The sequence below is a fragment of the Phycicoccus sonneratiae genome (genome assembly GCF_016887965.1).
GTDB classification, from domain to species: Bacteria; Actinomycetota; Actinomycetes; order Actinomycetales; family Dermatophilaceae; genus Phycicoccus; species Phycicoccus sonneratiae.
Window position 1 is genome coordinate 56128 of the sequence record NZ_JAFDVD010000006.1, and the last position, 96077, is coordinate 152204.

94 protein-coding genes, 4 tRNA genes and 1 pseudogene (1 of these 99 running past the window's edge) are annotated in these 96077 nt (G+C 73.1%); 35 read left to right on the forward strand and 64 right to left on the reverse strand.

From position 1 onward, the window contains the following. On the forward strand, positions 1 to 1368 hold the 3' portion of the coding sequence (locus JQN70_RS04970) for an elongation factor G (RefSeq protein ID WP_204130223.1). 744 nt of this gene lie to the left of the window's left edge; only the last 1368 of its 2112 coding nucleotides appear in the window; its start codon lies off the left edge, out of view; its stop codon occupies positions 1366 to 1368. Positions 1369 to 1384: 16 nt separating this feature from the next. Here the strand turns inward: JQN70_RS04970 and JQN70_RS04975 are convergent, their stop codons facing one another. Next, positions 1385 to 1924 (reverse strand): HIT family protein, encoded by a 540-nt coding sequence (locus JQN70_RS04975; RefSeq protein ID WP_204130224.1) that lies wholly within the window; start codon positions 1922 to 1924, stop codon positions 1385 to 1387. A gap of 52 nt (positions 1925 to 1976) precedes the next feature. On the opposite strand from JQN70_RS04975, the gene JQN70_RS04980 reads away from it, so the two are divergent. Next, positions 1977 to 2456 carry a GNAT family N-acetyltransferase gene (locus tag JQN70_RS04980; RefSeq protein ID WP_204130225.1) on the forward strand — a complete coding sequence of 160 codons (480 nt, stop codon included), beginning with the start codon at positions 1977 to 1979 and terminating at the stop codon, positions 2454 to 2456. On the opposite strand, the gene JQN70_RS04985 is transcribed toward JQN70_RS04980, so the two are convergent. From JQN70_RS04985 to JQN70_RS05005, 5 genes are all read right to left on the reverse strand, one after another. Next, a complete protein-coding gene (locus JQN70_RS04985; RefSeq protein WP_204130226.1) occupies positions 2431 to 3249 on the reverse strand; it encodes an SDR family NAD(P)-dependent oxidoreductase in 819 nt (272 codons plus the stop codon). The two genes, JQN70_RS04980 and JQN70_RS04985, sit on opposite strands and share 26 nt — an antisense overlap. A gap of 9 nt (positions 3250 to 3258) precedes the next feature. After that, positions 3259 to 3732 (reverse strand): GNAT family N-acetyltransferase, encoded by a 474-nt coding sequence (locus JQN70_RS04990; protein ID WP_204130227.1) that lies wholly within the window; start codon positions 3730 to 3732, stop codon positions 3259 to 3261. 393 nt (positions 3733 to 4125) lie between these two features. After that, positions 4126 to 6111, reverse strand: coding sequence for a threonine--tRNA ligase (gene thrS, locus JQN70_RS04995; protein ID WP_204130228.1), 1986 nt, complete (start codon positions 6109 to 6111; stop codon positions 4126 to 4128). A gap of 115 nt (positions 6112 to 6226) precedes the next feature. Beyond that, positions 6227 to 6958 carry a GOLPH3/VPS74 family protein gene (locus JQN70_RS05000; protein WP_204130229.1) on the reverse strand — a complete coding sequence of 244 codons (732 nt, stop codon included), beginning with the start codon at positions 6956 to 6958 and terminating at the stop codon, positions 6227 to 6229. 43 nt (positions 6959 to 7001) lie between these two features. Further along, positions 7002 to 8012 (reverse strand): phosphotransferase enzyme family protein, encoded by a 1011-nt coding sequence (locus JQN70_RS05005; protein WP_204130230.1) that lies wholly within the window; start codon positions 8010 to 8012, stop codon positions 7002 to 7004. 57 nt (positions 8013 to 8069) lie between these two features. Here JQN70_RS05005 and JQN70_RS05010 point away from each other — a divergent pair, with 57 nt between their 5' ends. Then, a complete protein-coding gene (locus JQN70_RS05010) occupies positions 8070 to 9947 on the forward strand; it encodes an alpha/beta hydrolase family protein (protein ID WP_204130231.1) in 1878 nt (625 codons plus the stop codon). A gap of 4 nt (positions 9948 to 9951) precedes the next feature. Here JQN70_RS05010 and JQN70_RS05015 read toward each other — a convergent pair whose 3' ends face one another. Genes JQN70_RS05015 through JQN70_RS05025 form a run of 3 tightly spaced genes read right to left on the reverse strand, consistent with a single transcriptional unit; the run spans position 9952 to position 13443 of the window. Beyond that, entirely contained in the window at positions 9952 to 10803 is an 852-nt protein-coding gene (locus JQN70_RS05015; RefSeq protein ID WP_204130232.1) for a MaoC family dehydratase, read from the reverse strand. A gap of 2 nt (positions 10804 to 10805) precedes the next feature. Beyond that, a complete protein-coding gene (locus JQN70_RS05020) occupies positions 10806 to 12158 on the reverse strand; it encodes a 3-oxoacyl-ACP reductase (protein ID WP_204130233.1) in 1353 nt (450 codons plus the stop codon). A gap of 1 nt (position 12159) precedes the next feature. Then, entirely contained in the window at positions 12160 to 13443 is a 1284-nt protein-coding gene (locus tag JQN70_RS05025) for an acetyl-CoA C-acetyltransferase (RefSeq protein WP_307835826.1), read from the reverse strand. A 109-nt stretch (positions 13444 to 13552) separates the two neighbouring features. Here JQN70_RS05025 and JQN70_RS05030 point away from each other — a divergent pair, with 109 nt between their 5' ends. Next, positions 13553 to 14203: a TetR/AcrR family transcriptional regulator gene (locus JQN70_RS05030; RefSeq protein WP_204130235.1), complete on the forward strand. Its 651-nt coding sequence runs from the start codon at positions 13553 to 13555 to the stop codon at positions 14201 to 14203. Positions 14204 to 14209: 6 nt separating this feature from the next. Here JQN70_RS05030 and JQN70_RS05035 read toward each other — a convergent pair whose 3' ends face one another. From JQN70_RS05035 to JQN70_RS05045, 3 genes are read right to left on the reverse strand one after another with little or no spacing between them, the layout of a single operon-like run. After that, complete coding sequence (locus tag JQN70_RS05035) at positions 14210 to 15469, reverse strand: class I SAM-dependent methyltransferase (RefSeq protein ID WP_204130236.1); 1260 nt, start codon at positions 15467 to 15469, stop codon at positions 14210 to 14212. An 18-nt stretch (positions 15470 to 15487) separates the two neighbouring features. Continuing rightward, positions 15488 to 16885, reverse strand: coding sequence for an FAD-binding oxidoreductase (locus JQN70_RS05040; protein ID WP_204130237.1), 1398 nt, complete (start codon positions 16883 to 16885; stop codon positions 15488 to 15490). Further along, a complete protein-coding gene (locus JQN70_RS05045) occupies positions 16882 to 17226 on the reverse strand; it encodes a hypothetical protein (RefSeq protein ID WP_204130238.1) in 345 nt (114 codons plus the stop codon). Before JQN70_RS05045 ends, JQN70_RS05040 begins: the two co-directional genes overlap by 4 nt. A gap of 142 nt (positions 17227 to 17368) precedes the next feature. Here JQN70_RS05045 and JQN70_RS05050 point away from each other — a divergent pair, with 142 nt between their 5' ends. Continuing rightward, entirely contained in the window at positions 17369 to 17896 is a 528-nt protein-coding gene (locus tag JQN70_RS05050) for a DUF5655 domain-containing protein (protein WP_204130239.1), read from the forward strand. 66 nt (positions 17897 to 17962) lie between these two features. Here the strand turns inward: JQN70_RS05050 and JQN70_RS05055 are convergent. The 6 genes from JQN70_RS05055 to JQN70_RS05080 form a co-directional block, all read right to left on the reverse strand. Beyond that, positions 17963 to 18039, reverse strand: a tRNA-Val gene (locus JQN70_RS05055). A gap of 70 nt (positions 18040 to 18109) precedes the next feature. Continuing rightward, a complete protein-coding gene (locus JQN70_RS05060) occupies positions 18110 to 18553 on the reverse strand; it encodes a PGPGW domain-containing protein (RefSeq protein ID WP_204130240.1) in 444 nt (147 codons plus the stop codon). Then, positions 18550 to 19392 (reverse strand): aminotransferase class IV, encoded by an 843-nt coding sequence (locus JQN70_RS05065; RefSeq protein WP_204130241.1) that lies wholly within the window; start codon positions 19390 to 19392, stop codon positions 18550 to 18552. Before JQN70_RS05065 ends, JQN70_RS05060 begins: the two co-directional genes overlap by 4 nt. 3 nt (positions 19393 to 19395) lie before the next feature. After that, on the reverse strand, positions 19396 to 20433 hold the full coding sequence (locus tag JQN70_RS05070; RefSeq protein ID WP_204130242.1) for a chorismate-binding protein: 1038 nt from the start codon (positions 20431 to 20433) through the stop codon (positions 19396 to 19398). 69 nt (positions 20434 to 20502) lie between these two features. Beyond that, on the reverse strand, positions 20503 to 22353 hold the full coding sequence (locus tag JQN70_RS05075) for a phosphoenolpyruvate carboxykinase (GTP) (RefSeq protein ID WP_204130243.1): 1851 nt from the start codon (positions 22351 to 22353) through the stop codon (positions 20503 to 20505). A 179-nt stretch (positions 22354 to 22532) separates the two neighbouring features. Further along, positions 22533 to 23348, reverse strand: coding sequence for a lysophospholipid acyltransferase family protein (locus JQN70_RS05080; RefSeq protein ID WP_204130244.1), 816 nt, complete (start codon positions 23346 to 23348; stop codon positions 22533 to 22535). A 133-nt stretch (positions 23349 to 23481) separates the two neighbouring features. On the opposite strand from JQN70_RS05080, the gene JQN70_RS05085 reads away from it, so the two are divergent. Both JQN70_RS05085 and JQN70_RS05090 read left to right on the forward strand, forming a co-directional pair. Further along, entirely contained in the window at positions 23482 to 24423 is a 942-nt protein-coding gene (locus tag JQN70_RS05085; protein ID WP_204130245.1) for a sulfotransferase family 2 domain-containing protein, read from the forward strand. 9 nt (positions 24424 to 24432) lie between these two features. Next, complete coding sequence (locus tag JQN70_RS05090) at positions 24433 to 25113, forward strand: alpha/beta hydrolase (RefSeq protein WP_204130246.1); 681 nt, start codon at positions 24433 to 24435, stop codon at positions 25111 to 25113. A gap of 120 nt (positions 25114 to 25233) precedes the next feature. Here the strand turns inward: JQN70_RS05090 and JQN70_RS05095 are convergent, their stop codons facing one another. The 5 genes from JQN70_RS05095 to JQN70_RS05115 form a co-directional block, all read right to left on the reverse strand. Beyond that, a complete protein-coding gene (locus JQN70_RS05095) occupies positions 25234 to 25689 on the reverse strand; it encodes a methyltransferase family protein (RefSeq protein ID WP_204130247.1) in 456 nt (151 codons plus the stop codon). 341 nt (positions 25690 to 26030) lie between these two features. Then, positions 26031 to 26105 (reverse strand) — tRNA-Val (locus JQN70_RS05100). A 17-nt stretch (positions 26106 to 26122) separates the two neighbouring features. Next, a tRNA-Cys gene (locus JQN70_RS05105) sits at positions 26123 to 26193 on the reverse strand. Positions 26194 to 26216: 23 nt separating this feature from the next. Beyond that, positions 26217 to 26289, reverse strand: a tRNA-Gly gene (locus JQN70_RS05110). Between the two features lie 110 nt (positions 26290 to 26399). Further along, entirely contained in the window at positions 26400 to 27533 is a 1134-nt protein-coding gene (locus tag JQN70_RS05115; RefSeq protein WP_204130248.1) for a YihY/virulence factor BrkB family protein, read from the reverse strand. A gap of 32 nt (positions 27534 to 27565) precedes the next feature. Between JQN70_RS05115 and JQN70_RS05120 the strand changes: the two genes are divergently transcribed. Further along, a complete protein-coding gene (locus JQN70_RS05120) occupies positions 27566 to 29218 on the forward strand; it encodes an acyl-CoA dehydrogenase family protein (protein ID WP_204130249.1) in 1653 nt (550 codons plus the stop codon). Here JQN70_RS05120 and JQN70_RS05125 read toward each other — a convergent pair. Then, positions 29208 to 30191, reverse strand: a complete 984-nt coding sequence (locus JQN70_RS05125) for a polyphosphate kinase 2 family protein (RefSeq protein WP_204130250.1) — start codon at positions 30189 to 30191, stop codon at positions 29208 to 29210. The genes JQN70_RS05120 and JQN70_RS05125 overlap by 11 nt on opposite strands. A 39-nt stretch (positions 30192 to 30230) precedes the next feature. On the opposite strand from JQN70_RS05125, the gene JQN70_RS05130 reads away from it, so the two are divergent. Beyond that, complete coding sequence (locus JQN70_RS05130; protein ID WP_204130251.1) at positions 30231 to 30968, forward strand: dihydrofolate reductase family protein; 738 nt, start codon at positions 30231 to 30233, stop codon at positions 30966 to 30968. Positions 30969 to 30975: 7 nt separating this feature from the next. Here JQN70_RS05130 and JQN70_RS05135 read toward each other — a convergent pair whose 3' ends face one another. Together JQN70_RS05135 and JQN70_RS05140 are read right to left on the reverse strand one after the other, a co-directional pair. Further along, positions 30976 to 32166: an alpha/beta hydrolase family protein gene (locus tag JQN70_RS05135; RefSeq protein WP_307835828.1), complete on the reverse strand. Its 1191-nt coding sequence runs from the start codon at positions 32164 to 32166 to the stop codon at positions 30976 to 30978. Next, positions 32163 to 34331, reverse strand: a complete 2169-nt coding sequence (locus JQN70_RS05140; protein ID WP_204130252.1) for an ATP-dependent DNA ligase — start codon at positions 34329 to 34331, stop codon at positions 32163 to 32165. The genes JQN70_RS05135 and JQN70_RS05140 overlap by 4 nt, the downstream gene beginning before the upstream one ends. 77 nt (positions 34332 to 34408) lie before the next feature. On the opposite strand from JQN70_RS05140, the gene msrB reads away from it, so the two are divergent. Continuing rightward, a complete protein-coding gene (gene msrB, locus JQN70_RS05145; RefSeq protein ID WP_204130253.1) occupies positions 34409 to 34840 on the forward strand; it encodes a peptide-methionine (R)-S-oxide reductase MsrB in 432 nt (143 codons plus the stop codon). 136 nt (positions 34841 to 34976) lie between these two features. On the opposite strand, the gene JQN70_RS05150 is transcribed toward msrB, so the two are convergent. From JQN70_RS05150 to hemG, 4 genes and pseudogenes are all read right to left on the reverse strand, one after another. Continuing rightward, positions 34977 to 35627 carry a hypothetical protein gene (locus tag JQN70_RS05150; RefSeq protein WP_239110650.1) on the reverse strand — a complete coding sequence of 217 codons (651 nt, stop codon included), beginning with the start codon at positions 35625 to 35627 and terminating at the stop codon, positions 34977 to 34979. 162 nt (positions 35628 to 35789) lie between these two features. Beyond that, positions 35790 to 35921: pseudogene (locus JQN70_RS21140) on the reverse strand (type IV toxin-antitoxin system AbiEi family antitoxin domain-containing protein); the annotation flags it as partial. 188 nt (positions 35922 to 36109) lie between these two features. Continuing rightward, entirely contained in the window at positions 36110 to 36835 is a 726-nt protein-coding gene (hemQ, locus tag JQN70_RS05155; protein WP_204130255.1) for a hydrogen peroxide-dependent heme synthase, read from the reverse strand. Beyond that, a complete protein-coding gene (gene hemG, locus JQN70_RS05160; RefSeq protein ID WP_204130256.1) occupies positions 36832 to 38271 on the reverse strand; it encodes a protoporphyrinogen oxidase in 1440 nt (479 codons plus the stop codon). Before hemG ends, hemQ begins: the two co-directional genes overlap by 4 nt. 210 nt (positions 38272 to 38481) lie before the next feature. On the opposite strand from hemG, the gene JQN70_RS05165 reads away from it, so the two are divergent. Beyond that, the gene (locus JQN70_RS05165; protein ID WP_204130257.1) at positions 38482 to 39468 is read left to right on the forward strand and encodes a DUF4349 domain-containing protein; all 987 of its coding nucleotides are present in this window, start codon (positions 38482 to 38484) and stop codon (positions 39466 to 39468) included. Between the two features lie 21 nt (positions 39469 to 39489). Here JQN70_RS05165 and JQN70_RS05170 read toward each other — a convergent pair whose 3' ends face one another. Genes JQN70_RS05170 through JQN70_RS05185 form a run of 4 tightly spaced genes read right to left on the reverse strand, consistent with a single transcriptional unit; the run spans position 39490 to position 42484 of the window. Next, a complete protein-coding gene (locus JQN70_RS05170) occupies positions 39490 to 40020 on the reverse strand; it encodes a GNAT family N-acetyltransferase (RefSeq protein WP_307835829.1) in 531 nt (176 codons plus the stop codon). A 22-nt stretch (positions 40021 to 40042) separates the two neighbouring features. Continuing rightward, positions 40043 to 40543: a DinB family protein gene (locus tag JQN70_RS05175; protein ID WP_204130258.1), complete on the reverse strand. Its 501-nt coding sequence runs from the start codon at positions 40541 to 40543 to the stop codon at positions 40043 to 40045. Then, entirely contained in the window at positions 40540 to 41622 is a 1083-nt protein-coding gene (gene hemE, locus JQN70_RS05180) for a uroporphyrinogen decarboxylase (protein ID WP_204130259.1), read from the reverse strand. Before hemE ends, JQN70_RS05175 begins: the two co-directional genes overlap by 4 nt. A 37-nt stretch (positions 41623 to 41659) precedes the next feature. Beyond that, entirely contained in the window at positions 41660 to 42484 is an 825-nt protein-coding gene (locus tag JQN70_RS05185; RefSeq protein ID WP_204130260.1) for a DMT family transporter, read from the reverse strand. A 117-nt stretch (positions 42485 to 42601) separates the two neighbouring features. Here JQN70_RS05185 and JQN70_RS05190 point away from each other — a divergent pair, with 117 nt between their 5' ends. The 9 genes from JQN70_RS05190 to JQN70_RS05230 all read left to right on the forward strand — a co-directional run bounded on the left by JQN70_RS05190 (position 42602) and on the right by JQN70_RS05230 (position 51150). Then, on the forward strand, positions 42602 to 43186 hold the full coding sequence (locus tag JQN70_RS05190) for a DUF3000 domain-containing protein (protein ID WP_204130261.1): 585 nt from the start codon (positions 42602 to 42604) through the stop codon (positions 43184 to 43186). Between the two features lie 7 nt (positions 43187 to 43193). Next, positions 43194 to 44456 (forward strand): HRDC domain-containing protein, encoded by a 1263-nt coding sequence (locus JQN70_RS05195; RefSeq protein WP_204130262.1) that lies wholly within the window; start codon positions 43194 to 43196, stop codon positions 44454 to 44456. 157 nt (positions 44457 to 44613) lie between these two features. Then, positions 44614 to 44910, forward strand: a complete 297-nt coding sequence (locus tag JQN70_RS05200) for an ArsR/SmtB family transcription factor (RefSeq protein ID WP_307835830.1) — start codon at positions 44614 to 44616, stop codon at positions 44908 to 44910. Next, on the forward strand, positions 44907 to 45302 hold the full coding sequence (locus JQN70_RS05205; protein WP_204130263.1) for a VOC family protein: 396 nt from the start codon (positions 44907 to 44909) through the stop codon (positions 45300 to 45302). Before JQN70_RS05200 ends, JQN70_RS05205 begins: the two co-directional genes overlap by 4 nt. A 108-nt stretch (positions 45303 to 45410) precedes the next feature. Then, on the forward strand, positions 45411 to 46622 hold the full coding sequence (locus tag JQN70_RS05210) for a thiolase family protein (protein WP_204130264.1): 1212 nt from the start codon (positions 45411 to 45413) through the stop codon (positions 46620 to 46622). A gap of 3 nt (positions 46623 to 46625) precedes the next feature. After that, positions 46626 to 48746: a 3-hydroxyacyl-CoA dehydrogenase NAD-binding domain-containing protein gene (locus tag JQN70_RS05215; RefSeq protein WP_204130265.1), complete on the forward strand. Its 2121-nt coding sequence runs from the start codon at positions 46626 to 46628 to the stop codon at positions 48744 to 48746. Between the two features lie 131 nt (positions 48747 to 48877). Then, the gene (locus tag JQN70_RS05220; protein ID WP_307835831.1) at positions 48878 to 50419 is read left to right on the forward strand and encodes a helix-turn-helix domain-containing protein; all 1542 of its coding nucleotides are present in this window, start codon (positions 48878 to 48880) and stop codon (positions 50417 to 50419) included. A 1-nt stretch (position 50420) separates the two neighbouring features. Further along, complete coding sequence (locus tag JQN70_RS05225) at positions 50421 to 50762, forward strand: antibiotic biosynthesis monooxygenase family protein (RefSeq protein WP_204130267.1); 342 nt, start codon at positions 50421 to 50423, stop codon at positions 50760 to 50762. 142 nt (positions 50763 to 50904) lie between these two features. After that, complete coding sequence (locus JQN70_RS05230; RefSeq protein ID WP_204130268.1) at positions 50905 to 51150, forward strand: hypothetical protein; 246 nt, start codon at positions 50905 to 50907, stop codon at positions 51148 to 51150. Positions 51151 to 51159: 9 nt separating this feature from the next. Here JQN70_RS05230 and JQN70_RS05235 read toward each other — a convergent pair whose 3' ends face one another. Continuing rightward, positions 51160 to 51792 carry a TetR/AcrR family transcriptional regulator gene (locus tag JQN70_RS05235; RefSeq protein ID WP_204130269.1) on the reverse strand — a complete coding sequence of 211 codons (633 nt, stop codon included), beginning with the start codon at positions 51790 to 51792 and terminating at the stop codon, positions 51160 to 51162. Positions 51793 to 51896: 104 nt separating this feature from the next. Here JQN70_RS05235 and JQN70_RS05240 point away from each other — a divergent pair, with 104 nt between their 5' ends. Together JQN70_RS05240 and JQN70_RS05245 are read left to right on the forward strand one after the other, a co-directional pair. Beyond that, positions 51897 to 52688: an SDR family NAD(P)-dependent oxidoreductase gene (locus JQN70_RS05240; protein WP_204130270.1), complete on the forward strand. Its 792-nt coding sequence runs from the start codon at positions 51897 to 51899 to the stop codon at positions 52686 to 52688. A gap of 21 nt (positions 52689 to 52709) precedes the next feature. Continuing rightward, positions 52710 to 54251: an acyl-CoA synthetase gene (locus JQN70_RS05245; protein WP_204130271.1), complete on the forward strand. Its 1542-nt coding sequence runs from the start codon at positions 52710 to 52712 to the stop codon at positions 54249 to 54251. A 19-nt stretch (positions 54252 to 54270) separates the two neighbouring features. On the opposite strand, the gene JQN70_RS05250 is transcribed toward JQN70_RS05245, so the two are convergent. The 7 genes from JQN70_RS05250 to JQN70_RS05280 form a co-directional block, all read right to left on the reverse strand. Next, positions 54271 to 54609, reverse strand: a complete 339-nt coding sequence (locus JQN70_RS05250) for a type II toxin-antitoxin system PemK/MazF family toxin (RefSeq protein ID WP_204130272.1) — start codon at positions 54607 to 54609, stop codon at positions 54271 to 54273. Next, positions 54593 to 54790 carry a hypothetical protein gene (locus tag JQN70_RS05255; protein WP_204130273.1) on the reverse strand — a complete coding sequence of 66 codons (198 nt, stop codon included), beginning with the start codon at positions 54788 to 54790 and terminating at the stop codon, positions 54593 to 54595. Before JQN70_RS05255 ends, JQN70_RS05250 begins: the two co-directional genes overlap by 17 nt. A gap of 193 nt (positions 54791 to 54983) precedes the next feature. Next, the gene (locus JQN70_RS05260; protein WP_204130274.1) at positions 54984 to 55166 is read right to left on the reverse strand and encodes a hypothetical protein; all 183 of its coding nucleotides are present in this window, start codon (positions 55164 to 55166) and stop codon (positions 54984 to 54986) included. Positions 55167 to 55281: 115 nt separating this feature from the next. Continuing rightward, the gene (locus JQN70_RS05265; RefSeq protein ID WP_204130275.1) at positions 55282 to 56103 is read right to left on the reverse strand and encodes a hypothetical protein; all 822 of its coding nucleotides are present in this window, start codon (positions 56101 to 56103) and stop codon (positions 55282 to 55284) included. Between the two features lie 761 nt (positions 56104 to 56864). Beyond that, entirely contained in the window at positions 56865 to 57698 is an 834-nt protein-coding gene (locus JQN70_RS05270; RefSeq protein WP_204130276.1) for a protein NO VEIN domain-containing protein, read from the reverse strand. Between the two features lie 146 nt (positions 57699 to 57844). After that, positions 57845 to 58369, reverse strand: coding sequence for a pyridoxamine 5'-phosphate oxidase family protein (locus JQN70_RS05275; protein WP_204130277.1), 525 nt, complete (start codon positions 58367 to 58369; stop codon positions 57845 to 57847). Positions 58370 to 58481: 112 nt separating this feature from the next. Beyond that, the gene (locus JQN70_RS05280) at positions 58482 to 58733 is read right to left on the reverse strand and encodes a hypothetical protein (RefSeq protein WP_204130278.1); all 252 of its coding nucleotides are present in this window, start codon (positions 58731 to 58733) and stop codon (positions 58482 to 58484) included. A 276-nt stretch (positions 58734 to 59009) separates the two neighbouring features. Here JQN70_RS05280 and JQN70_RS05285 point away from each other — a divergent pair, with 276 nt between their 5' ends. Beyond that, positions 59010 to 60410 (forward strand): hypothetical protein, encoded by a 1401-nt coding sequence (locus JQN70_RS05285; RefSeq protein ID WP_204130279.1) that lies wholly within the window; start codon positions 59010 to 59012, stop codon positions 60408 to 60410. A gap of 105 nt (positions 60411 to 60515) precedes the next feature. On the opposite strand, the gene JQN70_RS05290 is transcribed toward JQN70_RS05285, so the two are convergent. The 6 genes from JQN70_RS05290 to dxs form a co-directional block, all read right to left on the reverse strand. Further along, on the reverse strand, positions 60516 to 61343 hold the full coding sequence (locus tag JQN70_RS05290; RefSeq protein WP_204130280.1) for a hypothetical protein: 828 nt from the start codon (positions 61341 to 61343) through the stop codon (positions 60516 to 60518). A gap of 531 nt (positions 61344 to 61874) precedes the next feature. Further along, positions 61875 to 62291 (reverse strand): hypothetical protein, encoded by a 417-nt coding sequence (locus JQN70_RS05295; RefSeq protein ID WP_204130281.1) that lies wholly within the window; start codon positions 62289 to 62291, stop codon positions 61875 to 61877. Between the two features lie 111 nt (positions 62292 to 62402). Beyond that, a complete protein-coding gene (locus JQN70_RS05300) occupies positions 62403 to 62807 on the reverse strand; it encodes a magnesium transporter (RefSeq protein ID WP_204130282.1) in 405 nt (134 codons plus the stop codon). Between the two features lie 328 nt (positions 62808 to 63135). Then, positions 63136 to 63636, reverse strand: coding sequence for a DUF5131 family protein (locus JQN70_RS20815; protein ID WP_307835832.1), 501 nt, complete (start codon positions 63634 to 63636; stop codon positions 63136 to 63138). Positions 63637 to 63888: 252 nt separating this feature from the next. Then, entirely contained in the window at positions 63889 to 64548 is a 660-nt protein-coding gene (locus JQN70_RS05315) for a class I SAM-dependent methyltransferase (protein ID WP_307835833.1), read from the reverse strand. 4 nt (positions 64549 to 64552) lie between these two features. Next, entirely contained in the window at positions 64553 to 66421 is a 1869-nt protein-coding gene (gene dxs / locus JQN70_RS05320) for a 1-deoxy-D-xylulose-5-phosphate synthase (protein WP_204130283.1), read from the reverse strand. A gap of 222 nt (positions 66422 to 66643) precedes the next feature. On the opposite strand from dxs, the gene JQN70_RS05325 reads away from it, so the two are divergent. After that, positions 66644 to 67285, forward strand: coding sequence for a thioredoxin-like domain-containing protein (locus tag JQN70_RS05325; protein WP_204130284.1), 642 nt, complete (start codon positions 66644 to 66646; stop codon positions 67283 to 67285). Then, positions 67282 to 67941, forward strand: a complete 660-nt coding sequence (locus JQN70_RS05330) for a DUF305 domain-containing protein (protein WP_204130285.1) — start codon at positions 67282 to 67284, stop codon at positions 67939 to 67941. Before JQN70_RS05325 ends, JQN70_RS05330 begins: the two co-directional genes overlap by 4 nt. Here the strand turns inward: JQN70_RS05330 and JQN70_RS05335 are convergent. Beyond that, positions 67938 to 68396, reverse strand: coding sequence for a hypothetical protein (locus JQN70_RS05335; RefSeq protein ID WP_239110653.1), 459 nt, complete (start codon positions 68394 to 68396; stop codon positions 67938 to 67940). The genes JQN70_RS05330 and JQN70_RS05335 overlap by 4 nt on opposite strands. Positions 68397 to 68507: 111 nt before the next feature. Between JQN70_RS05335 and JQN70_RS05340 the strand changes: the two genes are divergently transcribed. Together JQN70_RS05340 and JQN70_RS05345 are read left to right on the forward strand one after the other, a co-directional pair. Beyond that, complete coding sequence (locus JQN70_RS05340; RefSeq protein WP_204130286.1) at positions 68508 to 70217, forward strand: nitrite/sulfite reductase; 1710 nt, start codon at positions 68508 to 68510, stop codon at positions 70215 to 70217. Continuing rightward, positions 70214 to 70930 carry a phosphoadenylyl-sulfate reductase gene (locus JQN70_RS05345; protein WP_204130287.1) on the forward strand — a complete coding sequence of 239 codons (717 nt, stop codon included), beginning with the start codon at positions 70214 to 70216 and terminating at the stop codon, positions 70928 to 70930. Before JQN70_RS05340 ends, JQN70_RS05345 begins: the two co-directional genes overlap by 4 nt. A gap of 24 nt (positions 70931 to 70954) precedes the next feature. On the opposite strand, the gene JQN70_RS05350 is transcribed toward JQN70_RS05345, so the two are convergent. After that, on the reverse strand, positions 70955 to 73063 hold the full coding sequence (locus tag JQN70_RS05350; protein WP_204130288.1) for a glycogen debranching N-terminal domain-containing protein: 2109 nt from the start codon (positions 73061 to 73063) through the stop codon (positions 70955 to 70957). 105 nt (positions 73064 to 73168) lie between these two features. Between JQN70_RS05350 and JQN70_RS05355 the strand changes: the two genes are divergently transcribed. The 4 genes from JQN70_RS05355 to JQN70_RS05370 are packed head-to-tail and all read left to right on the forward strand — an operon-like array spanning position 73169 to position 77583. Continuing rightward, entirely contained in the window at positions 73169 to 74191 is a 1023-nt protein-coding gene (locus JQN70_RS05355; protein WP_204130289.1) for a LacI family DNA-binding transcriptional regulator, read from the forward strand. A 40-nt stretch (positions 74192 to 74231) separates the two neighbouring features. Further along, a complete protein-coding gene (locus tag JQN70_RS05360) occupies positions 74232 to 75482 on the forward strand; it encodes an extracellular solute-binding protein (protein ID WP_204130290.1) in 1251 nt (416 codons plus the stop codon). Continuing rightward, positions 75479 to 76636, forward strand: coding sequence for a carbohydrate ABC transporter permease (locus tag JQN70_RS05365; RefSeq protein ID WP_307835834.1), 1158 nt, complete (start codon positions 75479 to 75481; stop codon positions 76634 to 76636). Before JQN70_RS05360 ends, JQN70_RS05365 begins: the two co-directional genes overlap by 4 nt. Next, positions 76633 to 77583, forward strand: a complete 951-nt coding sequence (locus tag JQN70_RS05370; protein WP_239110655.1) for a carbohydrate ABC transporter permease — start codon at positions 76633 to 76635, stop codon at positions 77581 to 77583. Before JQN70_RS05365 ends, JQN70_RS05370 begins: the two co-directional genes overlap by 4 nt. A 90-nt stretch (positions 77584 to 77673) precedes the next feature. Here JQN70_RS05370 and acnA read toward each other — a convergent pair whose 3' ends face one another. The 4 genes from acnA to JQN70_RS05390 all read right to left on the reverse strand — a co-directional run bounded on the left by acnA (position 77674) and on the right by JQN70_RS05390 (position 83456). Then, complete coding sequence (gene acnA, locus JQN70_RS05375; protein WP_204130291.1) at positions 77674 to 80463, reverse strand: aconitate hydratase AcnA; 2790 nt, start codon at positions 80461 to 80463, stop codon at positions 77674 to 77676. A 144-nt stretch (positions 80464 to 80607) separates the two neighbouring features. Continuing rightward, complete coding sequence (locus tag JQN70_RS20820; protein WP_204130292.1) at positions 80608 to 81720, reverse strand: sensor histidine kinase; 1113 nt, start codon at positions 81718 to 81720, stop codon at positions 80608 to 80610. Positions 81721 to 81734: 14 nt separating this feature from the next. Further along, positions 81735 to 82910: a sensor histidine kinase gene (locus JQN70_RS05385; RefSeq protein ID WP_204130293.1), complete on the reverse strand. Its 1176-nt coding sequence runs from the start codon at positions 82908 to 82910 to the stop codon at positions 81735 to 81737. A 12-nt stretch (positions 82911 to 82922) separates the two neighbouring features. Then, on the reverse strand, positions 82923 to 83456 hold the full coding sequence (locus tag JQN70_RS05390; RefSeq protein ID WP_204130294.1) for a hypothetical protein: 534 nt from the start codon (positions 83454 to 83456) through the stop codon (positions 82923 to 82925). 154 nt (positions 83457 to 83610) lie between these two features. On the opposite strand from JQN70_RS05390, the gene JQN70_RS05395 reads away from it, so the two are divergent. Continuing rightward, entirely contained in the window at positions 83611 to 84276 is a 666-nt protein-coding gene (locus tag JQN70_RS05395; RefSeq protein ID WP_204130295.1) for a response regulator transcription factor, read from the forward strand. A 6-nt stretch (positions 84277 to 84282) separates the two neighbouring features. On the opposite strand, the gene JQN70_RS05400 is transcribed toward JQN70_RS05395, so the two are convergent. From JQN70_RS05400 to JQN70_RS05410, 3 genes are read right to left on the reverse strand one after another with little or no spacing between them, the layout of a single operon-like run. Then, positions 84283 to 85149, reverse strand: coding sequence for an alpha/beta hydrolase family protein (locus JQN70_RS05400; protein WP_204130296.1), 867 nt, complete (start codon positions 85147 to 85149; stop codon positions 84283 to 84285). A gap of 2 nt (positions 85150 to 85151) precedes the next feature. Next, on the reverse strand, positions 85152 to 86447 hold the full coding sequence (locus tag JQN70_RS05405; protein WP_204130297.1) for a class I SAM-dependent RNA methyltransferase: 1296 nt from the start codon (positions 86445 to 86447) through the stop codon (positions 85152 to 85154). Next, positions 86444 to 88450 carry an APC family permease gene (locus JQN70_RS05410; protein ID WP_434063744.1) on the reverse strand — a complete coding sequence of 669 codons (2007 nt, stop codon included), beginning with the start codon at positions 88448 to 88450 and terminating at the stop codon, positions 86444 to 86446. Before JQN70_RS05410 ends, JQN70_RS05405 begins: the two co-directional genes overlap by 4 nt. A gap of 90 nt (positions 88451 to 88540) precedes the next feature. On the opposite strand from JQN70_RS05410, the gene JQN70_RS05415 reads away from it, so the two are divergent. Continuing rightward, positions 88541 to 89206, forward strand: a complete 666-nt coding sequence (locus tag JQN70_RS05415; RefSeq protein WP_204130298.1) for a potassium channel family protein — start codon at positions 88541 to 88543, stop codon at positions 89204 to 89206. 22 nt (positions 89207 to 89228) lie between these two features. Further along, positions 89229 to 89921 (forward strand): potassium channel family protein, encoded by a 693-nt coding sequence (locus JQN70_RS05420; RefSeq protein ID WP_204130299.1) that lies wholly within the window; start codon positions 89229 to 89231, stop codon positions 89919 to 89921. On the opposite strand, the gene JQN70_RS05425 is transcribed toward JQN70_RS05420, so the two are convergent. The 7 genes from JQN70_RS05425 to JQN70_RS05455 form a co-directional block, all read right to left on the reverse strand. Then, a complete protein-coding gene (locus JQN70_RS05425; RefSeq protein ID WP_204130300.1) occupies positions 89918 to 90622 on the reverse strand; it encodes a DUF3159 domain-containing protein in 705 nt (234 codons plus the stop codon). The two genes, JQN70_RS05420 and JQN70_RS05425, sit on opposite strands and share 4 nt — an antisense overlap. Beyond that, entirely contained in the window at positions 90619 to 90978 is a 360-nt protein-coding gene (locus tag JQN70_RS05430; protein ID WP_204130301.1) for an OB-fold nucleic acid binding domain-containing protein, read from the reverse strand. Before JQN70_RS05430 ends, JQN70_RS05425 begins: the two co-directional genes overlap by 4 nt. Continuing rightward, positions 90978 to 91718: a DUF3710 domain-containing protein gene (locus JQN70_RS05435; protein ID WP_204130302.1), complete on the reverse strand. Its 741-nt coding sequence runs from the start codon at positions 91716 to 91718 to the stop codon at positions 90978 to 90980. Before JQN70_RS05435 ends, JQN70_RS05430 begins: the two co-directional genes overlap by 1 nt. Positions 91719 to 91755: 37 nt before the next feature. Beyond that, positions 91756 to 92226 carry a dUTP diphosphatase gene (gene dut, locus JQN70_RS05440; protein ID WP_204130303.1) on the reverse strand — a complete coding sequence of 157 codons (471 nt, stop codon included), beginning with the start codon at positions 92224 to 92226 and terminating at the stop codon, positions 91756 to 91758. Between the two features lie 20 nt (positions 92227 to 92246). After that, the gene (locus JQN70_RS05445) at positions 92247 to 92546 is read right to left on the reverse strand and encodes a DUF4193 domain-containing protein (RefSeq protein WP_204130304.1); all 300 of its coding nucleotides are present in this window, start codon (positions 92544 to 92546) and stop codon (positions 92247 to 92249) included. 158 nt (positions 92547 to 92704) lie between these two features. Then, entirely contained in the window at positions 92705 to 93577 is an 873-nt protein-coding gene (locus JQN70_RS05450) for an inositol monophosphatase family protein (RefSeq protein ID WP_204130305.1), read from the reverse strand. Then, complete coding sequence (locus JQN70_RS05455; RefSeq protein WP_204130306.1) at positions 93574 to 94686, reverse strand: ferrochelatase; 1113 nt, start codon at positions 94684 to 94686, stop codon at positions 93574 to 93576. The genes JQN70_RS05450 and JQN70_RS05455 overlap by 4 nt, the downstream gene beginning before the upstream one ends. A gap of 108 nt (positions 94687 to 94794) precedes the next feature. On the opposite strand from JQN70_RS05455, the gene sepH reads away from it, so the two are divergent. Next, positions 94795 to 95907, forward strand: a complete 1113-nt coding sequence (sepH, locus tag JQN70_RS05460) for a septation protein SepH (RefSeq protein ID WP_204130307.1) — start codon at positions 94795 to 94797, stop codon at positions 95905 to 95907. Positions 95908 to 96077: the final 170 nt, after the last annotated feature.

Genomic DNA, 96077 nt, shown 5'->3' on the forward strand with positions numbered 1-96077 from the left:
GTGCTGCCGGTCTCCGGCGAGACCGGGGCCGGGGTCGAGGTCCTGCTCCACCTCGTCGAGGCCGCCTTCCCCCACCCCGGGCAGCACCCGCTCCCGACCGTCACGCCGGTCGGCGGCGGCGAGCCGGTGGTCCTCGCGGCCGACCCGGACGGCCCGCTCGTCGCCGAGGTCGTGCACACCGAGTCCGACGCCTACGTCGGGCACCTGTCCCTCGTCCGCGTCTTCTCGGGGACGCTGCGCGGCGACCGCCCGGTCCACGTCTCCGGCCACCTCGAGCTGCTCGGGGGCCCGACCGGCGAGGGGCACGAGGCGCACGACGACGACGTGCGGCCCGGGGCGCTGGCCGCCCCCCTCGACGGCGAGCTGCTCGCCAAGGAGTCGGCCGTCGCCGGCGAGGTCGTCGTCGTCACCAAGCTCGCCGGGGCGCAGACCTCCGACACCCTCTCGGACCCCGCGCGCCCCCTGCTCGTCACCCCGTGGACGCTGCCGGAGGCCCTGCTCCCGGCCGCGGTCCAGGCGGCGACCCGTGCCGACGAGGACCGGATGCCGGTCGCCTTCCGCGAGCTCGCCTCCGAGGACCCCGCGCTGCGCATCGAGCACGACCCCGAGACCGGGCAGGTCGTCCTGTGGACCACCGGCCCGGCGCACCTCGAGCTGCTGCTCCACCGGCTCCGCGACCGGTTCAACGTCGGGGTCGAGCAGGTGCCGGTCAAGGTCGCGCTCAAGGAGACCGCCCTCGGCCGCTCCGAGGCCCAGGGCCGGCACGTCAAGCAGTCCGGCGGGCACGGCCAGTACGCCGTGTGCCACCTCGTCCTCGAGCCGCTCCCCCGTGGCTCCGGCGTCGAGTTCGCCGAGGTCGTCGTCGGCGGTGCGGTGCCGCGGCAGTTCATCGGCAGCGTCGAGAAGGGCGTGCACCAGCAGCTCGCCAAGGGCCTGCTCGCGGGCTGGCCGGTCACCGACGTCAAGGTCACCCTCACCGACGGCAAGGCGCACAGCGTGGATTCCTCGGACATGGCCTTCCAGACCGCGGCCGGGCTGGCCCTGCGCGAGCTCGCCTCCGCCGAGTCGCTCTGCCTCCTCGAGCCGGTCGACACCGTCACGGTCACCGTCGACGACGACTACCTCGGGGCGGTGATGACCGACGTCAGCAGCCGGCGCGGGCAGATCGTCGGGTCCGAGCCGTGCGACGACGAGCCCGGGCGCTCGGTGCTCGTGGCCGCCGTCCCCCGCCTCGAGCTGCTCGACTACGCGATCGCCCTGCGCTCGCTCGCCCACGGCACGGGTGTCTTCCGGCGCGAGCCCCGCGGCTACGAGGAGCTGCCGGGCCGGCTGGCGCGCGAGCACCTCGGGGCCGGCGCCTCCGCCTGAGCTCCCCGGACGCGGCTCAGGCGGGCCAGTGCTCGACGAGCCGTGAGCGGACGTCCTCGAGGAGCATCGGCAGCGCCTTGGTCCGGGCGACGATCGGCAGGAAGTTGCTGTCGCCGCCCCAGCGCGGCACGACGTGCTGGTGCAGGTGGGCGGCGACCCCGGCGCCCGCCACCGCGCCCTGGTTCATCCCGAGGTTGAACCCCATCGGCTCGGACGCGCCGGTGAGGGCGTGGATGGCCGCCTTCGTCAGCGCGGTGAACTCCGCCGTCTCCTCGTCGGTGAGCTCGACGTAGAGGGCGACGTGCCGGTACGGGCAGACGAGCACGTGGCCGGGGTTGTACGGGAAGAGGTTCATCACGACGTAGCAGTGCTCGCCGCGGTGCACGACCAGCCCCTCCTCGTCGGACTTGCCGGGGGCGGCGCAGAAGGGACAGCCCTCGCCGGCGTCCGGGTCCGGGCGCTCGCCGCGCAGGTAGACCATCCGGTGCGGGGTCCACAGCCGGTCGAAGCCGTCGGGCTCCCCCGCGAAGTCGACGGGGTCCTCGTGCTCGGCCATGCCTCCGATCCTAGGGCGGGGCGCCCGGGGCGGCGCGTGGCAGGGTGACCCGGTGCCCGACTCCGCCGTCGTCCTCCGCCCGGCCGTCGACGCCGACGTCCCGGCGCTCGCCGACCTGTTCCTCGCGGTGCGCGCCGACAGCGTCCCGGGCATCCCGCCGCTCGCGCACCCGCCGGAGACCGTCGCCCCGTTCCTGGCGCGGGTCGTGGCGAGCGACACGGTGTGGGTGGCCGAGGAGAACGGGCTCCCCGTGGGGTTCCTCGCCCTCGGTCGAGGTGGCGAGGTCGAGCACCTCTACGTCCGGTCCGGCGCGACCGGCCGCGGCACGGGAGCCGCACTGCTCGCCCTGGCCCGCGCGGCGCACCCGGAGGGCCTGGCGCTGTGGACGTTCGCGGCGAACGCCGGGGCGCGTCGGTTCTACGCTCGCGAGGGCTTCGTCGAGGTGGGCGGCACGGACGGCGACAACGAGGAGGGCGCCCCGGACATCCGGATGGAGTGGCGCCCGCTCAGCGCAGGTGGCTCGCCCCGTTGAAGTCGAGGACGGCGCCCGAGGCCCACTCGGCACCCGGTGCCGCGAGGGCGAGGACCGCGCCGGCGACCTCCTCCGGGGTCGCGACCCGGTGGAACGGGCTCTGGGCGCGGGTGGCCTCGGCCGCGGCCTCGTCGGCCAGCGCGTAGCCGGCCATCTCGGTGGCGATGAAGCCGGGCGCGATGCTCGTCACGGCGATGCCGTGCCGCCCGAGGTGCTGGGCCATCGACTGGCCGAAGGAGTGCAGGCCGGCCTTGCTCGCGCCGTAGGCCGGGATGTCGGGCTCTCCGCGGAACGCCCCGCGCGACCCGACGTTGACGACGCGCCCGACGGGCACGCCGTCGCCCGGCGCGACCTCGAGCATGTGCCGCGCGACGCACCACGTGAGGTTCGCCGGGCCGAGCAGGTTCGTGGCCAGCGTGCGCTGCCACACCTGCACCCAGTCCTCGTAGGACGTCGCGTCGAGCGGGTGGTCGCCGCGACGGCTGCCCGAGGAGCCCGGCGGCACGATCATCGCGGCGTTGTTGACGAGCACGTCGACCCGCCCGAGGCCCGCGACCGCGGCGTCGGCCAGCACCCGCACGGCGTCGGGGTCGGCGAGGTCGGCGGGCACGCGCAGGTGGCCGGTGCCGCCCAGCGAGGCGAGGACCTCCTCGGCACGCTCGGTGCTCGACGCCCCGCGGTGGTGCACGACGACCCGGTCGCCGCGCGCGGCGAAGGCCCGGGCCACGGCCGCACCGACCCCCCGGGACGCGCCGGTGACGAGGACTCCGCGGGAGGGGGTGCCGGTCTGCATCCCGCCACCCTAGGTGGGGCCGTCGAACCTCAGCTCCATGAGCCGGTCCGAGGGCGCCCCGAAGCCGACCCGCTCGTAGAGCGTGCGCGCCTCCGGCACGGCGTTCAGCTGGACGCGGGTGACGTGGTCGGTGGCCGCCCACCGGAGCAGCGCCCGCAGCAGCTGCTCCCCGATGCCGGCGCCCCGCGCGTCGGGGGTGACGAAGAGGAGGCTGACGTGGAACCACGCGTCGGCGGGGCGGTGGGCGCTCGGCAGCTTCTGCACCCGGGTGCCGTGCACGACACCGAGCGGACGGCCGACGGGGTCCTCGGCGAGCCAGGTGCGCCGCGCCCGGTCGCGCAGCCAGGCGTCGGCGAAGGCGTCGAGGAAGCCGGGGGGGACGGCGGCCCCGCGCTCGCGCTCGTCCTGGATGTGCAGGGCGGCGACCGAGAAGGCGTCGGTGGGCACGGCCTCGCGCACCCGGACGTCGCGAGCGGTCTCCACGCCCCCAGCATGACCCACGGACCCGCGCTCCGGGAGGTGTCCCGGGCACAAAGGTGAGGCCCCGGAACCAGTATGAGTGGTTCCGGGGCCTCGGTGACCCGGCATGATGCTCCGCGTCTCACGAGCCGGTATCCAGTCGCCACCACCGTCATCACCCGGTGGCTCCTCGCGGCAGAACCGCGCGGCCTGGCGTCCTTCTCCTTCTCGATCCCTCCGCCACCGAAGTGGTGGAGTGGGATATTTCTATGCCCCGGACACCCTGTCCCGCAAGAGGTTTGGCCGACCAATTTCCAGCCTGTGACGCGGACCGGCGTGTCGTCGGCGTGTCGCGTGACGGACGTGACGAGGGGTCACCCACCGACCGCCGAGTCCCACCATCCGGACACGAGCGGCTCAGACCTGGCTCTTGCTCCGGATCGCGTCGAGGACCTCGGCGACCGCGTCGTCGACCGGCACCCCGTTCTTCTGCGACCCGTCGCGGTACCGGAACGACACGGCGCCGGCGTCGCGGTCCTCGCCCCCGGCGATGAGGACGTAGGGCACCTTCGACTTGCTCGCCGTGCGGATCTTCTTCGGGAACCGGTCGTCGGACTCGTCGATCTCGAAGCGCACCCCGTGGGCCGCGAGCTTCTCGCCGACCTCGCGCAGGTACGGCACGAACTCCTCCGCCACGGGCACTCCGAGGACCTGCACCGGCGAGAGCCACACCGGGAACGCCCCGGCGTAGTGCTCGACGAGCACGCCGATGAAGCGCTCGATCGACCCGAACTTCGCCGAGTGGATCATCACCGGCTCCTGGCGCGAGCCGTCGGCGGCCTGGTACTCGAGGCCGAACCGGTGCGGCTGGTTGAAGTCGTACTGGATGGTCGACATCTGCCAGGTGCGCCCGATGGCGTCGCGGGTCTGCACCGAGATCTTCGGCCCGTAGTAGGCGGCGCCGCCCGGGTCGTCGACGAGGTCGACCCCGAAGGTCTCCGCGGTGGAGCGCAGGACCTCGGTCGCGGTCTCCCACTGCTCGTCCGAGCCGATGAACTTGTCCTTCTTGTCACCCTCGGTCGCGCGGGTCGAGAGCTCGAAGTAGTAGTCGTCGAGGCCGAAGTCCTCGAGCAGGCCGACGACGAACCGCAGCAGGTGCTCGATCTCGCCGGGCGCCTGCTCGGGGGTGACGTAGGAGTGCGAGTCGTCCTGGGTCATCGCCCGCACGCGGGTCAGGCCGTGGACGACACCCGACTTCTCGAACCGGTAGACCGACCCGAACTCGAAGAGGCGCATCGGCAGCTCGCGGTAGGAGCGGCCGCGCGAACGGAAGATGAGGTTGTGCATCGGGCAGTTCATCGCCTTGAGGCGGTACTGCGCGTGCTCGAGCTCCATCGGCGGGAACATCGTGTCGGCGTAGTACGGCAGGTGCCCCGAGGTGTGGAAGAGGCCGTCCTTGCTGATGTGCGGGGTGCCGACGTACTGGAAGCCCTCCTCGAGGTGCCGGCGCCGGACGTAGTCCTCCATCTCGCGCTTGATGACGCCGCCACGGGGGTGGAAGACGGCCATCCCGGAGCCGAGCTCGTCGGGAAAGGAGAAGAGGTCGAGCTCGGCGCCGAGCTTGCGGTGGTCGCGCTTCTCGGCCTCGGCGAGCCGGTCGAGGTGGGCCTTGAGCTCGTCCTTGGTCGGCCAGGCGGTGCCGTAGACGCGCTGCAGCTGCGGGTTCTTCTCCGAGCCGCGCCAGTAGGCGGCGGCGGACCGCATCAGCTTGAAGGCGTTGCCGAGGACCTTGGTCGACGGCACGTGCGGGCCGCGGCACAGGTCGCCCCAGGCCACCGAGCCGTCACGCCGGACGTTGTCGTAGATCGTCAGCTGGCTGCCGCCGACTTCCACGGACGCCCCTTCGGCGGCGTCCTCGGCGGCCCCGCCCTTGAGCCCGATGAGCTCGATCTTGTACGGCTCGTCGGCGAGCTCGACGGCGGCGTCGGCGTCGCTCACCTCGCGGCGGTGGAAGGTCTGGCCCTCGTTGACGATGCGCTGCATCACCTTCTCGAGTGCCTTGAGGTCCTCGGGGGTGAACGGGGTCTCGACGTCGAAGTCGTAGTAGAAGCCGTCGCGGACGGGCGGCCCGATGCCGAGCTTCGCGTCCGGGTGCACCTCCTGGACGGCCTGGGCCAGCACGTGCGCGGCGCTGTGCCGGAGGACGTCGAGGCCGTCCTGCTCGGCCGCGGTGACCGGCTCGACGACGTCGCCGTCGGCGGCCGGGAGGTGCAGGTCGCGCAGCTCGCCGCCGACCCGGGCGACGAGCACGGTGCGGTCGCCGTCGAAGAGGTCGCCGTACGTCGTCCCCCCGGACACCGATCGCTCGCTTCCGGCGACGTGGACGGTGATCTGGGCGGACATGGCGCAGGCGCTCCTCGGCAGGTGGTGGGCGGGCCGGTGCTCCGGCCCGCCCCGATGCTATCGAGGCGTGGCGGGCCGGGTCGCGGCAGTTCCCGGGCGCGGGGTGGTGGGGTCCTCAGCTCGTGGCGGCGGTCGTCGCCGCAGTCGTCGCGACCATGCTCGCGACGAGCACGGCGTGCACCTCCTGGACGGCGGCCCGCACGGCCGGGGCCGCCCAGTCCCCCGCCGTCGCCGCCTCGGCCCGGCGACGCGCCTCGGCCTTGGGCAGGCCGGTGACGGCGGCGAGCCGGTCGGTGGCCGAGAGCAGCGCGACGAGGGCGGCGGTCGGGGGGTCCGGTGGTCCGCCGCGGGCGTCGAGGGCGCCGGTGACCCGGGCCCGCAGCGCGTCGAGGACCGTGGGGTCGGCCACCGACCAGCGGGTGCGGGGGAAGAGGCCGAGGACCCGGTCGTCCTCGCGCCGGACGACGCCCGCGGCGGCCATCGCGTCGAGGAGGTGGGTGCGCAGGGCGCCGGCCCGGTCGCGCCAGGCGCCCGCGCCGCCGAGGCGCGAGACGGCGTCCTTCGGGCGCCGGCCGTCGGCCTGCTCGAGGGCGTCGCTCAGCAGGGGGTCGGTGGGTGCGGCGGTGCCCGTGCGGCGCAGGCGGGCCCGCTTGGGGTCCGGCCCGTCGAGGGCGAGGGCGCCGTCGAGCGTGAGCTGGGCGACGGCGGCACCGGCGACGGCGGCCTTCATCCGGACGGAGTCGAGCGCGGGTCGCCCGGAGTGCGGGTCGAGGGTCAGGAGCACGAGCTCCTCGGTGAGCGAGAGGGTCATCGTCGCCTCCTCGGTGGCGGTGTCGGTCCCCACCATCGGACCACCGGGCCGGCGGGGGCGCCTCCCCCTGGGGGTGGAGTCAGCCCTCGACGTCGAGGCGGAAGGTGCCGGTGTCGAACCAGTGGCGCAGCCGCGCCACGGTGGTGCGCCGGTAGTCGTCGGCCATCGCCCGCAGCGACGCGGTGCTCGAGTCGAGCAGCGAGTTCGCGAGGAGCAGCTGCCGGGCGGCGACGAGCGCCTCGACGTCGCCCGGGTCGGCGTCGGGCAGCGGCGCGACCTCGGCGTACCCCTCCCGGAGCGCGGCCTCGGCCGCCTCGGCACCGCCGCGGCGCAGGTAGAAGGTCGTGATCGCGAGGTCGAGGACAGGGATCCCGAGGCCGGCGTCGTCGAAGTCGAAGACCGCGAGGCGGCCCTCGTGCCACTTGAGGTTGCCGCCGTGCAGGTCGGCGTGGAGCGGGACGACCTCGGCCCCGGAGGACAGCCGCTCGAAGGCCTCCCGCGTCCGGCGCAGGGCCTCGACGAGCACGACCCGGTCGGTGTCGGCGAGCCCCGGGGCGCCGAGGAGGACCTCGCGGTCGCCGAAGAGCGGGTCCTCGAAGCGCGGGAGGTCGGCGTCCTCGGGCATCGACCAGGCGGCGGACTGCCGGTGCAGGGTCGCGGTGGCCCGACCGAGCGCACGGGCCCAGTCGGCGGACGCCTCGTCACCCGCGTCGTCGCCCTCGAGCCACGACGCGGCGGTGACGAGGACCGGGCGAGCGAGCCCGGTCGGCTCGGCCGTGACGAACCATCCGCCGTCGGTGGTCCGCAGCGGGCGCGGCACGACGACGTCGGTCGTCGTGGCGATGGCCTCCTGCCACGCCTGCTGGGCGCGGACGTTGGCCGGCGTGCTCTTGGAGTTCGTCCCGACGCGCAGCGCGAACCGTTCGCCGCCGACCGTGTCGACGGCGAAGGTCGTGTTGTAGGCGTGGAGCACCGGCTCCATCCGCGCGACGTCGAGCCCGAACGCGTGCGCGGCCCCGAGGGCGGCGGGGCGCAGGACCTCGACCTGCTCCTCCTCGTCGAGGTCGTCGTACGGCGTGGGCGGCGTCACGGGCCCACCCAACCACTCGGACGCTCGCCGTGGCACCTCGCCACCTAGGGTCGGGGGATGCGGACCCTCCCCTACGGCACCTGGCCCTCCCCGCTCGCCCCGGACGACCTCGCCGGCGGGCAGGTCTTCCTCGACGAGGTGCACGCCGACGGTGCCGACACGTGGTGGCTCGAGCGGCGCCCCGCGGACGGGGGGCGGCAGGTCCTCGTCCGCCACGACGGCGACGCCCCGGCCGACGTGCTCCCGGCCCCGTGGAACGTGCGCACCCGGGTCCACGAGTACGGCGGCGGCGCCTACGCCGTGTCCGCCGGCACGGTCGTGTTCTCGCACCTCGGCGACGACCGCCTGCACCGCCTCGACCCCGGGGCGTCCGCGCCGGTCGCCCTCACGCCGGAGGGCCCGTGGCGCTACGGCGGCCTGGTCCTCCACGGCGAGCACGTCTACGCGGTGCGCGAGGACCACTCCCGCGACCCGGAGCCGGCGAACGAGCTCGTGCGCCTCGACCTGCACGGCGAGAACGCCGACGGCGGCACGGTGCTGCACACCGGCACCGACTTCGTCTCCCGGCCGGCGGTGTCACCGGACGGCACGCGCATCGCCTACGTCGTGTGGGACCACCCGAACATGCCGTGGGACTCCACCCGGCTCGTCGTGGCCCACCTCGACGCCGACGGCGTGAGCGATGCCGTCACCGTCGCGGGCGGCGAGGGCGTCTCGGTCGTCCAGCCCACGTTCGGTCCCGACGGCTCGCTGTGGTTCGTGTCCGACGAGTCGGGGTGGTGGCTGGTCCACCGCGACGCCGGTGACGGTCCGCACCCCGTGCACGACACGGAGGCCGACCACGCCGCCCCGCAGTGGATCCTCGGGATGGGCGACCTCGCGGTCCTCGACGCCGAGCGGGCCCTCGTCCGCTGGTGGGAACCGGGCGGGCAGGGGCTGGGGGTCCTCGACACGACGACCGGCGAGGTCGTCCCGTCCGCCGGCTCGGGCGCGTTCCACGACCACCTCGGCTCCGCGGACGGCGAGGTCGTCCTCAAGCGCGGTCGCGCCGACGGGCTGCCCGAGGTCGTCCGGGGACCGGCCGCCGGTCCGTTCCGGGTGCTCGGCGGCTCGGGCGGCACCCGGCTCGACCCCGGGTCGGTGTCCACCCCCGAGCCGCGCACCTGGCGCAACGGCGACGGGGACGAGGTGCACGGGCTGTACTACGCCCCGCGGCTCGCAGGGGTCGAGGGCCCGGCCGACGAGCGCCCGCCGCTGCTCGTCCTCGCCCACGGCGGCCCGACGAGCCGCGCGGAGGCCGCGTACACGACCGCCGTCCAGTTCTGGACCACCCGCGGCTTCGCCGTGCTGGACGTCAACTACTCGGGCAGCACCGGCTACGGCCGCGCCTACCGCGACCGCCTCCTCGGGCGGTGGGGGGAGGTCGACATCGACGACTGCGTCACCGGCGCCCTCGCGACGGCCGACGCGGGCCTCGCCGACCGCTCCCGGCTCGCCGTGCGCGGCGGGAGCGCCGGCGGGTACGTGGTGCTCCGGGCCATGACGACGAGCGACGCGTTCGCGGCCGGGACGAGCCTCTTCGGCATCGGCGACCTCGCGGCCCTCGCGCAGCACACCCACAAGTTCGAGTCGCGCTACACCGACCGGCTCGTCGCCCCGTGGCCCGAGGGCGAGCAGGTGTACCGCGACCGCTCCCCCGTCCACCACGTCGACCGGCTCCACGGCGAGCTCCTGCTGCTCCAGGGCACCGACGACATGGTCGTGCCGCTCGCGCAGGCCGAGGACATGGCGGCGGCGATGCGGGCCGCCGGGCGCGAGGTCGAGCTCGCCGTCTACGAGGGCGAGGGCCACGGCTTCCGGCGCCGCGACACGATCGTCGACGCCCTCGAGCGCGAGCTGGCCTTCTACACGCGGGTGCTGCGACTCGGGACCTGACGCGTCACGCGTCGAGGGTCACGACCACGTGCGTCGTCGACGGGTCCTTGCGTGACCGCAGCCCGGCGAGCACGCCTGTGCCGGAACGCTGCACGACGAGCTCGACGGTCGAGGGCAGGAACACCGGCTTGGTGAACCACACGCGGCTCGTCGACGGCCCGAGGGAGCCGCGCCCCAGCGCCGCCAGCGTCCGGGCGTAGGTCCACATCCCGTGCGCGATGTGGCGGGGGAAGCCCATGGCCCTCGCCGACAGCGGGTGCAGGTGGATGGGGTTGACGTCGCCGGAGACGGACGCGTACTCGCGCCCGAGGTCGTCCGGCAGGCGCCACACCGCCACGGCCGGTCCGCCCGGCAGCGCGGGCGGCGCGTCACCCCGAGGGGCGTCCTCGCTCCCCCGGCCGCGGCCGAGGTAGACGCTGTCGCACTCCCAGACGAGCTCGCCGGCCACCCGTGCCTCGAGCCGGACGTCGAGGGTGCGCCCGCGGCGGTGCGGGCGCAGGGCGCCGGCGGTGACGTCGAGGGTCAGCGGCTCGGCGGCGTCGAGCCGCCGGTGGGTGGTGACCCGGTTCTCGAGGTGCACCATGCCCGGCAGCGCGACCGGGAAGTCCGGGCGGGCCATGAGGGCGGTCTGCACCGGGAAGGCCAGCACCCAGGGATAGGCCTGCGGGAGGGTGTCCGACACGTCGTACCCGGTGAGCCGCTGGTAGGCGGCCAGCCGGTGCCGGTCGACGACGACGTCCTCGACGCGCAGGGTGCGCTCGGGGACCTCGCCCCCGTGCCGTCCGCGCGCGGTGAGCGCGGCCCGCGCGAGCAGCGGGACGGTCGACGGCGGTCCGTCGAGGACCTCGACAGCCATCCTCAGGCCCCCAGCAGGCTCTGGCCGCAGACGCGGACGACGTTGCCGGACACCGCGGCCTGCCCGTCGGCGGCGAAGAACGCGATGGTCTCCGCGACGTCGACCGGCAGCCCACCCTGCGCGAGGCTGTTGAGCCGGCGGCCCAGCTCGCGGGTGGCGAGCGGGATGCGGGCGGTCATCTCGGTCTCGATGAAGCCCGGCGCCACGGCGTTGACGGTGATGCCCCGGCGGCGCAGCCCGCGGTCCGCGGCGTAACCGTCGACGAGGCCGATGACACCGGCCTTGGACGCGGCGTAGTTGCTCTGCCCGCGGTTCCCGGCGATGCCGGCGATCGACGAGACGAGGACCACGCGGCCGCCCTGTCGCAGACCGTCCTTGGCGAGCAGCGCCTCGTTCATCGAGAGGATCGACAGGAGGTTGACCCGCAGCACGGAGTCCCACCGGTCGGCGTCGGTGTTGGCGAGCAGCTTGTCGCGGGTGATGCCCGCGTTGTGCACGACGAGGTCGAGGCCCCCGTGCCGGGTGCGGGCGTGCTCGGCGATGCGGGCGCCGGCGTCGGCGGCGGTGACGTCGAGCTGGAGCGCGGTGCCGCCGACCTCGTTCGCCACGGCGGCGAGGGCACCACCCGCCGCCGGCACGTCGACGCAGACGACGGTCGCGCCGTCGCGGTGCAGGGTGCGGGCGATGTCGGCACCGATGCCGCGCGCCGCGCCGGTGACGACGGCGACCTTGCCGGCGAGCGGGCGGTCGGCGTCGGCCGGTGCTGCGGGCGCCTCGCCCTCCCCGACCCGGAGCACCTGACCGTCGACGTAGGCCGACCGGGCGGAGAGGAGGAAGAGCACCGTGCCGAGGGCCGCGGCCTCGGACCCGTCGGCGACGAGGACGAGGTTGGCCGTGGCGCCGGAGCGCAGCTCCTTGCCGACCGAGCGGGTGATGCCCTCGAGCGCCCGCCGCGCCGCGCGCTGGGCCACCGACCCGGCGCGGCCGGGGTCGCGCCCGACGACGACGACCCGGGCACAGCGGCCGAGCCGCTTGAGCGCCGGGGCCAACGTCGCGCGCAGCGACTCGAGGTCGGCGGGGGTCTCGGCCGCGGTGAGGTCGACGACGACGCCGCCGAGCCGGGTGCCGTCCGGCACCTGGTCGACGAGCGACGCACCGGCCGCGGTCAGCCCCTCCCGCAGGGCGGCCAGGGCCGGGGTGCCTCCGTGCCCGCCGACGAGCACCGGCCCGTCGACGAGCGGGCGACCCGGCGCGTACCGGCGCAGCGGCACCGGCTGCGGCAGGCCGAGGGTGGTCGCGAGCTTCTTCCCGAACCCGGTGCCCACGAAGGACGTGTAGCCGTCGGAGCGGGGCACCTCAGGCCGCCTCGAGGATGGCGACGACGCCCTGCCCACCGGCCGCGCAGATGCTGATGAGGCCCCGTGCGCCGGAACCCCTCTCGTGCAGCAGCTTCGCGAGCGTGGCGACGATGCGGCCGCCGGTCGCGGCGAACGGGTGGCCGGCGGCGAGCGACGAGCCGGTGACGTTGAGCTTCGCGCGGTCGATGCTGCCGAGCGGTGCGTCGAGGCCGAGCCGGTCGTGGCAGAACTCCTCGTCCTCCCACGCGGCCATCGTCGAGAGGACCGTGGCGGCGAAGGCCTCGTGGATCTCGTAGAGGTCGAAGTCCTGGAGGGTGAGGCCCTGGCGGGCGAGCATCCGCGGCACGGCGTAGGCGGGGGCCATGAGCAGGCCCTCCTCACCGCCGAGGTAGTCGACCGCGGCGGTCTCGCCGTCGACGAAGAACGCCAGCGGCTTCAGGCCGTGGGCGGCCGCCCACTCCTCGGAGCCGAGCAACACCGCCGAGGCGCCGTCGGACAGCGGCGTGGAGTTGGCGGCGGTCATCGTGGCGTCGGGTCCGGACCCGAAGGCGGTGCGCAGCGAGCCGAGCTTCTCGAGCGTGGAGTCCGGACGCAGGTTCTGGTCGCGGGTCAGGCCGAGGTAGGGCGTCAGCAGGTCGTCGAAGAAGCCGCGCTCGTAGGCCGCGGCGAGCTTCTGGTGGCTGGCCAGCGCCAGCTCGTCCTGCGCCTCGCGCGTGATGCGCCACCGGGCGGCGGTGATGGCCATGTGCTCGCCCATCGACATGCCGGTGCGGGGCTCGGTGGCGGCGGGCACCTGGATGCCGAGGTCCGTGGGGCGCAGGCTGATCGCGGCCTTCGCCCGGTCGGCCGGGGTCTTCGCGCGGTTGAGGCGCAGCAGCTTCTGGCGCAGCTTCTCGGGGACGACGATCGGGGCGTCCGAGGCGGAGTCGACGCCACCGGCGATCGCCGAGTCGGCTTGGCCGAGGGCGATCTTGTTCGCGACGAGGATGGTGGCCTCGAGCCCGGTGCCGCAGGCCTGCTGGATGTCGTAGGCCGGGGTGTCCGGGGCCAGGCTCGAGCCGAGCACCGCCTCGCGGGTGAGGTTGAAGTCGCGGCTGTGCTTGATGACGGCGCCGGCGACGACCTCACCGAGCCGCTCCCCCGCGAGCCCGTGCCGGGCGACGAGGCCCTCGAGGGCCGCGGTGAGCATGTCCTGGTTCGAGGCCTCGGCGTACGGGCCGAACTGTCGGGCGAAGGGGATGCGGTTGCCGCCGAGGACGGCGGCGCGGCGCGTGGTGGTCACCGGTCTGGCTCCTGCTGCGATCGGGGGCGGCACGGACGGTCGTCGGCGCCGCAAGGTATCCGGTACCGACGGTAACAGGTACCGCCGGTTCCTGCTACCGTCCTGACCCGTGACCTCCGCCTCCCCGACCGACGGCCGCAGCGCCCGCTGGGACGAGCACCGGCTCGCCCGCCGCCGCGAGCTCGTCGAGTCGACCGTGCGCGCCATCCGCGAGCACGGGGCGGCGGTGGGGATGGACGAGGTCGCCGCGGCCGCCGGCACGTCCAAGACCGTCGTGTACCGGCACTTCACCGACCGGGCGGGGCTCTACGCGGCGGTCGCCGACCGGGTCGACGGCACGATCATCCGCGGCATCACCCGGGCCGCCGACGGACCGGACGGCGAGCCGCTCCCCCCGCGCGAGGTGGTCCGCGCCGTCATCGCCGCCTACCTCCACCTCGTCGAGGACGACCCCGAGGTGTACCGGTTCATCGTCAACGCCCCGCTGCTGCTCCCGGGCGAGCGGCCGGACGGCGACGTCGCCGCGGGGATGACCGGCCGGATCGCCGAGCACGTCGCGGGCATCGTCGCCGGCGTCGAGCGGGCGACGCCCGTGGACGCCGACACCGCGACGCTCTGGGGGGTCGCGCTCGTGGGGATGGTGCGCGCGGCCGCCGACGCGTGGCTCGCCGGGGGTCCGGATGGCGGGGGCCGCAGCGCCGACGCCCTCGCCGACGACCTCACGACCCTCGCCTGGGACGGCCTGCGCCCGCGCGGCTGAACCGCCTCAGGTGCTCCACCACGGCCGGAGCGGCAGACCGCTCAGGCCGTCCGCGCCGGTCTTGGCGGCGAGCACGTGGTGCAGCTGGATCTCGTTGCGCTCGAACCCGAGTCGCGAGCCCGCCATGTACAGGCCCCAGACCCGGGCCGTCCCCTCACCGACCTCCTCGACGCACTCGTCCCAGTGCTCGACGAGGTTGCGGCACCAGCCCGCGAGGGTCAGCGCGTAGTGCTCGCGCAGGTTCTCCTCGTGGAACACCTCGAGCCCGGCGTCCTGCACCTCGGTGATGATCCGCCCCGAACCCGTCAGCTCGCCGTCCGGGAACACGTAGCGGTCGATGAACGCGCCGGTCTCGGTGCGGCGGTTGTGCGGACGGGTGATGCAGTGGTTGAGCAGCAGCCCACCGGTGCGCAGCCGGTCGCGGATGAACCCGAAGTACGCCGGGTAGTTGCGCACCCCGATGTGCTCGGTGAGGCCGATCGACGACACGGCGTCGAAACCGCTCTCGGTGACCGCCCGGTAGTCGCTGTGCCGCACCTCGGCGAGGTCGGCGAGGCCCTCCTCGGCGATGGCCTTCTGCGCCCAGAGGGCCTGCTCGCGCGAGAGCGTCACGCCGAGCACCGAGACCCCGCGACGGGCGGCGTGGCGCACCATCCCGCCCCAGCCGCACCCGATGTCGAGCAGCCGGTCGCCGGGCCGCAGCCCGAGCTTGTCGAAGACGAGCCGGTACTTGTTCTCCTGCGCCTCCTCGAGGGTGGCGTCGGCGGCCGGGTAGCAGGCGCACGTGTAGGTCATCGACGGGCCGAGGACCATCTCGTAGAACCGGTTCGAGACGTCGTAGTGGTGGTGGATGGCCTCGGCGTCCCGGGTCTGGTTGTGCCGCAACCCCTCCGCGAGCCGGCGCCAGCGGGGCAGGCTCTCCTGGGGCGGGGGCGGCGGCGGCGTGAGGCCGCGGACCCCGAGCATCCGCGAGAGCTCGAGCACCTGCTCGCGACCCGGTCGCCGGAACCGCACGCCGGAGAGGTCGGCGAGCAGGTCGTAGGGGTCACCGGGGTGCACCCCCTCGACCCGCAGGTCGCCGGACACGTAGGCCCGGGCCAGCCCGAGGTCCCCCGGCGCAGTGGCGAGGTAGCTCAGGCCACGGGGCGTCGCGACGGTGAGGCGACGCGCCGCCTCGGCCGGTCCGACGCCGGAGCCGTCGTACGCCTCGACGCGCAACGGCAGGGGTCCGTCGACGACGGACTCGACGATCTGGGCGATGCTCACGTGCTCCTCCTGCTGGTGTCAGGCACCACGGACCGCCTTCGCGTAGAGGTCGGGCAGCCGGTGTCCGGGGTCGTAGCGCTCCTTGAGCGCCGGGTAGTCGGCGCCGCCGTAGTGGCGCCAGAAGGTCTCCTCGTCGTAGAAGGCCTCCGAGTACAGGGACTTGTGGCCGCCGAGGTCGCTCACGGCGTCCTCGATGCGGCGGTTCGTGGCGCCCGGGCCGGCACCGGGGTCGACGGGGACCGTGGACCAGAAGCCGACGTTGACGTACCGCTCCCCCGGCGCGAGGGGGTAGAGCGTCCACGGGCGGTCGTCACGAAGCTGCAACGGGCACAGCCAGATCGGCTCGATGGGGACCTCGCGAAGGAACCAGCGGAGGAACTCGGCGGTGCGCTCGAGAGGGATCTCGACGTCCTGCACGACCCGCTCTCGCGGCGGCCGCCCCTTGCGCGCCTCGAGCCGGTCGGCGACGTCGAAGCGCCGGTCGAGGGCGACGAGCTTCCAGTAGACGCTCGAGCGCAGCCAGCGCCGCGGCCACATCCGACGGACCAGCGGGTTCTGCGCTCCGAAGGCCCGCGAGCACCAGAACCAGTCGGTGTCCCAGCGCCAGAGGTAGTCGAGGGTGCTCAGGGTGTCGCGGGTCGGGCGCGGGCGGTCGTGCTGGATCGAGCGGTAGAAGACCTGCTGCCCGGCGTAGTCGCTCGTCGGGCCCGGCTCGTCGCTGCGCCGACCGAGGACGAGGTAGGACTCGTCGGCGCTGAACACGACGCCGTCGAGGTAGTCGACCGGCTCGCCGTCGTGCTCGCCCGCGGTCATCACGCGCCCGACGGCGGCGAGCAGCGCGTCGAGGTCGTGGAAGCGGACGTGCCGCAGCGAGACGGTGCGGCCGACCGGCTCGAGCTCGATGCGCAGCCGGGTCGCGTAGCCGAGGGTGCCGTAGGAGTTGGGGAAGCCGCGGAAGAGGTCGGGGTTACGGGTCGTGGCGTCGGCGGTGACGACCTCGCCCGCGCCCGTCAGCACGTCCATCTCGAGGACCGACTCGTGGGGCAGCCCGTTGCGCCACGACGCCGACTCGATGCCCAGCCCGGTGACCGCCCCGCCGAGGGTGATGGTGCGCAGCTGGGGCACGACGAGCGGGGTCAGGCCGTGCGGCAGCGTGGCATCGACGAGGTCCTCGTAGGTGCACATGCCCTGGACGTCGGCCGTGCGAGCGTCCGGGTCGACGGACACGACGCCGGTGAGGCCGCTCGTGTCGAGCCCCGGGGCGTCGGTGGTGGTGCGGGCCCGGAACAGGTTGCTCGTGCGCTTCGCGAGGCGCACCGGCGCGCCCTCGGGGATGGCCCGGTGGCTGGCGACGAGGCGCTGCACCCCGGCGTCGTGCGCGGCCGTCCCCGTCGTCGCGGGGGCGGAGACGGTCACGACGCGTCCTCCACGACCTCCACGGCGTCGCCGACGCGCACGGTGCCCGGGTGCCCGACGGCCGCGTACAGGCCGGCGCACGCGTTGCCGGTGGACTCGACCGCGAGGACGACGTCGCCGACGCGCAGGACGTGCCCGCTGAGCGCCTCGACCTCGGCCGTCGGGGCGTCGAGGACGAGGTTGGCCCGGGTGTGCGGCGAGTCGTGTCCCACGACCGACACCGCGGCCTTCTTCGGCCGGTCGCCGACGAGCCCGGCGAGCGCCACCTCGGCGCTGTCGTGGTCGTGGGCGGCGGCCCGCCGCTCGGGGAAGGTGTGGATGCTCCGCACCGACATCGTCATGGCTCCATGCATACACCCGGGAGGGGACGGTGCAGCCACTGCATTTCCCGGTGTTCACCCCGTGACCCTCAGGAATCCCCAAGCCGCCGAGAGGTGCTCGAGGCACTGGCCGTGGCCCAGGACCCGCGAGATCATCTCTCCCATGGACGACCCCTTCCAGAACCTGCAGTCCCGGACCGGGCACACGATGGACGAGTGGATGGCCCTCGTCGCCGACAGCGGCCGGGAGAAGCACGGCGAGATCGTCGCCTGGCTCAAGTCCACGCACGGCATCACCCACGGCTTCGCCAACGGCATCGCCCTGGCCTTCCGGTCCCGGGGGGCACCGACGAGCGAGGAGGGCCTCGTCGACGCCCAGTACAGCGGCGCCAAGGCCGCGTTGCGTCCGGTGCTCGAGCGGATCCTCGCGCTGGCGCGCGACCTCGGACCCGACGTCGACGTCGCGCCCAAGAAGACCTCGGTGTCGCTGCGCCGCACCACCCAGTTCGCGGTGGTCGAGGCGGCCAGCGCGTCGCGGGTCAAGCTCGGGCTCCAGCTCCGCGACCACCCCACCACCGATCGGCTGCGGTCGGCCGCCGGCATGTGCTCGCACACGGTCGACGTCCGTTCGGTCGACGACGTCGACGACGAGGTGCTCGGGTGGCTGCGCACCGCCTACGACCGCAACTGACCCTCAGCGCTCCCGAGCCCCGCCACACCACGAAGCCCTCCGGTCGCTGACGCTCCCGGAGGGCTTTGGTGGATGTGGAGGGACTCGAACCCCCGGCCTCTCGCGTGTGAAGCGAACGCTCTAACCAACTGAGCTACACATCCGGGTGCCGTGCGGCCTGCCGAGGATACCCAACGCCCCGGGTCGGCGGAAATCGGCCCCGCAGCGCACCCCTCAGAGGGCGGCGTGCGCGTGCAGCCAGCCCTCGATGCCGTCCGGGAGGAACGACGGCACGCCGGTGAGCCGCAGCGCCAGCCACACGACGGCGAGCACGAACGCGAAGGTCAGCAGCCCGACGAGCGCCTTGACGCCGAGCGGCTGGGCACGGACCCACTCCTCCCACCGGCGGACCTGCTTCTTGACCCACTCGAGGAGGTCGGCGGCCGGCTCGATCTCCGAGGCCCAGACCGCGAGCCCGAGGATGACGATGAGCCAGCCCGGCCCCGGGAGGGGCACGAGGGCGAACCCGCCGAGGACGAGGACGAGGCCGACGAGGGCCACGGTGGTGCGCAGCGCGATGCGGGTCGTGCGGTTGGCGCGCAGCCGGCTCCGCCAGGCCCACTCGTCGTGGTCGTCGGCGGCGCGGAAGAACGCACGGCGGGGACGCGTCTCGGTCACGGCTCGGCCGTCCGGGCGGCGTGACGGGCCCACACCTCACGCACCGCGGCCGTCACCGGACCCGGCGCCTCGAGCGCCCGGCCGTCGACCGCGGACACCGGCATGACGTCCTTGACCGACGAGGTGATGAAGACCTCGTCGGCCTCGGCGAGCACCTCGAGGGGCAGCGTCTCCTCGACGACGTCGAGGCCGTCCTCGCGGCTCCACTCGATCACCAGGGCGCGGGAGATGCCGGCGAGGCACCCGCTGTCGAGCGCCGGGGTGCGCAGGACGCCGTCGGTGACGACGAAGACGTTGCAGCCGGTGCCCTCGCAGAGCTCGCCCCGGGTGTTGGCGAACAGTGCCTCGATCGCCCCCTGCTCGGCCGCCCGGGCCAGCGCGACGACGTTCTCGGCGTAGGAGGTCGTCTTGAGCCCGACCGTCGCGGACCGCTCGTTGCGCACCCACGGCACCGTGACGACGCGGCCCGACGCGGCGGGACGCGCCTGCTCGACGGCCGTGACGATGTACGTGAGCGCCGAGTCGAGCCGGTCCGAGCCGAGCGGCCCCCGCCCGGCGGTGACCGTCCACCGCAGCCGGCCGAAGGGCATCGGCGGCCCCTCGAGGACGGCGGCGACCCCCTCGCGCACCCGGTCGTGGTCGGCGGCCGGCAGCCCGAGCCCGGCGATCGTGCGGTCCATGCGGGCCAGGTGGCGCCCGAGCGCGAACGGCACGCCGTCCTCGACCTTGGCCGTCTCGAAGGCGCCGTCGCCCACGGTGACGCCGTGGTCGACGGCACTCACCGCCGGGGCATCGGCGGGGACGCGGGCACCGTCGACCCACACGCGGATGTCCGTCATGCGTCACACCCTCCCAGACACCGGCGCGCGCCCCGTGGCAATCCCGACGAGGCGCGCCGCCTTGAGCTCGGTCTCGTCCCACTCCTGGGCGGCCGAGCTGCCCCACGTGATGCCGGCGCCGGTCCCGAACCGCAGCACCCGGCGGCCGCCGTCGTCGCGTGCCGCCCAGAACGTGCGGATGCCGACGGCGAGGACGGCCTCGTCGTGGTCGGCGTCGACCCACCCGACCGCGCCGCAGTACGGGCCCCGGGGCACCGGCTCGAGGTCGGCGATGGCGAGCAGCGCGGTGTGCTTCGGGGCGCCGCTCACCGACCCCGGCGGGAAGGTCGCCGCGAGCACCTCGCGCCACGAGGTGCCCGGACGCACCCGGCCGGTGACGTCGGACACGAGGTGCACCAGCCCCGGGTGCTCCTCGACCCGGCAGAGGGCGTCGACCTCGACCGTGCCCGGCCGGCTGACGTGCGCGAGGTCGTTGCGCACGAGGTCGACGATCATGACGTTCTCGGCGAAGTCCTTCGGGAGCATCGCGGAGGACTTCGTCGCGGTCCCCTTGATCGGGCTGGAGGTCAGGGTGTCGCCGTGCCGCACGAGGTAGGCCTCCGGTGAGGCGCAGGCCACCTCGAGCCCCACCTCCGGCAGGTCGAGGGTGGCGGCGTACGGCGCCGGGTTGCCTCGTGCGAGAACGGCGCCGAGGTCGCCGATCCGCGCGTCCTCGGGGAGGTCGTGCTCCATCACCCGGCAGAGGTTGACCTGGTAGACCGTGCCGGCGGCGATGCGGCGCCGGACCTCCTCGACGCCCGCGAGGTACTCCTCGCGCCCGAGGCTGGAGCGCCACGCGCCGGTGAGCCCGGGCCAGGTCTCCCCCGTCGGCGGGTCCTGCACCTCCCGGCGCACGTCGGTCATTCGCACCGCCGTCAGGGCCCCCTCGAAGGTGACGACGACGGCCCAGAACCCCGAGGTCATGGCGTCCGGGTCGTGGACCACGGTGTCGACACCGCGCGCCTCCACGCTCCCGAACCGTGCGACCGCCACGCCGAGCATCGTAGGGCGCCACGCGCGAGGCCCGGGACCCGCGGCGGTGCGCGCGGGACCCGGGCCTCGTCGTGGCGGTCAGGCGGTGACCGACGCCTCCTGGTCGAGGGCCGCGGCGACCCGGCGGTGGGCCTCCCAGATCTCCTCGGGCAGGTTCGCGAACTGCTTGAGGTGCTCCTCGCGGAAGCCCATCTCCTGGCGCCAGCGCTCGACGTCGATGTCGAGGATGGTGTCGAGGTCGCCGGCGTCGATGTCGAGCCCGTCGAGGTTGAGCTCCTCCTTGAGCGGGATCGTCCCGACGGCGGTCTTCCGGCCGGTGACCTGGCCCTTCTTGTACTGGACGAGCCAGAGCAGGGCGCGCAGGTTCTCGCGGTACCCGGGCCAGAGGAAGTGGCCGTCCTCGGGGTCGCGCTGGAACCAGTTGACGTGGGCGAAGACCGGCTGGTCCTTCGCGGCACCGACGATCTTCAGCCACTGCGCCGCGTACGGGCCCTCGGGGTAGGACATGAACGGACGCATCGACATCGGGTCGTAGCGGAGCTTGCCCTCGACGCCCTCGGCGGCGGCCGTGGCCTCGGCGCCCAGGGTCAGGCCGTCGTAGACGCCCTCGGCGAGGTCGTCGATGGCCCGCACGAGCGGCTCGCGGTCGCGGGTGCGGCCGCCGAAGATGATGGCGTCGATCTTCACGCCCTTCGGGTCCTCGAAGTCCGGGGCGACGTTCGGCACGTTGGCCAGGGTCGTCGTGAACCGGCTGTTCGGGTGGGCCCAGGGGTCGCCCGCCTCGTCGGGGTTGCGGTCGGCGATCAGCTCGCCCTTCCAGTCGCGCCAGCCGGTGGCGTCCTGGGGGTGGTGCGGGGTCTTGCCCTCCCACCACACCTCGTGGGTCTGCTCGTTGTAGGCGACGTTCGTGAACAGGGCCTGCGTGCCGGGCTCGATGGAGTCCAGGGCCGTGGGGTTGGTCCGCTCGTTGGTGTCCTTGGCGACGCCGAACACACCGTTCTCCGGGTTGAGCCCGTAGAGGTTGCCGTCCTCACCCACCCAGAGCCACGCGATGTCGTCGCCGTAGAACGACACGTGGTACCGGTCGCCGAGGGCGTCGGGGGCCAGGGTCATCGCGAGGTTGGTCTTGCCCGAGGCGCTCGGGAAGCCACCGCACACGTGGTGGGTCTCGCCGGTCTCCTTGTCGGTGATCCCGAGGAGCATGAACTGCTCGCCGAGGAACTCGCCCGAGGCGTAGCCGTCGTAGGCCGCCTGGCGCAGGCCGTGGGCGATCTTGCCGAGCAGCGCGTTGCCGCCGTAGCTGGAGCCGAAGTGCAGGATGGTCCGCTCGTCGGCGACGGTCACGAAGTAGCGCTTGTCGTCCGGGGTGCCCTGGCCGAGGTTCGGCAGGTCGCCGGTGACGTGCACGGCGCGCACGAACATGTCCTGGTCGGCGAGCTGGTTGATGTGGTTCACGCCGACCCGGGCCATCCGGATCATGTGCAGGCACACGGTGCGGTTGTCGGTGATCTCGACACCGGCGGCGAAGCGCTCGAGCGGGCTGCCGGGCGGGGCCATGAGGTAGGGGATGACGTACATCGTCTTCCCGGCCATCGCGCCCTTCATGTGGCCCTCGACGACCGGGCGGATCTCGTCGGTGTGGCGCCAGTTGTTGTAGACGCCCTCGTCCTCGGGACGGCTCGTCGCGACGATGGTGCGCTCCTCGGAGCGCGCGGTGTCCTTGGAGTAGCTGCGCGAGTAGTACAGGCCCTCCCCCGCGGGCTCGATCTCGCCGGCCTCGAGGGCCTCCTGGACGAGGCGGGCGTCGTCGGACGCGCTCACCACCTCGATGCGGTCGGCGCCGAGGTACTCCGCCCAGTGGGCGACGTACTCCCTCACGCTGCTGTTGGTCAGCCCCGCATCATCCAGGGACTTCTCCAGGTCGGCCACAATGCTCACCCTTTTCGGTCGTCGCGCAGGTCAACCCGAGGGCGGACCCACGTCGACGTGTGTCCGCCCTGCGAGACAGACATTGCACCGTACGCGCGGGTGGGGGGTCCACAGCGCAAGCGCTTTGACATGGGAGGCGTTTGTCACATCGGCTGCTCCCGCCGAGGGATACGTCACACCTACCTGCGAGTACATCCCGGTGTAAGCGATTTCGCTTGTGCGACAACGTTGTCAGCGTCAACCCGGTCCGCGCGGGCGACCGCGAGGACGTCGAGGCGGTGCGCCTCGGCTCCGGCCGGCGCCCCGCCGCCCCGGTGGGCCGGCCACCACCAGGCGCGCGACGGTACGGTCGGACGGTCCGGGTAGTGGTCGAGCAGGTCCTCGACGAGGGCACCGAGCGCGTGGTGCAGCCGCGCGGTCAGCTCGGCCGCCGACTCCCCCGGCCGGGGGTCCAGGGGCTCGCCGACGACGACCCCCACCCAGCGCCCCCGGCGCAGCGACCACCGCCCGCCGACGGTGAGCACGCGGTGCAGCCCCCAGTGGGCGACCGGCACGAGCGGCGCGCCGGTGGTGATCGCCAGGTGCGCCGCGCCGAGGCGCAGGTCCTCGAGGTCCTTGAGCGCGAAGGCGTGACCGATGGTCGCCTCGGGGTAGACACCGACCACCTCGCCGGCGCGCAGGGCCCGGTGCGCCCGGACCGCCGCGGCGGCCCCGGCGCGTCGGTCGACCGGGACGTGGTGCATCCCCCGCATCAGGGCGCCCGCGACCGGGGCGCGGAACACCGACTCCTTGGCGAGGAAGCGGACCAGCCGGCCCCGCTCGACGGCGGGCAGCCCGACGACCGCGAAGTCGAGGAAGCTCTGGTGGTTGGCCGCGACGACCACCGGCCCGGTGGCCGGCAGCCGCTCGGCGTGGGCCACCTCGATCCGCAGGCCGAGCACGCGGAACAGCACCCGGAGCACCCGGATGACGACGCGGTACGTGAGGTCCTGCACGGCGGTGGTTCGGCACGACCGCGGGTGCCGGATGACGACCGGCGTTCGGCCCGGGTCCACCTGCCGTCCACCGCCCGGGCGGCGGCCCGTCGCCGGGGCGTGGGACGGTGCGCGTCCCGACGACGCGACGGAGGTGACCGTGCCGGAGAGCGGACGCTTCTCCACGTGGGTCCGGACCTACAACGGGATGGCGTTCCTGCACCCCGGGTGGGCCCTGCTCTACGTCTCGGTGCCCAAGGCCGCCGGCACGGCGCTGAACATCGCCCTGACCCGGTCCGCCGGCATCGAGTTCCCGGGCCGGTTCGTCGAGTCCCTCGGGGAGGAGCCCCTCGTCAGCCAGACCGTCTGGGACGGGCACGCGGGTGGGCGCCCGATGGTCGAGTCGCTCGACGACGCCGCGTTCGAGGCGCTGATGGCGGCCGGCCTGCGGCACGTGCTCACCGTCGTCCGGCACCCGGTCGAGCGGCTCCTGGCGACGTGGACGAGCAAGTACCTCGTCCGGGCTCCGTACTACCGCGAACGGATCGGGCTGCCGGACACCGGCTACCGCCGCTTCGACGACGTCGAGGCGGTCCTCGGGGACCTCGACGCGCTCGTGGCCCACCTCCACGCCACGCCGTCGCTCGTGCACCGGGACGTGCACCTCGTGTCGCAGTTCGAGCTCCTCGAGCGCGACCTCTCGCGCTTCGACCACGTGGGGCGCACGGACCGCCTCGGCGAGACCGTCGGCTGGCTGTCGGAGCGCTTGGCGCGCGAGGGAGCCACGCTCCACCCGGTCGGCCACGACAACGACTCCCCGGTGCGGGTCGACCCGTCGATGGTCGCGCCGCGGACGCTGGCCCGCATCCACGACCTCTACCGCCACGACTACGCCTTCCTCGGCATCGACCCCGACGACGTCCGGCTCACCGGCACCCTGGCGCCCGACCGCCTGCCCGACGTCAACCGCGAGATCGAGCACAACGTGCGGGCCGAGGTCCTCCACCGGGCCCTCGCCCGGCGTCCGTCGTCCGCTCCCGGTCTGCGCGCCGTCGTCCGGCAGGCGGCCCGGGTGGGCCGGGGGCTCGTCGGGTAGACATCGGGCATGACCGACGTGCGCGCGAGGCTCGTGGACACCTCCGTCCCGGACCGACCGGAGGGGGTCGTCCTCGCCCTGCACGGTGGGGGCAGCCGTGGCCGGGACGTGGCGGTGAGCCCGACCCAGCTGTCCGTGCTGCGGATGGTGCCCGTCGCGGCGCGGGTCGCGCGGGCCGGCCGGGGTCGGTTGGCGGTACTGCGGCTGCTCAACTCCTCGCGCGGGTGGAACGCCCGCCCGACACCGGTCGACGACGTGGCCTGGGCGCTGGACCGTGTCGTCGAGCGCTTCGGCGAGGTGCCGGTGGCCCTCGTCGGCCACAGCCTCGGCGGCCGGGCCGCGCTGCTCGCCGGCGACCACGACCGGGTGCGGTCGGTCGTCGGGCTCGCCACCTGGCTCGCGCCCGGCGACGGCGTCGGTCCGCTCGCCGGGCGGGACGTGCTCCTCGTGCACGGCGACGCCGACCGGGTGGCCCGCATCGCGCCGGCGGCGGCGCTCGCCCGACGGCTGGCCGGCACCACGCGCGCCGGCTTCGTCACGGTGCGCGGCGGCAGCCACTCGATGCTGCGCCACCACCGCACGTTCGACGGGCTGGCGGCCCGGTGGGTGGCGGCGTCCCTGCTCGGCGATCCACCGGGCGAGGTCCTCGCCCCGCTGCTCGCCGGCGAGATGAGCTCGGTCGAGGTGTGAGGGGACCACCCGCGGGTCACGGCCGACGATGGAGCAGCAGCCCGTTCCGGCTCGACCACATCGGGAGGCACACCACCCACCTCGTGGCGTCGTCGCGTCCCGCATCGCCGCCCGTGGACCTCAGAACCAGGTGACCCGGCGGTACGCCTCGTAGTCGGCACCGAAGGCTGTTCGGAGCACGCGCTCCTCGCGTACCGCGCGCAGCACCTGGACGGGGATCAGGACCACCCACAGCGCGAGAGCCGACCACCCCTTGATTGCGAGGAGGACCAGCAGGAAGGCACTCGTGCCGAAGAGGTAGATCGGGTGCCGGATCCTCGAGTACAGGCCGGTCATGACCAGCCCGTGGGCTTCGGGTCGCACGGTGAACGACTCGCCGAGCTGCCGCCGGGCCACGAACCACGCGACGGCGCACAGCGATGACGCGACCAGGGGCGCGAACCTCGGCGGCGCGCCCACGGCCGCAGCCACCCCGAGGGCCCACAGCACCAGGTAGAAGAGGAACATCGCGAGGTCGACCGCCCCCAGCCGAGCTGCCGCCTCGGCGCTGGTCGCGTGCGCCTGTCGACGAGACATCCGTCCTCCTGTACACACCCATCGGCGTCGCCTCCAGTTCAGCACCGGACCCGGGATCCGACGCGCTCCTGTGACCCGATCGACTCACCGTGGCCATCCGCCTCGCCGACCCACGGAGACACGAGCACGTCCACCCGGTCCACGAGGGTCTGGAGCGCGTGCTTCGGCTCGTCCTCGGTGTGGTCCTCGGAAGGCAGTGCAGCGGGGCCGTGGCCGGCGCGCGGACAGACACCTCGTCATGGGGCGGCCCTGACCCACGGGGCTTCAACCGCGGCTCGTGCACGCCGGACGTGCGAACGGCCCCCGACCTGCATCTCTGCGGGTCGGGGGCCGTTCCGGACTGGTGGGCGATACTGGGTTTGAACCAGTGACCTCTTCCGTGTCAAGGAAGCGCGCTACCACTGCGCCAATCGCCCGAGGGGGGTACTACTCGAGGTGGAGACGGGATTTGAACCCGTGTACGCGGCTTTGCAGGCCGCTGCCTCGCCTCTCGGCCACTCCACCACTGGGGGCGGCTACACCCTCCGAGCGGATGACCGGGTTCGAACCGGCGACCTCAACCTTGGCAAGGTTGCGCTCTACCAACTGAGCTACATCCGCGCGCGCAGACCGACGATTCCGGACCGGAATCCCCGCTTGGCGTGCTCCGAGACAGTAGCCGATCCGCGCGGCGAACTCCAAACCGGGGGCCGCCCGCCGCGACCTCCTGCTCAGCGCTCGGAGTCGGCGACCGACACCGGGTCCTTCGAGACGACCGCGCCGTCGTCCGCCCGGGTCTGCGCGAGCGGCGTGAGGGGCCGCTTGGCGGCCTCGCGGAGGCTCCCGAGGTCGAGGTCGTCGGTGTCGTCGTCGGTGAACGCGTAGCCCTCGAAGGGGTCCTCGACGCCGGAGCCGTTCTCCTGCCGGCGGGCCCTGGAGTCGCGGACCCGGTCGAGGAGCCGGGTGTGCAGCGCGCGGCGCTCCTCGGAGGGCCACAGCTCGCGGATGGCCGCGTTGAGCGCCGCCCCGATGAGCACCGCGATGGCCAGCGCGTAGAGCCAGATGAGGATGACGATGGGCGCCGAGAGCGGACCGTAGATCGAGGTGCCGCCGAGCGAGGCGTTGATCGTGCCGCGCACGACGAACGAGGCCAGCGCCCAGATGACGAGGGTGAGGACGGCGCCCGGGATGTCGCGGGTCCACGGCGACCGGCGCGGCGTGGACACGTGGTAGAGGCTGGCCAGCCCGCCGACGGTCAGCAGCGTGACCAGCGGCCAGTAGAGGAGGACGAGCGGGTCCCACGGGTCGGGCAGCCAGCCCTGGATGATGTCCGGCCCCAGCAGCACGAGCGGGATGGTGATGATGCCCATGACGAGCGCGACGACGTAGAGCGAGAAGGACAGGACCCGCGTCTGGACGATGCCGCGGACCCCGGACTGCCCGTACATGATCGAGATGGTGTCGACGAAGACGTTGAGCGCCCGGGACCCGGACCAGAGCGACAGCACGAAGCCGATCGAGAGCAGGTCGGCGCGCGGACCCTCGAAGACGTCGTCGACCGTCGGCCCGAGAACGGTCTTGATGACGTCCGACGTGAGGAACTGCGTCGCGTAGTCGAGGATCGCCCGCCGGACCTCCTCGACGGTGTCGGCACCGAAGAAGTCGCGCAGGTACCCGAGGCCGCCGAAGAGCCCGAGGACGAGCGGCGGCAGCGACAGGAGGGCGAAGAACCCGGCCTCCGAGGCGAGCCCGGTGACCCGGTACCGCAGGCAGATCCGGGTCGTCACGACCGTGAGCCGGGCGGCCGGAAGCGCCCCCGGGACCCGCGCGAGGGCCCGGCGCACACGGCGCTTCGCATCGGTCATGCGCCCCACGGTATCCGCCGTACAGTGCAACGGTGCGCACCCACGACGTGACCAACCAGGTGCCGCCGCTCGAGGGGCACGACGTGCTGGGGTCCGACGCCGCGCTCTCCGAGGCCGTCGCCCGCTGGGTCGTGCCCGTCGACCCCGACGGGGCGGCCGCCCTCGGCGACCTGGGCCGGCTGGCCGGCACCGCCGAGGTCCGGCAGTGGGCCGACCAGGCCGACCGGGTCACGCCGGTGCTGCGCACGCACGCCCCGAGCGGCGAGCGGCTCGACGAGGTCGAGTACCACCCGGCCTACCACCGGCTGATGGAAGTCGCGGTCGGCGAGGGCCTCACCGCCGAGCCGTGGACGCGCCCGCCGGGGTCCGGGGCGCACGCCCGTCGCGCCGCCGGGTTCATCACCTGGTCGCAGGTCGAGGCCGGCCACCTGTGCCCGGTGTCGATGACCTACTCCGCCGCGCCGGCGCTGGCCGCCGCGCCCGGGGTCTCGGCCCGATGGCTCCCCGGGCTGGCCTCGCGGGCGTACGACCCGGTGCTGGGCCCGCGTGCCCGGAAGGCCGGGCTGACGGTCGGGATGGGGATGACCGAGAAGCAGGGCGGCTCCGACGTGCGGGCCAACACCACCCGCGCCGTCGCGGTGCCCGGTGGCCCGCTCGAGGGCGAGACCCACCGGCTCACCGGCCACAAGTGGTTCTGCTCGGCCCCGATGAGCGACGGCTTCCTCGTCCTCGCCCAGACCGACGCCGGCGTCACCTGCTTCCTCCTCCCCCGCGTCCTCGACGACGGCACCCGCAACGCCATCCGGCTCCAGCGGCTCAAGGACAAGCTCGGCAACCGGTCCAACGCCTCCTCCGAGATCGAGCTCGACGAGGCGTGGGCGGTGCGCGTCGGCGACGAGGGACGTGGCGTGCGGACCATCATCGACATGGTCGCCTCGACGCGCCTCGACTGCGTGCTCGGGTCGACGGCGACGATGCGTGCCGCGCTCATCCGGGCGGTGCACCACGCCCGCCACCGGTCCGCGTTCGGTGCCCGGCTCGTCGACCAGCCGCTGATGCGCAACGTGCTCACCGACCTCGCGCTGGAGTCCGAGGCCGCCACGGTGCTCGCCATGCGGCTCGCGCACGCCGTCGACGCCGGCGAGGACGACCTCTCCCGGCTCGGCGTGGCCCTCGGCAAGTTCTGGGTGTGCAAGCGCACCGCCCCGATGGTCGCCGAGGCGCTCGAGTGCCTCGGCGGCAACGGGTACGTCGAGGAGAACGGTCTGGCCCGGCTCTACCGGGAGGCGCCGCTCAACTCGATCTGGGAGGGGTCGGGCAACGTCGGCGCCCTCGACGTGCTCCGGGCGATCGCCCGCGAGCCGGCTTCTCTGGCGGCGGTCGGCAAGGAGCTGGCCCTGGCGCGCGGCCACGACCGCGCGCTCGACGCCGCCATCGACGCGTGCGAGGCGTCGGGCACGGCCGCGCTGGCCGACGACGCCCCGTGGGGCGCCCGGCGGCTCGTCGAGCTGCTCGCCGTCACCTTCCAGGCGAGCCTGCTCGTGCGGTACTCCCCCGGCCCGGTCACCGACGCCTTCGTCGCGAGCCGGGTGCGTGGCGAGCGGGGCGCGGTGTTCGGCACGCTCGACGCCGGGGTCGGGTCGGCAGCGGCCGCGGTCGTGCTCGAACGGGCCTTCAGGGGCTGAGCGCGAGCCGCTCGCGCTCGGCGTCGACGTCGAAGTCGGCGGCGGGCCACTGCGGGTCCATCCCCTCGAGCGCCTCGAGGAGCAGGTTGGTGACGGCCAGCCGGGCGAACCACTTGTGGTCGGCGGGCACGACGTGCCACGGAGCACCGGCGGTCGAGCAGCGCTCCAGCGCAACTTGGTACGCCTCCATGTACTCCACCCAGTGCGCGCGTTCGTCGAGGTCGCCGGGGTTGTACTTCCAGTACTTGTCGCCGCGGGTCAGCCGCTCGCCGAGGCGCGCCTTCTGCTCGGCGGGCGACAGGTGGAGCATCACCTTGACGACGGTCGTGCCGCCCTCCGCGACGCCCTCCTCGAACCGGTTGATCTGGCCGTAGCGGCGCGACCACGTGGTGGGCGGCACGAGGTCGTGGACGCGGACCACGAGCACGTCCTCGTAGTGCGAGCGGTCGAAGACCCCGATGATGCCGGGGCTCGGCAGGGCCCGCTTGATGCGCCAGAGGAACGGGTGCCGCTTCTCCTCGGCGCTCGGTGCCTTGAACGCGGTGATGCGCACACCCTGTGGGTCGACCGCCCCGACGACGTGGCGCATGATGCCGCCCTTGCCGGAGGTGTCCATCCCCTGGATGACGAGCAGCACCGACCGGGTGCCGCCACCCTTGGACTCGGCGTACAGGCGCTCCTGGAGGTCGGCGAGCCGCTTCTGGAGCCCGGCCATGACCTCGTCGGCGTCGTCCTCGTCGCCGTCGAAGCCCGGGGTCGAGGCGGGGTCGACGTCGGACAGCTGGAAGCCGGCGCCGACGCGCAGCAGGTCCGACCAGGACGAGGCCGCGACGGCCGCCTCCTGCCGGGCCTTCTCGGCCTTCTCCTTCTTCTTGCGCGCCTTCTTCGCCGCCTTGCCGGTCAGCTCGGCGGCGTCGACCGCGGCGTCACCGGCCTTCTTCCCGGACTTCTTCGCACCCTTGCCCTTGCCCATGGGCGCATCCTGTCAGAGCCGGGCTGCGAGGATGCCGACGTGCGCGTCCTCCTCGACCCCCGCCGTCCGGCGTCGCCCGGCAGCCGCCTCGGCGCCGAGGCGCTGCGCGAGCTCTACCGCCCGCCGCAGCGCCGGTGGGTCCGCTCGAACATGGTGAGCACGCTCGACGGGTCGGCCGTCGGGGCCGACGGACGCAGCGGGTCGGTCAACACGCCCGCCGACCACCGTGTGTTCGCCCTGCTGCGCGACCACGCCGACGCCGTCCTCGTCGGGGCCGGCACCGTGCGTGACGAGGGGTACACCCGGGTGCGGCCGACGCGGCACTCGCCCGAGCCGGCGGCCCTCGTCGCCGTCACCCGGTCCGGGCGGGTGCCCGAGGGCCTGCGGACCCCGGTCGAGGGCCGGGGCGAGGGGCTGCTCGTCACGTGCTCGGCCGCCGGGGCCCGGGCGCTGCGGGCCGCCCGGTCCTCGCTCGGGGACGACGCGGTCCTCGTCTGCGGTGACGCGTCGGTCGACCTCGTCGTGGCCCTCGACGAGCTCGCCGCACGCGGGTTGCGGCATGTGCTGCTCGAGGGAGGACCGTCCCTGCTCGGCACGGCCCTCGCCGCCGGCGTCGTCGACGAGATGGCGATGACGATCGCCCCCACCGTGGTCGGCGGTGACTTCCCGCGCATCGTGGCGGGCCCGCCGCTCGAAGCGCCGGACGGCGTGGCGCTGCGACCGCACCTGCTCGTCGAGGAGGCCGGCACCCTGCTCGGCCTCTGGCGGGTGCGCTGAGACCTGTTCAGCCGGAGGCGAACTCGCGCACGATCGCCTCCCAGCGCTCGGGCTCGGTGTTCCACTCCTTGCAGTGCCGGGCCAGCCGCCACTCGTGGAAGGTGACGAGGTCGGGGCGGGCCTGGGCGAGGGCGAGCGACGGCCCGAACGGCACGAACTCGTCGTCGGCGGAGTGCACGATCGTGACCGGGTGGTGCAGCTCGTCGGCGCGGCGCACCCAGTCGGTGAGCGCGAGGTCGACCCCCTCGTGGACGCCGACGAGCCGGTGGCCCCAGCGCCGGCGCATCATCGCCCGGGCCAACGAGCCGACCGGCCGCGGCAGGTGGTGCTGGCGGGCGTGGTGCGCGAGGACGTCGCCCCAGTCGACGACCGGTGCGTCGAGGAGGACCCGGCTGACGAGGGACGAGCGTGGCGAACGGTCGAGGACCTGGAGGACGATCGCGCCCCCCATCGACCATCCGCCGAGGAGCAGCTCGGTGGCCCCGCGCGCGACCGCGTACTCCATCGCCGCCTCGACGTCGCGCCACTCGGAGAGGCCGAGGGCGTAGCGGCGGTCGGGGCCGGACGGCACGCCCTCGTCGTTGCGGTAGGTCGGGACGAGGCAGGTCCAGCCCTCGGCGAGCAGCGGTGGGAGGGCGCGGACGGTCTCCTCGCGCCGGGCGCCGCGGCCGTGGACGAGCACCGCCCAACGGGTGGTCGGCACGCCTCCGGGCGCGACGACCCAGGCCGGCATCGCCCCGAGCTCGCCGTCGTAGGTGACGTGCTCGGTCGGGAGGTCGAGGCTCTCGTCCGGCGGCGACCCGTGGAAGTATTGGTTCCATCGCGCCGGCCCGGGCGCGAGGACCCCGCGGTCGACGGCGATCAGCTCGCGGCGCACCCGACCGGCGCCGGCGTCGAGCTCGAGGACGTCACCGACCCGGGCGTGCCCCTCCCCCTCCTCGAGCCACAGGCCGTAGCGGCCCGGCACGACGGTCTCGGCGGTGGTGTCGAGGGTGATGCTGTGGGCGTCGGCGGCCCGGACCACGACGTCGTCGGGGCGGCGCGCATCGGGCGTGAGCACCCGACGGGCGAAGTACGCGGCCGCGGCGAACGACCCGCCGCCCGAGGCCAACGCCGCCGTGCCGCCGACGGCCACCCCGGCGATCGCGGCCCGCCGGGCCCGGCTCGGACGGGCGGGGGCGAGGGGGCTCCCGCTCACCCGCGGCCCCCGTCGAGCACGGCGGACAGGTCGTAGGACACCGGCTCGTCGAGCTGGTCGTAGGTGCAGTCGGCGGGCTCCTTGTCGGGGCGCCACCTGACGAACTGGGCCGTGTGCCGGAACCGCACTCCCTCCATGTGGTCGTAGCGGACCTCGACGACCCGCTCCGGCCGCAGCGGCGTGAACGAGAGGTCCTTGCCGGCGGCCCACCGGCTGCCCGCGGCGTTCTGCGGCGTGCGGGTGCCCTCCTCCTGCTTCGCCCAGGCCCACGGGTGGTCGTCGAAGTCGGTGACGAGCGGCTGGAGCTCGTCGAAGAGCTCCTTGCGCCGGGCCATCGGGAAGGCGCCGATGACGCCGACCGAGAGCAGCTGGCCCTCGGCGTCGTGGATGCCGAGCAGGAGGGAGCCGATGAGGTCGTCGCCGCTCTTGTGCGTGCGGTACCCGGCGACGACGCAGTCGGCGGTGCGCTCGTGCTTGATCTTGAGCATCGTGCGCTTGTCGGGCTCGTAGGTGCCGTCGACGGGCTTGGCGACGAGGCCGTCGAGCCCGGCGCCCTCGAACTCGGTGAACCACTCCGCGGCGACGTCGGGGTCGGCCGTGGCCGGCGTGAGGTGGATGGGGGCCCGCGCGTCGGCGAGGGCCTGCTCGAGGAGGCGGCGCCGCTCGGCGAACGGCCGGCCGGTGAGGTCGTCGTCGCCGAGGGCGAGCAGGTCGAAGGCGACGAAGCGCGCGGGCGTCTCGACGGAGAGCTTCTTCACGCGGCTCGCGGCGGGGTGGATGCGCTGGCTGAGCAGGTCGAAGTCGAGCCGGTCGTCGTCGGGGCGGACGACGATGATCTCGCCGTCGACGACGCAGCGCTCGGGCAGGTTGGCCAGCGCGGCCTCGACGACCTCGGGGAAGTAGCGGGTCATCGGCTTCTCGTTGCGGCTGCCGATCTCGACCCGGTCGCCGCTGCGGAAGATGATCGAGCGGAACCCGTCCCACTTGGGCTCGTAGACGACCTCGGTGTCCCGCAACGGTTTCGCATCGAGGCCCTTGACCGGCTTGGCGAGCATCGGCGGGATCGGCGGCACGAGCGGCATCCCCCACTCCTCGCGCAGCGCGGCGTCGCGCTCGGCCTTGGGGGCCATGTACTCGTCGTCGGCCTTGTCCTGGCGGCGCTTGCTGGGCTGCACGCGCGGGGGCTCGCCGGGCATCTTCGGGTAGTCGGGCGGGAAGTTCAGCTCGCCGAGGCCGCGCTCCTCGACATCCCTGTCCCAGAGGGCGATCGCCGTGCTGACGTCGCCGACGGCGTCGTCGATGCCGGCCCACGCATCGCCGCGGTCCTCGAGGACGTCGGGCACGGTGAGGACCGTGAAGTCGCCGGGCGCGACGGTGGCCAGCTCGTCCCAGGTGACCGGCATCGAGACGGGCGCGCCGGGCAGCGGGCGCGGGCTGTAGGCGGAGGCGATGGTGCGGTCGCGGCAGGCCTGGTTGAAGTCGACGAAGACCCGCTCGCCGCGCTCCTCCTTCCACCACGACGTCGTCACGAGGTCGGGCAGGCGGCGCTCGAGCTCGCGGGCGATGCCGATGACGCCGTGCCGGACGTCGAGGAACTCGTGGGTCGGCGCGACGCGGGCGTAGACGTGCACGCCGCGGTTGCCGCTCGTCTTGGCCCAGGCGGTGAGCCCGATCTCGCCCATCAGCTCGCGCAGCGCGACGGCGGCCTCGACGGCGTCGGCGAAGGTGCGGCCGGGCTGCGGGTCGAGGTCGATGCGCAGCTCGTCGGGGTCGTCGTTGTCCCCGGTGCGCACCGGCCACGGGTGGAACGTCACGGTGTTCATCTGGACGGCCCAGACGGCGGTGGCGACCTCGTCGACGACGATCTGGGCGTGCCGCCGCCCGCTCGGGTACCGGCAGCTCGTGGTGCGCACCCAGTCGGGCATCCCCTTCGGGGGGTTCTTCTGGTAGAACTCCTCGCCCTCGATGCCCTCGGGGAAGCGTTGGAGGGTGACCGGGCGGTCGCCGATGTGCCGGACGAGGTAGTCGCCGACGGCCGTGACGTACCCCGCGAGGTCGCCCTTGGTGATGCCGGCGTCGGGCCACATCAGCCGGTCGGGGCTGCTGAGGCGGACCTCCCGGACCCCGTCCGGGCCCTCGACCTCGACGATCTGCGCATCGGCCATGGTCGGGAGTCTATGGACGGGCACCGACCTGCGGGTCCGGCGGGAACCATCCGGTGGGTGCGGTTGTTGGGACGGACATGACGATGGAGCCCACAGGACGCGAGTACACCGTCGAGCGCTCGGACGCCGAGTGGCGCGAGCAGCTCTCCCCCGAGGAGTACCAGGTGCTGCGCCGGGCCGGCACCGAGCGGCCGTGGGTCGGCGAGTACACCGACAGCAAGACCGTCGGGGTGTACGCGTGCCGGGCCTGCGGCGCCGAGCTGTTCGAGTCGGACACGAAGTTCGAGTCGCACTGCGGGTGGCCGTCGTTCTGGAGCCCGCTGGCCGGCGAGTCCGTCGAGCTGCTCGAGGACCGCTCGATGGGCATGAAGCGCGTCGAGGTGCGGTGCGCGTCGTGCGGCAGCCACCTCGGCCACGTCTTCGAGGGCGAGGGCTTCGACACCCCGACCGACCAGCGCTACTGCATCAACTCGATCAGCCTCACCCTCAAGCCCGCCGACCCCGCCTGAAGCCGGCTCGACCTCCCCGCCCAACCCCGCCCCGCCCCGCCGTCACACGAGTATCGGGTGACCCGATAAAGCCGCTCTTCACCCGACAACGATTGTCTGGGGAGGTGCGGTGTTGTCGGGCGAAGGGGGTCGACGGTCAACCTGCCGGAGGCAGTGCGGCCGATGTGCGCGCCGCCATGAGCCGAGGGCCCAGCACCGACGGTGCCGCCAGCTCGGACCAGATGACTCGCTCGAACAGGTACCCGGCCCGCCGGCCGCGGTCCTCACGGCGCTTCTCCTTCCACACGACCTCGCCACCCTCGCCGTACTTGACCCGGCCGTCGAACTCGAGGACGAGCCTCGTGCCGTCGACCCCGAGGTCGCCGTAACCGAACGTCCCCCACCGGTCCTGGAGGGGCGTTTGGGGTGTCACGCGCCACCCGAGGGCGACGACGAACAGGCGCAGGCGGGTCTCGCCGACCGACTCCGCCCGGCCGTCCGCCAGCGCGAGGGTCGTTCGGACCCGGCCGGTGTCGGGCCAGCCGATGGTGCACTCCGCCGCGGCCACGATCTGGTCGCGGGTCACCAGGCCGTGGTGGAGCGCATGATCGGCCGCGACGGTGGCGGCCAGGTGCCCGTGGTCGAGCGCAGTCTGCACGATGGCCGCAGCGAGGTCGTGCGCGGGGTCGACGGGCGAGTGGGCCTCACGCAGAGAGGGGCAGGGCTCCCGGATGCGGCACAGCTCGGTGAGCACTTCGCGATGGACGGGCCGGACGAGGTCGGCGCGGTCGGTCCGCACGCCGTACACGGGGACACCTGCCACGACCAGGGCCGAGGCGCCCACGGGTCGGGCATCCGGGTAGAGAGCGAGAGCACCGCGTGTCCTGAGCAACAGCCGTTCCTCGAGCCAGGCCTCCCTCCAGGGTCGCACCGCCGAGACCGACCGCGCGACAGCGTGCACCTCCCCGATCCGACGGAGCCGGGCGAGCTCACGCTCACCCACTCCCGCCGCGCGCGCCTGGGCCGTCGTGAAGACCCCACCCTGGGCGTCAGCGAGGTCCCGCAGCGGTTCGTCCATCCCCCCAGCGTCGAGCCGTCGCATCGCCGGCACGAGGTCGTCCCCCTCCCCTGTGGACGAAGGGCGTGCCGTAGGTCCCTGTGGACGACGCTGCCTCACCCCGACTTCGCCGCGCTTTCCCCGGGGAACGGTTCCCCGGGAAAGTGCGGTGGTATCGGGTGACCCGATACTCGCGAGGTGGACGGGAGCGGCGGGAGGGGCCGCCGCGGCGGTCAGCGCTGGCGGTGCACCAGGGTGCGGACGGGCACGCGGGGGCCGGTGTAGAACGGCACCTCCTCGCGCACGTGCCGCCGGGCGCCGGAGGCCCGCAGCTCGCGCATGAGGTCGACGATGCGGTGCAGCTCGTCGGCCTCGAACGCCAGGATCCACTCGTAGTCGTTCAGGGCGAACGACGCGATGGTGTTGGCCCGCACGTCCGGGTACTCGCGCGCCATCTGGCCGTGCTCGACGAGCAGGTCGCGCCGCTCCTTGTCGTCGAGCAGGTACCAGTCGTAGGACCGCACGAACGGGTAGACGCACACGTAGTCGCGCGGCTCCTCGTCGGACATGAACGCCGGGATGTGGCTCTTGTTGAACTCCGCCGGCCGGTGCAGCGCCGCCACCGACCACACCGGGTCGAGGTGGTCGCCGTACGCGGTGCGCAGCAGCGCGTGGTACGCCTCCTGGAGCGCCTCGATGGTCTCGGCGTGCCACCAGACCATGACGTCGGCGTCGGCGCGCAGCCCGGCGACGTCGTAGGTCCCGCGCACGACGACGCCACGGTCGGCGAGGTCGGTGAACAGCTCCTCGACCTCGGTGGCGAGCGCGTCGCGGTCCTCGTCGCCGAGGGGCTCGGCGACCGCGAACACCGACCACATGGCGTACCGGATGGAGTCGTTGATCTCGCGGATGCGGGCAGCGCCCGGCTTCGCGGGGGCAGGGCGGGACGGGGTGCTCATCGGGACCCTCCTGGGGACGCGGTGGTGCTCATGAGGTGGTCGGTGACGCCCCGGGCGGCGCGTGCCGCGGAGGCGATGACGGCCGGGACGCCGACGCCGTCGTAGGTCGCCCCCGCGACCTCGACCCCGGGCAGCCGGGCGACGTCGGCACGCACCGACTCCACCCGCTCGACGTGGCCGACGGCGTACTGCGGCAGGCCGCCGCCCCAGCGCTGGACGTGGTGGTCGACGACGGGCGGCAGCGGGCGACCGAGGACCTCCCCCACCTCGGCCACGGCGAGCGTGACGAGCTCGGCGTCCTCGCGCTGGAGCACGGCCTCCTCCCGCGCCCGGCCGAGCGAGGCCCGCAGGTGGACGACGTCGGACGACAGCGAGCCCACCCACTCCCACTTGGCCGCGCTGAACGTCGACGCCTTGACCGCCCGCCCCTCGACCGGAGGCACGAGGAAGCCCGACCCCGGGAGGTCGCCGAGCCCGTCACGGCGCACGGCGAGGGTGACGACGGCCATCGACGCCGTCTCGACCTCGGCCAGCGCCCGCGAGGCGACCGGCGCGAGCTCGGCCAGCAGCCGCGAGGTGGGCGTCGGCGGCACGGCGAGGACGACCGCGTCCGCCTCGAGCGCCACGGGGTCCGCGGCCGACCCGACGACGAGCCGCCAGCGCTCCCCCGCGCGCTCCAGCCCCCGGACGACGGCGCCGGTGCGCAGCAGCACGCCGCGGGTCCGCAGCGACTCGACCACCTCGAGGGGCAGCCGGCCCACCCCGCCGCGCACGCCGGTGAAGGGCGAGCGCGGTGCCCCACCCTCGGGCGCCCGCACGGGCAGCGGGGCCAGCAGCGACTCGCCCCGCACGGCCCGCTCCCACAGCGCCGGCACGGTGGCGCGCAGCGAGAGCCGGTCGGCGTGGCCGGCGTAGACGCCGCCGAGCAGGGGCTCGACGAGCCGGTCGACGACCGCGCGCCCGAGCCGCCGGCCGACGTAGTCTCCGACCGACACGTCCCCCTCGACGACGTCCTCCGGCCACGCCTCCTCGGCGACGGCCCGCTCGACCTCGTCCTCGCTGAGCAGGCCGAGCGCAGCCCGCGGGTCGGTCGGGACCCCCATGACGGTGGCCCTCGGGAGCGCGTGCAGGGCACCGCGGCTCCACACGGTCGCCGAGGTCGTGGCGGGGACGACGAGGTCGGCCTCGAGCCCGACGCGGCGCGCGAGGTCGAGCGCCTCGGGCCGGGTGGCGAGCAGCGACTCCGCGCCCACGTCGACGACGCACCCGGCGACCGGCTCGACCCGCAGCTTGCCGCCGAAGCGGTCGGCGGCCTCGAGCACGGTGACGTTGACGTCCGGCAGGGCCTCGAGGACCTCGAGCGCGGCCGTCAGCCCGGCGATCCCGCCCCCGACGACCGCGACGTGCGGCCGGTGCGTGACGGCGTCCGAAGGCATGGCGCCAGCGTCTCACGGGCCTTCGCGCAGGTCGGCACCGGTCCCCGGCGGGCACCCGCCCTCCCCGTCCGGCACGACCGTGACCGGACCGGGACCCACCCGTGACCGGAGGGGTCCCGGTCCGTGACCGGATCGAGACGCCGGACCGGGAACCTGACGCCCACCCCCGACGCCTCAGCGGCGACCGAGCCACCGACGAAGGAGCCTCCCGTGCGCGCCACCTCCCGTCCCCCCGCCCACCGCGTCGTCGCCCCGCTGCTCGCCGGGGCCCTGGCGATGACCCTGCTCGGCGCGTGCGGCGCCGGCGACTCCGGCGCCGCCAGCGACGCCGCCGGCGGGGCCTCCTCCGAGCAGTCCTCCGGCACCGCCCGCCAGGACCTCGCCGCCCCGAGCCCCGCGACGGCCTCGGGCACGGACGAGAAGGCCGGCACGACCTCGGTGGCCGCCGCCGTCGCCGCGCGCAAGCTGGCCCGCCGGGCCGACGTCGCGCTCCAGGTCAAGGACGTGGCGCGGGCCGCCTCGACCCTGCGGGCCGTCGCCGCGCAGGCCGGCGGCCTCGTCGTCTCCGAGGAGGTGAGCAGCGACCCGTCGGCGGCCGGCGCCGCCGAGGACTCGAGCACCGACGCCCGCACCGCGTGGGGCACCATCACCATCTCCGTGCCCACCGAGAAGCTCGACGCGACGCTCGACCAGGTCGCGAAGGTCGGCACCGTCCTCTCCCGCCAGAGCAGCACCGAGGACGTCACCGGGCAGTACGTCGACACCGCCGCCCGCGTGCAGACGATGAAGGCCAGCGTCGAGCGGGTCCGCACCCTCATGGCCAAGGCCGACAAGCTCGCCGACGTCGTGAGCCTCGAGGCCGAGCTCTCGAGGCGGCAGGCCGACCTCGAGGCGATGGAGCAGCAGCTCGCCGCCCTCGACGACCAGGTGACCCTCTCCCCCGTCACGATCCGCCTGAGCACCGACGCCGACGCCCTGGCCCCGCAAGAGGACCCCACCGGCTTCGTCGCCGGACTCGCGGCGGGATGGGGCGCCTTCACGACCTCCGTCCGGCTGGTGCTGACCCTGCTCGGGGCGCTCCTGCCGTTCGCGGTCGCCGCCGCGGTCGTCCTCGTCCCCCTCGCCCTCTGGTGGCGCCGGCGCCGGGTCACCGTCTCGACCCCGGCCACGCCCCCGCCGGCCGCGCCCGCCGCCTGACCGGCGTCAGCCGGCCGGACGTCAGGGCCGGAGGACGAGCCGCCAGCGCGTCTCGCCGTCGACCTGCACGGCGGTCCGGACCATCCCGAGGCGCTCGGCCACCCGTTCGGAGGCCCGGTGACCCGGCCGGACGTAAGCGTGGACCTCGCGGACGGCGCGGCCCCGAAGGTGCGCGAGGACGAGCGCGGCCGCCCGGCCGGCCAGGCCCCTCCCCTGCCACGGCACGCCGACGACCCACGCGAGCTCGGCGGTGGACCCGCCACGGGTCAGCGTCGCCTGGACGAACCCGACGAGCGGGCCGTCGTCGCCGTCGCGCACGACCCAGGTGTGCCACTCCTCGTCGGGGTCGACCGGCCCGCGCAGCTGCCCGGCGTACCGAGCACGCAGCTCCCCGACGGTCGGCGGCTCGCCGCCGATGACGGTGTACAACAACGGATCCGCCAGCACCCCGGCCATCTCCGCCGCGTGGTCGACCCGCAGCGGCTCGAGGTGCAGACCGCCCCCGGCGAGGGGCACCGTGATCGCCCCGCCCACCGGGTCAGTCCCGCCCACCGGGTCAGTCCCGCCCACCGGGTCAGTCCTGCCGGGCGGCGTCCGCGGCGAGCACCTGCTCGCGGAGGATGTCGGCGTGGCCGGCGTGCTGCGCCAGCTCGCGCAGCAGGTGGAGCACCACCCACCGGAAGGGCAGCGGCCCGCGGCGGTTGCCCTCGACGACGTCGTCGAGCGACACCGCGGCGTGGATCTCGCGGGCCCGCGCGCAGGCGGCCTCGTGACCGGCGAGCACCGAGGCGACGGTGTCGTCGTCGGTGAGGACGAAGGAGTCCTCGGCTGCGGCCGGCAGCCCGAGGCCGACCCGGTCGAGGCGGAGCACCGCCTCCTCGGACCAGACCCGCTCGACGAAGGTCGCGTGCTTGACCAGCCCGAGCAGCGTCGTGGCCGACGGGACGAGCCGGCGCCGCGCCTGCTCCTCGGTGAGCCCGTCGAGGCTCTCGCGCAGCAGCAGCCGGTGCTCGTCGACGAACGCGTCGAGCATCGTCCGCTCGTCGGCGCCCGGGGTCCCGTGCTCGTGGGTCATCGCGCCGACACCTCGTGGACGAGCTCGACGACGCGGGTCAGCACGTCGGGGTCGGTGGAGGGCAGGACGCCGTGCCCGAGGTTGAAGACGTGCCCCGGTGCCGCCCGCCCCTCCTCGACGATCTCGACGACCCTGCGCGACAACGCCTCCCACGGCGCGAAGAGCAGCGCGGGGTCGAGGTTGCCCTGGAGCGGCCAGCGACCGCCGGTGCGCTCGAGGGCGTCGGTGAGCGAGACCCGGTAGTCGACGCCGACGACGTCGGCGCCGGCCTCGCCCATGAGGGTCAGCAGCTCGCCGGTGCCGACGCCGAAGTGGATGCGCGGGACCCCGAGGTCGGCCACCGACGCGAGCGCCGCCGCGGAGTGCTCGGCGACGAAGCGCGTGTAGTCGGCCCGGCTGAGGAACCCGGCCCAGGAGTCGAAGAGCTGGAGCGCGGAGGCGCCGGCCTCGGCCTGTACGCGGAGGAACGCGCCGGAGATCCGCGCGAGCTGCCCGCAGAGGTCGTGCCAGAGCTGTGGGTCGCCGTGCATGAGGGCCTTGGTCCGCTCGTGGTTCTTCGACGGCCCGCCCTCGACGAGGTAGGACGCGAGCGTGAACGGGGCGCCGGCGAACCCGATGAGCGGGGTCGCCCCGAGCTCGGCGGTGAGCAGGCGCACCGACTCGGCGATGTCGGGCACGTCCTCGGGGACGAGGTCGCGCAGCCGGTCGAGGTCGGCCCGCGACCGGACGGGCTCGGCGACGACGGGTCCGACGCCCGGCACGATGTCGAGGTCGACCCCGACCGCGGCGAGCGGGACGACGATGTCGGAGAAGAAGATCGCGGCGTCCACGCCGTGCCGGCGCACCGGCTGGAGGGTGATCTCGGTGACGAGGTCGGGGCGGCGGCACGACTCGAGCATCCCGACGCCCTCGCGGACCTTCCGGTACTCGGGCAGCGAGCGGCCGGCCTGGCGCATGAACCACACGGGGGTGTGGGGGACGTCGAGGCCGCGCGCGGCCCGGACGAGCGGGGAGTCGGCCGGGGACGCGGTCGTCGCGGCGGCGGCGGAGGGGGTCGTCACGGTGAGCCATCCTCCCATCCGGCGGTGACCGCGGCCGACGCGCGGGGCGGGCCCGCTACAGGGCGATGAGGACGGCCCCGCCGACCGCGAGCACGACGCCGGCCTGCTGCACCCGGCGCAGCCGCTCCTTGACGACGACCCGCGCGAGCAGCGTCGTGACGACGGGGTAGAGCGACCCGAGGACCGAGGCGATGCTCACCTGGCCGCGCGAGGACGCGATGCCGAAGAGGAAGTTCGCCGCGAGGTCGCCGCAGCCGATGAGGAGCAGCCCGGGGACCTCGCGCGGCGTCACGCCCCCGGCGGTGCGCAGCACGAGGGCCACGACGACCAGCACCGTCACCGACGTGACGCGCATCCCCCAGAGCGTGAGCAGCGCCGACTCGCGCGCCCCCCGGTCGAGGCAGAAGAGCGCGAACCCGAACCCGACGGCCGCGACGAAGGCCAGCAGCACCGGACGTGCCGACACCGCCCCGGTCAGCTCGGGGCCGCTCGCGAGCGTGACGCCCGCGACGGCCACGGCCATCCCGACCCAGGCCCACGGCGAGGGGGCGTCGCCGTTCGCGACGCCGAGGACCACCGGCACGACCACCCCGAGGGCGGCGATCGGCGCGACGACGCCCATCGTCCCGCTCGAGAGGGCGCTGTAGAAGCAGACGAGGCCGGTCATCCCCGAGAGCCCGGCGGCCACCGCCCAGACCGGCCAGCCCTCGAAGGTCACCGTGTCCCACCGGACCGCGACGACCACGGACACGACGAGCAGGGCCAGCCCCTGCGTCCAGCCGACGACGGCGACGGCCGGCCGGCGGCGGGAGGCGAGCCCGGCGAAGAAGTCCGAGGTGCCCCAGACCGCGGAGGACGCGAGCGCGAGGAGGCTGAGCACGAGCGGCAGCGTAGGCCGCAGCGCCCCCGGGGGCGACGAGCGCCCACGGGCGCGACGCGCGGGGCCGTCCGGCGTGGCCTCACGCGCTGCGCGGCGCCCGCGGCCTACATTGCTGCCGTGGCACGCAGCACCCTGACCGGGAGGGAGTCCCCGGACTTCGCCCGGGCTCTCGACGAGCTCCACCGTGCCCGGCTGCGCCCGGAGATCCGGCTCACCGAGGTCCCGGCGCCCCAGCGCATCGCCCCGCACGCCGTCGCGCTGACCGCCGACGTCATGGACCCGCGCGACCCCGACGACGAGCTCGCCTCCGGCCGGTTCGTCCTGCTCCACGACCCGTCGAGCCCCGAGCCGTGGGGCGGCGAGTGGCGCGCGGTCACCTTCGCCCGCGCCGAGCTCGAGGCCGAGTTCGCCGTCGAGCCGCTGCTCGGCGAGGTCGGGTGGAGCTGGCTCACCGACGCGCTCACCGCGCGCGGGGTGCCGTTCGTCGCCGAGGCCGGCACCGTGACGCGCGTGGTCTCCGAGAGCTTCGGCGGCCTCTCCGACCGGCCTGCCAGCGTCGAGATGGAGCTGCGCGCGTCGTGGACCCCGCTCGGCCCCGAGGTCGGCGAGCACCTCCTCGCGTGGTCGGACCTGCTGTGCACCATCGCGGGGCTCCCGCCGCTGCCCGAGGGCGTCGTCGCCCTCCCGGGACCTCGTCGGTGACCGCCGCATGAGCCCGGCCACCGACGTGCCGGAGGAGCGGGACCCCGTCTCCCCCGGCGCCGGACCCGACGCGCCCGCCCCCGACCCCGTGCCCCTCGAGGAGCCGGCCGAGGGCGTGCCCGCCGTCGTCGAGAGCGAGCGCGCCCTCGACGAGGCGGCTGCGGCCGTCGCCGCCGGCGTCGGGCCGATTGCCATCGACGCCGAGCGCGCCTCCGGCTACCGCTACGGCCAGCGCGCCTACCTCGTCCAGGTGCGGCGCGAGGGGTCGGGCACCTGGCTCGTCGACCCCATCGCCGTCCCCGACCTCGCCCCGCTCGCCGAGGCCATCGGGCCGGCCGAGTGGATCCTCCACGCCGCGACCCAGGACCTCGCCTGCCTCGCCGAGGTCGGCCTGCGCCCCCGCCAGCTCTTCGACACCGAGCTCGCGGCGCGCATCCTCGGCCTGCCCCGGGTCGGGCTCGCGGCGGTCGTCGAGCACTACCTCGGGCTGCGGCTGGCCAAGGAGCACTCGGCCGTCGACTGGTCCACCCGCCCGCTGCCCGACCCGTGGCTGCGGTACGCGGCGCTCGACGTCGAGGTGCTCGGCGAGCTGCGCAACCTCATGGGCGTCGACCTCGCGATGCAGGGCAAGGACGAGTGGGCGCGCCAGGAGTTCGCCGCGCTGCTCGACTGGGCCCCCACCGAGCGGGTCGACCCCTGGCGCCGGACCTCGGGCATCAACACGCTGCGCTCGCGGCGCTCCATCGGGGTGATCCGCGAGCTCTGGTACGCCCGGGACGCGATCGCCCGCGAGCGCGACACCTCGGTCGGCCGGGTGCTGCCGGACGCCTCGCTCGTCGACATCGCCCGGGCCACGCCGCGCTCGGCCGCCGACCTGCCCTCGGGGCACCGGGCCGTCAAGCGGTACGCGCGCCAGTGGCTCGAGGCCGTCGAGCGGGCCCTGGCCCTCGACGAGGACGACCTGCCGCCGCGCACCCTCCCGAACGACGGGCCCCCGCCGCCGCGCGTGTGGGCCGACAAGAACCCGGTGGCCGCCGAGCGCCTCGGCGACACCCGGGCCGCGCTGACCGCCTTCGCCGAGGAGCACACCATCCCCGTCGAGAACGTCTGCTCCCCCGACCCGCTGCGCCGGGTCGTCTGGACGCCCCCGGACGACCGCTCCGTCGAGGGATTCACCGCCGCCCTCGCCGACCTCGGGGTGCGCCGGTGGCAGGCCGACGTCGTCGCCCCGCTCCTCGCGACGGCGTTCGCCGAGCACCCCGACGCCTGAGTCGTCGCCCTCCTTCCCACCGGCCCCACGGGTATCGGGTCACCCGATATGGCCGCCCTTCACCCCCGAACCGTTCCGTGGTGGAGCGCGGGCAACCCGGGTGAAGCCGGGGCCGACCCCTTGACATGCAAGCAGTCACTTGCCTAACGTCGGGGTCGTGGACGACGCCGAGGACCTGGTCTTCCGGGCCCTGGCCGACCCCACCCGGCGCGCCCTGCTCGACGTGCTCGTCGAGCGCGACGGCCAGACCCTCTTCGAGCTCTGCACGCGGATGGCCGGCGCCGGCGTCACCTCGAGCCGGCAGGCCATCTCCCAGCACCTCGACCTGCTCGCGGCCGCCGGCCTGGTCCGCGTGCGCCGCGAGGGGCGCTACCGGCTGCACGACCTCGACACCACCCCCCTGGCCCCGCTGCGCGAGCGCTGGGTCCGCCCCGACGAGAGGACCGACCCGTGAAGATCGCCCTGACCAGCGTGTTCGTCGACGACCAGCAGAAGGCCCAGGACTTCTACACCGGCGTCCTCGGCCTGACGACCAAGCACGACGTCCCGCTCGGCGAGCACCGCTGGCTCACCGTCGTCAGCCCCGAGGCCCCGGACGGCGTCGAGCTCGTCCTCGAGCCCAACGAGCACCCGGCGGCCACTGCCTTCCAGGAGGCGATGGCCGCCGACGGCATCCCCGTCGCGGTGCTCTCGGTCGAGGACGTCGAGGCCGAGCACGCCCGGCTCACCGGTCTTGGGGTCGCCTTCACGCAGCCGCCGACGGCGATGGGACCGGTCGTCACCGCCGTCCTCGACGACACCTGCGGCAACCTCGTCCAGCTGATGGCGGCCGCCGCGCCCGCGTGACGGCGCTCACCCCACCGGGCATCGCCCACTAAGCGAGCGCTTAGTAGGATCGGCGGACCGGCCCGGGTTTCTCGGGCCGTTCCCCGCACCCGACCAGGGAGGCCACCCGTGCCCCGTGAGCTCCAGGAGGTCGTCTTCGTCGACGGCGTCCGCACCCCCTTCGGCAAGGCCGGCGAGAAGGGCATGTACGCCCAGACCCGCGCCGACGACCTCGTCATCAAGTGCGTCCGCGAGCTGCTGCGCCGCCACCCCGAGCTGCCGAAGGAGCGGGTCGAGGAGGTCGCCATCGCCGCGACGACGCAGATCGGCGACCAGGGCCTGACCCTCGGCCGGATGACCGCCCTCCTCTCCGGGCTGCCGAAGTCGACGCCGGGCTACTCGATCGACCGGATGTGCGCCGGCGCGATGACCGCCGTGACGACCGTGTCCTCGGCCATCGGCGTCGGGGCCATCGACGTCGCCGTCGCCGGTGGGGTCGAGCACATGGGCCGGCACCCGATGGGCGAGGGCGTCGACCCCAACCCGCGGATCGTCGCCGAGCGCCTCGTCGACGAGTCCGCCCTCGTCATGGGCAAGACCGCCGAGAACCTCCACGACCGCTTCCCGCAGCTGACCAAGGAGCGCTCCGACGCGTTCGCCGTCGCCAGCCAGCGCAAGCTCGCCGCCGCGTACGAGGCCGGGAAGGTCCAGCCCGACCTCGTGCCCGTCGCGACCCGGCACGCGGAGAAGGGGTGGGGGCTCGCGACCGCCGACGAGCCGCCGCGCCCCGGCACGACGCTCGAGGAGCTCGCCGCGCTCAAGACCCCGTTCCGCCCGCACGGCAACGTCACCGCCGGCAACGCGGCGGGCCTCAACGACGGCGCCACGGCGTGCCTCCTCGCGAGCCAAGCGGCTGCCGACGAGCTCGGCCTCCCGGTCCGGATGCGCCTCGTCGCGCACGCCTTCGTCGGCGTCGAGCCCGAGGTCATGGGCATCGGCCCGGTCCCCGCCACCGAGAAGGCCCTCGCCAAGGCCGGCCTGACCATCGACGACATCGGCCTCTTCGAGCTCAACGAGGCCTTCGCCGTGCAGGTCCTCTCCTTCCTCGACCACTTCGGTATCGCCGACGACGACGAGCGCGTGAACCCTTGGGGCGGCGCGATCGCCACGGGCCACCCGCTCGCCTCCTCCGGCGTGCGGCTGATGACCCAGCTGGCCCGCCACTTCGAGGAGCACCCCGAGGTGCGCTACGGCCTCACCGCGATGTGCATCGGCATCGGGATGGGCGGCTGCGTCATCTGGGAGAACCCGCACCACGCCGACTACCGGAAGGACGCCTGAGCCATGACCACCACCACCCAGGCCCCCGCGGTGCCCGCCGAGGTCGTCACCCGCACTCCCGTGCAGGACGTCGCCCTGCCCGGCGGCGCCGGCACCCTGGCCCTCGTCACGCTCGACAACGGCAAGGACCACACGCGCCCGAACACCTTCGGCCCCGAGGGTGTCGCCGGGCTCCAGGCCACCCTGGACGGCCTCCGCGCCCGCGCCGAGGCCGGCGAGATCCAGGCCGTCGGCGTCACCGGCAAGCCGTTCGTCTTCGCCGTCGGCGCCGACCTGTCCGGCATCCCGTACGTCACGCAGCGCGAGCAGGCCGTCGAGATCGCGCAGGCCGGCCACCGCGCCTTCGCGACCCTCATGGACCTGCCCGTCCCCACCTTCGCGTTCGTCAACGGGGCGGCGATGGGTGGCGGCGTCGAGCTGGCCCTCTCGGCCGACTACCGCGCCGTGTCGGCCGGCGTGCCGGCGTTCGCGCTGCCCGAGACCTTCCTCGGGCTGCTCCCCGGCTGGGGCGGCTGCTGGCTGCTGCCGAACCTCGTCGGACCCGAGGCGGCGCTCAAGGTCGTCATCGAGAACCCGTTGTCGCAGAACCGGATGCTCAAGGCCAAGGAGGTCGCCGAGCTGGGCATCGCCGACGTGCTGCTCGAGCCCGCCGACTTCCTCGAGGACTCCCTGCGCTGGGCGGCCGGCGTGCTCACCGGCGCCGTCACCGTGCAGCGCGCCGAGGTCGACCGTTCTCCCGAGGCCTGGGACGCCGCGTGCGACCGCGCCGGCAAGGTCGTCGTCGCGAAGACGGCCGGCCGGGCGCCGGGTGCGCTGCGGGCCGTCCAGCTCGTGCGAGCCGCGCGCACCGCCTCCCGCGAGGACGCGTTCGCCGCGGAGGACGAGGCGCTCGGCGACCTCATCATGTCCGACGAGCTGCGGGCCGGCCTCTACGCCTTCGACCTCGTGCAGAAGCGCGCCAAGCGGCCCGCCGGCGCACCGGACAAGGCGCTGGCCCGGCCGGTCACCAAGGTCGGCGTCGTCGGCGCCGGCCTGATGGCCAGCCAGCTCGCGCTCCTGTTCGCCCAGCGCCTGGGGGTGCCGGTCGTCATGACCGACCTCGACGAGCAGCGGGTGGCCAAGGGCGTCGGGTACGTGCACGCCGAGGTCGACGGGCTGCTCGCCAAGCGCCGCCTCTCCCCCGACAAGGCGTCCTTCCTCAAGGGCCTGGTCACCGGGTCGACGAGCAAGGACGGATTCGCCGACGCCGACCTCGTCATCGAGGCCGTCTTCGAGGAGATGGCGGTCAAGCAGCAGGTCTTCGCCGAGGTCGAGGCGGTCGTCTCGGCCGAGTGCGTCCTCGCGACCAACACCTCGTCGCTGTCCATCACCGAGATGGCGAGCGGGCTGCAGCACCCCGAGCGGGTCGTCGGGCTGCACTTCTTCAACCCCGTCGCCGTCATGCCGCTCCTCGAGGTCATCCCCGGCGAGCGCACCGACGAGGCGACCCTCGCCACCGGCTTCGCGGTCGGCAAGGGCCTGAAGAAGACGTGCATCCGCTCGAAGGACTCGGCGTCGTTCGTCGTCAACCGCCTCCTCGGCCGCTTCATGGGCGAGTACTCGCGCGTCGTCGACGAGGGCACGCCGGTCGAGGTCGCCGACCGCGCCGTCGCCGGCCTGGCCCCGATGCCGCCGTTCGTCCTCCTCGGCCTCGTCGGGCCGGCGATCGCGCTGCACAACAGCGAGACGCTGCACCGGTCCTTCGGTGACCGGTTCTTCGTCAGCCCGACGCTGCGGCGCCTCGTCGAGGCCGGCAAGCGCGGGTACTACGCCACCGATGAGCGCGGCCGGCCGGTGCCGGACCCCGAGGTCGAGGCGCTGCGCGAGAAGCCGGCCGAGCCGGTCGAGCTGTCGGTCGAGGCGGTGCGCGAGCGGGTGCTCGGCGCCATCGCCGAGGAGGTCGGGCTGATGCTCTCCGAGGGCGTCGTCGAGGCCCCGATGGACATCGACCTCGCGATGATCACCGGCGCCGGCTTCCAGTTCTGGAACGGCGGGATCGTGCCGCTGCTCGACCGCGAGGGCGTCACCGAGCGCGTGCTCGGCCGGCGCATCCTCCCCCACGGCGTGGCCAGCGTCCCGGCCTGACCACCCGTCGACGACGGCGCAGGCCATCCGGTCCGCGCCGTCGTCGCAGGTCAGCGCGCCACCTGCGACACGGCTGAGAGCCGGGGTGCGCGAAACTCGCGATATCTCACATGTGATCTACGATGGAGCGCGTGACGACCACCTCCGACACGTACCTGACCCGGATCGGCACCCTCATCCGGGACGCCCGCCGGCACCAGGGCCTGACGCAGAACGAGCTCGCCGACCTCCTCGGCACGAGCCAGAGCGCCGTGGCCCGCATCGAGCAGGGCAAGCAGAACCTCTCGCTCGAGATGCTGGCCCGCGTCGGCGAGAAGCTCGACAGCGAGTTCGTCTCGCTCGGCCACTCCGGCCCCCAGCACCTGCGGATCGTCGGCGGCAAGAAGCTGTCCGGCTCGATTCCGGTCAAGACGAGCAAGAACGCCGCCGTCGCCCTCCTCTGCGCCAGCCTGCTCAACCGCGGCCGCACGACGCTGCGCAACCTCGCGCGCATCGAGGAGGTCAACCGGATCATCGAGGTGCTCACCTCGATCGGGGTCCGGGTGCGCTGGCTCCCCGACAGCAACGACCTCGAGATCGTGCCGCCGACGCGCCTCGACCTCGCCGGCATCGACGTCGAGGCCGCGCGCCGCACGCGAACCGTCATCATGTTCCTCGGCCCGCTGCTCGCCGAGTACGACGCCTTCCAGCTGCCCTACGCCGGCGGCTGCGACCTCGGTACCCGCACCGTCGAGCCGCACCTGTCGGCGCTGCGCCACTTCGGCCTCGACGTCCAGGCCACCCACGGCTTCTACGAGGCCGAGGTCGACCGCGCCCGCCACCCGAAGCGCGCCATCGTGCTCACCGAGCGCGGCGACACCGTCACCGAGAACGTCCTCATGGCCGCCGCCCGCTACGAGGGCACGACGACCATCCGCAACGCCTCCCCGAACTACATGGTCCAGGACCTGTGCTTCTTCCTCCAGGGCCTCGGGGTGCAGATCGAGGGCATCGGCACGACGACGCTCGTCGTCACCGGGGTCGGCCGGGTCGACATGGACATCGAGTACTCCCCCTCCGAGGACCCGATCGAGGCGATGAGCCTCATCGCGGCCGCGGTCGTCACCGAGTCGACCATCACCATCGAGCGGGTCCCGATCGAGTTCCTCGAGATCGAGCTGGCCACCCTCGAGGAGATGGGGCTGCAGTTCGACACCACCGAGGAGTACCTCGCGCAGAACGGCCACACCCGGCTCGTCGACCTGACCATCCACCCCGGGCCGCTCACCGCGCCCGTCGACAAGATCGCGCCGATGCCCTTCCCCGGGCTCAACATCGACAACCTGCCGTTCTTCGCGCTCATCGCGGCCTGCGCCGAGGGCACGACGATGATCCACGACTGGGTCTATGAGAACCGCGCGATCTACCTCACCGAACTGACGAAGATCGGCGGGCAGGTCCAGCTCCTCGACCCGCACCGCGTGATGATCACCGGCCCGACGCCGAAGTGGCGTGCGGCCGAGGTGATGTGCCCGCCGGCGCTGCGCCCGGGTGTCGTCGTGCTCCTCGCGATGCTCGCCGCGCCGGGCACGTCGGTGCTGCGCAACGTCTACGTCATCAACCGCGGCTACGAGGACCTCGCCGAGCGGCTCAACGCCCTCGGCGCGACGATCGAGACCTTCCGCGACATCTGACGTGGGCGAGGTCGGGCGGCCGCTCGTCGGCCAGGTCGTGACGGTGTTCCGGAACCGGCTGCGGGCCGAGGCCGAGGATGCCTACCGGTCCGAGCTGGAGGTGGTCGCCGACCTCGCCCGCTCGATGCCCGGCTTCGTCGAGACCAAGACCTTCGTGGCCGAGGACGGCGAGCGGGCGACCATCGTCACGTTCGCCGATGCGGAGTCGCACCGCGGGTGGCGCGACCACCCGCGGCACCGTGAGGCGCAGCGGCACGGCATCAGCGACTACTACGCCGAGTACTCGATCGCCGTCGGCGAGACGTCGTACGCGTCGGCCTTCACCCGCCCCGACGACGCCTGAGCCCTGCGCCCCGGGCGCACCGACAGGCAGAGGCCTCACCGTCCCCTGCGGCGCCGCACAGCGCCGCCCCCACCCCCGCGCTCTGCCTGTTACTGCGCACGGACCGTGGACAGGTGACGGGCCGCTGCCGCACAATCGGTGGATGGAGCGCGCGCCCGGACCGGCTCGCACCGGGGTCGTCCCCGACACCCGCGGCGAGGGCCGCGCGCTGCGCGCCACCTGGCACCACGAGGCCGGGGTGGTCGTCCTCTCGGTCTGGCGGGACAACGTCTGCGTCTCGACCGTGCGGCTCGACCCGGATGACGTCCCCGCCCTCGTCGAGGTGCTCGTGAGCGGCCTGGCCGACGGCTACGACGTCACCCGCCACCCCCGCACCGCCGCCGGCTGACGCCGCCGCTCAGTCCGCGCGCAGGAGCAGCGGCAGGGCGCCTCGGACCGCGGCGCGCAACTCGTCGAGGGCGTCGCGCTCCCCCGCCAGGTGCCGCAGCAGGCACCGCTCGAAGACGCCGTCGAGCATCGCGTAGGCGACGCCGGGCGTGACGACGAGCGGGCGGCCGGCCAGCTCGGCGTACCGCGAGACGACCCGCCAGACCATGTCCTGGAGGCTCGCGTCGATGGCGACGACGTCGGGGCGAAGGGCCTCCTCGAACATGCTCGTCGTGCGCAGGTCGTACCAGAGACGGTGCATCGGCGCCTCGTCGACGATCGTCTCGACCAGCTTGTCCGAGAACGCGATCAGCAACTCCGGCGCGGTGCGAGACTCCGCGACGACGCCGTCGTACCGGTGCACGCAGCGGGCCTTGTAGTACCGGACGCAGTAGGTGATGAGCTCGGTCTTGTCGCGGAAGTAGTAGTGGACGACCCCGTGGCTGAACTCGGAGTTGGCGGCGATCTCTCGCAGCGACGTGCGCGCGTACCCGAGCTCGCCGAGGGTGGTCAGCGCGGACTCGGCGAGCGCGTCGCGGCGGGCCTCGCGGGTCCGTTCGTCGCGGGCGGCGCGCGGCGGGGCATCCTGCCGGGTGGGGGTCACGCGGCCATCGTAGGGCCGGAACCGGCCAGAGTCTTGACGAGTGTCAAGACTCTGGTGGAGGCTGCGGTCATCCACCCGGGAGCCCAGGCAAAGGAGCCGAGCCCATGACGTCGTACGACCTGTCCGGACGCACCGCTCTCGTCACGGGAGGAGCCCAAGGGCTCGGGGAGGGAATGGCGCAGGCGCTGGCCGCCGCGGGCGCGCGGGTGATGATCGGCGACGTCCAGGAGTCCGGCGAGCAGACCGCCGCCTCCCTCGGCGACGGCCACGGCTTCGTCCACCTCGACGTCACCGACGAGTCCTCGTGGGAGGCCGCGGTCGCCGCCACCGTCGAGCGGCTCGGCGGGTTCGACATCCTCGTCAACAACGCCGGCATCGAGATCACCAGCCTCATCACCGAGGTCCAGGCCGACGACGTGCGCAAGATGCTCGAGGTCAACGTGCTCGGCACGACGCTCGGCCTCAAGCACGGCCTGCGGGCGATGCGCCCCGGCGGCGCGGCCGGCAAGGGCGGGGCCATCACGAGCATCGCCTCGGTCGCGGCCACCATCGCCTTCCCCGGCATCGCTGTGTACTCCGCCACCAAGTCGGCCGTCGACCGGCTCACCCGGGTCGCGGCCACCGAGTCCGGCAAGCTCGGCTACGGCGTGCGCGTCAACTGCGTCTACCCCGGGCTCGTCCCGACCGCGATGGGCGCGGGCCTGGCCAACGACGTCGCCGAGATCGGCCTCTTCCCCTCGCCGGAGGCCGCTGTCGGTGCCGTCATCGAGCTGACGCCGTCGGGGCGGCTCGGCCAGGTCGACGACATGGCCGACGCCGTCGTCTTCCTCTCCTCGGACGCCGCCAAGTTCATCACCGGCATCGGCCTCCCGGTCGACGGCGGCATGGGCATGTGAGCCGGGCCTCCTGACGTGGGGATGCGTCTCGTCGACTACCTCGACAAGGGAGCCTCACTGGGGCCGGATGAGCCGTGCCTGACCACCGACGGGTCGTCGATGACCTACGAGCAGGTGCGCGAGCTGTCGTCCCGGGTGGCCGCGGCGCTGGCCGCCCGGGGCATCGAGCCGGGCGAGAAGGTGGCGATCATCTCGGCCAACGACCCGGTCGCCTTCACGTGCGTGTTCGGCATCAGCCGGGCCGGGGCCGTGTGGTGCCCGGTCAACCCGCGCAACGTGGCCGCCGAGAACCGCGAGCTGCTCGAGCTCTTCGACGTCACGCTCGTGCTCTTCCAGTCCGGGTTCGCCGGGCTCGTCGAGCAGATCCGCGGCGACCTGCCGCTCGTGCGCACGTGGGTGTGCCTCGACGCCGAGGTCGACGGCGCGCTGGGCTTCGAGGAGTTCCTCGCCCCCGCTGAAGAGGACGTCATCGACCGCCACCCCGTCGACGACGTCGCGATGATCGTCGGCACCGGCGGCACGACCGGCCGGCCCAAGGGCGTCGTCCTCACCGGCGCCAACCTCGAGACGATGACCGCGCTCACGTTGATGAGCTACCCGTTCCCGGAGGATGGCCGGCCGGTCTACCTCGCCCTGGCGCCGCTCACCCACGCCGCGGGGGTGCTCTGCTTCCCGATGATGAGCCTCGGCGGCGAGGTCATCGTGATGCGTGCGCCGGACATCGGGCGGTTCGTCGCGTTGATCGAGGAGCACCGGGTCACGCACACGTTCCTGCCGCCGACGGTCATCTACGGTGTGCTCGGGCATCCCGCGCTCGACACGACGGATCTCTCCTCGCTGCAGTGCTTCTGGTACGGCGCGGCCCCGATGTCGGTGTCCCAGCTCGAGGAGGCGCTGACCCGGATCGGCCCGGTGATGGCACAGCTCTTCGGGCAGACCGAGGCGCCGATGATGATCTCGACGATGTCGCCGGCCCAGCACTTCACCGCCTCCGGCGAGGTGGCGCGGCAGCGGCTGGCATCGGCTGGGCGCCCGACGCCGCTCGTCACCGTCGGGATCATGGACCTCGACGGTCGGCTGCTGCCGCCGGGCGAGCGGGGCGAGATCGTCGTGCGCGGGTCGCTCGTCACGCCGGGCTACTACCGCAACCCGGAGGCGACGGCGGAGGCCTCGCTGCACGGCTGGCACCACACCGGCGACATCGGCTACCTCGACGAGGTGGGGTACCTCTTCATCGTCGACCGGGCCAAGGACATGATCATCAGCGGCGGCTTCAACGTGTACTCCACCGAGGTCGAGCAGGCCCTGCTCGCCCACCCGGACGTCCAGGACTGCGCCGTCGTCGGCCTGCCGGACGAGAAGTGGGGCGAGCGGGTGGTGGCGGTGGTCCAGCCGGTGGCGGGCCGCTCCCTTACCCCTGAGGAGGTCGCGGCCTTCGTCAAGGAGCGGATCGGGTCGGTCAAGGCGCCCAAGCAGGTCGAGGTCTGGCCGGACCTCCCTCGCTCGACCGTCGGCAAGGTCCTCAAGAAGGACATCAAGGACACCCTGCGCACGGCCAGATGAACGCCAAGATCGGCTCTCGTCACAGGTCCAGGAGGAGCGCGAGGGTCTCGCGGACCTCGCGGAGCGCGACCGGGCCGACGTTGCCGGTGCGGTGCTTGATCCGCGTGGTGGCCACGGACCGCACGTGCTGGCACTGGGCCGAGGAGCGCGCCGAGAGGCGGTTGACGTCGTCGGGCTCGATGACCACTTCTGCGCCGCTGGAGCGGATGGTTCGGGTCAGGGGCACTACCTGCACGACGTTGGGCCCGCCCGCCAGCACTCGTGCGGCAGTGATTACTACCGCGGGGCGACGCAGCCCCGCCTCGCTGCCGGCCGGGGTGCCGAGGTCGAGCTCGACAACGTCACCCGGCGTCAGCATCGAGCCAGGCCGTCTCTTCGTCGGTGAGCTCCTCGCTCAGGTCCTGACCCAGGGCATCTTGGCGCAGCGCTCGCAGCGCGCTGCTCACCGTCTCGTCGATCGTCTCGTGGCGCTCGGCCGCCAGCCGAGTGACCCGGGCATGAGTTTCCCGGCTGATGCGGATCGTCGTCGTTTCGGCCATACCACCACGGTACGTCCCGGTAGACGATTCCGTCTACAAGGTCGCCAACACCGGTCGTTCCGCTGCGCGAACGGTGAGCAGGCCCCTCTCACGGCGCTATGACTCACGTGGTTCAGCCCAGTGGCACGCGCTACCGCCAGCGCTTTGGCCGGTCCCCGTCAAGAGCCCACCTGGTTGTGCGGACTGCCGCTGGTCACTCTTGCCGGCGATAGACCCTGAGGAGCACGAAGCACCACAGTCCCAGCCAGGCCAATGCGCCGGTTAGCCACCATCCCCAGCCGCTGCCGCCGTCCACCGCGGTCCCTACCGCGAACAGGAAGGGAACCACGAACACGATGGCGAGCAGCCGGAGTCTGACGAACTCGCCGTAGCGCACGACCCGATCCTCTCAGCTGTGACGCTTCCCGGTGCTGTCGCCGTCTCGCGGCGAAACGACGCAAGTGTGCCCGGGTCCGCTCGCGCTCGGGCTTCGTACGCGGGTCGCTTGAGCGTCAGTGGGGAAGGCGCAATCTGTAAGTGCCTCGATCTACGCGGTCGAGGTCGTCGTATGCCGCGATGTTGGGGCCATGAACCTGCGCGCACATGTGGCTGGTCATCATGGTCCGCACCGTCGAGTCGGAATAGCGCGCTCCGCGACGCCGCATCTCGTGGACGACGTCTTGGACGGCAACTTCATGCAGGCCCGATCGAGCGATAAGCGAATTGATCGCCGCCAAGATCTCAGAGCGGGCTGTCGCCTTTCCAGAGCGTGTTCGACTGATCTGAAGGCCGGCTTCCGGGGCAGCGCGTTCAACACTCATGAGTCGTGCTCCCACCACTTCAGAGCCTGGCGCATCGACTTGGTAGGCGAAAAGTGCGAGATCGAGGTCCACCGGCTCGGCGACCACGCATGTCGCCTGCACTGGCAGTAGCCACTGCAGCGGCCCGATCGCGTCGCGCGCGGTCTTGGGCAGAGACTCCAACTCACCTCGGTTCAGCACCACCGCTCCGCCAGGACTCTCAGTCCACCAAGCCGCGTCACGACGAGCGAGGTACCGCCTCAGGCTGGGCTCCAAGACCAACACCACCCACCGGTCTGCAGCCGGGACAAGTGCCACGCGAAGGAAGTCTCTGAGCAGTTCGCCAAGGGTCATGGTGTCGGGCGAAACGCTTGTTCGGGAGCCACGGGGGTACTTCATCTCCACGATGGTCCGCCCAGCCACGTCAGTCACGACGAGATCGACCTTGCCGCCCTTGAGCACCGGATCGACGACCTCGATGCGCAGGTTCGCTGGAGGGATCCCGGCAGATTGAAGGCTCAGCACCGTGCACATGCGAACTGCATCCTCCGTGAGGAGGTGTCCACGGCCCGATGTTCGATGCTGGCGGAGCTGGCGAGCGACGTCGACCCATATGCCCGCCCAATCAAGCGAAGGCATAGGACGTTCACTCACGCAACGCTGCCTATCCCCAGGAACCGAGGTCTGTCAATGGTCGGTTCTCGCCGGATCCCAGGGTCGCTCTCGTTGGAAGCACGAGTCGGTCTCCCAAAGTGACCGACCTTCACGCCGCTGCTGAGAGGCGAAGGTGGTCGGTTCGCGACAGGCGGCGGTGTGACGCGATCCAGATCCCGCGCCTCGGGGCCTGCGGCGTGGGGGAACCGCGCAAACAGTGCTTCGAGCCTCGCGGGTTAGCTGAGTCGACGCGACAGTGACTGAAGTCGCCCAAGAAGGCGATGGCGACGGCTAGGCTCCGGTTGCGTTCGATATTGGTGGAGTTGCCGGTTGGAGGAGCGACATGGGCCAGGGCGATGCGGAGAAGGGCGCGAACTTCAAGTGCAGGGTCTGCGGGGCATGGCACGGCGGTTACCCCAAAAAGGATGTCTGCCGGGACTGCGACGGCAAGGGTCTCGGCTGACTCTGGGCGCGCAGCGCCTTGGACTGGCCCAGCCGTTCCGCTGGGGCAGCCTTGGTATTCGAGACCACTCGTGGTAGCGAGCGTTCTCGCATGAGATCCCTCCCCGCACGACGGTCGAGCCGCAAGGGCGGCGGGAGTCACACGCGGCGGTTAGACGCACCTTCCGCGCTCGGGTGGGTCACGGCGTGACTCGGTACTGGGTCGGGCGAGCGGCATTCAAGACGTTGGCGGCCGTAAGCGTGGACAAGGACACCTTGGGGCCGAATACGCCCGTCACGACCACGGTGATCCAGCCAGCCTGTTCGGCCGCGGCCCTGTGCTCGTTCGCGGTGAGGAAGAACGCCGGATCAGGGCCAGTCACTCCCTTTACCTCGACGTACAGTCGGGCGCCGCCCCGGTGGGCCTCGATGTCCCATCCCAGCTTCTTTGCCGAAACGTCCTCGACCGTCCAATCACTTGACTCGTAGTCCCGCGTGACCACGCGCATCGCCTCGAGTTCGACAAGGCGGTTGTGTTCAACGGTCCCGAATTGCTGCCCCTTCTTGGCCCCACGCCCCCTGGGCGGTCCCTGGCCCAGCAACTCGGCCAGCGCGGCCCCTGCCTCACCCTCAACGATGCGCCCTGAACTGTAGATCTGGCCCCAGGCGAACCCCGGCACTCGCGCTTCGAGCTCAGCCACGGTGATCATCTCGTTGATAGGCATGGCACGACCCCATGCGACGTTCACATAATGAGCCTTGCCTGTCCTGGTTGAATCCCAATGCGGTGCTAGGAACGGACCCCTAGTGATCACGCCCGTCGCCACGATCCCCCGTCCGTGGCTGCCCTGACGCAGCATGCACACCAGGTCACCCTTCGCGATCGCTCGCCAATTCGTGCCGATGCTCCACCGATCGCCGTCGGGCTGTTGCCCCAGCTGGAGCGGGAGAACCATCCGTTCAAGCCACTCCTGTGGCGTGTACTGGTCGGAGTCATCAGGGCCCGGATTCCACGTCAGGAGCACATATCGCATGCTTCCGATCATGGACCCGCCTGCGTGACAAACGGTGCCGGATGGACTTCATCCAAGGCGGAAGGCGATCAGTGCTTCCCCATCCGACCTCGGGCCTCGGGTGCGGTCACGCGACGGTGTGACTCACCTACACGAGGGAGAGTCGGTCAGCCCTGAGATGTCTCGGTCCACGTCTGTCGGGGAGCGAACCCTTCGCGGCGGAGCCAGTGCTCGGTGTACACGATGCGGTGGGCCTTGATGACCGTCAGGGGATCCCGCGGCGGCTGGTCAAGAGACCGCCCACGCTCCACGTGATCCGACTGCCACCGGACCGCTTCCCAGTACTCGTCTGCGTCGGGGTCGTCGCGCTCCACCGTCCGAGCCGTGCCGAAGATCTGGGCGCCCCGACTGCTGGCCTGGCCCACCAGCGGCGCGACGATCCCGGCTGCAACACGAACGTCACGGCGAAGGTTGCGAGACTTCACGGACCCGTTCCAACTGGTGTAGACGATCTCGAAGCCCAGGTTGAAGTACCGCACCGGGGTGGCATTTGGGGAGCCGTCGTCGTTCACGGTCGCGATGACGGCCGTGTTGTGGGTCGAGAGAAGGTTCAGGATCCGCTCCTCCAGGACCTCTCGGGGCAGTCGCCGGGTCGGGCTGTCGCCGGCAAGCCATGAATTCGTGAGCGGCATGGTGCAGCCTTGCATGCTCACTCCGTATGCGGGCGCCCGTCAGGCGGCGGTATGCACTAGGTCCCAGCGACCGGAGATTCGACCGGAACTGCCGAGATACGGACGGGTCGGTTCAACCTAGGGTCTCGCCGGAATCTGGGTCAGAGATCGACCTAACCTCGCTGGTCAAGAACAAGTGAATGGCGGTTCCATCAACCTCGGGGCTGACGTTGGTGGTGACGTGGGCGTACTCGTCGCCGATGTCGTAGCCCCATGCGATGTTGTACACAGTGATCGTTGCGCCGTTCTCCAAAGTGACGAGCGTTGGAAGCCCATCTCGGTTCACGAGGAGTTCGAGGATGTGGGCGTCGGCGGGCAGCGTCACTGTCTGATCCTTGCATCGGTGTGACTGCTCATGCCGCGAACGCGATAGCCCAGCTCGCGGCGGAAAGACACATCCCTCGCGGGCATCAAGGATCAGCTGTAACCGGCGATGAGAACTTGTGGCGTGGGAGGACGCGTCCTTGCCCGTGACTGTTTCTCACTGTTCAAGTCCCCTTGCCCCTTCCTGCTGGTTCATCTGCCGCGGCGTGCGCGCTATGACAGCGGCATCTGGGTACGGTGCGTGCACCACATCTGTCACACCGGGGAGCGATGACGAATGGCTGAGCAGACTTGGCACGAGGCACGTCTGATTCCGACGTCTGGCATCAACGGGGCTGAGGAGCAGGAACGACGAGCGACGTCGGCGTTGCTCGCGGTCCTCGGCGCTGTTAAGGAGTTCAACCGTGCCGTCCTCAAGCCTCTCGGTGCGCCGGCCGGTGCGGTCGAGTGCTACATCGAGGTGCCATTCATGCTGGGAGACAAGAGGGTCTACCCGGACGGTCTGATCCGTGTTTCGCGAGGCTCCAAGTCGTGGACAGCGCTCGTGGAGGTTAAGACCGGAAGCAACGACCTGGCCACGGAACAGCTCGAGAACTACTTGGACATTGCCCGGGAGCAGGGCTTCGACGCGCTTCTGACGATCAGCAACGAGATTCCCGCCGTCGCCGGCCAGCATCCGACAAAGGTCGACAAGCGCAAGCTCCGCAAGGTTGAGCTGCACCATCTTTCGTGGTCACAGGTGCTAGCCGAAGCGGTGATGCAGAAGGAGTTCCGTGGTGTGGCGGACCCAGACCAGGCGTGGATCCTCGGGGAGCTCATTCGCTACCTCGAGCACACCCGCAGCGGCGCCCTGGAATTCGACGACATGGGCGAGTCGTGGACGGCCGTGCGCGACTCGGTCGCAGCCGGGACGCTCAGAGCATCTGACAAGGGGATACCCACCGTCGTCGCTCGGTTCGACGCCCTCCTGCGCTTCGCGAGCCTCAGTCTTGGGCGCCGACTGGGCACCGAAGTGGTCCCCGTGCTGTCCCGCAGAGAACTGTCCGACCCCTCGCTCCGATCGGTTGCCCTGACGCAGCAGCTCGCGTCCTCCGCTCAGCTCTCGGGAACCATTCGGATCCCCGATACCGCGGGTCATCTCGTCATCACGGCGGACCTCCGAGCCGGTCAGGTCACCTGCCACGTGGACATCGATGCGCCGGGGGAAGGACGAGCCACTACCCGGGTCAACTGGCTCGTCCGCCAGCTGAAGAACGCGCCCGAGTCCACCCGTATTGAGTGCATGACCGCCCGTTCACGGGGTTCATCGAGCGCCGAACTTTTGCGGACCGTCCGAGACAACCCAGCCGTCCTGGTGACCGACCCGGCGCGCGAGATCCGTTCCTTCCGGATCGCCCTCACCAGTCCATTGGGGAGCAAACGTGGACGGGGTCGCGGAGCTTTCATCGACTCCGTCCTCACGGCGGCCGACACCTTCTACGCCAGCGTGCTGGGCGACCTCAAGACGTGGTCTGCAGCTCCGCCAAGGCTGCGTACCGAGTCTCCGACCATGTCCGAGGAGCGCGAGCCGGTCCACCCTGTCAGCCTCTCCTCAACCGACTACTCGTCACAGGACGGGCCTACGGGGCCTGAGCCGCCCACAAGCGACGGGTCGCTGACAATTGCCCGGGAGAGCTGAGCCAGCGTGCCCGGCAGAGCATTCCGGCGACGCCGGCAAGGGCTTTAGGGACACGCGCTCCAACCTCGGCGGTCCACAAGGCTTCAGTCGGCAAGATACCGAGAGCTAGACCGCTTCCTCGCTGTCCGAGGACCTCGGATCCCTTTTCGCAGCCGCGTCGCTCGTCGATGCGAGCTCCTGCCTCAGTTCGAGATCGTCGGCGAACTCCCCAGTCAGATTCATGACCAAGGTGTCTGCCAGGCGATGACCCATCGGGCGGAACGTCACGTACGTCAATCCTCCCGAAAGGACTCCGCCGATGACGGGCACTGCCTTGGTGATTGTCTTCTCAACTGTCTTCTTGGTGACCTGCTTCCCAACAAGCGCTCCGACCTTCTTCACCAGCGGGTACCAGACCGTCTTGGTCAGCGCCTGGCTGGCGACCTTCTTCCCGATGTTGGCCCCAGCCGCCTTCGACGTCTGGGAGACCAAAGCCGCCGCACCGGCGGCGCCGAACATTGCTCCGAGGTACGCGATGACCCGGATCTGGGCTTGCTCTGAAAGTTGTCCGGCTCCACCATCGAACAGGTCGTCCTCCCCGAACAGGTAAGCGATCTGCTGCGCCAAGTTGATCGCGAAGCCGAAATACTGCGCAACATCTGCTCCTCCGGCTGCCACCATCAGCGCCGGGTTCCCGGGAAGCCCGGTGGCGAAGGAAGTCAGCGAGGTCTTTGCAGCGCTGCTCTTGACGATCTTGTCGGCCTTTCGCCGAAGCGATTCAGGCGTGTAGACGGCCGGCGGGCCGTTCTCGAGGATGACGTCGAGGTAGGGCGAGTCCGCGAAGTGCCTGCGCAGGAACTCGTTACGATCCACGCGCACCACGGGCAGCTTCGAGACTGCGCCGATCGTTTGGAGTGCCGACGAGTAGAGCTTGTCCTGGGGCTGCCCGTCCATGGTCGTGAACCCTAACCGCGAAGAGGGCATACGCTCGGGGTTCGCTCCACACCTTCTGTCGGGGTCCTCGCTGGGTCAAGCGGACCGGGGAGAACGACCCGGCGACGAACACGCGAGGCGCAATCGCGGCGCACTTTGCCCGGCGTCGTGGAGGAACGGATGCTGACGTTCAATGACCTGCTCGCTCTCGGCGGGGGGGGATATGGGGAGGATGCGCCTCATCCGGCACGACGACAGCCGGCTCGGGCGAGGCCGCGTGGAAGGCGACCACACTCCCGACGAGTCGATCGATCAGCTTGAGTCGCGTTGGGAGAGCAAGTTGCTGACTCCGCGGCTCGGTCGGAACGCCCGCCCGGCTCGCTAGCGGCGATATGACGCAAGTCCGCCTAGCGTCAGCGGAGGTCGGTCCGGCGCCTTCACCCGGCTCCTGATAGCAAAGGCGAGCCAACATAGCGATTCAGCGGTGCGCAGCGGTTTGCGGGCCGGCCTGAGGTAGGGGCCCGTGGCGCACGCCTCCAGCATACGGTCGAACTACGGGAGGATCGCCGAGGCCACGGTCGCCACGATTGCAAGACTGGCGACCACAATGCTCACCCACATCAGGCGGGAAGTAGCCGCGTTCATCCGGTCCACAGCAGCAGTCACATCCACCAGTGCTTCGCTCACGTCGTGGCGCATCCCGGCGACAGCGTCTTCCACATGCCGGACTGCACCTTCGACATCCTTGACGGCGGTGGAGACGTTAATCGTGGCGGCGCCTACATCATCTAGAAGGTCGGCAAGTTCCGTTGTCGCTCTGACGACCTCGGTGTGTTTGCGTTCCGCTTCTGCGTACCGCGCCTCACTCGCTTCGTCGAATTCCCCGCCCACGGTGGCGGCAAACTCGGCTTGCCGTTGAACTCCAGCGCTCAAATCATTGAGACCATCGAAAGGGTTGCTTTGAGACACCGACTGAGCATAAGACGGCGACACCGTCCGCGGGGTGCTCTCAGGCGGCCGGACCCGGCAACTGGCGGGATGACTTAGCTCGACGTGCTGAAACACATCGCAAGCTGATGCTCATCGGGTACCGCCCTTCTGGTCACGCTTTCCCTGGTCACCTTCCTCGATGAAGTGCTGCAGGAGCTCGGCGGTGCGGTCCGTGTCGGCCAACTGCTGCAGGAGCTCGGCGGTGCGGTCCGTGTCGGCCAACTGTTCCAAGAGCTCGGCGGTGCGGTCCGTGTCGGCCAACTGTTCCAAGAGCTCGGCGGTGCGGTCCGTGTCGGCCAACTGCTGCAGGAGCTCGGCGGTGCGGTCCGTGTCGGCCAACTGCTGCAGGAGCTCGGCGGTGCGGTCCGTGTCGGGCAACTGTTCCAAGAGCTCGGCGGTGCGGTCCGTGTCGGGCAACTGTTCCAAGAGCTCGGCGGTGCGGTCCGTGTCGGGCAACTGTTCCAAGAGCTCGGCGGTGCGGTCCGTGTCGGGCAACTGTTCCAGGAGCTCGGCGGTGCGGTCCGTGTCGGCGCCAGGCGGCTGCCGCCAAGCGCCGTGTCGGCAGACTGGGCACCTCGCCGCAGCGGTCGCCCTGCGGTGGCCGTAGACAGGCGCCGTGCAAGTAGCCATGCGTCGATGCTAGGTGAACGCTGGGACAGCGTCAGGTCCCTGGGCTTGGCCTCGAGACGGAGACGCCGTATCTCCGGCAACGCCAGTGTGTCGGACGTACACCACTACCAACTCGCGGCGGAAAGCAGCAGATCTCCACGTTCAACGAGGGTCCGGTAGCGCACCGCTCGCGGTCAGGGGGAATCGGTGAAGGTTACCGGCTTGCCGGCTGCCTGGGCGTAGGCGATCTCTCTCCGTGTCGACTCTCCGACGTACCCGCCGGGTTCACGATCACGACGCGGTCGGCGAGGTCGATCTTGCGCAGGTGGAGAGCGTCCAGCACGGCCTTCTGCTCGGAGGTTGGCGACTCGTCCGCCTCACTCGGGGCGAGCACGATGACTCCGGCGAATGTCAGATCACGGTTCATCGCGCGCACCTTCGCGTGAAAGAGATCGCTCATCGAGTTGACGAATACGACTCTGGGAGAACGCCACCGCAGCGGCTGGTCGAGGGCCGCTGGGTGAACCGTGACACCGAATCCGGGGCCTGACGTTCGTGGGTCGCCGTCGTTCTGATACTTCTGAACGCCCATCGCCTTCAGCCGCTTGGCGAGGGCAAGCGCGTAGCAGTTATCGCAGCCCTCGGAGATCCGGTCGCAACCCGTCACGGGATTCCAGGTTGCCTCAGTCCACTCGATCGCCGACTTGTCGCTCATGGCCCCACCTCGCCCGATTCGTACACATGTACCATCATGCTTCAACGGCGCCTACGGTGTCGAGCACCGGCACTCGTTTTCCACCCCAGTGTGTCGTCATCCCTCCATGCATGCACGCAATGGGCGTTGATGTCGCCGCGGCCGGGTGCGATCCAGAAGCCCGCAGGGCGGGAAGCGTGCAGTCGGCCGGAGGCCTGTGAGCGAGTCACCGAGCTTCAGCGGGTAGCCCCAAGTGGGCGAAGTGGGGCACCTTCAGGGTCGGCGGGCGAGGACGAAGACCTGGCCGTGGCGCTCGCGGCCGAGGGGCTCGCGGACCAGGCGGGCGGTGCGCTCCAGACCGGCACCGTGGAGCAGGTCGAGGAGCTCGCGCGGGCCGCGGTGCCAGCGGGTCAGGGCGACGTCGTGGCCGCGCTCGCGCAGCACCGCTCCGACGTCGAAGGTCCCCTCGCCCTTCTGCGACCCGACGAGCACGTACCCGCCGGGCCGCAGCACTCTGGCCGCCTCCTCCAGCGCCACGGCCGCCGCCTCGTCGGGCAGGTGGATGAGGCTGTACCAGAACAGGACTCCCTCGAAGGAGGCGTCCTCGAACGGCAGGTCCGTGATCGACGCCTCGCGCACGTCGAGGTCCGGGTGGTCGCGGCGGGCCATCGCGAGCATGCCCGGCGAGAGGTCGACGCCGACGACCGAGCAGCCGCGGTCGGCGAGGAAGCGGCCCATCCGGCCGGTGCCGCAGCCGGCGTCCAGGACGCGGCGTCCGCCGCCACCCACCACGCAGCCGACGAAGTGGTCGACCATCGCGAGGTCGACCGGCTGCTCGGGCTCGGTCGTGGGGAAGGCCGCTGCGTAGTCCTCGGCGATCGCGTCGTAGGCGGCCCGCACCTCCTCCGGCGAGCCGCCCGCGACCGTCACCACGCCGTCAGGCTAGGCGCGAGCGCAGGGCGGACGCCACGGCGTCGGGGGTGAGCCCCACGGCGTCGAGGACCTGGCCACGCGAGGCGTGGTCGAGGAAGCGGCGCGGGATGCCGAAGGTGTCGACGGGCACGTCGAGCGCGGCGTCGCGCAGCGCCTGCGTGACCTGCGAGCCGATGCCCCCGACCACGACGTTGTCCTCGACGACGGCCACTCGACCGGCGCCGCGCGCCAGCGAGACCAGCGCCTCGGGCACCGGCAGGGCCCACACGGGGTCGACCACACGCACCCGGTGGCCCTCGGCGGCCAGCTTCTCCGCCGCCGTCAGCGACGTGACGGCCATCGAGCCGACCCCGACGAGCAGGACCTCGACGTCACCCGAGTCCGGCTCGCTGAGGACGTCGACGCCGTCGACGGTGCGCACCGCCTCGATCGGGTCGGCAACCGTGCCCTTCGGGAAGCGCACGACCGACGGCGCATCCGCGATGTCCACCGCCGCCCGTACGGCCGCCGCCACCTGCTGGCCGTCACGCGGCGCCGCGAGGTGCAGCCCCGGCACGACGCCCGAGATGGTCATGTCCCACATGCCGTGGTGCGACGCGCCGTCCGGCCCGGTCACGCCCGAACGGTCGAGGACGACCGTCACGCCCGCCTTGTGCAGCGCGCAGTCCATGAGGAGCTGGTCGAAGGCGCGGTTGAGGAACGTCGCGTAGACGGCCACGACCGGGTGCAGGCCGGAGAACGCCAACCCAGCAGCCATGGTCAGCGCGTGCTGCTCGGCGATACCGACGTCGAAGGTGCGCTCGGGGAAGCGGTCGCAGAACGGCTGGAGGCCGACGGGCATCATCATCGCCGCGGTGATCGCCACGACGTCCTTGCGCTCCTCCCCGAGCGAGACCATCGTGTCGGCGAACTCGTCGGTCCAGCTGCGCCCGGCGATCTCGAGCGGCAGACCCGTCTCGGGGTTGATGACCCCGACGGCGTGGAACTGGTCGGCCTCGTCGGAGATCGCGGGGTCGTAGCCGCGGCCCTTCTGGGTGATGACGTGCACGAGCACCGGCCCGCCGAAGGCCCGCGCCTTGCGCAGAGCGTTCTCGATGGCCTGCTCGTCGTGGCCGTCGACCGGGCCGACGTACTTCAGGCCGAGGTCCTCGAACATCCCCTGCGGGGCGACGATGTCCTTGATGCCCTTCTTGACGCCGTGCAGCGTCTCGTACATCGCGCCGCCGACGACCGGTGTGCGGGAGACGTTCCGCTTGCCCCAGTCGAGGAAGCGCTCGTAGCCGCGGGTGGTGCGCAGCGTCGAGAGGTGGTCGGCGAGGCCGCCGCGCGTGGGGGCGTAGGAGCGCTCGTTGTCGTTGACCACGAGGACGAGCGGCAGGTCGGTCTCCGCGGCGATGTTGTTCAGCGCCTCCCAGGCCATCCCGCCGGTGAGCGCGCCGTCGCCGATGACCGCCACCGTGTGCCGGTTCTTCTCGCCGCGGACCACGCGGCCGGCGGCGATGCCGTGCGCCCACGACAGCGAGGTCGAGGCGTGCGAGTTCTCGACGACGTCGTGCGCGGACTCGGCGCGGCTCGGGTAGCCGGACAGGCCCCCCTCCTTGCGCAGCGCGGAGAAGTCGTGGCGCCCGGTGAGCAGCTTGTGCACGTAGGACTGGTGGCCGGTGTCGAAGACGATGGCGTCGGTGGGGCTGTCGAAGACGCGGTGCAGGGCGATGGTCAGCTCGACGACGCCGAGGTTGGGGCCGAGGTGGCCGCCGGTGCGGGCGACCTGGTCGACGAGGAACTCGCGGACCTCCTGCGCCAGCGCCGGCAGGTCCGCCGCCGGGAGCGCCTTGAGGTCGCGGGGACCGCCGATCCGTTCCAGCAGGCTCACCGCGCCCATCTCCTCGTCGCTGTCGGGGGTCCGGACCGGGTCCGGTCGAACCCGACGAGTCTAGGCGCTGCGCCTGCCCCCACCCGCACCGCGCCGGGCACCCGCGGAGAACCTCCAGCCGCCGGGCACGTCGCGAACACACCCGGGAACTCCCGCGGCCGCCCGGTCGCTGGGGAGGGCGACGCCCGGATCCCTGCCCGGGCCCCACGTCCGGAGGTCCCCGTGCCGTCGTCGTCCCGCGCCCGCGCCCTCGCCGAGGTCCAGAAGGCCCAGCGTGCCCGCGAGCGGCGCACTCGGTTCCTCGTCGTCGGTGGGGTGCTCGCGGTTGTCGTCGCGCTCGTCGCGGTCGTCGCGGTGGTCATCCGGCGCGACGCCGCGAGCCGCCCCTCCCTCGACGCCGTGACGACCGTCGACCGGCTGAGCCGCAACCACGTGACCACCCCGGTCGACTACGCGCAGTCCCCGCCGCTCGGCGGCGACCACAACCCGATCTGGCTGAACTGCGGCGTCTACGACCAGCCGGTGAAGAACGAGCTGGCGGTGCACTCGCTCGAGCACGGTGCGGTCTGGGTCACCTACCGCCCCGACCTCCCGGCCGACCAGGTCGAGCGGCTCGTCGCCGCCCTCCCCGACACCTACGTCGTCGTCTCGCCGTTCGAGGGCCTGAGCGCGCCCGTCGTCGCCTCGGCGTGGGGCGTCCAGCTCGAGCTCACCGGCGTCGACGACCCGCGGCTGGCCGAGTTCGTCCGCGAGTACCGCACCGGACCGCAGACCCCGGAGCCGGGTGCGGCCTGCACCGGCGGCAGCGACGGGACCGAGGGCACCTACCCGTCGGCCGCGGCGGGCACCCAGCCGACGTCGTGAGCACGCCTGCCGACCCGACCGCCGAGGTCGACGAGGTCGCCGAGGCACGTCCCGGTCGAGGACGGGCCCTCGTCGCGCTCGTCGCCGTCGTCGCCCTGCTCCTCGGCATCGGCGGGACCCTGCTCGTCCAGCGCGCGAGCGCCCCGGGGCGGGTCAGCGAGTTCGGGGCCGACGCCGGCTTCGCCCGCGACATGCAGACCCACCACCTGCAGGCCGTCGACATGGCCTTCCTCGTGCGCGACCGCAGCACCGACGAGGACGTGCGCACGCTGGCCTACGACATCGCCACGAGCCAGCAGCAGCAGGCCGGCCAGATGTACGGATGGCTCGTCCAGTGGGGCCTGCCGCAGACCGGCGAGCGCGCCCCGATGGCCTGGGTCGGGGGCGAGCACGCGGCGCACACGGCCGCCGGCGAGCCGATGCCGGGGATGGCGACCCCCGAGCAGCTGGACGGGCTGCGGGCGGCACGCGGTGCCGAGGCCGACCGGATCTTCCTGCGGCTCATGATCGCCCACCACCGCGGCGGCGTGGAGATGGCCGACGCCGCCCTCGCCGACGCCCGCACCGACGAGGTCCGCACCCTCGCCGGGGCGATCAGCCGGGCGCAGACCTCGGAGATCGCACTCATGGAGCAGATGCTCCGCGACCGGTCCTAGAGGCGCGGGACGAACTCGAGCCCGCGCAGGGCGTCGAGGAGCAGCCCGGCCGAGCGACGCGCCGCGACGAGCCGCACCCCCTCGCACTCGAGGTCGGCGAGCACCTGGGTGACCCCCTCGGGGCCGATGTCGTCGACGAGGGCCACGCGCACCTCGCGGTAGGACGAGCGCATCGCCTCGAGCTGGGCGTCGAGGTGGCGCACGGCCAGCCAGCCGAGGGCCACCGGGTGCCGCCGCCACGACGGGTAGAGCCGGTAGTCCGGCGGACAGTGGTCGAGCAGCCAGGCGACCGCCCGGTGCTCCCAGCCGCGCGTGCCGGGCGGCGGCACGCCCTGCGGCCAGCCGGGCGGCCCCCCGGCCCCGGTGGCGCCCGCCCCCGAGCGCCGCCGGGCGGGTGCCGCGGGGGTCGGCGCGCGGAGCGGTGGCCCCCCACCCGGCCCCGCGTCATCGAACACGTGTTCGATGATAGGCCCTCCGACCAGATCGTGGACGCCGCCTCCGGGAATAACCGAGCGTTATAGATTGCATGACCGTAGGTGACTGCCCCGCGACCGAGGACCGCTGACATGACGACGACGACCGACCCATCGGGCCGGGCCCTGCGTCCGCCGCGCGCGGGCCGGTCCAACGGCCAGTGGGCCGTCGACGGCACGGCACCGCTCAACGCCAACGAGGAGTGGAAGCAGGAGGACGGCGGCCTCAACGTCCGCGAGCGCATCGAGCAGGTGTACTCGAAGGAGGGCTTCGCCTCCATCCCGCCGCAGGACCTCAGCGGCCGCTTCCGCTGGTGGGGCCTGTACACCCAGCGCAAGCCGGGCATCGACGGCGGCCGCACCGCCCAGCTCGACGACACCGAGCTCTCCGACGAGTACTTCATGCTCCGCGTCCGGCTCGACGGCGGGGCGCTGACGCTGCACCAGCTGCGCGTGCTCGCCGACATCAGCCACGAGTTCGCCCGCGGCACCGCCGACATCAGCGACCGGCAGAACATCCAGTACCACTGGATCCGGGTCGAGGACGTGCCCGAGATCTGGCGCCGCCTCGAGGAGGTCGGCCTGCAGACCACCGAGGCCTGCGGTGACACCCCGCGCGTCGTGCTCGGCAGCCCGCTGGCCGGCATCGCCGCCGACGAGATCATCGACCCCACGCCGACCATCGACGAGATCACCCGCCGCTTCGTCGGCGACCCCGAGCTGGCCAACCTCCCCCGCAAGTTCAAGTCGGCGATCACCGGCCACCCGAGCCTCGACGTCGTCCACGAGATCAACGACGTCTCGCTCGTCGGCGTGGTCCACCCCGAGCTCGGCGCGGGCTACGACCTCTGGGTCGGCGGCGGCCTGTCCACCGCCCCGCGCCTGGCCGAGCGGATCGGCGTCTTCGTCGCCCCCGAGCGCGCGGCGGACGTCTGGCTCGGCGTCATCTCGATCTTCCGCGACTACGGCTACCGCCGGATGCGCACCAAGGCCCGCCTGAAGTTCCTCATGGCCGAGTGGGGCCCGGAGAAGTTCCGCCAGGTCCTCGAGACCGAGTACCTCGACGCGCCGCTGCCGGATGGCCCCCCGCCGGCGCCCGCCACCGGGCCGGGCGACCACGTCGGCGTGCACCTCCAGAAGGACGGAAACCACTACGTCGGCGCCGCGCCGGTCGTCGGCCGGATCAGCGCGGACGTCCTCACCGGCCTCGCCGACCTGATGGCCGCCGCCGGCACCGACCGCGTGCGCCTCACCCCGCACCAGAAGCTCGTCGTCCTCGACGTCGCCCCCGACCGGCTCGACGACCTCGTCGCCGGCCTCGAGGCGCTCGGCCTGTCGGTCACGCCCGGCCCGTTCCGCCGGCACACGATGGCCTGCACCGGCATCGAGTACTGCAAGCTGGCCATCGTCGAGACCAAGGCCACCGCGGCCACCGCCGTCGCCGAGCTCGAGCGCCGGCTCGCCGACGTCACCGCCTCCCTCGACTCCCCGATCACGTTGAACGTCAACGGGTGCCCGAACTCGTGCGCCCGCATCCAGGTCGCCGACATCGGCCTGAAGGGCCAGCTGGTCACCGTCGACGGCGAGCAGCGGCCCGGCTTCCAGGTGCACCTCGGCGGAGGGCTCGCCTCCGCCGACCGCGGCGAGGCCGGCCTCGGCCGCACCGTGCGCGGCCTCAAGGTCACCGCCGACGAGCTGCCCGACCTCGTCGAGCGGCTCGTGCGCCGCTTCCTCGACCAGCGCGAGGGCGGCGAGACCTTCGCCGGCTGGGCGCACCGCGTCGACGAGGAGGCGCTGCGATGACCGCCGTCGCCACCCGCACCCGGCGCTCCACCGAGCAGCTGCGCGCGCTCGCCGACGACGGGGCCCGGCTCGTCGGCGAGGGCTCGGCCGACGAGGTCGTGGCGTGGGCCGCGCGCACCTTCCCCGGCACGCTCGCCGTGGCCTCGAGCATGGAGAACGCGGCTCTCCCCCACCTGGTCTCGCAGCACGCTCCCGGCGTCGACGTCGTCTTCCTCGACACCGGGTACCACTTCGCCGAGACCCTCGGCGCGCGCGACGAGGTCGAGTACTCGCTCGACGTCACGGTCCGCAGCGTCCGGCCGCGGCTCTCGGTGGCCGAGCAGGACGCCGCGTACGGGCCGCGGCTCCACGAGCGCGACCCCGGTGCCTGCTGCCGGATGCGCAAGGTCGAGCCGCTGCGCGAGGCGCTGACCGCCTACGAGTGCTGGATCTCCGGCGTCCGCCGCGACGAGTCCGCGGCCCGCGCCGACACCCGGCTCGTGACCTTCGACGAGACCAACGGCATCGTCAAGGTCAACCCGTTCGCCGCCTGGAGCGCCGACGACGTCATGGGCTACGCCATGCGTCACCGCGTGCCGCTCAACCTGCTGCTCTCCGACGACTACCCGTCCATCGGCTGCGCGCCGTGCACCGCCCGCGTCGCGCCCGGCGCCGACCCGCGGTCGGGGCGCTGGTCCGGGTCCTCGAAGACGGAGTGCGGCATCCACGACTGAGCGGCCGGGCGGTCGGCCGACCCGTCAGCCGACGACGACCTCCACCCCGTCGGGCGCGACGACGTCGACGACGTCGCCCGAGGCGTCGAGCGACACCGACCACGAGGCGCCCCCGAGGCGCAGCCCCTCGACCCGCACCGACCCGAACGGCGACGGCGCGAGGGGGGCGAGGCGCACCTGCCCGCCCGGCGCGTCGGGACGCACGCCGAGCAGCACCTCGACGAGGGCGCCGGCCGACGCCGCGGCCCAGGCCTGCGGACGGCAGCTGGCCGGGTACGGGACCGGTTGCCCGAGAACGGGGTCGGCGCCGTAGAGCTCGGGCCAGCGGTCGTCGCTGCGCGACGCGACGTCGACGAGCGAGCGCAGCAGGGCCGACGCCGCGTCGCCCCGGCCGGCGCGGGCCAGCCCGAGCGCGCAGATGGCGGTGTCGTGCGTCCACACGGAGCCGGTGTGGTACCCGATGGGGTTGTAGGCCGGGTTCGACCGGGACAGCGTGCTGATGCCGAGCGGCCCGAGCAGGTCCGGTCCGCTGAGGGCGTCCGCGACGACGGCCTCGCGGGCGGGGTCGAGCAGGCCGGTGCCCAGGGCGTGGCCGATGTTGCTGCCGAGCCCGTCGACCGGACGGCCGGCGCCGTCGAGGGCCATCGCGAGCAGGGGTGCCCCCTCGCCCTGGACCCAGAACCGGTCGCGCACCGCCCGGGACAGGTCGGCGGCCCAGTCGCGCCAGCGTCCGCCGTCCTCACCGAGCACCTCCTCGAGGAGGGTCGCGGCCGAGAGCGCGGCCTCGACCGCGTAGGCCTGGGTCTCGACCAGCGCGATCGGCCCCTCGGCGATCCGGCCGGTGGCGTCGCGCATCGAGTCGCCGGAGTCCTTCCAGCCCTGGTTGGCGAGCCCGGTGCCGCTCTCGTCGAGGTAGCGCAGCAGCCCGTCGGGGCTCCCGGCCGCGGCCCGCTCCATCCACGCGAGGCATCCGCGCAGCGCCGGGGCCAGCTCGTGGACCACGACGGCGTCCATCCCCCAGCGCCACGCGTCGTGGAGCAGGCGGACCCACAGCGGGGTGGCGTCGACGGTGCCGTAGTACACGCTCGGGAGGACCATCCCGCCCGCGGACCCGAAGGCGCCGCGGCGGATCTCGTGGGGGATCTTGCCGGGCGCCTGCGCGGTGGGCACGTCGTCGACCGTGCCCTGGCGCCGGGCCAGCGCCCGCAGGGTGCCGCGGGCGAGGTCGGTGCCGAAGGGCAGGGCGAGCCGGGCGGCCCACAGCGAGTCGCGCCCGAACAGCGTGAGGTACCACGGGGTGCCGGCGGCGGCGAAGGCGTCGGCCGGGTCGAGCGGGTCGCGCATCGCGAGGTGGCGGAGGTCCGCGAGCGAGGTGCCGACGACCCGGTCGAGCCGGGAGTCCGAGGCCGTGACGACGACGCCGTCGAGGTCGACGAGGTCGGCCCCGGCCTCGGCGTCGAAGTCGGTGGCGGCGACGCGCTCGCAGCGCACCCGCACGACGAGGTCGACGGATCCGGCCGCGGGCACGACGACGTCGCACGCGAGCACACCCCCGTCGTCGCCGGCCGTCGCGTGCGCACCCTCGGCCGAGACCCGGACGCGGTGCCGCTCGTCGGCCCACTCGAGGGTGTCGCCCGACGCCGAGGCCGGAGACGGAACAGGCTGCGCGACACCGTGCTTGACGTCGTGGAGGTCGGCACCGTCACCCGCGACGAGCACCTCGACGCGGCAGGAGACCTCTTGGTCCCAGCGGTTGCGCACGGTGACGACCTCGTCGAGGCCGGCGTCGACGAGCACGCGGCGGCGGGCCACCTCCACGGTGGGGTCGGGACCCGGGGACCCGAGGTGGCGGGCCACCCCGACGGTCTCGGTGACACCCGCCCGGCTCGAGGCCGCCACCCCCGTGGCCGGACGCCCGTCGAGCCGGACCGCGAGCCGGTGGACGACGCGGCGGTCATCGACGAAGACCCCGGTGGCCTCCCCGCCCGGGCCCGCGGCGTCGACGTCGCCGTCGGCGAGGGAGAGCGAGGTCACCGGCCCCCGGACGGCCACCTCGAGCTCGTGCAGCCACGGCTGGCGCGACCGCTCGTCGGCGGGCTGGGGGTCTTGACACGGCGGCGGTGACGGATGCACAGTGACGACCCTAACCATTTGATCGTTCAAATGACACCCCGTTCCGCCCCCGTTTGAACGTTCACAGCGCCGGGTCCCACCCCGGCCGACGGTCGAGGAGGACCGATGCCGGAGCCCGGACCCCACGGCGCGAGGGTGACCATCCACGACGTCGCCCGGGCCGCTGGGGTCTCCCGGCAGACCGTGAGCAACGCGGTGAACAACCCCGAGCGGGTCCACCCCGACACCCTCGAACGGGTCCGCTCGGCCATCGACGACCTCGGCTACCACCCCTCGAGCTCGGCGCAGTCGCTGCGCAGCCGGCGCTCCGGGGCCATCGGCCTCGAGCTGCACACCCTCGGCACCCACAACGCGACGATCGCCCCGGTCCTCACGGCGCTCAGCGTGCGGGCGGCTCCCCACGGCTGCCACCTCGTGCCCTTCGGGTCCGCCTCGGGCGCACCGATGCTCGAGGGGTACCGCACCATGTGGGCCGGCCGCCTCGTCGACGCCTTCCTCCTCGCCGACACCCACCACGGCGACCCCCGCCCGCCGTGGCTCGAGGCGCAGGGCATCCCCTACGCCTCGTTCGGGCGGGTGTGGGACGACCCGACCTTCACCCGCTGGGTCGACGTCGACGGCGCCGCCGGCACCCGCGCGGCGGTCGAGCACTGCGTCGCACAGGGCTACCGCACCATCGGCTTCCTCGGCTGGCCCGAGGGCTCCGTCGTCGGTGACGACCGGCTCGCCGGCTGGCGCGCGGCCTGCGAGGAGCACGGCGCCGGTGTGGGGCCGGTGGGCCGAGCGGTGCAGGACCTCGACGCCGCGCTCGCCGCCGCCGTGCCCCTCGTCGCCTCCCTCTCGCGGCGCGACGCGGTGGTGTGCGCGTCCGACGTCCTCGCCCTCGGGGTCCACGAGGCCTGTGTCCGAGCCGGTCTCGAGCCCGGCCGCGACCTCGGCATCGTCGGCTTCGACGGCTCCGAGACCGCCGACATGCACCACATCACCTCCGTCGCCCAGCCGTACGAGGCGGTCGCGGAGGAGGCACTGCGCCTCGTCCGGGCCGCGATGCGCGGCGAGGACGCCCCGGCCTCCGGCTCGCTGCTCACCCCGGTCCTCTCCCCCGACCGCAGCACCACCACCCCCTGACCTCCCCACCGCGCCCAGTCACCCCACCAAGGAGTCACCGATGACCCGCACCACCCGTTCCGCGGCCCTCGCCCTCACCCTGGCCGGCGCCCTCGCCCTGAGCGCCTGTGGCGGAGGTGGTTTCGAGGAGGACGGCGGGTCGAGCTCGCCCGCGTCGGCCAGCGGCCCGGTCGACCTCAAGATGCTCATCGCCTCCTCGGGCGACGCCGAGACCGACGCCGTGAAGAGCGCGGCCGACGCCTGGGCGAAGAAGACCGGCAACACCGTCACCGTCACCGTCGCCAGCGACATGAACCAGCAGCTCGCCCAGGGCTTCGCGAGCGGCAAGCCCGCCGACGTCTTCTACATGGACGCCTCGCGCTTCGCCGACTACGCGAAGAACGGCAGCCTCTACGCCTACGCCGACCAGCTGTCCGACAACGCCGACTTCTACGAGCCGCTGCGCCAGACCTTCACCTACGACGGCAAGCAGTACTGCGCGCCGAAGGACTTCTCCACGCTCGCCCTCCAGATCAACACCGACGCCTGGAGCAAGGCCGGGCTCACCGACGCCGACGTCCCGACCACCTGGGAGCAGCTCGAGGCGGTCTCGAAGAAGCTGACGACCAAGGGCCAGGCCGGCCTCGGCATCGGCGTCGGCATCGACCGGCTCGGCGCGTTCGTCGTGCAGAACGGCGGCTGGTGGCTGTCCGACGACGGCGCCAAGGCGACGGCGAACACGCCTGCCGTCACCGACGCGCTCGACTACGTGCAGCGCAACGTCAAGGCCGGCAACTTCCAGATGTCCAACCAGCTCGACTCCGGCTGGGGCGGTGAGGCGTTCGGCACGAAGAAGTCCGCGATGACCATCGAGGGCAACTGGATCAAGGGTGCCGTGAAGAACGACTACCCCGACCTCAAGTACAAGACCGTCGAGCTGCCCGCCGGACCGTCGGGCAAGGGCACCCTCCAGTTCACGCAGTGCTGGGGCGTCGCCGCCGACAGCAAGGCCCAGGCCCAGGCCGTCGACCTCGTCAAGGCCCTCACCACGGTCGACCAGCAGATGGCCTTCGCCGACGCGTTCGGTGTCATGCCGAGCCGCCAGTCGGCCGCCGACGCGTACAAGACGAAGTACCCCGAGGACGCCCCGTTCATCGCCGGTGGTGAGTACGGGCACGGCCCGATCAACGCCGCGGGGATGGAGCAGGTCGTCGCCGACCTCAACTCCAAGCTCGAGAACTTCGGCGGCGCCAACCTCCCGCAGGTGCTCGGTGGCTTCGACACCAACGCCGGCGCGGCGCTCGGCCAGTGAGCACCGCCGACACCGTCGAGGGTCGCGACACCGTCGCGGGGCCGGGCCGGAGCCCGGCCCCGCGGCGGCGCCGCCGCGGGGGCGGCCAGCGCCAGTCCGGGGCCGGTTGGCTGTTCGTGACGCCGACCCTCGTGGTGCTCGGCCTCTTCCTCGTCGTCCCGATCCTCATGGCCCTCTGGGTCTCGTTCACCGACTGGTCCGGGCGCGGCAACCCGTTCTCGGGCGGGGTCGGGTTCGTCGGCGCCGACAACTACAAGGCGCTGCTCGCGGAACCGGGGCTGTCGCGGCAGGACTTCATGATCTCGCTGCGCAACACCTTCTACTACGTCCTCGGGGTGGTGCCGCTGCAGACGTTGCTGGCCCTCGGTCTCGCGATCGTCGTCAACCAGCGCTTCCTCAAGGGCCGCACCTTCTTCCGCACGGCGTTCTACTTCCCGTCGGTCGTCTCGTCGGTCGCGATCTCGCTCGTCTTCCTCTTCCTCTTCACCGGCACCGGGGCGGTCAACCAGTTCCTCGGCGTGTTCGGCATCTCCGGGCCGACGTGGTTCTCCGACCCGCGCGGGCTCATCCACCTCGTCGGTCAGGGCCTCGGGCTGTGGAGCATCGATTCCCCGCCGTCCGCCCTCGCCGACACCCAGGTGATGAGCCTGTCGGTCTGGGACTGGTTCAGCGGACCGTCGGTCGCGCTGTCGGCGATCATGCTCCAGGTCGTCTGGACCACGGCCGGCACCTTCATGCTCATGTTCCTCGCGGCGCTGCAGGACCTGCCGACCGAGGTCGAGGAGGCCGCCCTCGTCGACGGTGCCAACGCGTGGCAGCGGTTCCGGGCCGTCACCCTCCCCCACCTGCGCCCGACGATGCTCCTCGTCATCACCCTCGGCGTGATCGGCACGTGGCAGGTGTTCGACCAGATGTACGTCATGACGCAGGGCGGCCCGGCCAAGACCACCCTGACGCCGGCCTACCTGTCCTACACCGCCGCCTTCCGGCAGCAGCAGTGGGGGCAGGGCGCGGCGATGGCCTTCCTCCTCTTCGTCCTGATCTTCGTCCTGACCTCCTTCCAGCGGTTCGTCCTGCGCGACAAGGACGAGGCCGCGCGGAAGCGGGCCGAGCGCGCCCAGAAGCGCGCGGCGAAGAAGGCGGTGACGGCATGAGCGATCTCACCGGCACCGGCACCGCGGTCGACCCCCTGACGCAGACCCAGGCGGTCAAGGACATGCGGAGGCTCGACCCGTCCCTGCGACCGGCCGGCGACGGCGGCTCCCTCGTGCACCGCAGCGGTCGCGGGAAGAAGCTCCTCGTCTACCTCGCGCTCGTGGCGTTCGCGCTCGTCTACATCTACCCGTTCGTCGTGCAGGTCTCGACCTCGCTGAAGACCAATGCCGACGCCGTCGCGCACCCCCTCGCGGTGGTCCCCGACCCGTTCACGACGGCCGCGTTCCAGCGCCTCGCGGACACCGACTTCCCGCTGTGGTTCACGAACTCGGTGGTCGTCACGGTGTGCGTGACGATCGGGCGGGTCTTCTTCAACTCGCTCGCCGGGTACGCGCTGGCCCGGTTGAGGTTCCGCGGCCGGGACGCGGTCTTCACGGCGATCCTGGCCGTGCTCGCCGTGCCGGGCATCGTGCTGCTCATCCCGAAGTTCCTCGTGCTCAACTACCTCGGGATCTACAACACCTACCCGGCGCTGTTCGTCCCGCTGCTCGTCGACGCCGCCGGGGTGTTCATCATGAAGCAGTTCTTCGAGTCGATCCCGCCATCGGTCGAGGAGGCGGCCCGCATCGACGGGACCGGTACCTTCCGCACCTTCTGGTCGATCGTCCTGCCGATGGCGCGGCCGGCGGTCATCACCCTGACCATCCTGTCGTTCCAGGGGTCGTGGAACGAGCTGGCGCACTTCATCATCGCCACCGACGACCCCCGGCTGTTCACCCTGACCCGCGGGGTCGCCCAGCTGACCTCCGGTGGGCTCGGGTCCGGCAACCAGTACCCGATCTCGATGGCGGCCGCGCTGCTCATGACGATCCCGACCGCGGTCGTGTTCGTCGTCTTCCAGCGCTACTTCACCCAGGGCGCGAACGCCGGCGCCGAGAAGGGCTGACCCGACCGGGCCGGGTCACCGGTCGAGGGACGAGAACATGCCGTGCACCCGAGGGGGTGCACGGCATGTTCTCGTCGTTCGTCGGGGGGCTCAGCGCACGAGGCTGCGCAGCACGTACTGGAGGATGCCGCCGTTGCGGTAGTAGTCGGCCTCGCCGGGGGTGTCGATGCGCACGACGGCGTCGAACTCGACGGCCTCGCCGTCGTCCTTGGCCGCCACGACCTTGACGGTCTTCGGCGTCGCGCCCTCGTTGAGCGACTCGATCCCGGTGATGGAGAACGTCTCCGTGCCGTCGAGCCCGAGGGAGTCGGCGTTCTCGCCCTGCGGGTACTGGAGCGGGATGACGCCCATGCCGATGAGGTTGGACCGGTGGATGCGCTCGTAGCTCTCGGCGATGACCGCCTTGACGCCGAGCAGGCTGGTGCCCTTGGCGGCCCAGTCGCGCGAGGAGCCCGAGCCGTACTCCTTGCCGGAGAGGATGACGAGCGGGGTGCCGGCCGCAGCGTAGCTCTGGGCGGCGTCGTAGATGGTGCTCTGCTCGCCGTCCTTGGTGAAGTCGCGGGTGAAGCCACCCTCGACGCCGTCCAGCAGAAGGTTCTTGAGCCGGATGTTGGCGAAGGTGCCGCGGATCATCACCTCGTGGTTGCCGCGCCGCGAGCCGTAGGAGTTGAAGTCCTTGCGCTCCACGCCGTGCTCGGCCAAGTACCTGCCGGCCGGGCTGTCGGCCTTGATCGAGCCGGCCGGGCTGATGTGGTCGGTGGTCACCGAGTCACCGAGCTTGGCGAGCACCCGCGCATCCCTGATGTCGGAGACCGGCGCCGGGTCCATCTGCATGCCGTCGAAGTACGGGGGCTTGCGGACGTACGTGGACTCGGCGTCCCAGTCGAAGGTGTTGCCCTCCGGCGTGGGCAGCGACTGCCAGCGCTCGTCACCGGCGAAGACGTCGGCGTAGTCCTCGGTGAACAGCTCCTGGCTGATCGCCCGCTGGATGGTGGCCTCGACGTCGGCCGGGGCGGGCCAGATGTCCTTGAGGAAGACGTCCGCGCCGGACTCGTCCTGGCCGAGCGGCTCGGTGTCGAAGTCGAAGTCCATCGACCCGGCGAGCGCGTACGCGATGACGAGCGGCGGCGAGGCGAGGTAGTTCATCTTGACGTCGGGGTTGATCCGGCCCTCGAAGTTGCGGTTGCCGGAGAGCACCGAGACGACCGCGAGGTCGTTGTCGTTGATGGCCTTGCTGATCTCGTCGTTCAGCGGACCCGAGTTGCCGATGCACGTCGTGCAGCCGTAGCCGACGAGGTGGAAGCCGAGCTTCTCGAGGTAGGGCCACATGCCGGCCTTCTCGTAGTAGCCCGTGACGACCTTCGAGCCCGGCGCCATCGAGGTCTTGACCCACGGCGCCACCGAGAGCCCGCGCTCGACGGCGTTCTTCGCGAGCATCGCGGCGGCCATCATCACCGACGGGTTGGACGTGTTGGTGCACGACGTGATCGAGGCGATCGAGACGATGCCGTGGTCGATCTCGAAGGACGCACCCTCGGCGGTGGTGACCGTGACCTTCTTCGACGGGCGGCCGGCGCCGGCGGCGACGTGCGCCGGGGGCTGCCCGCCGTTCTGCCCGTCGGGGCTGCCCTGCGGGGTCGGGTCGGAGGCCGGGAAGGACGACGCCTCGCCGTCCGAGCCCTCCTCGTGCTGCACGTAGGTGGGCAGCACCTCGCGGAACGAGCGCTTGGCCTCGGACACGACGATGCGGTCCTGCGGGCGCTTCGGGCCGGCGATGGAGGGCACGACGGTCGAGAGGTCGAGCTCGAGGTACTCGCTGTAGCGGGCCTCGGGCTGGTCCGGGCCGGCCTGGAGCCACATGCCCTGCTCCTTGGCGTACGCCTCGACGAGCGCGACGGACTCCTCGGACCGGCCGGTGAGGCGCAGGTACTCCAGGGTCACGTCGTCGATCGGGAAGATCGCGCAGGTGGAGCCGAACTCGGGGCTCATGTTGCCGATGGTGGCGCGGTTGGCCAGCGGCACCGCGGAGACGCCCTCGCCGTAGAACTCGACGAACTTGCCGACCACACCGTGCTCGCGGAGCATCTCGGTGATGGTCAGGACGACGTCGGTGGCGGTGGCGCCGTCGGGGATCGCCCCCGAGAGCTTGAAGCCGACGACGCGCGGGATGAGCATCGAGACGGGCTGGCCGAGCATCGCGGCCTCGGCCTCGATGCCGCCGACGCCCCAGCCGAGGACGCCGAGGCCGTTGACCATCGTCGTGTGGCTGTCGGTGCCGACGCAGGTGTCGGGGTAGGCGACGCCGTCGCGGACCATGACGGTGCGCGCGAGGTGCTCGATGTTGACCTGGTGCACGATGCCGGTGCCCGGCGGGACGACCTTGAAGTCGTCGAACGCGGTCTGGCCCCAGCGGAGGAACTTGTAGCGCTCCTCGTTGCGCTGGTACTCGATCTCGACGTTGCGCTCGAAGGCGTCGGCGCGGCCGAAGACGTCGATGATGACGGAGTGGTCGATGACCAGCTCGGCGGGGGCGAGCGGGTTGATCTTCGTGGCGTCGCCGCCGAGGTCGGCGACCGCCTCGCGCATCGTGGCGAGGTCGACGACGCAGGGGACACCGGTGAAGTCCTGCATGATGACGCGCGCCGGCGTGAACTGGATCTCGGTGTCGGGCTGGGCGTTCTCGTCCCAACCGCCGAGGGCGCGGATGTGGTCGGCGGTGATGTTCGCGCCGTCCTCGGTGCGCAGGAGGTTCTCGAGGAGCACCTTGAGGCTGTACGGGAGGGACGCGCTGCCCTCGACCGACGCCAGCCGGTAGATCTCGTAGGACTCCTCACCCACCTCGAGCGTGCCGTGGGCGTCGAAGCTGTTCGTGCTGGCCACCGGGGCTCCCTTCAGGTCCGTTGCGTCGTCGCGACGTGTGCGTCCCGCGATTTATCTTGATGTCAAGATATCTAACCACACGAGGTCCGCTCCGTCGAGCCTAAGCCCGCGTCCCGGGTGTCGCGAGGGGCGGGTGGACGCGGGTCAGGGAGCCGCGCCCAGCGGCAGCGTGGCCTCGAGCCGCCACCCGCCGCCGCCGGTCGGGCCGGCGCCGAGACCGCCCCCGTGGGATCCCACCCGCTCGCGCAGGCCGGCGAGCCCGAGGCCGCTCCCCCGCAGGGCCGGCGCACCGGTGGCCGGGTCGTTCTCGACGCTCACGGCGAGCCGCTCGCGGTCGGTGGAGATGCCGATGCGGACGGGCGCGCCCGGGGCGTGGCGCAGCGCGTTCGTCAGGCCCTCCTGGACGACCCGGTAGGCGAGGTGGGCCGAGGCCTCCGGCACGCGCGCGGTGTCGCCGTCCACCCGGCAGGTGACGTCGAGCCCGCTGCGGACCGCGTGGGCCACGACGTCGTCGACGAGGGCGAGCCCGGGCTCCCCCGGGGCCGTCCCCCCGAGCAGCTCGACGAGCCGTCCGAGGTCCGCGGTCCCCCGCCGGGCCGACTCGGCGATGACGCCGAAGGTCGTCCCCACCCGCTCGGGTGCCGAGTCGACCAGCCGCTGACCGGCCGCCGCCTGGATGACGAGGACGCTCAGCGCGTGGCCGACGACGTCGTGCAGCTCGCCGGCGATGCGCCGCCGTTCCTGGCGCACCGACAGCTCGGTCAGCTCCTGCTGCTCCCGTTCGAGCTCGGCGGCCCGCTCGGCGAGGGCGTCGGCGGTCTCCCGCCGCAGCCGGAAGATGGTGCCCGCCACGAAGCCGGGCACCGTGAACACGAGCGCGGCCACCTCGCTGCCGCCGCTCGCGCCGATGACGACGAGCCCGGCCACGTAGCCCGCCGCGAGCACGCCCACGACGACGGCGGCCCGTCCGCTCCACCCGAGGGCGAGCACGGCGAACCCGGCCGACAGGACGACGATCGCGGTGTCCGGGAACCACTCCCCCGGAGCGACGACGAAGGCGGCCAGGAGCAGGCCGAGCGACAGCGAGGAGGCCGCGCGCGGGGAGTCGCGCCACCGGGCCAGGGCCAGGGACCCGGTGGTGACGAGGACGGCGAAGGCGAGGCCCACCGGGGTCCTCGGCGGGCCGTGGAGCAGGAGCGGGAGCACGACGACGAGCAGGACGCCGACGACGATGCCGAGCTGCTCGACCCTCCGCACGGCGCCGGGCCCCCTCAGACCCGGTCGGGGACGGGGAGGGCCGCGACGGCCAGCGCGTGGCCGCGCTCGACGCTCAGCTCGACCGACCCGCCGGCGACGCGGGCCCGCTCGCGGGCCCGGGCCAGCGCCGTGCGCACGGCCGAGCCCCGGGCCGCGCGGCCCGCCACCCGGACCTCGAGCGAGGCCCCGTCGAGCCGCACCGTGACGTCGACGGGGGCGTCCGGTCGCTCGCTCAGCGCGCCGACGAGGTGCTCGACGATGCGGTACACCGACAGCTCGGTGCTCGGAGGCAGCCCGCTCGGATCGCCCGAGACGACGAGCCGTGAGCCGGCGCCGGCCCGTCGGGCGAGGAAGGCGTCGAGGTGGGCCATCGCCGGGACGGGTGCAAGGTCGGCGTCGGCGCCGCGCAGCAGCCCCACGACCCGGCGCATCTCCTCGAGCGTGTCGCGCCCGTCGGACTCGATCCGCGCGAACAGGGCCCGCGCCTCCTCCGGCGGCAGCGAGGCGCCGGACTCCGCGGCTGCCGCGAGCCGGGCGAGGCGGGCCTGGATCATCGCGTCGAGCTGCTCGGACAGGCGGGTCCGGTCGTCGGCGACGCCGAGGGCGGCCCGCTCGTCGCGCAGCGCCTCGAGCTCGGCGGTCCGCGCCCGCAGCTCGTCGGCGAGGACCGTGCGGTGCCGCACGGCCCGGCCCAGGCCGAGGACCACCCCGAGCAGCGGCAGGGCGAGGACCAGCGGCTCCAGGCCGGTCGTCGCGTCGCGCACGAGCACGAGGGTCGTCAGCACGCCCGTGGCGGCCGCCCCGAGCCAGAGCCGTCGGCCGCTCTCGCGCAGACCGACGAGGAACGCGAGGACCAGGGCCAGCGGCAGCCCGGCCCCGCACCGGGTCACCCAGCCGAAGAGCAGGTCGTGGACCGCCATGACGACGGCCGCCGCCACCGCCACCTCGAGCGCCCCCCGGCGCCACCACAGGACGACCGCCGGGGCGAGCGCGAAGGTCGGCACGAGCAGCCACGTCCTCGTCGAGAGCGGGTGCACCATCGTGCCGTCGGCGATGGCGGCCGTCACGTCCGCGGTGGTCTGGCGGACGTTGAACACCATGAGGACGACGCCGAGCGCGGCCAGGGCACCCGCGAGGGCGCCGTCGACCGGACGGACTCCCCGGAGGGCCCTGCGGATGCCCTGGACCATCGCTCGATCACCTCACACGTGGGCGTGCTCGACCGACAGCGTAGGCGCGGACGCGCGCCGTGCCGAGAGCTTCTCGACCCCCACCCCGGCGCCGTAGGCGAGCGCCGCGGCCGGGAGCCCCAGGACGAGGCCGCCGAAGCCGCCGGTGGAGGAGTCCATGACGAGGGTGACGACCTCGAGGAGGGCGATGCCGAGCAGGCCGAGCACCTGCGGTCGACCGCGCCCGGCGAACCTCGCCACCGCGTAGGCGAAGGCGGCCGCGAGCGGCAGGGCGAACCCGCACCGGGTGATCCACCCGAACGCCGGGAGGCTCGCCGCCAGCACGAGGGTCGAGACGGCGACGGCCCCGAGCACGTGCCGGCGGCGCCAGAGCAGCGGGAGCGCGGTGAGGACGAACACGGGGAGGATGAGCATCGACTGCGAGTCGAGCGGGTGCGCGAGCTCGGGGCCCGCGGCGGCCGTGACGTTCTCGAGGCCGATGAGGACCGCGAGCGTGACGACGACGCCGGTGACGACGAGGTCGCTGGGACGGATTCCGGTGAACATGGGGTGCTGCCTTCCTGTCGGGTCCGGCCCCCTGCCGGAGCCGTCGGCACCACGGTGCGCCCGCGTCCCGGCCCGCCGCGTCGTCCCGGCGGACGATCCTCGACCGGGCGCGTCGTCCTCGAGGAGGACCCGCGGCGCCTCCGGCCACGGCAGGATGAGCCCCGTGACCAGGGTGCTCGTGGCCGACGACCAGGAGCTGGTGCGCGCCGGCTTCCGGGTCATCCTCGAGGCCGAGGGGGACATCGAGGTCGTCGCCGAGGCGGCCGACGGCGAGGAGGCCGTGCGCCAGGCCGCGCTGACCCGCCCCGACGTCGTGCTCATGGACGTCCGGATGCCCGTCCTCGACGGGCTCGCCGCGACCGAGCGCATCCTCGCCCGCCCGGACCCCCCGACCGTCGTCGTGCTGACGACCTTCGACCGGACCGACTACGTCTACCGGGCCCTGCGCGCGGGCGCGGCCGGCTTCCTCCTCAAGGACACCCCACCGTCGCGCCTGCTCGCGGCCGTCCGGGCGGCCGCGACCGGTGACTCGCTCATCGAGCCCCGGATCACCCGACGGCTCGTCGAGCAGTACGCCGAGCCGGAGCCCGAGCCCGGCGTGCCCGAGCGCCTGCGCAGCCTGACCGACCGCGAGCTCGACGTCCTCCGGCTCCTCGCGCGAGGACTCTCGAACGCGGAGGTGGCCGCCGAGATGGTCGTCGCCGAGACGACCGTCAAGACCCACGTGGCGCGTCTCCTCGGCAAGCTCGAGGTCCGCGACCGCGTCCAGGCCGTCGTCCTCGCCTACGAGAGCGGTCTCGTCCGTCGCGGATCCGGCTGAGGCCGCTCAGCCCCCGCGGGGTGCGACGGCGTCGAGGACCTCGAGGGTGCGGGCCCAGGCCGCCGACCCGGTGTCGACCTGGTCGAGGTGGTCGCCGGCGACCTCGACGAGGGTCGCCTGCGCGCCGGCGGCCCGGGCCGCGTCGACGTAGGTCCGCGACTGCGCGAGCGGCACCGTCCCGTCGTCGGTGCCGTGCACGCACCACACCGGCACCTCGAGCGGCACCTGGCCGAGCGGGTCGGCCGCGGCGAACGCGTCGGGCACCTCGTCCGGGGAGCCGCCGAGGAGGTCGCGGACGGCACCGGCCCCGAGGTCCTCGGCGTCGGCGGTCCGGAGGTCGAGGACACCCGCCTGGCTGACGACGTGGGTCGGGACGACGGCGGCGGACCGCCAGCGAGGGAGCCGACGCCGCGCGGCCGCCCAGACGGCGAGCTGGCCCCCGGCCGAGTGCCCGAGCGTGACGAGCGGGTCGGGCGGGGTCCGGCCGTCGGCGGCGAGCAGGTCGAGCGCGGCCGAGACGTCGTCGAGCGTCGCGGGGAAGCCGCCCCCGTCGCCGACCCGGCGGTACTCGACGTCGAGGACGGTCCAGCCGCGCCGGACGAGGTCGGAGGCGAGCGGTCGCCCGAGGGAGATGTCGTACGCCGCGAGCCAGAAGCCCCCGTGGAGGACGACCACGGTGCCGCGCGACGCACCGTCAGGGCGGGTCAGCTCGGCGAACTGGGCGGGGTGCGGGCCGTAGCGCAGCACCTGCGTGCCGGTGGGCCGCGGGGCCGGCGCACCGGGGGCGGAGAAGCACCCGGTGAGCAGCGCGCCCAGCACCCCGGCGCCGGAGGCCAGCACCGTCCGCCGGGACGGTCCCCCGACCGGCGCCACGCTCAGCCCGCGTCCGGCACGAAGTGGGCCACGCACTCGACGTGGTGGGTCATCGGGAAGGCGTCGAAGGCGCGCAGGGCGTCGAGCCGGTAGCCCGCGGCGGCGAAGGCCGCGGTGTCGCGGGCCAGCGCGGCCGGGTCGCACGCGACGTAGGCGACCGCCCGCGGCCGCATGGCCGCGACGGCCCGGACGACGGCCGTACCGGCGCCGGTGCGCGGCGGGTCGAGGACGACGACGTCGGCAGCCGGCGGCAGCAGCGGGGAGCGCGCGGCGCGACGGGGACGCGACCGGCCACGGCGCCGCTCGGCCCGCGGCACGCCGAACACGTCGTCGACCCGTCCCGCGACGACGACGACGTTCCCCGCCGGCGCGAGGTCGCGCTCGGCGCGCTCGACGGCGTCACGGTCGGCCTCGACCGCGACGACCTGGCCCCTCGGGCCGACGGCCTCGGACAGCGCCGCGGCGAACAGCCCCACGCCGCAGTAGAGGTCGAGCGCCCGCTCCCCCGGGCGGACGTCGAGCGGCCCGAGCGCCGCGGCGAGGAAGGTCGACGCGGCGCCGGGGTGCACCTGCCAGAAGCCGCGGGCCGACACCGTGAAGTCGCGGGCGAACCGCACCGTGCCGTCGGGGACCTCCCACGTCGCCTCGACCCGCTCGACGACATCGGGCACGTCTGCCCCGGGCACCTCGACGACCACCGGCTCGCCCGCCGTCGGCGCGACGGCGTCGACGGCGTCGGACCCCGCCCACGACCGGTCGGTGACCCGCAGCCGGTCCACGCCCGGGGCCGCGATCCGGCAGTGGTCGACCGGCACGACCTCGTGGGAACGGAACCGCCGCAACCCGGCCCGCCCGTCGGCGTCGACCGCGAACTCGACGCGGGTGCGCCAGTCGAGGCCGTCGGCGTCGCCGGGCACCGGCTCGACCTCGACGTCGACCTCGAGCCCCGCCAGCCGGGCCATCTGCTCCCGGACCACCCCCGCCTTGAGGCGACGCTGCCCGGCGAGCGAGACGTGCTGGAGGTCGCAGCCCCCGCAGGCGCCGGGCCCGGCCCACGGGCACGGGGGCTCGACCCGGTCCGCGGACGGGACGAGGACCTCGACCGCGTCGGCCCGGACGAACCGTGCGCCGGACCCGACCTCGGTGACCCGTGCGAGCACCCGCTCCCCCGGGACGGCGTGGCGGACGAAGAGCACCTGCCCCTCGTGCCGCGCCACCCCGTGGCCGCCGTGGGCGAAGGCGGTGACCTCGACGTCGACCGCGTCGCCGACGGCCAGACCCGGACCGGGAGGCGTCACTCGCCGCGCCGGACGTCGCCGACGACCGGGCCGTCCATCCGGTCCTCGACGCCCTCGGAGGACGCGAGCTGCCACGGGACCGACGACACCATGACGCCGGGCGTGAAGAGCAGCCGGGTGCGCAGGCGCAGAGCACTCTGGTTGTGCAGCAGCTGTTCCCACCAGTGCCCGACGACGTACTGCGGGATGTAGACGACGACGAGGTCGCGCGGGCTGTCGGTGCGGATCGACTTCACGTAGTCGACGACCGGCCGGGTGATCTCGCGGTACGGGCTGTCGAGGGCCTTGAGCGGCACCGGGATGTCGCGGCGGTCCCACTCGGCCTGGAGCGCGGAGGTCTCCTCGGGCTCGACGTTGACGGTGAGCGCCTCGAGGATCGAGGGCCGGGTGGCCCGCGCGTACGCCAGCGCCCGCAGCGTGGGCTTGTGGATCTTCGCGACGAGGACGATGGCGTGCACCCGCGAGGGCAGCAGCTGGTGCTTGGTGTCGCCCTCCATGACGGTCAGCTCGTCGCGCACCCGGTCGTAGTGCCGCCGGATGCCGAGCATGAGGAAGAAGAGCACGGCCATCGCGGCGATCGCGTACCCCGCACCGTGGATGAACTTCGTCGCGAGCACGACGAGGAGGACGGTGCCGGACATCGTCGCGCCGACCGCGTTGATGACCCGGCTGCGCATCATCCGCGCCCGGCCGGCGGGGTCCTTCTCGACCCGCAGGTGCCGGTTCCAGTGCCGGACCATGCCGATCTGGGAGACGGTGAAGGAGACGAACACCCCGACGATGTAGAGCTGGATGAGGCGGGTGACGTCGGCGTCGAAGATCACGACGAGCGCGGCGGCGGCCCCCGCGAGGATGAGGATGCCGTTGGAGAACGCGAGGCGGTCGCCGCGGGTGTGCAGCTGGCGCGGGAGGAAGCCGTCGCGCGCGAGGATCGAGCCGAGCACGGGGAAGCCGTTGAACGCGGTGTTCGCGGCGAGCACGAGGATGAGCCCGGTGACGATCGAGACGAGGACCACCCCGAGGTGGAAGTTCGAGAAGACCGCCTTCGACACCTGGCCCATGACGGTGTCCTGCACGTAGGTGTCGCCGACCGGCACCCCGTCGCGGAGCAGCTGGGTCGCCTCGTCCTCGGCGTAGTGCACCCCGGTCCAGCGGGCGAGGACGACCATCGACATGAGCATCGTCACGGCGATGGTGCCCATGAGGAGCAGCGTCGTGGCGGCGTTGCGTGACTTCGGCTTCTGGAAGGCCGGCACGCCGTTCGAGATGGCCTCGACCCCGGTGAGGGCGGCACACCCGGACGAGAAGGCCCGCAGCAGCAGGAAGGCCATCGCCAGCCCGCCGAGCTGCTCGTAGCCGTCCTCCGGGGCCAGCGTGAGCGACGCGCTCTCGGCGAGCGGCAGGTCGCCGGACAGCCGGCGGTAGAAGCCGAAGAGCGCCATCCCGATGACCGCGGCCATGAAGAGGTAGGTCGGCACGGCGAAGGCGGCCCCGGACTCGCGCACCCCGCGCAGGTTCATCGCCGTGAGGACCGCGATGACGACGACGCCGACGACCGCCTCGTGGCCCCGCACGAAGCCGAAGGCCGAGGCGGCGTTCTGCACGCCGGAGGAGATCGACACCGCGACGGTGAGCACGTAGTCGACGAGGAGCGCGCTCGCCACCGTGAGGCCGGCGCGCGGGCCGAGGTTGACGCTGGCCACCTCGTAGTCGCCTCCGCCGGAGGGGTAGGCGTGCACGTTCTGGCGGTAGCTCATGATGACGACGGCCATGACGAGGACGACGACGAGCGCGATCTTCCACGACTGGGTCAGCGCCAGCGTGCCGCCCGCGAGCCCGAGGGTGAGGAGGATCTCGTCGGGGGCGTAGGCCACGGACGAGAGGGCGTCGCTGGCGAAGACGGGGAGGGCGAGCTTCTTCGGCAGGAGCGTCTCGCCGAGGCGATCGCTGCGCATCGCGCGACCGAGGAGGACACGCTTGACGAGCCGACCGGGAGTGGACACGAGGACAACTGTATGCAGACCGCGGGGGCCGCGGTGCACGTGTTCCGGTCGCCGGCTCGTGGCGTCGCGCCGCGTAGTAGCGTCGGCCCCGTGCACTTCGTGATCATGGGCTGCGGCCGGGTCGGCGCCTCGCTCGCGCGCGCCATCGAGCGGGCGGGCCACGAGGTGGCGGTCGTCGACCAGGACGAGGGCGCCTTCCGCCGCCTCGGCACCTCGTTCGAGGGTCGCACCGTCACCGGGGTCGGCTTCGACCGCGACACGCTGCGGGCGGCCGGCATCGAGAACGCCTACGCCTTCGCGGCCGTCTCCAGCGGCGACAACTCCAACATCCTCGCCGCGCGCGTCGCGCGCGAGAAGTTCGGTGTCGAGAACGTCGTCGCCCGCATCTACGACCCCGGCCGCGCCGAGATCTACCAGCGGCTCGGCATCCCCACCGTCGCCACGGTCAAGTGGACGAGCGACCAGATGCTGCGCCGGCTCCTCCCCCAGGGGCACGTCCCCGAGTTCACCGACCCGTCCGGGCACGTCGTCATCGCCGAGATGCCCGTGTCGGCGCCGTGGATCGGCCACCGGGTCAGCGAGATCGAGCAGGCGACCGGTGGACGGCTGGCCTACCTCACCCGGCTCGGCGACGGCTTCCTGCCCGGCGCCGACACCGTGTACCAGGAGGGCGACCTCATCCACCTGGCCCTGCGCCGCGACGACCTCGCGACGGCGGAGCGCGCCCTCGACGCCCCGCCCCCGTCCACCCACTGACGCCGAGAGAGGCAACCCTGACATGCGCGTCGTCATCGCCGGAGCCGGCTCCGTCGGGCGCTCGATCGCCCGCGAGCTGATCCGCAACGGCCACCAGGTGCTGCTCGTCGACCGCGAGGCCGACGGCGAGCGGGTGTCGAAGGTCCCCGACGCCAGCTGGCTGCAGGCCGACGCGTGCGAGATCGACACGCTCTCCGAGGCCGGACTCGCCGACTGCGACGTCGTCGTGGCCGCCACCGGTGACGACAAGGTCAACCTCGTCCTGTCGCTGCTCGCCAAGACCGAGTTCGGGGTGCCGCGCACCGTCGCCCGCGTCAACAACCCGAAGAACGAGTGGATGTTCGACGAGGCCTGGGGCGTCGACGTCGCCGTCTCCACCCCGCGCCTCATGACCGCCCTCGTCGAGGAGGCCGTGAGCGTCGGCGACCTCGTGCGCATCTTCGAATTCCAGCAGGGCCGGGCGATGATGGTCGAGATGACCCTGCCCGTCGGCAGCCCCTACGCCGGCTCGCGCGTCGGCGACGTGCCGTTCCCCGGCGACACCGTGCTCACCGGCATCATCCGCGACGGGCACCCCATCGCCCCCAGCCGCGACGACGCGCTCGAGCCCCTCGACGAGCTGCTCTTCGTCACGACGCCCGACGACGAGTCCGAGCTCGAGTCGCTGCTCTCCCCCGGCCGCCGGCACAAGCGCGACGAGGACCCGGAGGGCTAGACCGCCCGCTCCTCCTCGGCCCCGGGATCCTCGCCGGGCTCGAGCGGGGTGTGCCCGGAGACGAGCAGCCACCCCATGACGGCCAGGGCGCCGACGTAGAGCGGCCAGCCGAGCGCGATCTTCGCCACGCCCAGCAGCGCCACGTGCGAGCCGAGGTAGAGCGGCACCATGACGACGAGGCGCACGACGTACAGGGCGACGAGCACCCACGTCAGCCGCGCGCAGACCCGGACCATCCCGCGGTCGCGGCGCCACCCGAACGGGTCCTCCTGGGCCCGCGGGTCGCCGGCGCCGACGAGGAAGCCGACGACCGGCCAGCGCGCGGCGATCGAGACGAGCGTGCCGACGAGGAAGCCGGCGCTCGTGAGGATGCCGGGGAGGAAGGCGTCCTCGGCCTGCCCGGAGCGCAGCGCGAAGAAGGCCGCGAGGGCGGTGGCGACGAGGGCACCGAGCACGTGCTGCAGCGAGGAGCGCTGGACCACCCGGACGACCGCGAGCACGAGGGCGACCCCGACCGCCGCGATCGCCGCGGTGCGCACGTCGTGGTCGGTCGCGGTCCACACCCCGACGAACACCACGGTGGGCAGGGCCGTCTCGACCGAGCCGCGCCAGCCGCCGAGCGCGACGGCCAGGCGGTGGCGGATGAGGGCCTCGACGGTGTCGGGGGCGGGCGGACCCGCGACCGGCTCGTCGGCCGTCACTGCTTCGGGATGATCTCGTAGGCGGGGTTGAAGATCGTCGCCGTGCCCTTGACGGTCGTGACCCGGCCGCGCGCCCGCAGGAAGGTGCCCGGCTCGATGCCGCCGATCGAGCGCCGGCCGACCCACACGAGGTTGACCGAGCCCTTGCCGTCCCAGACCTCGGCGACGAGCGCCGGGACGCTGGCCTTCGGCGGGAGGGTGACCGTGCGGACCGTCCCGCAGACGCAGGCGCTGTGCCGGGGCGCGAGGGCGGTGAGGTCGTCGCCGCCCTCGGAGACCGTCTGCTCGCGCAGCTCGTCGGCGTGCTGCTCGACGGGCGTGCGGGCCAGGTCGCGCAGGCGCTCGCGGACCCCCATCACCGCACCTCGGTGATCTCGGGGCCGCGCTCGAACGGGTCGAGCGTGGTGTCCTCGTCGGCCTCCGGCTCGGCCTCGGGCTGGGCGTCCTGGGGCAGCGAGAGCGGCAGCAGCTCGCGGGGGGCCATCGGGTCGCCGCCGCGCACGACGACGACGCCGCGCAGCACCTCGAGGAGCGGCTCGGCAGCGCTCTCGTCGATCGCCGCGCGCCCGGAGAGGACGCCGCGGAGGAACCAGCGCGGGCCGTCGACGCCGACGAAGGTCGCCGGCGCGAAGACCGTGCGCCCGTCCGGGCCCGCCGACGGCATGCGCGTGCGCAGCTGGGGGCCGAGGTCGGTGGTGTGCTCCTCGACGGTGCCGCCCTGCTGCTCGACGGCCATCGCGATCTCGCGGCGGATGTCGGACCACAGCCCGGCCGAGCGGGGCGCGGCGAAGGCCTGGAGCTGGAGGGCGGACTCGCCGACGACCGCCGTGGCCGCGTTGACCTGCTGGGTCTCCTGCTCGACCTCGAGGCGCAGCTCCATGCCGGGCACGCCGCGCACCCAGAGGGCGCCGAGGTCGAGCCGGCCGTCGCGACCGTCGACCTCCGTGACGTCGAACGGTCCGCCGTCGCGCGCCGGCGCCTCGTCGGCGACCCAGTCGTCGAGGGGCGACGAGTCGTCGCCGCCACCCAGGCCGCCCTCGTCCGGGACGACGACTGCGTCAGGCTCGGTGTTCTTGCTCCTGCGGAAGATGCTCACGGTCGTGGGGTCCTCGGGTGTCTGGTGGTCGGCGGGCTCACCGGTGCCCGGCGGTGCCGAAGCCCCCGGTGGACCCGTGTCCAGTCTCCCCCCGCGCGCTGTCCGGAAGCGAATCGGCCTCCGAGAAGTCGCCGTGGAGGTACTCCTGGACGACGAGCTGGGCGATGCGGTCGCCGACGCGCACGGTGAACGGCTCGGTGGGGTCGAGGTTGACGAGGTTGACGAGCACCTCGCCCCGGTACCCCGAGTCGACGGTGCCGGGGGCGTTGACGATGCTCACCCCGTGCCGCGCCGCCAGCCCCGAGCGCGGGTGCACGAGCCCGACCGTGCCGGGCGGGAGCGCGAGGGCCAGGCCCGTGGGCACGAGGGCCCGCTCCCCGGGGGCCAGGGTCACCTCGGCGACCGCGGTGAGGTCGGCGCCGGCGTCGCCGTCGGTGCTGTAACGGGGCAGCACCGCGTCCGCGTGCAGCCGCCGGACGGCGACGGGGACACGGGTCGGTGCGGCCACGGGTCGGTCGTCCCGGCCGGTCAGGCCGCGCACTCCCGGCAGACGAGCACCCCGGAGCGCTCGCTCGCGAGCTGGCTGCGGTGGTGCACGAGGAAGCACCGCGAGCACGTGAACTCGTCGGCCTGGCGCGGGAGCACGCGCACCGAGAGCTCCTCGCCGGACAGGTCGGCCCCGGGCAGCTCGAAGCCCTCGGCCTGCTCGGTCTCGTCGACGTCGACACTCGAGGCGCGCTTGTCGACCCGGCGGTTCTTCAGCTCCTCGATGGAGTCCTCGGAGAGCTCGTCGTCGGTCTTGCGCGGTGCGTCGTAGTCGGTTGCCATCGTTGATGTCCACCCTTCTCGTGACAATCGGCCCTGACAACGCACGGGCTGCCGAGTTTGTGCCCGCTCGGGCGCCGTGCGCGCCAGATTGTGCACCATCGCCGGTCGGGCCCGCCACGCGGGTCCATCGCTCGACCCGCAGAACCTCCGCGGAGGGCTCAGCCGGGCTCGCCGACCGACCCGACGTGGCGGCTCGTCAGCTCGCGCAGCAGGGCCGACAGCTCGGCCGCGATGCCCGGGGCGGCCGCCCACGTGAGGTCGCGCGTGGGCACCTCGCCGACCGGGCCGCCGACGAGCGCCCCGGCCTCGACGGCCACGAGCATGCCGCCGGCCCGGTCCCAGGCGTTGAGCCCGGTCTCGTAGTAGCCGTCGAGCCGACCGCAGGCCACCGCGCACAGGTCGAGGGCCGCGCTGCCGTGCCGGCGGACGTCGCGCACCCGGGGCAGGAGGTCGACGAGGAGCCGGGCCTGGCGCTCGCGCACCTCGGCGGCGTAGCCGAAGCCGGTGCCCACGAGCGAGAGCCCGAGGTCGCTCACCGGGTTGGCCCGCAGCGAGCGCGAGCCGCCGGGCCCGGTGAGCCGGGCGCCGCCGCCGGTGTGGGCGTGGAACAGCTCCCCGGTGGGCGGGTTGAGCACCGCGGCCGCGACGGGGCGCCACGCGCCGGGGACGGCGGGGTCGCCGACGACGGCCGCCACCGACACCGCGTACTCGTGCATGTCGTAGAGGTAGTTGATGGTGCCGTCGATGGGGTCGACGACCCACGTGAGGCCGCTCGTGCCCGGACGGCCGCCCTCCTCCTCGCCGAGCACCGCGTCATCGGGCCGCAGGACGGCGAGCCGCTCGAGGAGCAGCTCCTGGCTGCGCTGGTCCATCTCGGTGACGACGTCGGTGCGCGTCGACTTGGCGGTGGTGCCGAGCTCGGTGGGCCGCTCGTCGACGACGAGCCGGCCGGCCTCGCGTGCGACCTCGCAGGCGACCCGCTCGAGGTCGGCGAGGTCGAGGTCGGCCGGCAGGGCCGGGACGGCGCTCATCGGTCGCGCCCGCAGAGCGCCGGCCTGGCCACCCGGAGGTTGGGGCAGCAGCCGGGGTCGCACACCGACGGGCGGACGTCGCCCGGAAGCCACGTGTCGGGGACGACGACCTCGCCGCGCGCCTCGGCCGCCCGCTCGAGGAGCAGGTCGACGAGCCCCTCGACGAACCCGTCGTCGCCGTGCGGGGTCGGCACGCGCAGGAACGGCACCCCGACCCGCTCGGCGGTCTCGGCGGCCTCGGTGTCGAGGTCGTGGACGACCTCCATGTGGTCGGAGACGAAGCCGATGGGCACGACGACGACCGGCGCGGTGGGGTCCTCGGCAGCGAGCTCCTCGATGCGGTCGTTGACGTCCGGCTCGAGCCACGGCTGGCTCGGCGGGCCGGACCGCGAGCAGAAGACGAGCTCGCCGCGCAGCGTGGTGCCGAGCTCGGCGCCGACGACCTCGTCGAGCCGGTGGGCGAGGCGCAGGTGCTGGTCGGTGTAGAGGTTGCCCTCGCCGTCGCCCGGACCGGAGGTGTCGTCCATCGCCAGCGGCACCGAGTGCGTGACGTAGAGGAGGCGGGCCGAGCCGGGGTCCGGCAGCGTGCGCAGGGCCGCGACCATCGCCCGGGCCCACGCGCGTCCGAGCCCGGGGTGCGTCACGTACTGGCGGACCTTGTCGACGACGAGCCCGTCGGCCGCTGGGCCGACCTCCTCGAGGGCGCCCGCGAGGTCCTCGCGGTACTGCCGGCACGACGAGTAGCAGGAGTAGGCGCTCGTGAAGAGCGCGAGCACCCGGGTGGCGCCGAGGTCGAGGGCCTCGTGGAGGGCGCCGGCGAAGAACGGCTCGCTGTTGCGGTTGCCCCAGACCACCGGGACGTCGAGCCCGCGACGGTCGAGCTCGGCGCGCAGCCGGGCGAGCAGGTCGCGGTTGAGGTCGTTGATCGGGCTCCGGCCGCCGCGCGCGTAGTAGTGCTCGCCGACGGCGACGAGCCGCTCGTCCGGGATGTTCCGGCCGGCCGTGACCCGCCGGAGGAACGGCATCACCTCGTCCTCGGCCTCGGGCCCTCCGAAGGACCCGAGGAGGACGACGTCGTACGGCGAGAGGTCGGCAGACGCGTCGGGCATGGGGCCACGCTATCCGGGCAATCGCGCCACGCCCGGCGTGGGCTCCACGATCCGGGTGCCTCGCGGTGGCATCGTCGGGGTGACGACGAGCGACCCCGGGAGACCGACATGCAGGACCTTCGCCTGATCGGCGTCCACGAGGACGGTCAGCACCTGTTGCTCGCGGACGCCGACGGGGGCCGGTTCCGCCTGCCCCTCGACGAGCCGCTGCGTGCCGCCGCCCGCCGCGACCGGCCCCGGCTCGGCCAGCTCCAGATCGAGATGGACGGCGGCATGCGTCCCCGCGAGGTGCAGGCCCTCATCCGGCGCGGGCTGTCCGCCGAGGAGGTCGCCGACCGCTCCGGGTGGACCGTCGAGAAGGTCCGCCGGTTCGAGGGACCCATCCTCGCCGAGCGCGAGCACGTCGCCCGGGTGGCGCGGGGCTGCGCCGTCGGCACGCGCGGTCCGGCACCGGTCACCCTCGCCGACCGGGTGTCCGAGCGGCTGCGCGACCGCGGGGTCGACCGCGACGACATCGAGTGGGACTCCGCCCGCGACGACGAGGGCGTCTGGCAGCTGTCGATGACCTTCGCGGCCGGTGGCCGGCGACGCACCGCGACCTGGCTCTACGAGCCGCTCGGCGGCTCGGTGTCGCCGACGAACGACGAGGCGCGCTGGCTGAGCGAGGACTCGACCTCCGGGCTCATCCCCGCCCCGCACCGGGCGCCCACGAGCACCGACCTCGACGTCTACGACGTCGACGCCGACGGGGGCATCGAGCGCACCGCCCCCACCGAGCGGGCCGACCACGAGCCGATCGACCTCATGGCCGCGATGCGCGAGCACAGCGCCCGGGGCCGGCGCTCGCGGCGGCGCTCCTCCCCCACGCACACCCCCGGCGAGGACCGTCCGCGCGACGACGCCCTCCCGCTCGAGGAGCTGACCGGCGACCTCGCCGCGGCCGGACCGCCCCCGGCGCACCGCGCCCGCAAGCCGGTGCGCGAGCACCTCGAGGAGCCGACCCGCTCACGGGCGCTCGTCGGCGGATGGCCCGAGGACGACGAACCGCAGCGCCCCGAGACCGACTCGGCCGAGCGTGGCTCCTCTTCGTCGTCCGACGACGACGGCGGTGCGCGCACGGCCTCGGCGTCGGCCGCGGGCTCGTCCGGGCGGCGCGGCCGGCCGAGCGTTCCCAGCTGGGACGACATCGTCTTCGGCACCAAGGGCTCCGGCCCCGCCTGACCCGGCCCCCCGACGCCGGTCGAGGTGAAAGGGGACCTTCTCGCGGTCTGTCCTGTGAAGGGACATGTCTGACACTTCGGAGGAGACATGTCTGACAGGTCAAGTGTCTCGCTCGATGCGGATGTAGTCACGGGCGCATCGGGGCTTGCCGAGGAACGTGGTCCGGTTCA

Bases quoted from the DNA above. Each gene is read 5' to 3' on its own strand.
- JQN70_RS05395 (WP_204130295.1), top strand. From the start codon at position 83,611: ATGAGCCCCGTGACCAGGGTGCTCGTGGCCGACGACCAGGAGCTGGTG.
- JQN70_RS05345 (WP_204130287.1), top strand. From the start codon at position 70,214: ATGACCGCCGTCGCCACCCGCACCCGGCGCTCCACCGAGCAGCTGCGC.
- JQN70_RS05175 (WP_204130258.1), bottom strand. From the start codon at position 40,543: ATGACCCACGAGCACGGGACCCCGGGCGCCGACGAGCGGACGATGCTC.
- sepH (WP_204130307.1), top strand. From the start codon at position 94,795: ATGCAGGACCTTCGCCTGATCGGCGTCCACGAGGACGGTCAGCACCTG.
- JQN70_RS05340 (WP_204130286.1), top strand. From the start codon at position 68,508: ATGACGACGACGACCGACCCATCGGGCCGGGCCCTGCGTCCGCCGCGC.
- JQN70_RS05000 (WP_204130229.1), bottom strand. From the start codon at position 6,958: ATGGTGGGGACCGACACCGCCACCGAGGAGGCGACGATGACCCTCTCG.
- JQN70_RS05275 (WP_204130277.1), bottom strand. From the start codon at position 58,369: ATGCCGCTCACGAATTCATGGCTTGCCGGCGACAGCCCGACCCGGCGA.
- JQN70_RS04985 (WP_204130226.1), bottom strand. From the start codon at position 3,249: ATGCAGACCGGCACCCCCTCCCGCGGAGTCCTCGTCACCGGCGCGTCC.
- JQN70_RS05265 (WP_204130275.1), bottom strand. From the start codon at position 56,103: ATGTGCACGGTGCTGAGCCTTCAATCTGCCGGGATCCCTCCAGCGAAC.
- JQN70_RS05445 (WP_204130304.1), bottom strand. From the start codon at position 92,546: ATGGCAACCGACTACGACGCACCGCGCAAGACCGACGACGAGCTCTCC.
- JQN70_RS05370 (WP_239110655.1), top strand. From the start codon at position 76,633: ATGAGCGATCTCACCGGCACCGGCACCGCGGTCGACCCCCTGACGCAG.
- hemG (WP_204130256.1), bottom strand. From the start codon at position 38,271: ATGCCTTCGGACGCCGTCACGCACCGGCCGCACGTCGCGGTCGTCGGG.
- JQN70_RS05240 (WP_204130270.1), top strand. From the start codon at position 51,897: ATGACGTCGTACGACCTGTCCGGACGCACCGCTCTCGTCACGGGAGGA.
- thrS (WP_204130228.1), bottom strand. From the start codon at position 6,111: ATGTCCGCCCAGATCACCGTCCACGTCGCCGGAAGCGAGCGATCGGTG.
- JQN70_RS05245 (WP_204130271.1), top strand. From the start codon at position 52,710: ATGCGTCTCGTCGACTACCTCGACAAGGGAGCCTCACTGGGGCCGGAT.
- JQN70_RS05455 (WP_204130306.1), bottom strand. From the start codon at position 94,686: ATGCCCGACGCGTCTGCCGACCTCTCGCCGTACGACGTCGTCCTCCTC.
- JQN70_RS05450 (WP_204130305.1), bottom strand. From the start codon at position 93,577: ATGAGCGCCGTCCCGGCCCTGCCGGCCGACCTCGACCTCGCCGACCTC.
- JQN70_RS05015 (WP_204130232.1), bottom strand. From the start codon at position 10,803: ATGGCTGTCGAGGTCCTCGACGGACCGCCGTCGACCGTCCCGCTGCTC.
- JQN70_RS05290 (WP_204130280.1), bottom strand. From the start codon at position 61,343: ATGGACGGGCAGCCCCAGGACAAGCTCTACTCGTCGGCACTCCAAACG.
- JQN70_RS05090 (WP_204130246.1), top strand. From the start codon at position 24,433: ATGACCGACGTGCGCGCGAGGCTCGTGGACACCTCCGTCCCGGACCGA.
- JQN70_RS05095 (WP_204130247.1), bottom strand. From the start codon at position 25,689: ATGTCTCGTCGACAGGCGCACGCGACCAGCGCCGAGGCGGCAGCTCGG.
- hemQ (WP_204130255.1), bottom strand. From the start codon at position 36,835: ATGAGCACCCCGTCCCGCCCTGCCCCCGCGAAGCCGGGCGCTGCCCGC.
- JQN70_RS05385 (WP_204130293.1), bottom strand. From the start codon at position 82,910: ATGGTCCAGGGCATCCGCAGGGCCCTCCGGGGAGTCCGTCCGGTCGAC.
- msrB (WP_204130253.1), top strand. From the start codon at position 34,409: ATGACGATGGAGCCCACAGGACGCGAGTACACCGTCGAGCGCTCGGAC.
- JQN70_RS05250 (WP_204130272.1), bottom strand. From the start codon at position 54,609: ATGCTGACGCCGGGTGACGTTGTCGAGCTCGACCTCGGCACCCCGGCC.
- JQN70_RS05065 (WP_204130241.1), bottom strand. From the start codon at position 19,392: ATGACGGACATCCGCGTGTGGGTCGACGGTGCCCGCGTCCCCGCCGAT.
- JQN70_RS05045 (WP_204130238.1), bottom strand. From the start codon at position 17,226: ATGACGATGTCGGTGCGGAGCATCCACACCTTCCCCGAGCGGCGGGCC.
- JQN70_RS05230 (WP_204130268.1), top strand. From the start codon at position 50,905: ATGGAGCGCGCGCCCGGACCGGCTCGCACCGGGGTCGTCCCCGACACC.
- JQN70_RS05420 (WP_204130299.1), top strand. From the start codon at position 89,229: ATGCGCGTCGTCATCGCCGGAGCCGGCTCCGTCGGGCGCTCGATCGCC.
- JQN70_RS05140 (WP_204130252.1), bottom strand. From the start codon at position 34,331: ATGGCCGATGCGCAGATCGTCGAGGTCGAGGGCCCGGACGGGGTCCGG.
- JQN70_RS05390 (WP_204130294.1), bottom strand. From the start codon at position 83,456: ATGTTCACCGGAATCCGTCCCAGCGACCTCGTCGTCACCGGCGTCGTC.
- JQN70_RS05360 (WP_204130290.1), top strand. From the start codon at position 74,232: ATGACCCGCACCACCCGTTCCGCGGCCCTCGCCCTCACCCTGGCCGGC.
- JQN70_RS05355 (WP_204130289.1), top strand. From the start codon at position 73,169: ATGCCGGAGCCCGGACCCCACGGCGCGAGGGTGACCATCCACGACGTC.
- JQN70_RS04975 (WP_204130224.1), bottom strand. From the start codon at position 1,924: ATGGCCGAGCACGAGGACCCCGTCGACTTCGCGGGGGAGCCCGACGGC.
- JQN70_RS05195 (WP_204130262.1), top strand. From the start codon at position 43,194: ATGAGCCCGGCCACCGACGTGCCGGAGGAGCGGGACCCCGTCTCCCCC.
- JQN70_RS05285 (WP_204130279.1), top strand. From the start codon at position 59,010: ATGGCTGAGCAGACTTGGCACGAGGCACGTCTGATTCCGACGTCTGGC.
- JQN70_RS05255 (WP_204130273.1), bottom strand. From the start codon at position 54,790: ATGGCCGAAACGACGACGATCCGCATCAGCCGGGAAACTCATGCCCGG.
- JQN70_RS05125 (WP_204130250.1), bottom strand. From the start codon at position 30,191: ATGGGCAAGGGCAAGGGTGCGAAGAAGTCCGGGAAGAAGGCCGGTGAC.
- JQN70_RS05270 (WP_204130276.1), bottom strand. From the start codon at position 57,698: ATGCGATATGTGCTCCTGACGTGGAATCCGGGCCCTGATGACTCCGAC.
- hemE (WP_204130259.1), bottom strand. From the start codon at position 41,622: ATGGGAGGATGGCTCACCGTGACGACCCCCTCCGCCGCCGCCGCGACG.
- JQN70_RS05115 (WP_204130248.1), bottom strand. From the start codon at position 27,533: ATGACCGATGCGAAGCGCCGTGTGCGCCGGGCCCTCGCGCGGGTCCCG.
- JQN70_RS05010 (WP_204130231.1), top strand. From the start codon at position 8,070: ATGCGGACCCTCCCCTACGGCACCTGGCCCTCCCCGCTCGCCCCGGAC.
- JQN70_RS05430 (WP_204130301.1), bottom strand. From the start codon at position 90,978: ATGGGGGTCCGCGAGCGCCTGCGCGACCTGGCCCGCACGCCCGTCGAG.
- JQN70_RS05070 (WP_204130242.1), bottom strand. From the start codon at position 20,433: ATGCTCGGCGTGGCGGTCGCACGGTTCGGGAGCGTGGAGGCGCGCGGT.
- JQN70_RS05050 (WP_204130239.1), top strand. From the start codon at position 17,369: ATGGACGACCCCTTCCAGAACCTGCAGTCCCGGACCGGGCACACGATG.
- JQN70_RS05215 (WP_204130265.1), top strand. From the start codon at position 46,626: ATGACCACCACCACCCAGGCCCCCGCGGTGCCCGCCGAGGTCGTCACC.
- JQN70_RS20815 (WP_307835832.1), bottom strand. From the start codon at position 63,636: ATGAGCGACAAGTCGGCGATCGAGTGGACTGAGGCAACCTGGAATCCC.